102 protein-coding genes and 4 pseudogenes (1 of these 106 running past the window's edge) are annotated in these 113842 nt (G+C 56.9%); 56 read left to right on the top strand and 50 right to left on the bottom strand.

The window, feature by feature from the left end; all coding sequences use genetic code 11:
• Positions 1 to 135 precede the first annotated feature (135 nt).
• Both JQF37_RS05680 and JQF37_RS05685 read left to right on the top strand, forming a co-directional pair.
• Positions 136 to 444: a hypothetical protein gene (locus JQF37_RS05680; protein WP_130205470.1), complete on the top strand. Its 309-nt coding sequence runs from the start codon at positions 136 to 138 to the stop codon at positions 442 to 444.
• 194 nt (positions 445 to 638) lie between these two features.
• On the top strand, positions 639 to 2339 hold the full coding sequence (locus tag JQF37_RS05685; protein ID WP_204149564.1) for a phosphoethanolamine--lipid A transferase: 1701 nt from the start codon (positions 639 to 641) through the stop codon (positions 2337 to 2339).
• A 247-nt stretch (positions 2340 to 2586) separates the two neighbouring features.
• Here the strand turns inward: JQF37_RS05685 and JQF37_RS05690 are convergent, their stop codons facing one another.
• The 4 genes from JQF37_RS05690 to JQF37_RS05705 all read right to left on the bottom strand — a co-directional run bounded on the left by JQF37_RS05690 (position 2587) and on the right by JQF37_RS05705 (position 6477).
• Entirely contained in the window at positions 2587 to 2997 is a 411-nt protein-coding gene (locus tag JQF37_RS05690) for a RimK/LysX family protein (RefSeq protein WP_130205472.1), read from the bottom strand.
• 176 nt (positions 2998 to 3173) lie between these two features.
• Positions 3174 to 4088, bottom strand: coding sequence for a cation diffusion facilitator family transporter (locus JQF37_RS05695; RefSeq protein WP_017341666.1), 915 nt, complete (start codon positions 4086 to 4088; stop codon positions 3174 to 3176).
• A 181-nt stretch (positions 4089 to 4269) separates the two neighbouring features.
• A complete protein-coding gene (locus JQF37_RS31795; RefSeq protein WP_321197510.1) occupies positions 4270 to 4716 on the bottom strand; it encodes a zf-TFIIB domain-containing protein in 447 nt (148 codons plus the stop codon).
• Between the two features lie 30 nt (positions 4717 to 4746).
• Complete coding sequence (locus tag JQF37_RS05705) at positions 4747 to 6477, bottom strand: heavy metal translocating P-type ATPase (protein WP_235992747.1); 1731 nt, start codon at positions 6475 to 6477, stop codon at positions 4747 to 4749.
• Positions 6478 to 6490: 13 nt separating this feature from the next.
• On the opposite strand from JQF37_RS05705, the gene JQF37_RS05710 reads away from it, so the two are divergent.
• The 5 genes and pseudogenes from JQF37_RS05710 to JQF37_RS05730 all read left to right on the top strand — a co-directional run.
• Positions 6491 to 6688 (top strand): hypothetical protein, encoded by a 198-nt coding sequence (locus JQF37_RS05710; protein WP_223272654.1) that lies wholly within the window; start codon positions 6491 to 6493, stop codon positions 6686 to 6688.
• Positions 6689 to 6690: 2 nt separating this feature from the next.
• Complete coding sequence (locus JQF37_RS05715) at positions 6691 to 7953, top strand: hypothetical protein (protein ID WP_017341663.1); 1263 nt, start codon at positions 6691 to 6693, stop codon at positions 7951 to 7953.
• 317 nt (positions 7954 to 8270) lie between these two features.
• Positions 8271 to 8603, top strand: a complete 333-nt coding sequence (locus JQF37_RS05720) for a DUF2790 domain-containing protein (RefSeq protein ID WP_017341662.1) — start codon at positions 8271 to 8273, stop codon at positions 8601 to 8603.
• A gap of 216 nt (positions 8604 to 8819) precedes the next feature.
• A complete protein-coding gene (locus JQF37_RS05725) occupies positions 8820 to 10145 on the top strand; it encodes an OprD family porin (protein WP_017341661.1) in 1326 nt (441 codons plus the stop codon).
• 145 nt (positions 10146 to 10290) lie between these two features.
• Positions 10291 to 10714, top strand: a pseudogene (locus JQF37_RS05730) (KUP/HAK/KT family potassium transporter); the annotation flags it as partial.
• A gap of 265 nt (positions 10715 to 10979) precedes the next feature.
• Here the strand turns inward: JQF37_RS05730 and JQF37_RS05735 are convergent.
• Both JQF37_RS05735 and JQF37_RS05740 read right to left on the bottom strand, forming a co-directional pair.
• Entirely contained in the window at positions 10980 to 11621 is a 642-nt protein-coding gene (locus JQF37_RS05735) for a hypothetical protein (RefSeq protein ID WP_031319193.1), read from the bottom strand.
• Positions 11622 to 11633: 12 nt separating this feature from the next.
• Positions 11634 to 12371, bottom strand: a complete 738-nt coding sequence (locus JQF37_RS05740) for a HupE/UreJ family protein (protein WP_052909679.1) — start codon at positions 12369 to 12371, stop codon at positions 11634 to 11636.
• Positions 12372 to 12884: 513 nt separating this feature from the next.
• Between JQF37_RS05740 and JQF37_RS05745 the strand changes: the two genes are divergently transcribed.
• The 4 genes from JQF37_RS05745 to JQF37_RS05760 are packed head-to-tail and all read left to right on the top strand — an operon-like array spanning position 12885 to position 15518.
• Positions 12885 to 13184, top strand: a complete 300-nt coding sequence (locus tag JQF37_RS05745; protein WP_017341657.1) for a metal-sensing transcriptional repressor — start codon at positions 12885 to 12887, stop codon at positions 13182 to 13184.
• 7 nt (positions 13185 to 13191) lie between these two features.
• A complete protein-coding gene (locus tag JQF37_RS05750; protein ID WP_052909678.1) occupies positions 13192 to 14328 on the top strand; it encodes a nickel/cobalt efflux protein RcnA in 1137 nt (378 codons plus the stop codon).
• Between the two features lie 12 nt (positions 14329 to 14340).
• Complete coding sequence (locus JQF37_RS05755) at positions 14341 to 14778, top strand: YqaA family protein (protein ID WP_017341655.1); 438 nt, start codon at positions 14341 to 14343, stop codon at positions 14776 to 14778.
• Positions 14775 to 15518 (top strand): TraX family protein, encoded by a 744-nt coding sequence (locus tag JQF37_RS05760; protein WP_017341654.1) that lies wholly within the window; start codon positions 14775 to 14777, stop codon positions 15516 to 15518. The genes JQF37_RS05755 and JQF37_RS05760 overlap by 4 nt, the downstream gene beginning before the upstream one ends.
• A 41-nt stretch (positions 15519 to 15559) precedes the next feature.
• Here the strand turns inward: JQF37_RS05760 and JQF37_RS05765 are convergent, their stop codons facing one another.
• Positions 15560 to 16870, bottom strand: a complete 1311-nt coding sequence (locus JQF37_RS05765) for an MFS transporter (RefSeq protein WP_017341653.1) — start codon at positions 16868 to 16870, stop codon at positions 15560 to 15562.
• Positions 16871 to 17229: 359 nt separating this feature from the next.
• Here JQF37_RS05765 and JQF37_RS05770 point away from each other — a divergent pair, with 359 nt between their 5' ends.
• Genes JQF37_RS05770 through JQF37_RS05780 form a run of 3 tightly spaced genes read left to right on the top strand, consistent with a single transcriptional unit; the run spans position 17230 to position 18708 of the window.
• The gene (locus JQF37_RS05770) at positions 17230 to 17505 is read left to right on the top strand and encodes a metal/formaldehyde-sensitive transcriptional repressor (RefSeq protein WP_017341652.1); all 276 of its coding nucleotides are present in this window, start codon (positions 17230 to 17232) and stop codon (positions 17503 to 17505) included.
• 11 nt (positions 17506 to 17516) lie between these two features.
• The gene (gene dmeF / locus JQF37_RS05775) at positions 17517 to 18482 is read left to right on the top strand and encodes a CDF family Co(II)/Ni(II) efflux transporter DmeF (RefSeq protein WP_017341651.1); all 966 of its coding nucleotides are present in this window, start codon (positions 17517 to 17519) and stop codon (positions 18480 to 18482) included.
• A gap of 43 nt (positions 18483 to 18525) precedes the next feature.
• Positions 18526 to 18708: a DUF1289 domain-containing protein gene (locus JQF37_RS05780; protein ID WP_017341650.1), complete on the top strand. Its 183-nt coding sequence runs from the start codon at positions 18526 to 18528 to the stop codon at positions 18706 to 18708.
• A gap of 320 nt (positions 18709 to 19028) precedes the next feature.
• Here the strand turns inward: JQF37_RS05780 and JQF37_RS05785 are convergent, their stop codons facing one another.
• The 5 genes from JQF37_RS05785 to JQF37_RS05805 all read right to left on the bottom strand — a co-directional run bounded on the left by JQF37_RS05785 (position 19029) and on the right by JQF37_RS05805 (position 23266).
• Positions 19029 to 19496 (bottom strand): DUF411 domain-containing protein, encoded by a 468-nt coding sequence (locus JQF37_RS05785; RefSeq protein ID WP_017341649.1) that lies wholly within the window; start codon positions 19494 to 19496, stop codon positions 19029 to 19031.
• 162 nt (positions 19497 to 19658) lie between these two features.
• Positions 19659 to 20723: a copper resistance protein B gene (locus JQF37_RS05790; RefSeq protein ID WP_017341648.1), complete on the bottom strand. Its 1065-nt coding sequence runs from the start codon at positions 20721 to 20723 to the stop codon at positions 19659 to 19661.
• Positions 20695 to 20940, bottom strand: a complete 246-nt coding sequence (locus JQF37_RS05795; protein ID WP_130205476.1) for a hypothetical protein — start codon at positions 20938 to 20940, stop codon at positions 20695 to 20697. The genes JQF37_RS05790 and JQF37_RS05795 overlap by 29 nt, the downstream gene beginning before the upstream one ends.
• Positions 20941 to 20952: 12 nt before the next feature.
• Entirely contained in the window at positions 20953 to 22881 is a 1929-nt protein-coding gene (locus JQF37_RS05800; RefSeq protein ID WP_017341646.1) for a copper resistance system multicopper oxidase, read from the bottom strand.
• A gap of 178 nt (positions 22882 to 23059) precedes the next feature.
• Positions 23060 to 23266 (bottom strand): co-regulatory protein PtrA N-terminal domain-containing protein, encoded by a 207-nt coding sequence (locus JQF37_RS05805; RefSeq protein ID WP_017341645.1) that lies wholly within the window; start codon positions 23264 to 23266, stop codon positions 23060 to 23062.
• Between the two features lie 385 nt (positions 23267 to 23651).
• Here JQF37_RS05805 and flgB point away from each other — a divergent pair, with 385 nt between their 5' ends.
• Positions 23652 to 24065: a flagellar basal body rod protein FlgB gene (gene flgB / locus JQF37_RS05810; protein ID WP_017341644.1), complete on the top strand. Its 414-nt coding sequence runs from the start codon at positions 23652 to 23654 to the stop codon at positions 24063 to 24065.
• 30 nt (positions 24066 to 24095) lie between these two features.
• On the opposite strand, the gene JQF37_RS05815 is transcribed toward flgB, so the two are convergent.
• The 5 genes from JQF37_RS05815 to JQF37_RS05835 all read right to left on the bottom strand — a co-directional run bounded on the left by JQF37_RS05815 (position 24096) and on the right by JQF37_RS05835 (position 28162).
• Positions 24096 to 24296: a heavy metal-associated domain-containing protein gene (locus tag JQF37_RS05815; protein WP_017341643.1), complete on the bottom strand. Its 201-nt coding sequence runs from the start codon at positions 24294 to 24296 to the stop codon at positions 24096 to 24098.
• Between the two features lie 111 nt (positions 24297 to 24407).
• A complete protein-coding gene (locus JQF37_RS05820) occupies positions 24408 to 26678 on the bottom strand; it encodes a heavy metal translocating P-type ATPase (RefSeq protein ID WP_158488427.1) in 2271 nt (756 codons plus the stop codon).
• Positions 26679 to 26767: 89 nt separating this feature from the next.
• On the bottom strand, positions 26768 to 27013 hold the full coding sequence (locus JQF37_RS05825) for a DUF2933 domain-containing protein (RefSeq protein WP_017341641.1): 246 nt from the start codon (positions 27011 to 27013) through the stop codon (positions 26768 to 26770).
• Between the two features lie 95 nt (positions 27014 to 27108).
• Positions 27109 to 27645: a plastocyanin/azurin family copper-binding protein gene (locus tag JQF37_RS05830; protein ID WP_017341640.1), complete on the bottom strand. Its 537-nt coding sequence runs from the start codon at positions 27643 to 27645 to the stop codon at positions 27109 to 27111.
• 163 nt (positions 27646 to 27808) lie between these two features.
• Positions 27809 to 28162 carry a co-regulatory protein PtrA N-terminal domain-containing protein gene (locus tag JQF37_RS05835; RefSeq protein ID WP_017341639.1) on the bottom strand — a complete coding sequence of 118 codons (354 nt, stop codon included), beginning with the start codon at positions 28160 to 28162 and terminating at the stop codon, positions 27809 to 27811.
• Between the two features lie 206 nt (positions 28163 to 28368).
• Here JQF37_RS05835 and JQF37_RS05840 point away from each other — a divergent pair, with 206 nt between their 5' ends.
• From JQF37_RS05840 to JQF37_RS05890, 12 genes are all read left to right on the top strand, one after another.
• Positions 28369 to 29064 carry a heavy metal response regulator transcription factor gene (locus JQF37_RS05840; RefSeq protein ID WP_017341638.1) on the top strand — a complete coding sequence of 232 codons (696 nt, stop codon included), beginning with the start codon at positions 28369 to 28371 and terminating at the stop codon, positions 29062 to 29064.
• Entirely contained in the window at positions 29061 to 30449 is a 1389-nt protein-coding gene (gene copS / locus JQF37_RS05845; protein ID WP_031319189.1) for a copper resistance membrane spanning protein CopS, read from the top strand. Before JQF37_RS05840 ends, copS begins: the two co-directional genes overlap by 4 nt.
• Before the next feature lie 339 nt (positions 30450 to 30788).
• Positions 30789 to 31172 carry a copper homeostasis periplasmic binding protein CopC gene (copC, locus tag JQF37_RS05850; RefSeq protein WP_017341635.1) on the top strand — a complete coding sequence of 128 codons (384 nt, stop codon included), beginning with the start codon at positions 30789 to 30791 and terminating at the stop codon, positions 31170 to 31172.
• Between the two features lie 3 nt (positions 31173 to 31175).
• A complete protein-coding gene (gene copD, locus JQF37_RS05855; protein ID WP_130205478.1) occupies positions 31176 to 32114 on the top strand; it encodes a copper homeostasis membrane protein CopD in 939 nt (312 codons plus the stop codon).
• A gap of 74 nt (positions 32115 to 32188) precedes the next feature.
• Complete coding sequence (locus JQF37_RS31305) at positions 32189 to 32530, top strand: hypothetical protein (protein WP_080995097.1); 342 nt, start codon at positions 32189 to 32191, stop codon at positions 32528 to 32530.
• Positions 32531 to 32629: 99 nt separating this feature from the next.
• Positions 32630 to 33886: a TolC family protein gene (locus JQF37_RS05860; protein WP_017341633.1), complete on the top strand. Its 1257-nt coding sequence runs from the start codon at positions 32630 to 32632 to the stop codon at positions 33884 to 33886.
• The gene (locus JQF37_RS05865; protein ID WP_017341632.1) at positions 33883 to 35367 is read left to right on the top strand and encodes an efflux RND transporter periplasmic adaptor subunit; all 1485 of its coding nucleotides are present in this window, start codon (positions 33883 to 33885) and stop codon (positions 35365 to 35367) included. The genes JQF37_RS05860 and JQF37_RS05865 overlap by 4 nt, the downstream gene beginning before the upstream one ends.
• Positions 35364 to 38507, top strand: a complete 3144-nt coding sequence (locus JQF37_RS05870; RefSeq protein WP_031319188.1) for an efflux RND transporter permease subunit — start codon at positions 35364 to 35366, stop codon at positions 38505 to 38507. The genes JQF37_RS05865 and JQF37_RS05870 overlap by 4 nt, the downstream gene beginning before the upstream one ends.
• Before the next feature lie 291 nt (positions 38508 to 38798).
• Positions 38799 to 39965, top strand: coding sequence for an SAVED domain-containing protein (locus JQF37_RS05875; protein WP_130205480.1), 1167 nt, complete (start codon positions 38799 to 38801; stop codon positions 39963 to 39965).
• Positions 39966 to 41216, top strand: a complete 1251-nt coding sequence (locus JQF37_RS05880; protein WP_019334920.1) for a nucleotidyltransferase — start codon at positions 39966 to 39968, stop codon at positions 41214 to 41216.
• The gene (locus tag JQF37_RS05885) at positions 41200 to 42984 is read left to right on the top strand and encodes a ThiF family adenylyltransferase (protein ID WP_130205482.1); all 1785 of its coding nucleotides are present in this window, start codon (positions 41200 to 41202) and stop codon (positions 42982 to 42984) included. Before JQF37_RS05880 ends, JQF37_RS05885 begins: the two co-directional genes overlap by 17 nt.
• Positions 42981 to 43463: a Mov34/MPN/PAD-1 family protein gene (locus tag JQF37_RS05890; protein ID WP_130205484.1), complete on the top strand. Its 483-nt coding sequence runs from the start codon at positions 42981 to 42983 to the stop codon at positions 43461 to 43463. The genes JQF37_RS05885 and JQF37_RS05890 overlap by 4 nt, the downstream gene beginning before the upstream one ends.
• Positions 43464 to 43491: 28 nt before the next feature.
• Here JQF37_RS05890 and JQF37_RS05895 read toward each other — a convergent pair whose 3' ends face one another.
• A complete protein-coding gene (locus JQF37_RS05895; protein ID WP_130205486.1) occupies positions 43492 to 44040 on the bottom strand; it encodes a 3'-5' exonuclease in 549 nt (182 codons plus the stop codon).
• 228 nt (positions 44041 to 44268) lie between these two features.
• Here JQF37_RS05895 and JQF37_RS05900 point away from each other — a divergent pair, with 228 nt between their 5' ends.
• The 3 genes and pseudogenes from JQF37_RS05900 to JQF37_RS05905 all read left to right on the top strand — a co-directional run bounded on the left by JQF37_RS05900 (position 44269) and on the right by JQF37_RS05905 (position 45669).
• Complete coding sequence (locus JQF37_RS05900) at positions 44269 to 44907, top strand: antitoxin Xre/MbcA/ParS toxin-binding domain-containing protein (RefSeq protein ID WP_223272653.1); 639 nt, start codon at positions 44269 to 44271, stop codon at positions 44905 to 44907.
• Positions 44908 to 44923: 16 nt separating this feature from the next.
• Positions 44924 to 45045, top strand: a pseudogene (locus JQF37_RS31310) (N-acetyltransferase); the annotation flags it as partial.
• A gap of 183 nt (positions 45046 to 45228) precedes the next feature.
• On the top strand, positions 45229 to 45669 hold the full coding sequence (locus JQF37_RS05905) for a hypothetical protein (protein ID WP_130205488.1): 441 nt from the start codon (positions 45229 to 45231) through the stop codon (positions 45667 to 45669).
• Between the two features lie 546 nt (positions 45670 to 46215).
• On the opposite strand, the gene JQF37_RS05910 is transcribed toward JQF37_RS05905, so the two are convergent.
• Entirely contained in the window at positions 46216 to 47883 is a 1668-nt protein-coding gene (locus JQF37_RS05910) for a methyl-accepting chemotaxis protein (RefSeq protein ID WP_130205490.1), read from the bottom strand.
• Positions 47884 to 48216: 333 nt separating this feature from the next.
• On the opposite strand from JQF37_RS05910, the gene JQF37_RS05915 reads away from it, so the two are divergent.
• The 5 genes from JQF37_RS05915 (at position 48217) to JQF37_RS05935 (ending at position 55380) form a co-directional block, all read left to right on the top strand.
• Complete coding sequence (locus tag JQF37_RS05915) at positions 48217 to 49119, top strand: LysR family transcriptional regulator (RefSeq protein WP_130205492.1); 903 nt, start codon at positions 48217 to 48219, stop codon at positions 49117 to 49119.
• Between the two features lie 127 nt (positions 49120 to 49246).
• A complete protein-coding gene (locus JQF37_RS05920) occupies positions 49247 to 49873 on the top strand; it encodes a glutathione S-transferase (RefSeq protein WP_204149565.1) in 627 nt (208 codons plus the stop codon).
• Positions 49874 to 49936: 63 nt separating this feature from the next.
• Entirely contained in the window at positions 49937 to 51967 is a 2031-nt protein-coding gene (locus tag JQF37_RS05925) for a pyridoxamine 5'-phosphate oxidase family protein (protein ID WP_130205496.1), read from the top strand.
• 109 nt (positions 51968 to 52076) lie between these two features.
• A complete protein-coding gene (locus JQF37_RS05930) occupies positions 52077 to 53273 on the top strand; it encodes a DUF3142 domain-containing protein (RefSeq protein WP_130205498.1) in 1197 nt (398 codons plus the stop codon).
• Positions 53260 to 55380, top strand: a complete 2121-nt coding sequence (locus JQF37_RS05935; RefSeq protein WP_130205500.1) for a hypothetical protein — start codon at positions 53260 to 53262, stop codon at positions 55378 to 55380. The genes JQF37_RS05930 and JQF37_RS05935 overlap by 14 nt, the downstream gene beginning before the upstream one ends.
• Here JQF37_RS05935 and JQF37_RS05940 read toward each other — a convergent pair whose 3' ends face one another.
• Positions 55381 to 56010, bottom strand: a complete 630-nt coding sequence (locus JQF37_RS05940) for a LysE family translocator (RefSeq protein ID WP_047535353.1) — start codon at positions 56008 to 56010, stop codon at positions 55381 to 55383.
• 145 nt (positions 56011 to 56155) lie between these two features.
• On the opposite strand from JQF37_RS05940, the gene JQF37_RS05945 reads away from it, so the two are divergent.
• On the top strand, positions 56156 to 56629 hold the full coding sequence (locus JQF37_RS05945) for an Lrp/AsnC family transcriptional regulator (protein ID WP_090326856.1): 474 nt from the start codon (positions 56156 to 56158) through the stop codon (positions 56627 to 56629).
• A gap of 110 nt (positions 56630 to 56739) precedes the next feature.
• Here the strand turns inward: JQF37_RS05945 and lpdA are convergent, their stop codons facing one another.
• Positions 56740 to 58140: a dihydrolipoyl dehydrogenase gene (gene lpdA / locus JQF37_RS05950; RefSeq protein ID WP_130205502.1), complete on the bottom strand. Its 1401-nt coding sequence runs from the start codon at positions 58138 to 58140 to the stop codon at positions 56740 to 56742.
• A gap of 218 nt (positions 58141 to 58358) precedes the next feature.
• Between lpdA and JQF37_RS05955 the strand changes: the two genes are divergently transcribed.
• From JQF37_RS05955 to cfaB, 5 genes are all read left to right on the top strand, one after another.
• Positions 58359 to 60320 (top strand): protease modulator HflK, encoded by a 1962-nt coding sequence (locus JQF37_RS05955; RefSeq protein WP_130205504.1) that lies wholly within the window; start codon positions 58359 to 58361, stop codon positions 60318 to 60320.
• The gene (locus tag JQF37_RS05960) at positions 60317 to 61357 is read left to right on the top strand and encodes a protease modulator HflC (protein ID WP_130205506.1); all 1041 of its coding nucleotides are present in this window, start codon (positions 60317 to 60319) and stop codon (positions 61355 to 61357) included. Before JQF37_RS05955 ends, JQF37_RS05960 begins: the two co-directional genes overlap by 4 nt.
• Complete coding sequence (locus JQF37_RS05965) at positions 61354 to 62412, top strand: protease modulator HflK (protein ID WP_130205508.1); 1059 nt, start codon at positions 61354 to 61356, stop codon at positions 62410 to 62412. The genes JQF37_RS05960 and JQF37_RS05965 overlap by 4 nt, the downstream gene beginning before the upstream one ends.
• Complete coding sequence (locus JQF37_RS05970; protein ID WP_130205510.1) at positions 62409 to 64316, top strand: cation-translocating P-type ATPase; 1908 nt, start codon at positions 62409 to 62411, stop codon at positions 64314 to 64316. Before JQF37_RS05965 ends, JQF37_RS05970 begins: the two co-directional genes overlap by 4 nt.
• Positions 64317 to 64542: 226 nt before the next feature.
• Positions 64543 to 65730 carry a C17 cyclopropane fatty acid synthase CfaB gene (cfaB, locus tag JQF37_RS05975; RefSeq protein WP_130205512.1) on the top strand — a complete coding sequence of 396 codons (1188 nt, stop codon included), beginning with the start codon at positions 64543 to 64545 and terminating at the stop codon, positions 65728 to 65730.
• On the opposite strand, the gene cls is transcribed toward cfaB, so the two are convergent.
• Positions 65727 to 67166 carry a cardiolipin synthase gene (cls, locus tag JQF37_RS05980; protein WP_130205514.1) on the bottom strand — a complete coding sequence of 480 codons (1440 nt, stop codon included), beginning with the start codon at positions 67164 to 67166 and terminating at the stop codon, positions 65727 to 65729. The genes cfaB and cls overlap by 4 nt on opposite strands.
• Before the next feature lie 133 nt (positions 67167 to 67299).
• Between cls and JQF37_RS05985 the strand changes: the two genes are divergently transcribed.
• Positions 67300 to 67821, top strand: coding sequence for a DUF3617 domain-containing protein (locus tag JQF37_RS05985; protein ID WP_090326836.1), 522 nt, complete (start codon positions 67300 to 67302; stop codon positions 67819 to 67821).
• A gap of 77 nt (positions 67822 to 67898) precedes the next feature.
• On the opposite strand, the gene JQF37_RS05990 is transcribed toward JQF37_RS05985, so the two are convergent.
• From JQF37_RS05990 to folE2, 5 genes are all read right to left on the bottom strand, one after another.
• The gene (locus JQF37_RS05990) at positions 67899 to 68804 is read right to left on the bottom strand and encodes a His/Gly/Thr/Pro-type tRNA ligase C-terminal domain-containing protein (protein ID WP_130205516.1); all 906 of its coding nucleotides are present in this window, start codon (positions 68802 to 68804) and stop codon (positions 67899 to 67901) included.
• A 181-nt stretch (positions 68805 to 68985) separates the two neighbouring features.
• Positions 68986 to 69861, bottom strand: a complete 876-nt coding sequence (locus tag JQF37_RS05995) for a metal ABC transporter substrate-binding protein (RefSeq protein ID WP_130205518.1) — start codon at positions 69859 to 69861, stop codon at positions 68986 to 68988.
• Between the two features lie 11 nt (positions 69862 to 69872).
• On the bottom strand, positions 69873 to 70739 hold the full coding sequence (locus JQF37_RS06000; RefSeq protein ID WP_130205520.1) for a metal ABC transporter permease: 867 nt from the start codon (positions 70737 to 70739) through the stop codon (positions 69873 to 69875).
• Positions 70739 to 71407, bottom strand: a complete 669-nt coding sequence (locus JQF37_RS06005; RefSeq protein ID WP_130205522.1) for an ATP-binding cassette domain-containing protein — start codon at positions 71405 to 71407, stop codon at positions 70739 to 70741. Before JQF37_RS06005 ends, JQF37_RS06000 begins: the two co-directional genes overlap by 1 nt.
• Positions 71404 to 72300 carry a GTP cyclohydrolase FolE2 gene (gene folE2 / locus JQF37_RS06010; RefSeq protein WP_130205524.1) on the bottom strand — a complete coding sequence of 299 codons (897 nt, stop codon included), beginning with the start codon at positions 72298 to 72300 and terminating at the stop codon, positions 71404 to 71406. The genes JQF37_RS06005 and folE2 overlap by 4 nt, the downstream gene beginning before the upstream one ends.
• Before the next feature lie 106 nt (positions 72301 to 72406).
• Here folE2 and JQF37_RS31800 point away from each other — a divergent pair.
• Positions 72407 to 72604, top strand: a pseudogene (locus JQF37_RS31800) (N-acetylmuramoyl-L-alanine amidase); the annotation flags it as partial.
• 3 nt (positions 72605 to 72607) lie between these two features.
• On the opposite strand, the gene JQF37_RS06020 reads toward JQF37_RS31800, so the two are convergent.
• A complete protein-coding gene (locus JQF37_RS06020; protein WP_130205526.1) occupies positions 72608 to 72985 on the bottom strand; it encodes a glutamine synthetase in 378 nt (125 codons plus the stop codon).
• Positions 72986 to 73129: 144 nt separating this feature from the next.
• Here JQF37_RS06020 and zigA point away from each other — a divergent pair, with 144 nt between their 5' ends.
• On the top strand, positions 73130 to 74335 hold the full coding sequence (gene zigA, locus JQF37_RS06025; protein WP_130205528.1) for a zinc metallochaperone GTPase ZigA: 1206 nt from the start codon (positions 73130 to 73132) through the stop codon (positions 74333 to 74335).
• A complete protein-coding gene (locus tag JQF37_RS06030; protein ID WP_130205530.1) occupies positions 74335 to 75000 on the top strand; it encodes a DUF1826 domain-containing protein in 666 nt (221 codons plus the stop codon). Before zigA ends, JQF37_RS06030 begins: the two co-directional genes overlap by 1 nt.
• 4 nt (positions 75001 to 75004) lie before the next feature.
• Here JQF37_RS06030 and JQF37_RS06035 read toward each other — a convergent pair whose 3' ends face one another.
• On the bottom strand, positions 75005 to 75361 hold the full coding sequence (locus JQF37_RS06035) for an NADH:ubiquinone oxidoreductase (protein ID WP_130205532.1): 357 nt from the start codon (positions 75359 to 75361) through the stop codon (positions 75005 to 75007).
• A gap of 26 nt (positions 75362 to 75387) precedes the next feature.
• Here JQF37_RS06035 and JQF37_RS06040 point away from each other — a divergent pair, with 26 nt between their 5' ends.
• Positions 75388 to 76359 (top strand): CobW-like GTP-binding protein, encoded by a 972-nt coding sequence (locus JQF37_RS06040; protein ID WP_130205534.1) that lies wholly within the window; start codon positions 75388 to 75390, stop codon positions 76357 to 76359.
• A gap of 11 nt (positions 76360 to 76370) precedes the next feature.
• Here JQF37_RS06040 and JQF37_RS06045 read toward each other — a convergent pair whose 3' ends face one another.
• Positions 76371 to 76784 (bottom strand): DUF3301 domain-containing protein, encoded by a 414-nt coding sequence (locus tag JQF37_RS06045; protein WP_047535298.1) that lies wholly within the window; start codon positions 76782 to 76784, stop codon positions 76371 to 76373.
• Positions 76785 to 76904: 120 nt separating this feature from the next.
• On the opposite strand from JQF37_RS06045, the gene pdxY reads away from it, so the two are divergent.
• On the top strand, positions 76905 to 77777 hold the full coding sequence (gene pdxY / locus JQF37_RS06050) for a pyridoxal kinase PdxY (protein ID WP_047535295.1): 873 nt from the start codon (positions 76905 to 76907) through the stop codon (positions 77775 to 77777).
• A 52-nt stretch (positions 77778 to 77829) separates the two neighbouring features.
• On the opposite strand, the gene JQF37_RS06055 is transcribed toward pdxY, so the two are convergent.
• Complete coding sequence (locus tag JQF37_RS06055; RefSeq protein WP_003229693.1) at positions 77830 to 78312, bottom strand: acyl-CoA thioesterase; 483 nt, start codon at positions 78310 to 78312, stop codon at positions 77830 to 77832.
• 283 nt (positions 78313 to 78595) lie between these two features.
• On the opposite strand from JQF37_RS06055, the gene JQF37_RS06060 reads away from it, so the two are divergent.
• A complete protein-coding gene (locus JQF37_RS06060; RefSeq protein ID WP_204149566.1) occupies positions 78596 to 80359 on the top strand; it encodes a cation:proton antiporter in 1764 nt (587 codons plus the stop codon).
• Positions 80360 to 80381: 22 nt separating this feature from the next.
• Here JQF37_RS06060 and JQF37_RS06065 read toward each other — a convergent pair whose 3' ends face one another.
• The 4 genes from JQF37_RS06065 to uvrD form a co-directional block, all read right to left on the bottom strand.
• A complete protein-coding gene (locus tag JQF37_RS06065) occupies positions 80382 to 80789 on the bottom strand; it encodes an SMI1/KNR4 family protein (protein ID WP_130205538.1) in 408 nt (135 codons plus the stop codon).
• Between the two features lie 141 nt (positions 80790 to 80930).
• Complete coding sequence (locus JQF37_RS06070; RefSeq protein WP_130205540.1) at positions 80931 to 81809, bottom strand: Tim44 domain-containing protein; 879 nt, start codon at positions 81807 to 81809, stop codon at positions 80931 to 80933.
• A gap of 179 nt (positions 81810 to 81988) precedes the next feature.
• A complete protein-coding gene (locus tag JQF37_RS06075) occupies positions 81989 to 82429 on the bottom strand; it encodes an EamA family transporter (RefSeq protein ID WP_130205542.1) in 441 nt (146 codons plus the stop codon).
• 133 nt (positions 82430 to 82562) lie between these two features.
• Positions 82563 to 84746, bottom strand: a complete 2184-nt coding sequence (gene uvrD / locus JQF37_RS06080; RefSeq protein WP_130205544.1) for a DNA helicase II — start codon at positions 84744 to 84746, stop codon at positions 82563 to 82565.
• A 258-nt stretch (positions 84747 to 85004) separates the two neighbouring features.
• Between uvrD and JQF37_RS06085 the strand changes: the two genes are divergently transcribed.
• The gene (locus JQF37_RS06085; protein ID WP_130205546.1) at positions 85005 to 87875 is read left to right on the top strand and encodes an EAL domain-containing protein; all 2871 of its coding nucleotides are present in this window, start codon (positions 85005 to 85007) and stop codon (positions 87873 to 87875) included.
• A gap of 63 nt (positions 87876 to 87938) precedes the next feature.
• Here the strand turns inward: JQF37_RS06085 and JQF37_RS06090 are convergent, their stop codons facing one another.
• The gene (locus JQF37_RS06090) at positions 87939 to 88253 is read right to left on the bottom strand and encodes a hypothetical protein (RefSeq protein ID WP_130205548.1); all 315 of its coding nucleotides are present in this window, start codon (positions 88251 to 88253) and stop codon (positions 87939 to 87941) included.
• Positions 88254 to 88604: 351 nt separating this feature from the next.
• On the opposite strand from JQF37_RS06090, the gene hexR reads away from it, so the two are divergent.
• Positions 88605 to 89471 (top strand): transcriptional regulator HexR, encoded by an 867-nt coding sequence (hexR, locus tag JQF37_RS06095; RefSeq protein ID WP_047535270.1) that lies wholly within the window; start codon positions 88605 to 88607, stop codon positions 89469 to 89471.
• A gap of 218 nt (positions 89472 to 89689) precedes the next feature.
• Positions 89690 to 89902, top strand: coding sequence for a hypothetical protein (locus tag JQF37_RS06100; RefSeq protein WP_081997966.1), 213 nt, complete (start codon positions 89690 to 89692; stop codon positions 89900 to 89902).
• Here the strand turns inward: JQF37_RS06100 and JQF37_RS06105 are convergent.
• The gene (locus JQF37_RS06105; RefSeq protein WP_047535268.1) at positions 89844 to 90806 is read right to left on the bottom strand and encodes a LysR family transcriptional regulator; all 963 of its coding nucleotides are present in this window, start codon (positions 90804 to 90806) and stop codon (positions 89844 to 89846) included. The genes JQF37_RS06100 and JQF37_RS06105 overlap by 59 nt on opposite strands.
• 190 nt (positions 90807 to 90996) lie before the next feature.
• Between JQF37_RS06105 and JQF37_RS06110 the strand changes: the two genes are divergently transcribed.
• Both JQF37_RS06110 and oadA read left to right on the top strand, forming a co-directional pair.
• Positions 90997 to 92412: an acetyl-CoA carboxylase biotin carboxylase subunit gene (locus JQF37_RS06110; RefSeq protein ID WP_130205550.1), complete on the top strand. Its 1416-nt coding sequence runs from the start codon at positions 90997 to 90999 to the stop codon at positions 92410 to 92412.
• Positions 92413 to 92423: 11 nt separating this feature from the next.
• Complete coding sequence (gene oadA / locus JQF37_RS06115; RefSeq protein ID WP_130205552.1) at positions 92424 to 94232, top strand: sodium-extruding oxaloacetate decarboxylase subunit alpha; 1809 nt, start codon at positions 92424 to 92426, stop codon at positions 94230 to 94232.
• A 108-nt stretch (positions 94233 to 94340) separates the two neighbouring features.
• Here the strand turns inward: oadA and JQF37_RS06120 are convergent, their stop codons facing one another.
• On the bottom strand, positions 94341 to 95177 hold the full coding sequence (locus tag JQF37_RS06120; RefSeq protein WP_047535259.1) for an amino acid ABC transporter permease: 837 nt from the start codon (positions 95175 to 95177) through the stop codon (positions 94341 to 94343).
• Positions 95174 to 95995, bottom strand: a complete 822-nt coding sequence (locus tag JQF37_RS06125; RefSeq protein WP_047535257.1) for an ABC transporter substrate-binding protein — start codon at positions 95993 to 95995, stop codon at positions 95174 to 95176. Before JQF37_RS06125 ends, JQF37_RS06120 begins: the two co-directional genes overlap by 4 nt.
• A gap of 111 nt (positions 95996 to 96106) precedes the next feature.
• On the opposite strand from JQF37_RS06125, the gene JQF37_RS06130 reads away from it, so the two are divergent.
• Positions 96107 to 97006 carry a homocysteine S-methyltransferase family protein gene (locus JQF37_RS06130; protein ID WP_090466316.1) on the top strand — a complete coding sequence of 300 codons (900 nt, stop codon included), beginning with the start codon at positions 96107 to 96109 and terminating at the stop codon, positions 97004 to 97006.
• A gap of 119 nt (positions 97007 to 97125) precedes the next feature.
• Here JQF37_RS06130 and JQF37_RS06135 read toward each other — a convergent pair whose 3' ends face one another.
• The 3 genes from JQF37_RS06135 to JQF37_RS06145 are packed head-to-tail and all read right to left on the bottom strand — an operon-like array spanning position 97126 to position 98895.
• On the bottom strand, positions 97126 to 97797 hold the full coding sequence (locus tag JQF37_RS06135; RefSeq protein WP_130205554.1) for a GNAT family protein: 672 nt from the start codon (positions 97795 to 97797) through the stop codon (positions 97126 to 97128).
• A 17-nt stretch (positions 97798 to 97814) separates the two neighbouring features.
• Complete coding sequence (locus tag JQF37_RS06140; RefSeq protein ID WP_047535249.1) at positions 97815 to 98261, bottom strand: GNAT family N-acetyltransferase; 447 nt, start codon at positions 98259 to 98261, stop codon at positions 97815 to 97817.
• A gap of 10 nt (positions 98262 to 98271) precedes the next feature.
• A complete protein-coding gene (locus JQF37_RS06145) occupies positions 98272 to 98895 on the bottom strand; it encodes an FMN-binding negative transcriptional regulator (RefSeq protein WP_130205556.1) in 624 nt (207 codons plus the stop codon).
• Between the two features lie 92 nt (positions 98896 to 98987).
• Between JQF37_RS06145 and JQF37_RS06150 the strand changes: the two genes are divergently transcribed.
• Positions 98988 to 100541 (top strand): PLP-dependent aminotransferase family protein, encoded by a 1554-nt coding sequence (locus JQF37_RS06150; RefSeq protein ID WP_130205558.1) that lies wholly within the window; start codon positions 98988 to 98990, stop codon positions 100539 to 100541.
• A 9-nt stretch (positions 100542 to 100550) separates the two neighbouring features.
• Here JQF37_RS06150 and JQF37_RS06155 read toward each other — a convergent pair whose 3' ends face one another.
• From JQF37_RS06155 to aspA, 8 genes and pseudogenes are all read right to left on the bottom strand, one after another.
• Positions 100551 to 105170: a DUF6543 domain-containing protein gene (locus JQF37_RS06155; RefSeq protein ID WP_130205560.1), complete on the bottom strand. Its 4620-nt coding sequence runs from the start codon at positions 105168 to 105170 to the stop codon at positions 100551 to 100553.
• Positions 105171 to 105331: 161 nt separating this feature from the next.
• Positions 105332 to 106432 (bottom strand): polyamine ABC transporter substrate-binding protein, encoded by a 1101-nt coding sequence (locus JQF37_RS06160; protein WP_130205562.1) that lies wholly within the window; start codon positions 106430 to 106432, stop codon positions 105332 to 105334.
• Between the two features lie 12 nt (positions 106433 to 106444).
• Complete coding sequence (locus JQF37_RS06165; RefSeq protein WP_130205564.1) at positions 106445 to 107476, bottom strand: histone deacetylase family protein; 1032 nt, start codon at positions 107474 to 107476, stop codon at positions 106445 to 106447.
• 198 nt (positions 107477 to 107674) lie between these two features.
• On the bottom strand, positions 107675 to 108673 hold the full coding sequence (locus JQF37_RS06170) for an AraC family transcriptional regulator (RefSeq protein ID WP_130205566.1): 999 nt from the start codon (positions 108671 to 108673) through the stop codon (positions 107675 to 107677).
• A 106-nt stretch (positions 108674 to 108779) separates the two neighbouring features.
• Positions 108780 to 109784 (bottom strand): asparaginase, encoded by a 1005-nt coding sequence (locus JQF37_RS06175; protein ID WP_204149567.1) that lies wholly within the window; start codon positions 109782 to 109784, stop codon positions 108780 to 108782.
• Between the two features lie 166 nt (positions 109785 to 109950).
• A complete protein-coding gene (locus JQF37_RS06180) occupies positions 109951 to 111399 on the bottom strand; it encodes an alanine/glycine:cation symporter family protein (protein ID WP_130205570.1) in 1449 nt (482 codons plus the stop codon).
• Between the two features lie 245 nt (positions 111400 to 111644).
• Positions 111645 to 111725 (bottom strand): annotated as a pseudogene (locus JQF37_RS31315) (outer membrane lipoprotein carrier protein LolA); the annotation flags it as partial.
• A gap of 123 nt (positions 111726 to 111848) precedes the next feature.
• A complete protein-coding gene (aspA, locus tag JQF37_RS06185) occupies positions 111849 to 113273 on the bottom strand; it encodes an aspartate ammonia-lyase (protein WP_130205572.1) in 1425 nt (474 codons plus the stop codon).
• Positions 113274 to 113453: 180 nt separating this feature from the next.
• Between aspA and JQF37_RS06190 the strand changes: the two genes are divergently transcribed.
• Positions 113454 to 113842: the 5' portion of a LysR substrate-binding domain-containing protein gene (locus JQF37_RS06190; RefSeq protein WP_130205574.1), read on the top strand. 523 nt of this gene lie beyond the right edge of the window; only the first 389 of its 912 coding nucleotides appear in the window; its start codon is at positions 113454 to 113456; the stop codon falls past the right edge of the window.

Below are 113842 nucleotides of genomic sequence, written 5' to 3' on the forward strand. Positions count from 1 at the left end.
AATGGATGCCAAAGCCTTCCGCGAAAATTCGAACACCACCAACGTAAAGCTCCGTCGGACGCCGAAAGTGTGCGTCATGCGTGCACAGCAAGGTCTGATTTCAGTTCAGAGTTCGCAATGTCTGGCGGAACGAGGATGACCAGCATCCGGAAGCGGTTGACCCTGGTGGACGCTTCAACACCGATTTTGTCCTTCGGCCGCAAACTAAAAAGTATTTCGTCGGCGGCCAGCCGCACCTATCAGTCTCGTGATCTGCACAACGTCACCAAGCTACGCCTGCGGTACGAAATCCGCCTCGCTGTAGACAAGCGCTCGACGGCCAACAGAGCAACAAAGTCTACGCGGCCCCGCACCCAGTATTTCGCTTCAGCACAACTACTGGTGTTCAAGGACGAATCGAGCAGATCTACAGCCACGTCGCTTACTTGGGGGGGCACCTCATGAAAAAGATTTTCATCAGTTTGGGGTGTCTGGCGGTTTGGCTAGTCGCAGATCGCCAACTAGCTGACGAGAACGTTCAGGGTCACTGGTGCATCCACGAGTTGCACCGCGCCATTGGCGATTTTTTCTTACCTAAAACGTAGTGACACTCCGGTGGCAGTTCGCGCCTGGATACGTCGAGATATTCCGGAGTACCCATGAATAACAAAGTACCAATTCGCAGTTGGGAAATCACCCTCGGTAGTAATCAGTTAATTCTTGCAGTTTCAACCTGGCTTCTATTGTTTAGTAACTGGCCATTTTGGCGAGCTGTCTGGCAAGGCGTGGGAGGCCTACAGGACGGAAACACCATATTCGTGCTTAGCCTGCCTTGGTTCGTGTTGATTTGGCTATACGTATTGCTCAGCGTGATGGCCTGGGGACGCTTGATAAAACCTGTGTTAGCTATCGTGCTGCTGGTTGCGGCAGCAACGAGTTACTTTATGAATAGCTATGGCATAGTAATTGATTACAGCATGCTAACGAATGTGATGCAGACGGACAGGTCCGAGGCCACGGACCTGCTGAACTGGGAACTACTGCTGTGGATGCTGGGCTTTGGTGTTATACCGGGGTTGATTATTACCCGAGTCCGTTTGATCCAACGATCGTGGTCCCGCGCACTTGCTCATCGATTGATGGGTGTGGCGGTAGCGCTCACCTGCTTGGCGGTCATCGTATTTACGCTTTATCAATCCTATGCATCGCTGATGCGTAACCATCGCGAACTCCGATTGATGTTGGTTCCGTCGAATGTGGTTTCGGCAATCCATGGGTATACGCGTCGCCAGCTAGCAGTTCCCACCGAATTAAAAACCATTGGTGCTGATGCCCGCCGTGAAGAAGCTACTGCTGGTGTACGCAAACCACGGCTAACGGTACTTATGGTGGGTGAAACCGCTAGGTCCGCTAACTTCTCCCTCAATGGCTATACCCGGGATACCAATCCGGAATTGGCCAGGCGTGGCGTCTTAAGTTTTACCAATGTCAGCTCATGTGGAACAGCTACGGCCGTTTCCTTACCCTGCATGTTCCTGGATGTGGGTAAAGAAGGCTACAAAGACGGTATGGCGCTGCGTAGAGAAGGACTATTAGACGTTTTGCAGCGGGCCGGAGTATCGGTCCTTTGGAGAGACAATAACTCGGGTTGCAAAGGCATTTGCGACCGAGTACCAAATGAAAAATTGAACAATCAAAAAACGCTGGGATTATGTAGAGCCGACGAGTGTTACGACGAAGTCTTATTGCAAGATTTACAAGCCTACTTGGATAAACAGCAGCGGGACTCAATCGTGGTGCTACACATGAAAGGCAGTCACGGCCCATCCTACTCGAAACGCTATCCACCAGCGTTCGAACGATTCGGGCCCGTTTGCAATAATAACCAACTCGAACGTTGTACGCGCGAAAGCATTGTCAGTGCCTATGATAACAGTCTCAGTTATACGGACTACGTACTTGGGCAAACGATCGACCTGCTAAAGCGTAACGCTGAACGTTTTGATACGGCGATGCTTTATGTCTCTGATCACGGTGAGTCCCTCGGCGAGAATGGGCTTTACTTGCATGGACTTCCTTATGCCATGGCTCCCAGCGAGCAGACTAGTATCCCCATGGTACTCTGGATCTCCAAAGATATGCAGTCGCGTCAAAACCTAGATCCTCAATGCCTGAAGGAACAACGCGGAGTATCACTGTCCCATGATAACTTATTCCATTCTATATTGGGGTTGATGGGTATTCAAACTACATCATATCGCCCCGATCTTGATCTGTTCAGTACCTGTCAGTCCAAAGCGTCAACACCGTTAAAGCTCGCGCAGACATTTGAGCGTCAATCAATGAAAACACCGAAATAAGTGGAGCTGCGCGAGAAAGATCTAAAATGACCCTATAGTATGAGCATACTTTGATTAGAAGCCATGCAACTACTAATCGTTGCATGGCGCCACTTCTAACTCTTCCTAAAAATCAGCATCCGGGTGAGCTTTTTTTAAGACTATTTAGTCGGCCACATCAAGCATCAAAAAAGCTGCAAAATTCTGCCGAGCTATTTTCTCAATACATTCACCTTGCACGTATAGATAAAATGTATAACTCAGGTGTTTAATTACAGTTTGGTTCGTTAGTGAATGTGCGTGAAACATCGACCGCCCCCAAGACCCCCAAAGTTTTGCGACCAATCAATACGGGGTAGTTCATGTCGCCTCGATCCCTCAGTGAAAACTCTTCCTTATAAATTTTATCACCTATGCACATCGTCATCATGACTACTGGACGATGTTCAGCGCCACCGGCGCCTCGAACCTTTACATTTCTTTCGACGCGTCGCTCGAAGAGTGCGTTACTCACCTTCTTAGTTTTTGTGTCTTTTACTTTAACGTTGAAACGAACCCATTCCTCTCCATTTTTACGGAATCGTTCTAAGTCTTTCGCATCCATCGAGGATGTAAGAGCACCTGTATCTAACTTTACTTTCACAGCAATATTTTCTGGCAAAAGTATTCCTTCCTCAATCCACCCGTATACCCTTTCTGGATTAGCAGGTGTTGAAAAGCTGGCTGCGCAACAAAAGCCAAAAACAAAGCCAGCCCAGAATAACTTAAAATATTTCTGACCATTTTAATCGACCCTTTTGATCTGTATCGCGACGTATAAACGTTCATCCAGCTTAAATAAATACCACGACTCAGTTAGTGGACCATACCCTCATGATCGTCAGCCAGTTGATCGTGAAAATCAGATCCTTCCATTTGGACGGTAGTATGGCTGATGTGGAACTTATCACTCATAAGGCTGGTTACTTCAGCCAAGATAGCTTGCTCGCTGCGGGAAGCCGAGTCAGCGACAAGATGGACGCTCATAACACTTTTACCACTGGTCAAAGCCCAGATATGCAAATCGTGGATATTCTTGACCCCCTCAATGCCATAAAGCGTTGCCTCTACCTTTTCAATATCGATGCCCTCTGGAACCCCTTGCAGCAATATGTTCATGCTTTCCTTGAGCAATGACCAAGTCCTGGGCAGCACCCAGAACCCGATGCCAGCCGCGACAAGTGAATCAACCCAAGTCCAGCCGGTGAAACGGATCAAAAGAGCTGCGATGATGACGCCAATAGACCCCACCATATCGCTCCAGACCTCTAAATAAGCGCCCTTCACATTGAGGCTTTCCCCACTGGCAGCACTCAGTAGGCGCATTGAAACAAGGTTGACGATGAGCCCGAACACCGCAATGACCAACATGCCAGTCGACTGGATTTCCGCCGGGACTTTAAGTCGCAGATACGCTTCATAAACGATGTATATAGCGACTAAAAACAGCAAGACCGCATTGAAGGTGGCTGCAAGTATTTCAAATCGTGCGTACCCGAAGGTCCGCTTCCTATCCGCAGAGCGCTTGGCTATATGAATAGCGACCAAGGATATCGCCAAAGCCGCAACGTCCGTCAGCATGTGGGCCGCGTCGGATAATAAGGCCAGGCTGCCGGTGACAAAAGCTCCAATGACCTCCGCGACCATAAAGCTTGTCGTCAGGGTGAGTGCGATCCACAGCAACTTTTCGTGACCGGCGCGTACTTGGCCGTGACTGTGTCCTGAACTCATAACCTTTTCCTCAAACGCCGCTTGCTGAAACTCCAACCACCCAGGTAGCACCCTTGCTACGAGTCGATTGCAGGATATAAAGACCAGCTAATACCCAAAACGGTTCCATCTCATGAAACACCCTATTTCAGAATTGGTGCTGGTTCGAGGTATATCCCGATCAAAGCGCGAAATCGCAGCCTTAATCGAACATCTCCTGCAAAAATGATTTTTTGCGGTACGACTGTTGCCCCTGATGCCCACTCTGGTTTTGATGCCCACTCTGGTTTTGATGTCCACCATGACTTTGATGGCCGCTCTGATGACTGCTCTGATGGCCACCTTCTCTCCAACCGCCACCGTGACTTCCTCGCTGATCTCCATGAGCTTGGCTATCTCCATGCTGGCTGTAACCGGGTTGTACTGCTGGAGGAGCATTCTGTACGGGTGGAATTGGGTTCTGTGGAAGAAACCTAACGGCCTCCTGTTGTTGGCTGCGCTCGATGATCTTGTCGAGTTCACCTCGGTCGAGCCAAACGCCACGGCATTGAGGGCAATAATCAATTTCGATGCTTTGGCGCTCAGTCATTACGAGGGCAGTATCTTTGCAGATCGGACATTGCATGATTTGATTTCCTTGTGTGGGCATGTAATTGAAGACGAAGTCGCAGCTTTCGTATCACCGACGCAGTAGCCGCAGTCCGTTGAATACGACCAGCAGGCTCGCTCCCATATCGGCGAAAACAGCCATCCACAACGTAGCGTGGCCGGACAATGCAAGCGCCAAAAATACAACTTTGATACCCAAGGCCAGTCCGATGTTTTGCTTCAAAACAGAGGCACATCGACGACTCAGGCTAATAAAATCAGCAATCTTGCGTGGGTCGTCATCCATGATGGCGACATCAGCCGTTTCAAGGGCTGTGGCAGTCCCTGCGGCCCCCATCGCAAAACCAATGTCGGCTTGCGCCAATGCTGGAGCATCGTTCACACCATCGCCCACCATGCCAACAGTACCAAAGCGGCGTTTGAGTTCCGCGACGGCGACTTGTTTATCCTCCGGCATCAAGTTTCCGCGTGCATCCTGTATACCGAGCTGCGCGGCGATGGACTTGGCCGTTGCAGGATTGTCGCCCGTGAGCATCACCGGTACGACATTCAATGCTTTCAGAGCAGTTACGGCTGCAATGCTTTCAGGTCTTACTGTGTCCGCCACAGCAAAAATCGCCACCGGACCTCTGGCGGCGCAAAGCACGATTACTGTTTTTCCTGCGTTTTCGAGCAACGACAATCGGGCTTCAAGCGCAGGCGAACACAGACCTAACTCCTCAACCAAGCGGTGGTTGCCCAAGTGCCATAATTGACCATCAATAACGCCTTTGACACCACGACCGTTGAGTACACCGAAGTCCTCAACCGAAAAGGGAGCGACGTCTGGTTGCTGTAATTTCCAGCCGTTGACCAACGCCTTTGCCACTGGGTGCGTGCTGTGGTCGTCGAGACTCGCAGCGATCTTCAAAGCCATTTCGATGGGTAGATCACCAAACGGCTCGGTATCAGTCAGTACCGGCTTGCCTTGGGTCAAAGTTCCGGTTTTGTCGAGTGCCACAACTTTAAGAAGTCGCCCGCTTTCGAGGTATGCACCGCCCTTAATCAAAATGCCATGTTTGGCAGCCGCGGCAAGTCCACTGACAACGGTAATTGGCGTTGAAACTACCAAAGCACACGGGCAGGCGATGACTAGGAGGACCAGCGCCTGATAGAGCCAATCGCCCCAGGTACCAGCGAACAGAACGGGGCCTAACGCAGCAACCAACAGGGCAAGAACCACTACAGCCGGGGTGTAATAACGTGCAAACTGATCTACAAACCGTTGAGTAGGGGCTCGTTGAGCTTGCGCGTCTTGTATGGCCGCAGCGATACGAGCAAGAGTGCTTTCTCCTGCTACGGCCGTCACAGTCGCTTCAACCACTCCGTCGGTAACGATACTGCCTGCGTAAAGCGGGTCACCGACCTGCTTATCAACTGGAAGGCTTTCGCCAGTAATTGGGGCCTGATCAAGCGCAGCGCGACCAGACTCGACGCTGGCATCCAACGGTACTCGCGAACCTGTACGAACCCGAATACGACTACCGAGTAACACACTCGCCACGGGCTGATCTTTCCAGGCACCGTCAATCATTACTTCGGCGGTTTCCGGCGCCAACGCAGTTAGCGACTTGATCGCGTTACGCGCTCGCTCCAAAGAAAGTGCTTCGATAGCTTCAGCAATAGCGAAGAGGAAAACCACCATCGCAGCTTCAGGCCACTTACCAATGACGAGAGCACCAACGACAGCCAGCGACATCAGAAAATAAATGTTCAGAGTAAAGTTCTTAATCGCAATCCAACCCTTTTTTAGGGTAGGCAAGCCAGCGCTAAGAATGGAAAGAGCGGCAACAAAGACCCGTATCAAGGGGGACGCGGCTAACTGGTCGTTGCAATTCGAGCGTGGAGCGTTAGGTAAGGATCCGGCCGCAGACGTTTATTATGATGAGGGACGGAAAAATTTGACACTGTCCAATCTGACTGCCGAACTGGTTGGTGTGATCGAGAAAGAACTGCTGGCCAGGGTCGGCTAAGAATGTTTTCTAATGTGGTAGCTCTCTACCGCGCCATTGGAGCGCCCCCCATTGAGGACGGAGTCATCCGCTATGAGGGGATGCCAACGCCCGACATTATCGGTACGTTGCGAATGTGCGATGGCCTGCCCGCAGCCTATGGCAAGTTCGAGCATTGCTCTGAAGAAGCAGACTCTCTCGATATTGAGTTTCGCTTGCCATCGAACGAGTCTGGCCGTTTCTACGCGAACCTAGGCGAGTTTGTCGCTCGCAATGGCTCATTGGGCAAGGGCCAATTTCCGAGCAACGTGTACATTGTTGAGCTCTGTTGGGCAGATAGTGATGACACCGAACCTCCGACGATTAAGGCGCTCAGGCGCGTATGTCGGTTGATCGAGCTGCTTGCACTGCTAGCGATCGGTGTCGACAAAGACAGCAGCCAAGATGGTTTTAATCTTTTCTTTGCCTTGCCTCCTGATGGGGCTAAGCCGCCGAGAACATTTCTGTTGCCTACTCAGGTTGACGCCAAGGTACTTGACTATGAGCTCAATCACCTGAGCTTGTTGGAAGAAATACTCAATCGAAAAAACGAAAATAAGGCACACCTCTCCGAACGAAAATTAATGATTCGGATGGCGGTGGCTAGCGTCATAGAGAAGTTTGAGAGCGAGCCCAATCTGTTCTTGGTGATCGTGCGGGAGTGGCGGGAGGTCCTCGCCACATACCGCGCGAATCTGCAAACCTACGTCTATAGCTTCTCGTTTGAGCGGGCCCGGCGCGAGGTGGCCCAAGCTGAAATCGACTATGGCACCAAGCTTAGCGGGGTGCTGGGCGACATCGCCGGCAAGATGCTCGCCCTGCCGATATCGCTAGCGGGTTTGGTCGTGCTGGAGAAAACAACCTCAAGATTCGAAGGTTTTATCCTTGTCCTTGGGTTGGCAGTGGTTTCTGTGGTTCTGCTTGCAATCCTTCACAACCAAATGCTGCAAACGGAGCGCCTCCTACACAGCTTCAATGTCATTTTCGATGATTTCAAGGACAAGATAAAAACATATCCCCCTAAACTTCAGGGGCTGCTCAGGATCACCATCGATCAAGTCGACAAGCAAGGCCGAACCCTCACCAGGACCTTTCGGTTGCTGAAGGGGTTGTCCCTGCTTCCAATCGTCGGTGCTTTGCTGCTAGCCGCGATAAAATACTGGGACGATTTCTTATGGCTGTTAAAGGCTATCCTAGCGATGGTGTTTTCGGTACTCAACGTAGCCCCTAATATTCTCAGCCCATGAGGCTTTTTTAACACGTTCTTCGTCTCATCTTACTGCGCTCAAACGACTCATCCATCTGGAGCAGTCCAAGCAGCTGTCAATGATATAGAGGAGATGTATCTTTAATAAAAATCTTGGGTGCTTCATGAGGAGCTCGAGTTGGTCCCTAATGCCTTATCTGACGTATTCAGCCTACTCCGCCAATAAGTTAAATTTCTAATAGTCGAGCTCACGTGTACTGTGGAACACCTTACGCATATGTAATATTCGCGGCAGCTTTCTGAAAGGCATCACTGGTTATCCTCTAGTCAGAAGTAAGTGAACACTAGGAGAAAATCATGAAATCACTAAAAGTTTTTTTTGCCGTTTCCATCTTGACGATGTCTTCTTTGGCCATGGCTGAAGGAGGTGGTGACCGTGTTTATGGTCGAATGATGCAAGAGAACCAGAAGGCGATGGAGCAGTACGCCTTAGAAAACGGAAAGACGACACCTGAAGTCGTCCATTATGAATATGGAATGAACCTCGATGTCCAGAAGGTAATCAGTACCACTCAAGCCAATAAAAGCTGTGGCGTAGCCCCTTCGCGCATGACCTATGAAGATTCGGCGGGCAAGCTTAACACCCTGGAATACAAGGTTATGGGTACTAACTGCCCTCACGGAAGCTAGTTAGCGTTGGCCATAACTGCGCCAAGTTGTTCGGTATGTTTTGAGCCTGCTTACTGTTCGCTGACATAGAAGTAATTTTCAGGTCACGCTGGAGTTATCTATTGTATGAAATTATGTCTGCCGGCACGTAGGAGAAATCCTCACGTGCTGGTGGCTTTTTATAACTATAAAAAATTTCATAAAGAAACTCTGCCAAGCTAAAGCCTGGAGTGTTAAATGAACAATAAAAGCATTTATGGTCTTTCTCTCATTGCCCTTAGCATGAGCATGGCGCAAGTTGCAGTGGCTGTTGAGCAAAGACCTGAAGGATTCATTGAGGGGAGCACCTTTAGTATTCTCAATCGGAATCTCTATCTCAATCGTGATTATCGAAAGGGCCAGTCAAGCCCCACGGGAAATGGGTACTCAGCCGAATGGGCTCATGGCATCATTGGCCGGTTCGAATCAGGCTTTACTCAAGGTACCGTAGGCTTCGGCATTGACGCGTTTGCAATGGAAGGCCTCAAGCTCGATTCAGGTGATGGTCGCTCGGGAGCTCGTAGCTCAGTCGATGTCTTGCCGCACAATAGCAAAGGCCAACCTGAAGACTCCTACTCAAAAGTAGGCGGGGCCGCAAAAGTGCGTTTCCTGGATACAGTCGTCAAGGTAGGGGACGTATTTCCATCGACGCCTGTCGTGGCCTATGGCGATTCTCGACTCCTCCCTGAGAGTTTTCGTGGTGCAACGTTTACCAATACCAGCATCAAAGACCTGACCCTTCAGGGTGGTCGACTGCATGCGATGAGCCAACCCAATTCCAGTGGCATGCGTGACGGCTTTTCGACTTTCTACGCTGGTGCGGTAGATGCTCCGTGGATCGCTTATCTAGGGGGCGATTACACAGTCAATGAGCACGTAGGTGTGAGTCTTTACACCAGCCAATTCAAGGATGTGTGGAACCAGTATTACGCAGGCACCACATTGAGCTATCCGCTCTCAGACAGCGTATCGCTAATCGGTGGCTTTAATTACTACCGAGCGGTTGATGAGGGTAAAAAACTTCTGGGAAGCTTCGATAACAACATCTGGAGCGGCAAGACCGGGGTCAAATTCGGAGCGCACACCGTGACCGTTGGGTACCAGCGCAATAATGGTAACGACGACTTTGACTACCTTCGCCAATCCGACTCAATTTTCTTGGATAACTCTATTCAGTACAGCGATTTCAACTCACCGAAAGAGGAATCCTTGCAGCTGCGCTACGATCTAGATATGCAGGCTTTCGGCATCCCCGGTCTCAGCTTCATGACCCGCTACGCTAAGGGTTGGGATGCGGACTATTCCAACGCGAACAGCGTGTACATGCGTCGTGGAGCGGATGGCGCCCCACTGCAGGATCAAAAGCGTTGGGAACGAGACATCGAGGCTAAGTACGTCATCCAGTCAGGTTCTCTGAAGGACATGTCTCTACGTGTTCGCCAGGCAACGACACGAGCCACGGATTTCGAATCTGATTTGGACGAGGTCCGACTGATTGTCGAATACCCGCTGCAACTCCTTTAACGGGCGCTAGCCATCGGCATTAGGCCCCATTACCAGATACACCCCCGTCTCTTTGTTTCTCCTTTGGTTTTGGAGACGGCTTAGGCGCCCGAGTGGCGCCTTTTTTTGTGTATTGATATAACTGTTGGTATGTTCCGGCCATTATTCCAGATCTGATGCTGCCCCTCATGGGCTCTCGCACAATCAATTGCAGAAACAGGTTCTGCACGAGCAGGTGGTGTTGCTAACTGTGGCGTCTGAGGACGGCCGCGCGTGCCAGATGATCGGCGGTTTGAGGTCTAGGCTTAAGGTAAAGGATTTGCCGGGTTAGCCTGCACTTTGGCTTTATCGAGGAGCGTGACGTAGCCGCAGCCTTGAGTCTCTGACACATGAAAGAGCTGGATTTCTGCACGATGCATTCCACCTACTTCTTTAGCCGCGTGACGGTTATCCCGATCAAGCGTATGGGGATGGCTCGTTGGCGAGAAAGCTTGTTCACTTTTTTACTGAAGAACGTCAACAGCAACCTCAAATACTTTAATTTGCCGCTGAACCGACTGATCGAACTGGGTACGCAGGTTGCGATATAGAAACAAACAAGGCCGCAAATGCGGCCTTGTTTTATTCAGGGTGTTACTCGTGTGAGTGTCCGTGCTCAGCGCTCTCGGATGTTGTTCCTTTCTCACCGCCACCGCATGCGGTCATCAGGCCAAGAAAGCAGATCAGGAGCATCGAACGAATCAGCGTTGCTGGGGTTTTCATGGAATGACTTTTCAAAAAATGGATGAGATAAATGGTCTTTATCTAGGCTGAGCGCTGCATTTTCGGCAATAGAACAGCCATCGCGGCTTCGGATTACTGTTTGATGCTCAAGTAATCGCCGGCCGTTCTCAGTGAGATGGTCACGTCGCTGTTGCTGCGATTACGCCAAAACCAACCATGGGTGCCGTCAAAAATAGCGATGAATTCACCTTTATCACTTTTGACCTGCTTGCCCTTGTTGTAGCTGTGGAAGTAACCCTTTTCACCGTTGTAGGGCTCGCCATGGGTGTCGTAGTTCACAGGCCCACCAACCGTTGTCCATTCATAGTTGACGGTTCTGTTTTTCAGCACTTCCAGCTTGATTTCTTTCCCTTCACCAGGCTTCAGCGTGATGGTTAGTTGATCTTTTTTCAGGGCTAGATTGGACTTCGCCACAGGTTGAACCGCAGATTGCACTTCGGGTTTAACTGCTGCAATTTGCGGAGCCGGCTCCGGAGCCGATGCTTGCGGCGGATCTGCGTCCGCTAAAGCCTCTTGGGCAAGGATGATCTTCAATTCGCCCATCTGGGTAAGGCCCAGTGTTCGGCCTACACCTGTCGGATCAATGGCGTATTCCGAGGGCATTACGACTGTTACCAGAAGTCCCGCAGCAACCAATATTGCAAGAACAGTCGAACGTAGCAGTTTGCGAGTGCTGGGCAATTCATTAACAGTGGGAAGCGGAGTATTGAACATGGTCAGAATTCCTTACGCGGAGACAAACAGGCCGGTGATCTGGTAACCCATCAGCAGGAAACCGGCACTCATCATGGCAACGTTGGCGGTATAGGCGTGACGCCAGAAACTGCCGGTGCGCCGCCAATACCCCATCAAAATGAGAATCGCGCTAAGGGCCAGCAATTGGCCGATCTCGACGCCGACGTTGAAGGCGATCAAGTTCGGAATCAGGCCATCAGGCGAGATTTCGTACTCCTGGATCTTAGTGGCCAGCCCGAATCCATGGAGCAGGCCGAAGATCAGCGTGGCCACCTTGGTGTTGGGTTGGAAACCGAACCAGCGCTGGAATGCATCCAGGTTATCAAGCGCCTTGTACACCACCGAGAAGCCGATGATGGCGTCGATGATGTACGAGCTGATGCTGACCTCTGTAAGTACGCCAAGCAGCAGCGTGACCGAGTGCCCTACAGCGAACAGCGTGACGTAGAGCCCCACGTCTTTCAGGCGATAGAGGAAGAAGATCACCCCGAACAGAAACAGCAGGTGGTCGTAGCCCGTCATCATGTGCTTGGCGCCCATGTAGATGAAGGGCAGCAACATGACGCCGGAACTTTCTTGGATGAAGCCCTTGTCACCTTCCGCGACGGCGTGAGCCATCGCCTCGGGCATCCCGACGAAAAGTGTAGCGACAAGTAAAAACAACAGCAGTAGCGGGCGGTGCGATGGCGCAGTGAATGCGACAACGCCGCTCATCGAGTGCGAATGCATAGATCAATCCTACGTTGCAGGGATCAAAGGCCGCAGAGCGGCCATGGTCAGGATGCGAACGGGGGACGGGGTGGACGCTCGATCAAGAAAATCGGCGGACGAGGAACGGAATATCGGCGCGCATCAACTCGTATAGACAGCTTCGGCTGTGCAGCCAAACTTAACGCGGACGTGAGCTGAGGTGTTTCGTGCTGATGGTCAGGGGTCAACGGTGAGTGGTAGTGATCCGAGTAGCTCGCACGCGACATCTCTGCCTGCTGCTCATGGGAGTGATGGGCGTCTTGTGCAATCTCCCAGGCTGGCTGTTTCGATGTCACCGACAACGTATAGGTATGCCCTGCCCAAGCCACAAACATGGCGAGAGCAAGTGCGATTACCACCGTCATTGTCAGTGTTCTGCTGAACATAGTGTTCGGGTTTCAACTCGTTTTGTGGGGCTTTGATGCGTTTGACCGCATCCCCCTAGGGGGGATAGGATGCCAGCGTAATTCATTGAGGCCTGAGGCTCAAGTCATGAGTGAGCAAGAACACGAACACAGCCATGCGCATACCCACCAAAGTCATGAAGCAATCATCAAGCGGCTCAAGCGGGCGGACGGCCATTTACGCGGCATCATCACGATGATCGAAGAGGGTCGTGAGTGCGTGGACATTGCTCAGCAGTTACATGCTGTTGAAAAAGCGGTGTGCCAAGCCAAGCGCACGCTCATTCAGGATCACATCGATCACTGCCTGGAAGACACTGTTTCGGCGTTGGGCAATGGCGAGCGTGCACCGCTAGAAGCTTTCAAACAAATCACCAAGTACCTCTAGGTCTGACATGCCCAACTTCGCTGAACTCTTGCAACAGGGTGGCTCTCACGCCTGGCTATACTTTCCGAGTGCCATTCTGCTCGGAGCCTTGCACGGCCTGGAACCTGGCCACTCAAAAACCATGATGGCGGCCTTTATCGTGGCCATTCGTGGCTCGGTAAAACAGGCTGTATTGTTGGGCCTGGCCGCGACGCTGTCGCATACCGCTGTAGTGTGGTTGGTCGCCATTGGCGGCATGTATCTGGGCAAAGGCTTGGACGCTCAAACCACGGAGCCGTATTTCCAACTCGCGTCTGCTGCCCTGATCATTGTGATTGCGCTGTGGATGCTGTGGCGTACCTGGCGTGGCGAGCAGATGTTCAAGTTCGAGCAAGGTGATGATCACCACCACGACGAGCATGACCATGGTCATCATGATGAGACCCACCGAATTGATACTGGCCATGGCCGTGTTGAGCTGTCGATCTTCGAAGAAGGCGTGCCACCGCACTGGCGCCTGAAGACATTGACCGGACACGCCTGGGCAGCCTCAGATGTTCGCCTGATGACTACTCGTCTGGACGGCAGCACTCAATCGTTCTCTTTCGTCGAGCGCGAAGACTTCCTGGAGTCGGCACTCGATATCCCTGAACCGCATGAATTCAGTGCCCGCTTGAGCTTGGGCCATGCCGGTCATTCCCATGATTATGACCTGGAATACCTAGAGCATGATCACGGGCACGCGCATTCCGAACTGGAAGGCCTGGAGTTGTCGATTGATGGCTATCAGGATGCGCATGAGCGCGCCCATGCCAACGATATCCGCAAGCGCTTTACCAACCGTGAGGTCACCACGGGACAGATCATCATGTTCGGGTTGACGGGGGGGCTCATTCCTTGCCCTGCGGCCATCACCGTTTTGCTGCTCTGCCTTCAGGTCAAAGAAGTCGCCTTGGGTGGCGTGCTCGTCCTGTGCTTCAGCATTGGTCTGGCGCTCACATTGGTAACCGTCGGTGCAGCCGCCGCTATTGGCGCCAAGCAGGCCTCCAATCGCTGGCCTTGGATGGGCACCGTTGCGCGTCGTGCACCGTACCTGTCCAGCGTGTTGATCATCGGTGTTGGTCTGTACGTCGGCTTTCATGGCTGGATCGGCCTGAACGCATGAGGCGATGTCCGAGTGTTTGAACTCACCAGCTACGTTGGTCTGTTCCTGGCGGCATTCGGTGCCGCAACGTTACTGCCCATGCAGTCTGAAGCCGTGTTGGTCGGGATGTTGCTTTCCGACCAATACGTTGCTTCAACGCTTTTGGCGGTCGCAACTTTCGGCAACGTTCTTGGCTCTGTACTTAACTGGGTACTGGGCCGTTCTGTTGAACGATTCCGTCATAAGGGCTGGTTCCCAGTGAGCGAGAGCAAGTTAGAAAAAGCCCAGCAGTCCTATCTGCGCTACGGGCGCTGTTCACTGTTGCTGAGCTGGGTGCCCATCATTGGCGATCCGCTGACGGTAGTCGCCGGAGTCCTGCGCGAACCACTCTGGAGTTTCCTTCTGATCGTCACCCTGGCCAAGGGCGTGCGTTATCTCGTGCTGACCGCCGTCACACTGGGGTGGGCATGACGACGGCTCATACTACCCCGCTCCCCCCACTCAAGAGCCGAAGCAGTAGCCTGGATCTGATCAAGTGGCTGGCGATGCTCACAATGGTCATCGACCACTTACGATTGGTGTGGCCGGAAATGAGCAACCTGTTCATTCCGGGGAGACTTTCCTTTCCGCTGTTCTGTGTCGCCATTGCGGCCAACGTAGCGCGCTCCAAACCGGGCGAATTGCTGACGGTGGCGAATGGTCGATACCTTGCGCTGATGCTGTTGTTTGCCGCCATTTCAGAAGTGCCTTATCGCTACATCAGCACCTCGGGATCATTCAATGTGTTGGTTACCCTGGCATTGGGGCTGGTGATTGCCTGGGGGTGGCAACATCGCACTCTGTTAAGCAGCGCTATGGCGTTGATGGCCGCCGCAGTTGCCTACGGGCTGGATGATCCTCTGATGTACGGCTTCTACGGTGCACTTGTTCCAGCGGCTGGCTTAGTAGCAATAAAGAACCCCGGCGTTCTTTGGTTGCTGCCAGCGGCTCTATGCCTGTTGAGCAATACCCGCAGTAGCATCGTAACCAGGGCGTTGGACTTGGAAATCTATTCAATGCTGGCTTTGAGCACCGCATTCGCGGCCCCGTTGATCGGACTTTGGCTTCTGCGTCAGACCTTCTCCTTCAAGATCTGGCCGGTTGGGCAATGGGGCTACTGGTTCTATCCGGGGCACCTTGCCGCTCTGCAAGCCCTACGGCTCCTAGTCTGAATGTCCGACAACTAGCCTTAGCAAATCTTAGGAACTTACAATCATTTGTTGGGCCATCGGCGATGTTGATCATCGATCACGTATGGATGTTCGTGATCCGCACCTTCCTGGCCGTCGACGTGCGTGTGATCGCCCGGCAGATTCTCATGGGTGTGCTTGATAGAGTCTTGGTCATGAGCTGGACGCCAGATCACGATGCTGACCACCAGCGCACTACCTGCCACGACAGCGAGCCCAACAAACGACGCAGTGAGGCTGATGTTCGCACCCAACCATCCCGCCAATGGGTAGGTAATCAACCAGCAAGCATGGGATAGCGCAAATTGGGCGGCAAACAACGCTGGGCGATCTTCGGCATGTGCCGAGCGACGCAACAGTCGACCGCTCGGGGTTTGAGCCAAGGAGTAGCCCACCCCAAGCACCACCCACAGCGGTAGCAGGAAGTTATAGGTGGTTAGGTTGATGCCAACTGCTAAGCCTGCGAGCAATACTCCTCCACCAAACAACATGGCCGTTCGGTCTTTGATATTTTTCAACAGTCGAGGCAAGACCAGGGCCGCCACCATGGAACCGCCACCAAACGCGGCCAGCGCCAATGCCGTAGAACTCTGCGGCAGAGCGAAGCGCGACTGCACCAGCACCACCGTATTGACGATGACCATAGCACTGGCGGCCGCAACCGTAAGATTGAGAGCCAACAGCCCTCGCAAGCGAGGTGTGGCCAGAAATATGCGCATGCCACGGGTGGTTCGTTCGTAGATGCTGCGTCGTGGTATCTGCTTCGCCTTAGGCAGCAGCACTGTGGCGACTAGGGCCGCTGAGGCAAGGAACCCAATGACCGTGCCGGCGAACAGGCTATGGAAGCTGATCACCGTCAACAGTGCAGCGGCAAGCATCGGGCTCGCGACACTTTCAAGATCATAGGCCAGACGTGATAGCGACAAGGCACGGGTGTAGTCGTCTTCATCCACCAGTATGTCTGGAATGGTCGCCTGGAACGTCGGAGTGAACGCTGCCGAAGCGGACTGAAGGACGAAAATCAGCACGTAGATTTGCCAGACTTCCGTCACAAACGGAAGAGCCAGTGCGACCAGTGCTCGCACCAGATCCAGAGAGACCAGCATTGCCCGACGGGGTAAACGCTCTGCAAAAGCGGCTGCGATTGGCGCAACGCCAATGTAGGCCGTCATTTTGATCGCCAACGCCGTACCGAGCACAGCGCCCGCATTGGCACCTGCAAGGTCGAACGCTAATAGGCCTAATGCAACAGTGGCAAGACCCGTCCCAATGAGCGCAATCACTTGAGCCAAGAAGAGGTGACGGTAGGTACGGTTGGCTAGGATTTTCAGCATGAAATATCTCAAATAGCGAAGTGCGTAACCATGTGGTTACCGAACTTTCCACGAAGAGACGCAATCAGCTGGTTTCGTCTCTGTTGATTGCTGCATCCCCCCAGGGGGGATGTGGTTCGATCCTAAACCATTGACCTAGGCAGCTCAAGAGATAGGCGCTACGCCATCTATCGAATTATTGAAGTGCCGGGCCGCCCATACGGCTTGTATTGGTACTGCGCGGCGAGGCGACGTGCTGAATGTTTCGAATGCAGCATTCAAATGCTGCAACGCTGCTGGTCGGATGGATTCCCTCCCTGGGTTGTATGGCCAATTGGAACGTGTGATTATATTGTTCTAATAGGTAGGGGGGGTATGGTATGAGTCACATGAGATCAAGCAAAGACAATCTTCTTAAGCGCGTAAAGCGAATCGCTGGGCAAGTCCAGGCGATTGAGCGAGCACTCGACTCTGATGATGACTGCTCGAAAACTCTGCTTTTGGTCGCTTCTACCCGTGGCGCTATCAATGGGCTGATGGATGAAATTATCGAAGACCACGCTCGTGAACACGTCGCGAATCCGACACTCAGCAACGACGAAAGAGCGAAAGGTGTCGACGAGCTGCTCGAAGCCATTCGCCGCTATTCCAAATAGGATTTGCCCAGATGAGTAATTCGTACGCCGAGTATTCCCACGACCATATGTTCCTTGGGAAATCACATGAAGAAAACGCCAAGCGAACCTTGTGGGTGGTGGCCCTGACCGTCGTAATGATGGTTGCTGAAATCACCGCAGGTTATCTCACTGGCTCAATGGCGTTGCTTGCTGATGGTTTTCACATGGCAACGCATGCAGGAGCACTGGGCATAGCCGCAGCTGCTTACGCTTACGCGAAAAGACATGCCTCAAGTGCTCGCTACAGTTTTGGAACTGGCAAGGTGGGAGACTTGGGTGGCTTCGCTTCTGCTCTGATTTTGGGACTGGTTTCCTTGGGAATTGCTGGAGAGTCGCTGTTTCGTCTCTTTCAACCGACTCAAGTGCAATTCGGGACAGCGACTCTAATCGCAATTGTCGGACTAGCAGTGAATGTGGTGAGCGCGCTTTTGCTGTCTGGCGGTCATGATCATCACCATGGGCATGACCACGGCCACGATGAGTCTCACCATGCGCATGGTCACGACAATAATTTGCGCTCTGCATACGTTCACGTCATTGCAGATGCACTGACTTCGGTTCTGGCCATCGCAGCCCTTCTTGCTGGTCGATACCTTGGTTGGGTATGGCTCGACCCTGCAATGGGGATTGTGGGTGCCGTTGTGATTGCACGCTGGGCTTGGTCGTTGATGAGGGTGACTTCGGGTGTATTGCTCGACCAGACAGATGATCATGTCGCTGAAGAGATTCGTGAACTGGTTGAGCGACCGGGAGATGCTTCGATCATTGATCTTCATGTCTGGCAGGTGGGGCCGCAAGCCCGCGCCGCGATTGTGAGTGTTCTGGGCAGCCCAGCAGTCAATGCAGAAAACATACGAGAGCGGCTTGCGACGGTTCATGAGATCACTCATCTGACAGTTGAGTTCCGCACGAAGTTGGGTGCTGACTCACCTGATCAGATCGCTGTTCTGGCTTAGCAATGAACCCGCAGCACGCATAAGTTCGACGAGGAATTGAACAATGGCCAAGGACATCGAAAATCCCTGTATTTCTGTTTGCCAGCTGAACAGCGAACTGTGCGTTAGCTGCGGTCGCACCAAGGAAGACATCAGAAAATGGAAACGAATGAAGCGTCCAGAAAAAATGGCCGCTGTACAACGCGCGACCCTGCGTCTGAAGAGCCTTCAAAAAAAGAACTCTTAAGCCACCGTCATTTACGTTTTCTACTGTTTCAGCCGAGACAGATGTCCTGATTCAGGAAGGCAAGCTGAGGGGGGCAACGCCATCTCCGAACTTAACACTATCGCGATCAGCTGCGCAGTGCTTGTCAGCATGCTGAGGATAGGGTCATCTCAAATTGTTATTGAGGACTGCGGTTCGGGGTTGTCTGATTAGGCACAAGCATGCCTTTACGACGGCTGTTGATCGTCTTTAGCCATGGCTTGAGAATGAAATCGAAGGAGCATGTCCCGCTGCATGGTCATGAACGCTGACCATGCTGTGACGGGAGGGATGGGGTGGGATTAGTTTTGAGGGTACTCAGCAATGACCTGATCTGTGCCAGCTTTGGTCAGGCCGATTATCTGGTAGGCCTCATGCACTCCGTCGACTTCCATTCCTGGAGAACCAGGTGGCATGCCGGGAGCAGCGATCCCGAGAAGGTCGTCGCGTTTACTCATCGCAATTATTTGCTCAGCTGGCACGTGGCCTTCAACAAACTTCCCGTTGATCATCGCGGTGTGACAAGACGAGAGTCGTGGAGCGACACCCAGATCTTGTTTGAGAGCACTCATGTTGGTTTCTTCATGATCGATGACGGTGAAGCCATTGGCCTCAAGATGCTGAATCCATTTTTTGCAACATCCGCAGTTTGCATCACGATGCACATCGATGGTGAGGGCCTGCGCCGCTTGAGCCGTTGAGCCAATGAACAGCGCGGCGAATGTTGCGATACGCAGAGATCGACTTGAAAGTCGGAAGCTACCTGTCATGAATATTTCCTTTTCCCTTGGAGACGGCGAGATGTTCTACGAAGCAATAGAACCCCACTCAAGCGTTCATGCCGCTGCAAAGGTTACATTGAAGGATCTACTCTAGAGTCGGGGAGCTAACTCCCCGATCATTAGAATTCGTAGGGCTAGTGATCAAATCGCTTAGAACCACATCCGAATACCAGCTACAAATCGGGCCTCGTTTGTTTTTTCCCCATCATCGCTGGCCAGGTCAGCCGTCTTACCGTATGAGCGATTCCAGCTAACACCAATGTAGGGGGCGAATTGACGAGTAATTTCGTAGCGCAACCGCAGGCCTAGTTCGGTGTTGGCCAATCCAGATCCTATGCCGCGCTGAGGATCATTTTTTCCGTACAAGTTTACTTCGGCGGTCGGCTGCAAGATCAGGCGATTGGTCAACAGGATGTCGTAATCGCCTTCAAATCGAGCAGCGGTTTGACCGTTCTCACCAATATAAGCAGTCGCTTCAGCTTCAAAGTTATAGAGGGCCATGCCCTGAATACCGAGCGCTCCCCAGGTTTGAGGTGACCCGGGTTTGAAATCTTGTCGAATACCGGTGACGACATCCCACCATGGACCGATGGCGTGTCCCCACAGAGCCTGAAGTTCAGCGTTTTCGGTTACGCCATTTGTACGTTCGCCTTCCGAACGCAACCAGAGGCGGTCGACGTCACCGCCGATCCACCCTTTTGCATCCCAAGCCAGCGCACTGCCGTTGTCAGCGTCTTGGTACTCAAATTTATCCAGGAGGATGAACGAGTTAATTTTTTTATCGTGCACACCATGGCCTGGTACGTCTGGAAAAGCGGCGGCCCGGTCAGCGTCGGTAAGTACGGGGATCGGGGTTCGGCTTGTGGTAGTCGCCCCTCCATCCATGCTTTCCATACCGTCCATTTGCCCGTTATCCATGCTCATCTTGCTGTGATCCATCGCCCCCATCTTGCTATGGTCCATGGCTCCCATTGAGCCGTGGTCCATCTTGGAGTGATCCATCGCGGCATCTTTCGCTTTGGCTGGTTTGGATTTTTGTGCAATTGATGGCTTTGCGTCCGCACTTGATGGCATCGCCATCGACGGATCCATCTCTTCAGCGGCTTGAGCCATAAAAAAGAATGCTGGACCGGTGGAGACTGCAAGTGCCATCAGCGTTGGGCGTAAAAACTTACTGGTCATGATCTCAATCTGCCTTTTTGGTTTTTTGGTCATGATCCATCGACTCATGGCTCATCTTGCTATGGTCCATTGACCCGTGATCTAGCTTCGAATCGTTTGCCGCTGCTGGCTTGTCCGTTGCTGTAGCAGGAACAGTGGTTGAATGATCGCTGCCATTTTCCTCTGCCAGCACCGTGGACGAGAGTCCACTCAGCAGGACAGCGGCAAAGAGGCAATCCACGAGGGAATTACGATTTAGGTATGTGCTCACAGATCGTCTCCTTTACTCATCAACCCGTACTTCACGGAACATGCCCATTTCCATATGGAAAAGCAGGTGGCAGTGATATGCCCAGCGGCCTAAGGCATCAGCGGTGACTCGATAGCTGCGTTTGGTACCTGGTGGCATATCAATCGTGTGCTTGCGCACCATGAACTTGCCGTTCTCATCCTCGAGGTCACTCCACATGCCGTGAAGGTGGATGGGGTGGGTCATCATGGTGTCGTTCACCAAGGTGATGCGCAGACGCTCGCCATACTTCAGGCGCAGTGGTTCGGCGTCAGAGAATTTGATGCCGTTGAACGACCACGAAAACTTCTCCATGTGACCGGTCAGGTGAAGCTCGATGGTGCGATTTGGCTCGCGGCCGTCAGGATCTTGGAAAGTGCTTTTCAAGTCGGAGTAAGTGAGCACTCGACGACCATTGTTCCGCAAGCCTATGCCAGGATCGTTCAGCTTTGGCGTTGGACTCATGGCTTGCATGTCAACCAAGGGATTGTTGGTTTCAGAGGCTGGGTGAGTCTGCATTCCTCCACCCATACCTCCCATGCCAGCCATCCCTGACATATCACCACTGCCCATTCCTGCCATCTTGCTGTGGTCCATGCCAGCCATGTTGGACATGTCGCCTTTGTCCATGCCAGCCATCTTGCTGTGATCCATACCAGCCATGTTAGTCATGTCACCGCTGTCCATGCCGGTCATCCCGGTCATGTCACCTTGGTTCATCCCTGCCATCTTGCTGTGGTCCATGCCGGCCATGTCGCCGCCGCCCATTCCACCCGAGCTGCCATGGTCCATACCAGCCATACCGCCCATCCCCATGTCATCCATAGTTACTATAGGACGTGGGTCAATTGCAGGTATCGGTGCCTTTAGGCCGTCACGCACTGCAAGTGTTCCGCTAGCGTAACCTGTGCGATCCATAGACTGAGCGAAGATGGTGTACGCCTCATCAGTAGCAGTCTCCACAATAACGTCATATGTTTCAGCTACCGCAATACGAAACTCGTCGACGCTCACCGGCTTGACATGTTGACCGTCTGCGGCAACCACGGTCATCTTCAACCCAGGAATGCGGACGTCGAAATAGCTCATGGCCGAGCCGTTGATAAAGCGCAGACGGAGTTTCTCGCCCGGTTTGAAAATACCAGTCCAGTTACCGTTGGGTGCCTGGCCATTCATGAGATAGGTATAGGTATCCGCGCTGACATCGCCGAGGTCAGTAGGACTCATGTTCATCTCAGCCCACATCTTTCGATCTGCTACCGTCGAAGACCAACCTTTGCTGCTGACATCGTCTATGAAGTCTCCGACGGTGCGCTTGTGATGGTTGTAATAGCCCGATTGTTTCTTGAGTTTCGCCATAACGTGGCTGGGATCTTCGTCGGTCCAGTCAGTCAACATCACCACGTAGTCGCGATCGTATTGAAACGGTTCAGGTTCTTTCGAATCGATGACGATTGGACCGTAAACGCCTGCCTGCTCCTGCAAACCCGAGTGGCTGTGATACCAGTAGGTTCCGTTCTGATGAAGCTTGAATTTGTATTCGTACATGCCATCGGGTGCGATGCCATGGAAGCTCAAGCCAGGCACACCGTCCATGTTGGCGGGTAAGATGATCCCGTGCCAATGGATTGATGTGTCTTGGTCTAGACGGTTTTTTACACGCAGAGTGACGGTCTCACCCTCACGCCAACGCAGCAACGGTCCGGGCAATGATCCGTTGATGGTCATAGCTGTGCGAGGCGAGCCTGTGATGTTTACAGGGCTTTCACCAATAAACAGATCAAATTCGTTACCGGAGAGTACGCTCGGCATACCAGGACTTGTCACCGCCCATACAGGAGTGCGCCAAAGGCCAAGGCCGCCGAGAATGCCACCAGCGGCCAAGCCTTTCACGAATGTCCGCCTAGAGGTTTTGGAGTGCATGCCGTTATGTCCAATCAGTCAAAAGGGAAGCCGCGCGAAACAACAAATGAATTGTCTGGATGAGACTCACTCACCGTTACAAAAGACGAACTCAAACGGTAAGCGAGCTCAGAAATTGCCACATTTAAACCACCACAGTGATTACATTTCTGTCAGCTTGTGAGCGTAGCTCAAATATTTAGCAATTTTTGTGGTCCATCGCCCTGGCTTTGCTTTCCGCGACAGGAGGCTGGGAATTTTTCGTTTGGGCTACTTGGTACGATTCCATCGAGTTACTCCTGGCCGCTTCCATACGTTCGAAAGTGCGGTCACCTCCGCCTTCAGCCATAGCAAAAGAAGATACGGTCAGAGCAGCGATGACGAACAAGGTTTTGATAGGGTTCATTTGGGTTTCCTCTGATAGATGGTAGCCCCTGAATCCACAACAAAGTTGTTGATGCTCAGGGAAGAGCTTAAGGCTCAATAGGACTATAAGACTGATTCCCTGTCAGGCAGCTTAGGCCAATATTACAGTTGTGTCAGGTTCCGATATTTCTCTTGAGCTGCGATGTACTTAATCCGTATGGTCTATCCATTGTCGGAATTCGCTGAAATCAAGCTCCTAAAATTTAGCCGTTCGGTGTTCTGTGCTTTCGGTCACTTTCACAGGGCTTGACGTTTTTTGAATTTGCACCGGAGTTATAAGCCGACTCAGACGCGCCACATTCAACACATAAGTGTTTGATATAGGTGAAAATGGGAAATAGTAGCGTGACGGAAGGTGGCCGCTTGTGAGCATTAATTTTGAAAAAGCGCTTGGCTCCGCAGAAAGAGCGTTAGTTTATCGCAGCCAAAGAGCTGAGGTACTTAGCAATAATATCGCTAACGCTGATACTCCTAACTTTAAGGCTAGAGATTTGGAGTTTTCTGCTGTGCTCGCCAGCCAGACAAAACGAGGCTTGGATTCTCCGTTCTCTTTGAAAACAACAAACCTAAAACATATTGCCGCAAACGAATTAGCAAGTGATGGTCAAGGTGATGGTTTGCTTTACAGCACGCCTTACCAACCGTCACTTGATCAAAATACTGTGGATGCACAGCTTGAAGTGGCAAAGTTTACTGATAACGAAATTCATTTTGAAAGCGCTTTTAATAGATTAAACGGAGCATTTAAGGGGCTGCTTAAAGCTCTGCGAGGTGATTAGTAAAATTTACCCAACAATGAAATCAGCGCCTTAAGCGCTGATTTGCGATGGGAAACCGAGTGATTCGACAGCTTTACGAACTTGCTCTGGGTTTTCGCTACTTTCAACTTTTACCTTACCTGCCGCGCGATCCACGGAAACTTTAGCCTCGCTGTCCAACGACTGAATCGCTTTAGTGATTTTGCTGACGCAGCTACCGCAACCAATGCCTGATACGTTTAAGACGAACATGGTTATTCCTCTTGTGCTGAGCGGTCTCTTTTCACCGCGATTACAGCATCAACGTTGACACCGCGGTAAGGTCAAGAGTTATGTTTTGTGGGGTGCGAGCAACGGTTGCGCTCAAGCTATATGGGTATTCCTCAGTCTCAAAGCATTGAAAACTACTGACGCAGAACTGACGCTCATGGCTAACGCAGCGATCATTGGCGACAGAAGGTGCCCCGTCAGCGGATAGAGTAGGCCTGCGGCCAAGGGAATACCCATTGAGTTGTAAAGGAAGGCGAAACCCAAGTTTTGCCGCATGTTTTTTACTGTCGCAACCGAAAGTGCCCGTGCCCGTAAAATCCCCATCAGGTCGCCTTTTACCAGCGTGAGCTGAGCGCTATTCATCGCGACATCAGTCCCTGTACCCATGGCAATGCCCACATCTGCACGCGCCAAGGCCGGTGCGTCGTTGATACCGTCGCCGGCCATGGCAACCTTTCGACCGTATCGCTGGAGGTCCGCCACCAGGCGCTCTTTGTCCTGAGGTTTGACTTCTCCATGAACCTCTTCAATACCCATCTCCTTGGCGACAGCACGTGCGGTGGTGAGCCCGTCTCCGGTGGCCATGATGATTTTTACGTTATCAGCTTTAAGCTTGGTGACTGCTTCTTTGGAGGTCGGTTTTATCGGATCTGAGACCGCCAGTAATCCTGCCAGAACCCCGTCAACTGCTAGATAGATTATGCTGATGCCTTCAAGGCGCAACAACTCTGCACGGTACTGTAAGACCTTGGTGCTTACACCGGCAGCGTCCATCAGCGCTGTGTTGCCCAGCTGTACTTTCTTGCCATCAACAAGGCCACTGACTCCAATCCCAGACCCGGACTCAAACGATTCAGGCTTGGTGAGCGCGATATTTTCAGTTCGGGCGTGATCGACGATGGCGTGCGCCAAAGGATGTTCGCTGCCTTGATCAAGGCTAGCGGCCAGTTGAAGAACATCGTGTGGGTTAAAATCTGGTGTGGCCTCCACACTGTGAAATTCCGGCCGTCCCTCTGTCAGGGTCCCCGTTTTATCGACAATCAGCGTGTCGATCTTGCAAAGGTTTTCAATAGCACTGGCGTCCCTGAACAGCACTCCCATACTGGCCGCTTTACCGGTCGAAACCATGATCGACATGGGCGTTGCAAGACCAAGTGCACAGGGGCAAGCGATGATAAGTACGGCGACAGCATTGATCAGGCCGAAGACCCAGCTGGGTTCCGGGCCGAATAGTCCCCAACCTAAGAATGTCAGCAACGCAATCGCGATAACCCCCATCACAAAGTAGCCGGCGATCGAGTCGGCCATTCTTTGCATTGGCGCTTTGGAGCGTTGGGCTAGAGCGACCATTTGCACTATCTGAGACAGCATGGTGTCGGCGCCGACCTTTTGCGCCTCCATCACCAAGCTCCCGTGAGTATTAAGCGTGGCGCCGATCAAACTATCCCCTGGCCTTTTCATTACCGGCACAGGTTCACCAGTGAGCATGGACTCATCCACCGCACTTTCTCCCTCGAGCACAGAGCCATCAACTGGCACCTTTTCACCAGGTCTGACCCGCAAATGGTCGCCCAAGTGAACATGGGTAAGAGGAATGTCTTCCTCCTGACCATCGGCGTTGATCTTGCGTGCAGTTTTGGGAGATAGGCCTAGAAGGGACTTAATGGCGGCGGAGGTTTGTGACCGTGCTTTTAGCTCAAGAATCTGCCCAAGCAAGGTGAGCGAGATGATGACTGCAGCGGCTTCGAAGTAAACGCCGATGCGTCCATCTTGCATGAAGGTGGTGGGAAAACTTTGGGGAAAGAGGGTTGCTGCGACGCTGTAAAGATAAGCTGCGGAAGTACCCAAACCTATCAGAGTCCACATATTTGGACTGCGATTTCTAACAGATGCTATGCCCCTTACAAAAAAGGGCCACCCTGCCCATAAGGTGACCGGTGTCGCAAGAGCAAACTCGATCCAGTTTTGAACCGAGCCATGGAAGAGTTGTAATGAATGGCCCGCCATGGCTAGAACGGTCACTATCACGGTTAAAGGCAGAGACCACCAAAAGCGGCGCGCGAAATCACGGAGCTCGGTTTTGTCATCGTCATCTAGCGCCGGAATGACAGGTTCTAATGTCATGCCACATTTTGGGCAATTGCCGGGCCCTGGCTGTTTTATTTCCGGGTGCATCGGGCAGGTAAATTCAGTGGCTACTTGGACCGCGGGCTCTGTAGCCGCGATGCTGGGTTCAGTGCTGGGATGAATACCACTGTAGTGCTCTGGAGCTGCCCGAAATTTCTCTTGGCATTTTTGGCTGCAAAACTGATAAATCTGTCCCTGATAAGACTCGCCAAATTTACTTGGAGGCGTAATCGTCATGCCGCACACCGGGTCACGTAGATCAGCGTCAGGGGGCGAGGCAGCGTGGGTAGGACCGTGATCGTGGTGGCTCGGTTTATTGGGCATAGCTATTTCTCTTCCTTGTTGGCTTGCGCCTGATTGCCATGGTCATGTACGCCATGTCCATGCCCAAAAAAATGCATCAATGGACAGATCAACAGAATGAGATAGGGCAAATATGGATAAACGTGGCTGAAATGCTCCCGCACCACGTAGAAGGCGCCGATCACAATGAACATAATCAGTACAACGCCTGTTTTGCGCGTCCAAAATGGGGTGGTGATGCTTCCAGCCGGATGCTGATGGTTATTCATGATCTAGACCCCAGTGTGTGAGCGAGTTGCTCTGATGTCTGCCTCAGAGCGTAGCCAACTCTTGAGGAGACGCGGGTTTAGCGGTCAGTTCAGGCTCAGTTCAGGTCAAATTGACCGACCATCCCAGACTGGTAATGACCTGGCACGTTACAGGCAAATTGAAGTCCAGTTGTATTGTTGAAGGTCCAGATCAATTCCTTTGTTGCTCCTGGCTCGATCAGCATGCTGTTCGGGTCGTTGTGTTCCATTCCAACCATCTTCATCCCTCCCATGCTGTGACCCATGCTGCCCGTCATTTTCCCTGACCCGGTGGGTGTAAGCGTTCCATTCTGGAACATGCTCGCCATTTCTTTTTGGTGCGCGGCATGAGCGGCGGCTTGGCCGATATTGAATTCGTGCAGCAGTGCGCCCTTATTACGAAGGACAAAACGAATAGTCTCACCAGGCTTCACATCGATGTTTTTAGGCATGAAGAAAATATCACCCATCTCCACATCTACCGTACGGGTCACCGCAGAGGCGACGCCAGGCTGGCCGATGTCCTCTTTGCCATGACCTACGTCTGCCATGGCCGTCGCACCGAAGAATAAGGTGATCGCCGCAATAACTGGGGTAACGAGCTTAGCTTTCATGATGACCTCAAGAGCAAATGGAAAACACTAGCTATGCTAAAAGGATAGAGCTGCCAGCTAACTGACGTGAACACTACATTTCTGTCAGTTTCCAAGAGTAGTGCGGCGCGCATATGACGCCGTACCAACCGAGCGGATCAAACAGCCCATCGGAGGTACCCGGTTACTGATGGTTCTCAGAAAGCATCAGTTTGTGTTCGCGCTGCATTTGGTTCAAAACGTCATCAACCATAGCGTCGTGCTTTTCCATCCAGGAAAGATGTTCCTGAGGCGACATTGATGCTTTTGGGTGATCCTGATGGAGTTGGTTCATGATCTCGCCCAGCAGTTTCATATGCTCGGCCATGTGTACATGGCGCTCTCCCTCTGGGGCTTTTTCAGCTTGCACCAAGGTCGCTTCTGCTTTGTCGCGTAGGCTTTCCATACGCTCCGCAATCCGATCTGCGCCACCTTCAGCCAAAGCAGACGCTGAGATGAGTATCGAACCCACAAAGATAAGGATTTTTAGATGATTCATGAGGAAGCTCCTTTTTGATCTGTTTTCCGGCTCCCCCAAGGTTTCATGCGGAGGCGTCGGTCGAGTACTAGGGAGTACTCATGCTCGAACCCTAGACAGCACTCGCTGACATCTACCTGAAGCCAATATTACTTTTCTGTCAGTTGCTGGTTGGCAGAAGCATTTCCTTGCAGACTCATCATCACAATCATTCGAGAGCCACCCCCATGAGACTTCTGGTTGCGGAAGACGAACCCAAAATAGGCATTTATTTGCAGCAAGGTCTTGCTGAGGCAGGGTTCAATGTTGATCGCTTTACCAATGGTAAGGAGGCGCTTCAACACGCGTTGAGCGAGGCTTATGACCTGCTGATTCTCGATGTGATGATGCCTGGGCTGGACGGATGGGAAGTACTTCAGAAGGTGCGGGCATCCGGAAAAAATGTCCCCGTGCTTTTTCTCACGGCGCGAGACCGCGTCGAGGATCGCGTCAAAGGACTTGAGCTGGGGGCAGACGATTACCTCATAAAACCCTTCGCTTTTTCTGAATTGCTTGCCCGCGTCAGAACGCTGCTGCGAAGAGGGAGTACAGCCCCCTCCCAAACTCATATGAAATTGGCTGATCTTGAGGTTGACCTGCTCAAGCGCAGGGTTGTCCGTGGAGGCAAACGTATAGATCTCACGGCCAAAGAGTTTGCGTTACTCGAATTGCTGCTCCGTCGTCGAGGTGAGGTGCTGCCTAAGTCGCTTATCGCTTCCCAGGTGTGGGACATGAACTTCGACAGCGATACGAACGTCATCGAGGTCGCCGTAAGGCGGCTCAGAGCAAAGATTGATGATGATTTTGAGGTCAAGCTTATCCACACCTCCCGAGGCATGGGCTACATGCTAGATGCGCCGGATTCTGGGACGGGGCTGGAATGAAGCGAATGTCTCTGACTACCCGCATGAGCCTGATGTTCATGCTAGCTGTAACGGCGGTGCTCACCGTCGCTGGACTCAGTTTTAACAGCCTTAGCCGGCATCATTTCAAAATGCTAGATCAGCAGGCGCTAAACGAGAAGCTACACTCGACCCAAAGAATTTTGACGGGATTGAGTAGCATTGACCAGTTCAGTGATGTTAAGCCTGAGTTGGAGGCGCTGCTGGGTGCTCACCGAGATTTGACAGCCCTGATCTTCGATGGTCACGGCAAGACCCTTTTTGCTGATCCAGGTCCAATCGATATTCCTGAAGACTTTCGCACGACCTCAAACAACAACGTTTGGGAGTGGCGTGATGATGAGCAAACGTTCCGGGGAATAACGGCGCAGGCGATTGTGACGGGACAAGAAAAACCGCTGACCGTTATGTTGATCTTTGACGTTACGCAACATATGGCGTTCTTTGAGACGCTTGAACGCTGGTTTTTGATAGGGTTGTTTATAAGCGCGCTGGTCAGTGCGGCGCTGGGCTGGATGGTCGCGAGCAGTGGACTAAGACCTATTCGCCAGGTTACTCAAGTCGCTGCGTCAATGTCTGCTAAATCGCTCAAAGAACGGATTCCTTTAGCGGCCGTTCCTAAAGAGCTTCAGCAGATGGTGCTTTCTTTTAATGCAATGTTATCTAGACTTGACGATGCATTTGTTCGCTTATCAAACTTCTCTGCGGACATTGCTCACGAACTACGAACACCAGTCAGCAATTTGATGACACACACCGAAGTGGTGCTTTCTCGAAAAAGGAATATTGAGGATTACGAAGACAACTTGTATTCGAATCTTGATGACCTGAAGCGTATGGGGCGGATGATCGATGACATGCTTTTTCTAGCGAAATCAGATAATGGTCTGATTACTCATGAAAACAAACCGATAGACTTGGTAGCGCTAGTAGAGAAATTACTCGAGTACTACCGCTTGTTGGCTGATGAGCAAGGCATCGACCTTAAGGTGACAGGGAGAGGCAGCGTCCGAGGTGACGTTCTTATGCTCGACAGGGCTATCTCTAATCTGCTCTCGAATGCCCTCCGGTACACCCCCGCAGGGAAATGTATCAGTGTCGATATAAGACAGGAAGGGACGTCAATCTCTATCTCCGTGGAAAACCCTGGAGAACCTATCGCTCCTGAGCACCTTGAAAAACTGTTTGATCGATTTTATCGAGTGGACCCCGCTCGTAGAGAAGGAAACCCAAGTAATGCGGGGCTAGGCTTATCAATCACTCGATCAATCATAGAGTCACACGACGGCAAGATATGGTGCACGTCGTCAGCTGGAAAAACAGCTTTTCATATACAACTCCCTTGTGCGAGTGCAGAAAATGCCTAATCAACAACCCCATATACACCCGAGCAGCTATGTGGTCTTGCGAACGGTTTTCACGGTGTGAACGTCGCAAAACGGAAGCCCATTTTAACCATCTTTTCAAGAAATTCAGCGTCCCAAAGCAGGTCCAAGCTGACTGAAATGTAATCGAATAGTTTGCGTTCGTGTGGCATCGTGTACTTGCGCTGTGACGTTGGAATTCTTGTGATTATTCCTGTCCAGGTCGCCCTAGAACACGGAATCTGCTAGGTAGCTCGCCAGTGTTTTTAATAAGCGTAAAAGTAATAACTAGATACTCATCAAAAACCTAGAACCAACAGCTTTTGCTGTGAGGAGTCTTGCATGTCATTCCTTAAAACCACCACCGTAGCTGTAGCACTGACAGCGGGTTTGCTTTTGAGTGCAGTTGCTCAGGCACATCCAAAGCTGCTTTCTTCTACTCCAGCAGAAGGGTCGGATGTTGCTGCTCCTGCGAAAATTGAACTGCAATTTTCTGAGAATCTAACGACTCAGTTTTCCGGTGCTAAGCTGATCATGACCGATATGCCCGGCATGCCTAACTCCCCAATGGGCGTTAAAGCAGCTGTTGCAGGCGGGGGAGATCCTAAGACGATGGTAATTACGCCTGCATCGCCATTGACCACAGGTACTTATAAAGTTGAGTGGCGTGCCGTCTCGTCTGACACTCATCCCATCACCGGCAATTTTTCTTTCAAAGTGAAATGATTCATGAGCGACTCAATAAATATAGCTGTTCGCTTTGCTCTATATTTTGATCTGATGCTGTTATTTGGACTGGCAATATTTGGTCTTTATAGCCTGAGGGGAAAAGAGAGAGTATCGGGAGCGGTTTTAAATTTTGAGTCGCTTCTTTACAGTACATCTGTTTTAGGTGTGGCTCTGTCTCTAGCAGCCATGTTGTTGCTTGCGAAAGCTATGAGTGGTGTGTCGGGCTTCATGGAGCTACATCACCATATTTTTCAAATGGTTCTCATGGGGACGGACGTCGGTTTGACCTGGATGGTCCGGATAGTGGCGTTGCTGACGGCTGTTGTCGGCGTTGCTCTGAGTAAGCGCTTTCCGACACTCAGTCTTTGGATTGTCACTGTATGTGGCGCCATTGCGCTAGCGACGCTGGCATGGACAGGGCATGGTGCGATGGACGAAGGGAGCCGTCGTTACTGGCATTTTACTAGCGACATCTTCCATCTCTTGGCCGCAGGCGGTTGGTTGGGTGCGTTGGCAGCATTTGCACTGCTGCTGCGTTTAAAATCGCTGAAAGGTGATCAGGAAGTACGAGTTCTTGCTCGGGTACTGACAGGGTTTGAATCGGCCGGCGCGGTGATTGTAGTGATCATCAGTATAACGGGCGTGGTGAATTATCTATTTATCGTAGGACCGAGCCTCGATGAGGTGATGCTCAGCACTTATGGCCAGTTGCTATTTTTGAAAGTCCTGCTATTTGCAGGGATGATCGTATTAGCCACGCTTAACCGTTTTCATCTAAGCCCCTTATTGGAGCGATCAGTTCGCAATGGCGAATACGCTGTCGCGGTGAATGCCTTGCGCCGTAGCATGAAACTTGAGTTTTCAATGGCGGTCATCATTATCTGTCTTGTCGCATGGTTAGGTACTTTAAGCCCTGTCATGGAAATGAGCGCAGCATAGACGTTGGTAACAGCCAATACAGGAGTCTTAAGGGTGAATTGTAAGAGCCATTTGCACCGTCTACACTTTAGCCCATGAAACGCTATGTGCGGTTTTGCCTGATTTTCCTAATTAGCTTGGCGCTTCCCCTTAGCGGGATGGCGGGTGTTCAGGCATCGACTGAACCATGCCCGATGAAAACCATGGGTATAGCGATGATGGATGGTATGGGTCAAGACTGCTGCCACGACATGAAAAGTACCGCTGAGCATGGCAAACCTTGTAAGTCGGGCCAGGAATGCAAAACGGGCGGCATGCTGCAAGTCTCGATCATCAAGCCTCCTATTACCTTGTCCAGTCCAATCGTTCTGCCCTTCTCCAGCCATTTCCCACTCGTACAAACCCCTTCTGGGTTATGGCGACCTCCCCGTACTTGATTCCTGTACCACACTGAGCCTCATTCCGCGTTAGCGGGATGGCATATCTGCGCGCATGTCTTATGAAGCGCGCGGTGGATCATCACAGGAATCGTGAACATGAACTCCAACTGCTTTTGCACAGGTTGGTCCCTCGTGGCCGGCCTGGCGGCAAGCGTACTGGCATTGCCGAGCCTTGCTGGTGCATTGACACTCGATGAAGCGCTGCGGCTGGCCGAAAACAATGCACCGTCGTTGACCGCACAAGACGCCAAAATTCAAGCAGCCACCAGTGCGGCCATTCCCGCCGGCGAACTACCCGATCCCAAGCTACTGCTGGGCGTGCAGAACTACCCCATTGGTGGTGCCGACAGATGGAGCATCGACCAGGACTTCATGACCATGCAAGTGGTCGGGATCAGACAGGAGATGCCCAACAGCGATAAGCGCAAAGCACGTATCGAGGTCGCGGATGCGGCTGTTGATCGAGCGTCCGCTGAGCGTCGAGTGGCGCGTCTGAACGTCCGACAGTCCACGGCATTGGCCTGGATCAGTAGCTACTCGGTTGAGCGTAAAGATGCGATGTTCCAGGACTTCTACAAAGAAAACCGTCTTCTGACCGATACCGTCAGATCTCAGATTGCGGGTGGCCGCGCCCAACCCGCCGATGCGGTGACACCTAAACAGGAAGCTGCCCAACTGGCGGAGCAGCAGGATGATTTAGTTCGCCAACGTGCACAGGCCCGGGCGGCCCTCAAGCGCTGGATTGGCCCTGCTGCCAATGACAAACCGGCGGGCAGCTTGCCTGATTGGCCCATTGAAACCTCTGGATACTCCCATAAGCTGCAACATCACCCTGAATTGGCGGCGTATGTGCCGATGACCCGTGAAGCACAAGCCAAGATCCGTGAAGCTGAGGCGGAAAAGCAATCTGACTGGAGCTGGGAATTCGACTATCAGCATCGAGGCAAACAATTCGGTGACATGGTTAGCGTCCAGTTTTCATGGGATCTCCCGCTGTTTCCTGACTCTCGGCAAAACCCCAAAATTGCGGCAAAGCACGCCGAACTCAACCAGCTTGAGGCTGAGCGGGAAGCTCTGTCGCGCGAGCATACCCAGCAACTGGAGGATGAGTTGGCCGACTACGAGCGACTCAATCGTGCAGTCAACCGTAATCAGGAAAGCTTGTTGCCGCTGGCTAAAGAAAAGGTTGAACTCACCATGGCTAGCTACCGTTCCGGCAAAGGTGATTTGAACTCGGTTGTGGCCGCCCGACGCGAACTCATCGAAGCCCGTCTCAAGCAGATTGACGTTGAAGAGCAACGTGCTCTCACCAGCGCTCGCCTGTATTTCTCTTACGGGGAGCCCGCTCAATGAATTTCAAAGTATGGAAAGGGACTTTAGTTGTCGGCATCTCGATCGCCTTGGGTGTTGCCGGAGGTTACTGGTTAGCCCAACCGCGAATGAGCGAAGTAGCTAGTGTCGAGCCGGATCAGGAAGCCAAAGCCTCTGCCGATCGAAAGGTTCTGTATTGGTATGACCCCATGTACCCACAACAGAAATTCGATAAACCGGGTAAGTCACCCTTCATGGACATGCAGATGATCCCCCAATACGCAGATACCAAGGGGGACAGCGGCGGCATTCGAATTGATCCAAGCCTGACTCAGAACCTTGGTGTGCGACTGGCTCGTGTCAGTCGAGGGGTATTTGCCTCGACACTGAACGTGGTAGGTGTTCTGGCCTTCAACGAACGGGACGTTGCAGTCATTCAGGCCCGTACGGCGGGCTTTGTCGAGCGCGTGTACGGCCATGCATCTGGTGATGTGCTGAAAGTGAATGCCGCCTTGGCAGATATCTTGGTGCCGGATTGGGCAGCTGCTCAAGAGGAATTTCTCGCCCTCAAGCGTAGTGGCGATGCTGACTTGCTGACAGCGGCCCGCCAGCGATTGAGGCTCACCGGAATGCCAACTAAGTTAATTGCTCAAGTTGAGCGCAGTGGCAAAGTTCAACCGAACCTGACTCTGACCAGCCCTATTGGTGGTGTGCTTCAAGAGCTGAGTGTGCGTGAAGGTATGACGGTGGCCGCAGGCGAGACGCTGGCGCGTGTTAATGGTTTGAGCAGTGTCTGGCTGGCCGTGGCAGTACCAGAGTCGGAGGCTGGGTCAATCGTCGTAGGGCAAGCAGCCGAAGCGCGTTTGTCCGCGCTCCCTGGAGTTGTGCTCAAGGGCGTCGTCAGTGCGATTCTTCCGGAAACCAGTTCGGACAGTCGCACACTTCGCGTTCGAGTTGAGTTACCCAATCCGGATGGCCGACTCAGGCCAGGTTTGACCGCGCAGGTAAGTCTCAATCGTTCGACGGAGCAAAGTGTTTTGTGGGTGCCGAGCGAGGCCGTCATTCGTACAGGTCGACGTACGTTGGTCATGCTCTCTGAAGACGCTGGTCGATATCGCCCGGTGGAGGTGCAGTTAGGCCAAGATAACGATGGCAAAACGCTGATATTGAACGGCTTGGAAGAGGGGCAAAAAGTGGTGACTTCTGGCCAGTTCCTTCTCGACTCGGAGGCCAGTCTCAAGGGCGTTGTCGCAAGCTCACTGGACGTTTCGCCATCTACTGTAACCGCAGGCGCTTTGCATGAGGCCGATGGTCAGATCGTTGAGATCAACGACAAAGAAGTCACGCTCGCCCACGGTCCCTTCAGAACATTGGGTATGTCAGGCATGACGATGACTTTCCCTCTCGCCGCTCCAGCTCTGATGAAGGATCTTAAAACGGGCGACAAGGTTCGGATCGCTGTCAGCCAGACGGAAGATGGTCTGCGCGTTGAGCGTCTGGAACGCTCTGGGAGCCAGCCATGATCGCGGCCCTTATTCGCTGGTCGGTGGCTAACCGCTTTCTTGTGTTGCTAGCGACGCTGTTTGTCACGGCATGGGGGATCTGGGCGGTTCAAAGTACGCCCATTGACGCATTGCCAGACCTGTCGGATGTTCAGGTAATTATCCGTACACCTTATCCAGGCCAAGCCCCACAGATCGTAGAGAACCAGGTCACCTATCCATTGGCAACCACTATGCTCTCTGTGCCTGGTGCCAAGACTGTGCGCGGTTATTCCTTCTTTGGCGACAGTTTCGTTTACGTACTATTCGAAGACGGAACTGACTTGTACTGGGCCCGCTCGCGCGTATTGGAATATCTGAGCCAGATACAAAGCCGGCTTCCGGCCAGTGCCAAGCCCGCATTAGGACCTGATGCCACTGGGGTTGGCTGGATTTTCCAGTACGCCCTGGTAGACCGAAGCGGCGGGCATGATTTGGCGCAGTTACGTGCCTTGCAGGACTGGTTCCTCAAATTCGAGCTTAAGACCCTACCGAACGTTGCGGAAGTGGCCACGGTGGGTGGCATGGTAAAGCAGTACCAGGTGCAGCTTGATCCGGTGAAGTTGGCCAGCTTGGGTATCACGCAGTCTGAAGTGACCGAGGCGATCGGCAAGGCCAATCAGGAAACTGGTGGGGCGGTGCTGGAGATGGCGGAGACCGAGTTTATTGTGCGGGCTTCCGGCTACTTGAAGACCCTCAATGATTTTCGTGCTATCCCACTCAAACTGGGCACGGGTGGTGTGCCGGTCACTCTGGGCGATGTTGCCACGATTCAGATGGGGCCTGAGATGCGTCGAGGCATCACCGAACTCGATGGCGAAGGTGAGACCGTCGGCGGCGTGGTAATTCTGCGCAGCGGTAAGAATGCTCGAGAAACCATTGCGGCGGTCAAGACCAAACTCGACGAGCTGAAAAGCAGTCTGCCAGCGGGGGTAGAAATCGTCACTACCTACGACCGCAGCAAGTTGATTGATCGTGCCGTGGAAAACCTCAGCCACAAGCTGATCGAAGAGTTCATCGTCGTCGCGTTGGTCTGCGGAATCTTTCTCTGGCACCTGCGTTCATCTCTGGTGGCAATCATCTCCCTGCCGGTTGGGGTGCTGATCGCCTTCATCGTGATGCGCTATCAGGGTATCAACGCCAACATCATGTCCCTTGGCGGGATTGCCATCGCCATCGGCGCCATGGTCGACGCTGCCGTGGTGATGATTGAAAACGCCCACAAGAAGGTCGAGGCTTGGCACGTGGCCAATCCTGGGGAGGAACTGAAAGGTGAACGTCATTGGCACGTGATGACTGAAGCGGCTGCCGAGGTAGGACCTGCATTGTTCTTCTGTCTGCTGATCATCACCCTGTCGTTTATTCCGGTGTTCACGCTGGAGGCTCAGGAAGGACGTCTATTCGGTCCCTTGGCGTTCACCAAAACCTATGCTATGGCCGCAGCGGCTGGACTGTCGGTAACTCTAGTTCCGGTGTTGATGGGGTATTGGATTCGCGGACGAATTCCTAATGAGCAACAGAATCCGCTAAATCGCTGGTTGATCCGGATCTACGAGCCCGCTCTGGACGCCGTATTACGTCGACCTAAAGTAACGCTGCTGGTTGCGTTGCTAGTCTTTGTCAGCGCGTTGTGGCCGATCTCTCGTCTGGGTGGTGAGTTTCTTCCCCCGCTGGACGAAGGGGACCTGCTCTATATGCCATCAGCTCTGCCTGGATTATCGGCGCAGAAGGCCGCGCAACTGCTTCAGCAGACTGACCGTCTGATAAAGACAGTTCCAGAGGTCGAACACGTTTTCGGAAAAGCCGGCCGCGCTGAAACCGCGACTGACCCGGCACCGTTGGAAATGTTCGAGACCACCATTCAATTCAAACCACGCGAACAGTGGCGCCCAGGCATGACCCAGGAAAAGCTCGTTGAGGAGCTAGAACAAGTGGTGCGTGTCCCAGGATTAACCAACATCTGGATACCGCCTATTCGTAACCGTATCGACATGCTGGCCACCGGCATAAAAAGCCCGATTGGCGTGAAGGTTGCCGGTACCAACCTGACGGAGATCGATGCCGTCACCCAAGCCATCGAGCGTGTTGCCAAGGACGTCTCAGGTGTCAGTTCAGCGTTAGCCGAACGACTGACCGGTGGCCGCTATATTGATGTGGATATCGATCGCAAAGCTGCGGCACGCTATGGGTTAAATATTGCCGATGTGCAATCGATCGTGGCCGGCGCAATCGGCGGTGAAAACGTCGGGGAGACGATTGAAGGGTTGGCTCGTTTCCCAATTAACGTACGTTACCCTCGTGAGTGGCGGGATTCGCTCGGCGCTTTGGAGCAGTTGCCGATCTACACCCCGCTAGGCAGCCAGATCACCCTTGGCACCGTGGCGAAGATCAAGGTCAACGACGGGCCGCCAATGCTCAAGAGTGAGAACGCACGGCCTTCAGGCTGGGTGTACATCGATGTGCGTGGCCGGGACATTGCCTCCGTAGTCGCCGATCTACGCCGGGTCGTCAGTGAGCAGGTCAAGTTGCAGCCCGGCATGAGCCTGAGCTACTCAGGTCAGTTCGAGTTTCTCGAAAGGGCCAACGCACGACTCAAACTGGTGGTGCCTGCCACGCTGTTGATCATCTTCGTGTTGCTCTACCTGACATTTGCACGACTTGATGAGGCTTTGCTGATTATGGCCACGCTGCCATTCGCTCTCACGGGCGGGGCATGGTTTCTCTATCTGTTGGGATTCAACCTGTCGGTTGCCACCGGGGTCGGCTTTATCGCCTTGGCCGGTGTTTCTGCCGAATTTGGCGTGATCATGCTGCTCTACCTGAAAAATGCATGGACCGAGCGTCAAGACCTCGGTGACAACACAGAACGCGGGTTGATGGCCGCGATTTGTGAAGGCGCTGTCCAGCGCGTTCGACCTAAGGCTATGACCGTGGCAGTGGTTATCGCTGGTTTGTTACCTATACTTTTGGGAGGCGGTACCGGTAGCGAGGTTATGAGCCGCATTGCCGCCCCGATGATTGGCGGTATGGTTACGGCACCCTTGCTATCACTGTTTGTGATCCCGGCGACCTATCACCTCTTGCGTCGTCGACACTTGTCCGCTGAGCCTGGCAAGCACTGACGCGTAAAAACGCATACGAAAGGGGCTGCGCTTGCAGCCTCGTTTGAGCTGCACAGCTCGTTTTCATCAGTCCTACATACGCTGTTGTCAGTGCCATTACCCACCAGCACTTGCCAGAAAACGAACGCCGCCACTACTGCCTTTCGATGAGCCAAAAAAGCATCCTGCTCAAAGGCGACTCAGCATTCGTCACCCTCAGATCTCTCTTGAAATCGGGACGAATGACCCTAATATGATCTTATCTTGCCATCATCGTTTTCAATCATGGATGTTTTTCGGGGGTCGGTCGAAATGGCAGAACAAGAAGACGCTAAGCCCGCAAGCGGGCGCTTCAACACAAATGATGAGACGAAGCGGATCGTATGGACCCAGACCGCTGGTCATTGTGAACTGTGCGGCACGGATCTGACGTTCGATTATCGTGCCGGCAAGCCAATGAAATGGGGAGAAGTGGCGCATATCCTGCCCGCCAGTCCCAAAGGCCCTCGGGGACGCGCGGATCATGATGCTGAGGCGCACACAAACAATACCGCTAATCTGATGCTCCTGTGCCCAGGTTGTCATGACAAAATTGATCGTGACGCAGATGGGTATCCTGAAAATGATTTGAGTGGTTTACACCAAGCGTACTTGGAACGCATCCGACTCGCCGCAACGACCCCCGATGGTGGCAGAGCCATTCCTCTCATCGTCCAGAGTCAGCATTTTCAGACGATCAACGATATCCCCTTTCGCGATCTGTTGACTGCGATGTCCGCCGAGGGATTAACCGCCTTCGATCAAGGCATCAAAATCGCCTTCGCTGCACCCGGACCACGTGGCAGGGACACTACCTATTGGCAGAACGTCAAAGACAGCGTCCAGTATGAGCTGGAGCAGCAACTCAAGCGTCGCGGCGGCACTTATGGCGATTCGCCCGCGCTAGCAGTAGTCGGCTTGGCCGACATTCCGGCCTTGATGATGTTGGGCCAGAGTATCGGCGACCGTTCCAAACGCCTGATCTTCTCTTTTCACCGCGAGCATCTTTTGCGCTGGCCCGATCAGTCTGCTGAGCCGCCTAGTTTTCTGTTTACGCCTCCACCCAACGGCGATGGCCCACTGGCGTTGGTGCTCTCCATTTCTGCGCAAGTTCCAGTTCGCGACGTGATCGACGCTCTACCCGGTGCACGTATTGCAGAGCTGTCGATCCCAGAACCAAGCTACGCGATGGTACAGAACCGTCGGGTGATTCATGCCTTTCGCGACGCACTTCAAATACGACTGAGCCAGCTTGAGGCTCTGACTCCTGACCCTATCCACGTCTTCGCCGCCATTCCTGCGGCATTGGCCATCGAGTTTGGCGCGTTGCTCACAACACAGCATCAACATACATACCTGATCTTCGATCGGGACAAAGAAAACCAAGATCGGTTTACGCAAACACTGCAATTGGGCTTGGTGGCCCAGGAGGCTAGGTAAATGCTTTTGAGCAACGAACAGACCAAGCGCAGCAGTTGGGAATATTTTCTGCTTCGCGCCGCGCGGGAAATCTCGCTGTCGGAAGCGCAGTACGAAAAAATCAATGACCGCTACTCCCAACTGGAAAAAATCCTCTCGGCTTCCGACAACCCGCTGCTCGCTGAGGCCCATATTTTCGTTCAAGGCTCGATGCGGCTGAAAACGACCATCAAGCCAATCCCCGGCGCGCCTGCGGATCTGGACACCATTGATGCGGACGCGATTATTTGGCTCCCTCACGCTCAGGGCGCTGGTGCAAAGGAAGTACTAGAAGCGATTGAGCAGCGTTTTCGGGAAGGCTCCCGCGTTCAAGAAGAAGTTAAGCAATTACGTCGTGGCATCCGGATCGTTTATGCCGACGAAAATCCAGGTTTCCACATCGATGTCACGCCTGCCCGCGCGATCAACGGAAATGGCGAAGCAAACGGCGAGGGTAAGCTGGAGGTTCCGGATCGGGTCACAGGGTGGAAAGCAAGCAGCCCTATCCCTTACTCGAACTGGTTGCAGGTTGCTTCTGCCCAAGAAATCTCTCTGGAAAGCTTGGTAGTTGCCAAGAGCCAGCGGATGCTTGATGCCGCGACACAAGATCCTTTGCCGCATTATCAGGATTACATCGATCAAGATCCCCTGCGTGCGACCATTAAGCTACTCAAGCGTCATCGCGATGAATGGGCCATCAAGACAAGGAGCGCTGATACTCGCCCAATATCTGCGGTCATCACCACCCTGGCCACGCACGCATACCTTGATGTCGTAAAGGAGTCGCAGTCGAAGCCTCTGGCTCCGCTCGATGCAATTTTGGAAATCGTTCGCAGAATGCCGCAGCACATCGCGCATAGAGGTAGCGACTGCTATGTCTGCAACCCTGCCGATAACGGCGAAAACTTTGCAGAGAAGTGGAATCGGCCGGGTGAGGGGCAAGGCTATCGCCAAGCATTTGCCAAGTGGCATGCGGACGCTAGTGCATCTGTGTCATTGGGTTTGGAAAGTTTTGAATCCAACGATTCCTTTGCCGAGGCAGTGAAAAAGAATTTCGGTATTGCACCGGCATTCATTACGGCAGTGAACAATGAGATCCCTGCGAATTGGACGATGCCCGGCCGACCGGATGGCACCACTCGAAACTCTGCTTCGATGGGTTCGCTCTTCGGAGGGGCCAGCGGTGGCGGAACCTCTCAGTCGAGCGTAAAGCCAGTTGGACGCCTTGGCTGACCCTATTAAGACGCCATTGCAGCGCGGAATCGCCGCACTGCGAGACACCCTAGGTCAGGATGCTGCCGATGCATTGCTCCAGCCCGCACCCATGCGGGCTGACGAAGCGGCGTGCTTTCACTTCCCCTTGCCCATCGATTACACGGGGCAGGAGCGGCGACTGCGTATAGGTTTCCCCTCCAACTTTCCCCGTGGGCTCTTGCGGCTGAACGTCGAACCCTCTCCATGGCTGGTTTGGCCGCATGCCACCAAGTCGGGGCTTTGCCTTCATGGCTTTCAGGAGCGGCCCATTATGGGCTCCCCGGAGGTCGTGGTAGAGGACAGCCTTGCTCGCTTGGCCCAGATCGTTTCGTTGTCCAAGAGGGGATCAAGCCAGGCAACGCGCGATATCGAATTTCAGAATGAGATCACTACCTACTGGTCTTTTCAGCACGGTCAGTCATTCCAGAACCTCTTACTTTTGGATCGACCTCAGGCCGCCTCGCAGTTGTTTGCTCTCAGCGATCCGCGCCGGGCTGTGCCATCTGGTCAGGAAACGGTTTGGCTAGCATCGAACGTAGCTGCACTCAAAGGGCATTACCGACGGGTTGTCGGGCGCTCCGCTGTCATTCGCGCGGCCGAAACTCCCGGTTTTTACGTCAAGCTTCAGACTTATCCGGATATCCGCACCCCGGATCCAGAAGATTTATTGCTGTGGCTCACGCCACACCTTCAACCAGACGATGCCGAGCAATTGCTGGCATGGTTTGAGCTGCATGGAACGTTGGCGAGTCGATGGATTGTCCTGGAGCTTCCTGGGGGGACGGATGCTCCAACTTATTGCCTCAATGTGCGCTCGCTCGGCGTACAGCAAGAGCGGGGGGCAAAGTTTGGCTTGCGCACAGCGCGCCGCCGGCCAGCCATCGCAAATGCACATCCTCCGGCACTTGTCCGCGCAACTGCCCTAGACGTGCTTGATCGTGCGTCCATTCTGTCCCGCGACATAAGCGGCACTGCAAAGCACCTTGAAAATGCTCGGGTCGTTTGTGTTGGCGTTGGCTCGTTAGGCAGTGCGGTGGCAATACAATTGGCACGCTCCGGTGTCGGCCACCTTTCCCTCATCGATCCTGACACTCTGGTGTCAGCCAATCTGGGTAGGCACGTTCTGGGAGCGGATAGCCTAGGGAGGCTGAAGGCCTCAGCGTTGAGGGACAAGATTCTGTTAGATCTTCCGACTACAGAATGCACCGCTTATTCGACTTTCGCCGAAGTAGTTATGAGCAGCAAACCAGAAGTGTTCGATAACGCAGATCTTGTGGTGATTACGACAGCAGACTGGCAGTCGGAGGTCACTGTATGGCGAGCCAAATCCAGCGGCGTTTCTTGGGGACTTTTACAAGCCTGGAGCGAACCGTATACGCAGGTAGGCCACGCGCTATTCGCACCAGCCGGTACCTTTGATGGCCGTCATTTATTCACGGACATCGGCGATTTTCTCCATAAGTTTACAGAGTGGCCGGGAGGAGGTGTGATTCCACTGCCCGCGTGTGGGGAGAGCTTTATTCCAGGCGGGTCGTTGGGTATGACCAATATTGCCTCTATGGTATCGCACACGGCTTTACGCGCATTGACCGGCAACATCGCCACCGCATCTTGGGTCAGCAGTATCTACAGGCCTGAAGATGTGCCGAGCCTAGGAGGCCAATACAATGGGCCCAAACTGCCAGAGGGGGCGCAGCAACTCCTACTCGAGCGCGGATGGCCGGAACATAAGGATGAAACGGTATGACGGATATCGCTTGGCGCTGGAGATGGGCGGAGGTGGATTCCGAGCTATTGGTGTCGCAAGCTGTTGCGGACATCTTGGATAGTCATCGGCAGGGCCTTTTTGGCGTGGAGCGAGGGGGACAGTTATTCGTCAACCCGGTTAATCCGAAAGGGTTGCTGCTGGCCTTGGCCACGTTGCCTCATCGCGCCGATCGGTCAGGCTGGTCTTGGCTAGAGTTGGATGCGGAGCGGTGCCGTCAGGAGATCCAAGCTGCTAACGAACAAGGGTTACGTCTGGTGGGCTATTGGCATACGCATCCCCAATCTGTTCCGGTGATTTCTCCGGCAGACATAGGAAGTTTCTCCAGATTTGCTGCACGGTACATGCAGGATCTGCCGCACCCAATAGCCATTATTGTCGGCAAGTCCGAAAAACCAGAAGGTATCAAGGCGTGGTCGTTCAGGGACGGCAGATATGTTGAGGCAACCTGGGGCAGATGAACTTCTAGTCAGTGCGGTGGAAGGCTGGTCAGCGTTTATCCTTACCCGCTAGCATAAGGGCGAAGAGCTCTGCCTGAAAGCGGGCATCATCCAATGCGTTATGGTTCGGTTCGCTGAGTGGCTTCAGCGCAGCGGTCATTTTGGATGATTTTGTTTCCTGCCAGCTGCAACCTACAGCGCCCATAAAGTAGGCCTTCATGTCGATAGCGGTAAAACCAAAGGGGTTGGTTTCCAGGTATTTGTGGAAGTAGTAATTGACGAATGACCAGTCAAACGGTGCATTGAGCCCTACGAAAATGACCTTCTGCCCCGTTTGGCACGACGATTTCAGCCACTGATCAAATGTCAGCATCGCCTGTTGCGGAGCGAGGCCCTCGCGCTCCAGCTTCTCCAGACTCAGCCCCGATACTGCCAGCGCTTCGGGGTCGTGTTTCGGACTGTCAGGCCGTAGTTCAAGATAGATGGACGTTTCAGGTTGGGCTACAAGACAAGCTCCGATGGAAAGCAGGCTGTATTCGCCGGGTATAGGCCCAGAAGTCTCGACGTCGACGGAAACATAAAGCTCATCAGGGTGCATGTCATATCCTTTTCGTGTAGTTACCTGATCACGCTCAGGCTCTTAACCATGTGAAGGTGGAAAGGCAGATATAGCCATTGCCACATTTTTTGCTGTTTCACTCGCTATCCGGCGTTCGAGCAGCGGCAGTGCCTGTCTACCAGCGGATTGCGCGTTCCTTTGGTCAGCTCTGGGCCCAAGCATAATGATGTGTGTCATTCTCTGATGGCGGATGAGGGCCGGACGATCATGAGTGAAACTGAGCGCTGGATAGTCAAATGCCAGAAAACTGAGGACGATACTGGCGACATCATCATTGATCTGCCTCAAGAGTTGCTTGCCCAAATGAGGTTAGGTGTTGGGGACGACCTGGAGCTAACGGTATTGAATGGCACATTAGTCCTGACGCCCGTGCGCAACGCAACATCAGTGCGGCCCATGTTTGCAGGCGTCCTGCGTCAGGATGCCTATCATGCTTACCGCATGCGGTTGGAGACGCTTCTTCATATCGCTGTCAATGCTTCGGATCTGGACATTCACGACATGATAGTAGCTGGCTTCTCGGTCAGCCTGATCAAAATGCTTTGTGATGATGGAACCCTCAGCGACGAAGAACGCGACAGAATCATTCAACCCAAAACGCTCAAAACAAAACTGTCAGCCAATCAGCTTTTAACGTTGCATGAGAGCGATCGCCTGTTCCGGTTTGCACATATTACCGCCATGGCCGAGGTGATCTTCGGTGACAAAGGGAAGGCCAAACAATGGCTTTCCAAACCCAAAGCCCGTTTTTTGGGAGAAAGCCCATCGGCGATGGTCACTACAACCTTTGGCACACATCTAGTCGAAGAAATGCTGATTCAAGTGTCTGAGGGCATGTCATTTTGATTCAGCCGCAGCCAAACGGCTTCTACCGCTCCTTAAGTAACATGGATTTCATGCGCCTATACCGGCGTCGCCTTGCCGAATCCGGCATGCACGGGCATCCATGAAGCACTAGGTTTCACCCACATCGGCACCTACCGCTAGGTAGGGTTCACGCACGGCAATGGCATAGCTGGGTACTGGCGCAAACCACTTTATCTGGTGACAGCTCGATAGAAATCATCCCGTTCAGTGAGATGAAGGGAGAAGACGGAACAGCCATGAGATCACCCTGCTGCTATCCGTCGGCATCGGAACCTGGTGATCCGCTGGGAGCTAAGCTGAATGATGCTTCTCGTTCGAATCGGTTTTTTTGATCGGCAGGAGTTACAAATGAATTTGGCAGATTATGTTTCAGTGCTTTCTGCAGGCGATAAAATAAACGGATGCCAACTCGCCCCCTCAGATGCAGTGTCCCTCGCCAGTCTGCATTTTCCTTCCCGTGCCTATTGTCTTGTTGCTGATTGGGCAATTTTGGATCTCGACATTACAACACGTCAGCGAAAAGCCATTACGGATAGACAGCTAATTCCTGCTCTCGTTTACGCTTTGACCGTTATCCAAGACAGTAAAGGCCGCTTCCCGCCTGGTGATTGGGTCCGAACAACGCTGGGTGTTTCCTTCACTCACGACTGCTTATTTCGAACAAAAAACACAGTTTATGTGCTGATGGGGTCCGGTCGAAGGTTGCGCACGGATTTAAACATCGCACTGAGCCTGTGCTGAAAAAACGCTATTTCCGCACAGGTGAGTGACCGGTCGCGCTCACATAATATTTCGGCCTGAATGAACGCTCTCGATGTAGTGTCAATCTATGTTGTTACCAATCGAGCCCCGTATTTGAAGTGCGACCCATCTGTGTCAATCTATGTTGTTGTTGCCTTTACCCCGAATCATCCTACAGACCCCGATTTACGGGAGGGGCTGTGTCAAACTATGTTGTTGATAACCACCCTTTGCCTTAGAGAATGGAAACTCTCGCGGGAGCTGGAGGGGTTATCCTCCAGCTCCCGCTGTTGCTTCAGGCCCGGATCCACACCGATCTCCCCGACACATCTCCCTATCCAGCCGTTAGATGCTGCCGCGAAAACAAAGTAGTGAATCTCTGCGCTCCGATGTAGAGCGGAATCTCCTGAAAAAAGTGCTATTGCGTAAGACAACAAAGAACTAACAGGAGGGAAGGTCGGATTTTCGATTAAGCAGGTGTTTTTGAACTTCAGACACGAGGTCGTTAAAAACGGCTGCTGACTTCAGACCTTCCTTGGGCATTACCTAAAGTTTGAACTGACGCACAATCTGCAACAACCGCTCAGCGTCTCCACCGCTCGCCCGGCCACGGCTGAGAGTGCTTTGCGCAAGTACAACGGTGGTGTTCGCGACCACCGAAACACTACTGATCCGACGATTGATTTCATCGGTAACCATGGCCTGCTCATTGGCAGCCTCAGCAATGTGCAGGCTCATATCGGACACTGAAGACACCAGTGCACTTATTCGCTGTAATGCTTCGCCAGCGCTAAGCGCCTGCTGCACTCCACGTTCAGCAAAGTCACGACTGTCGTCCATTACTTTAACCGCGTGCTGTGAAGCATTTTGTAGCCGTTCGATCATATCGTTGATTTCTTGCGTCGATTTTTGCGTACGACTAGCCAACGTGCGGACTTCATCTGCCACTACTGCAAAACCACGACCTTGCTCACCGGCGCGAGCCGCTTCGATGGCGGCGTTAAGCGCCAGCAAGTTGGTTTGTTCGGCGATGGTGCGAATCACCTCCAGCACCCCACCGATTTCCCGTGAATGGCCTTCCAGATCGGCGATCACTTGCGCAGCTCGACCCACTTCTTCAGCCAAGGAGCGAATATCAACGATGGTTTTATCGACGACGGCAATCGCCTCTTTTGCCTGTGTAGAGGCGTCACGCGTTTGAACAGAGCTGGCTTCGGCGTTGCTGGCAACGCCCTGCACGTTGGTAGCCATTTGATTGGCCGCCGCCGCCACTTGTTCAACTTCAATTTGCAAATCGGTAGCACTTTGCTGAGAGGCGCCGGCATCACTTAGCAATTGTTCGGCCGATTGCTCAAGCCCCTTCGAAACATCCGCAACGGTCGTGATTTTGCTGCGCAAGCTGCCTAAAAATGTATTGAATAGCCCAACAACCTGACCTATTTCATCATCTCGCTTTGACTGGATGCTGCGGGTAAGGTCGCCGCTCCCGTCATTCAATGCGCTCAGTGACTTGCTCAGTTGCTGCATCGGCGGTAGCACTCGACTAGCAATCAGCCACAACACCCCTAGCATAATTAAAAGTACTGTTCCCCATGCGATGAGGCTGGTGACCTGGATTTTTGTGCGCTCGGCCTCACTGTCATCCAACTGCTGACGATACAACTTGCCCAATGGCTGACTAAAAGCAGCAAACTCGGAAATAACTTTCGCCGAACGCTGGTCAAAATCCTCCATAACTTTATCGCCGGCAGCTTTGTTACTGGCATAGGCCTGTACCATCAGCTTGCCGGTGCTGTTGAGTTGGTCCAGTGGAGTGCGCAGGGCCTGGAGTCGGCTAGAAAGGCTTGGAACGATTTGCTCTATCTCCTCCAAAAGCTGTAGCGAAGCTGCGTAATGCTGCTGTGCTTCCTCCATCGGCTCATGGTCTTGAGTAAGGCTTGCATCGGTATAGAACTGTTGAATCTGCGCGCTCTCGTAGCGTAATTTTTGAGTCGACTCAAGAGCGTTTCCCAGACGCTCAATTTCGGATCCAATGGCATCCAGGACGTTAAATTGGGTTTGCATCAATGTCGTTAAACCAATTGCTATAACCATCAAACCAGCAGCACAGAAAGCCATCAAACGAGAAATACTGAGTATCATAAAGTAGTCCGGCAAAAGGGAACGCAGATCAAGAAGTTCGTGTGTTTTTAACGATTCTCTGAAGAGAACCATCGATTTTCCAAAGTCCTGTCTTATTAGGTTGAAAAATAACTGTTTTTTTTGAGCAACAGATTTCTATTTTAATATCAACGCACCACTACTTTACGGATTTAATAGTCGTAGTGGAGGGGGGAAGCTCCTGTCAACTAACTGCAACCGCGCGGCAAGTTGAAAATATCATGGCGTTCGGCGCTATATTCTGGCGAAACATCCGGTGCGTTCCCCAAGATGTGAGTTGGCCAATGTTCTCGGGCCCCTTTGTGACAAACTATGTTGTAAGCCACCACCCTCCGAAAAATCGCAGCCCATGGCTGCGATTTTTTTATCCGAATCCAGGACATGCCCATGGACCGCTTCCAGGAAATGCAAGTTTTCGCCGCAGTCGCACAAGATCAGGGTTTTTCGGCGGCCGCGCGGCGTCTGGGCATGTCGGCAGCCAGTGTCACGCGCGCGGTGGCGGCGTTGGAGAAGCGTATTGGTACGCAGCTGCTGACGCGCACTACACGCAGCGTTCATCTGAGTGAGGCGGGCCAGCGTTATCTTGAAGATTGTCGGAGAATTCTGGCCGAGGTGCAGGAAGCCGAGGACTCGGCGGCGGGCAGTCACGCCCAACCTCGTGGGCAACTGACGATTACCGCACCCGTATTGTTTGGTGAGCTGTTTGTCACGCCATTGATGGTGAATTTTCTGACGCAATTCCCAGATGTCACGATCAATGCGTTGCTGGTGGATCGTATGGTCAGCGTGGTGGAGGAGGGCATCGACGTGGCCGTGCGCATCGGAGAGCTACCCGACAGCAATCAGCATGCAATTCGGGTGGGGGAGGTGCGACGGGTGATTTGTGCGTCGCCACGGTTTCTTGCCACTTTCGGCCGGCCAAATCACCCGCAAGACCTGGCCCAGGCACCGGTTATTGCGACGTCCTCGATCGGACAGTTAAGAAGCTGGCCATTCCTCGTGGACGGCGAACCCCTGAGTGTCCGGCCTGAACCACGGTTGGTGGTCACGGCGAATCAGGCGGCCATCGCCGCTGCCAGCCTCAGCTTGGGTTTCACACGAGTCTTGTCTTATCAGGTTGCGGGAAAAATAGCGGCTGGTGAGCTGGAAATCATCCTGGCCGACTTCGAAATGCCGCCATTGCCCATCCATGTGGTCTACCAGGGCGGACGTAACGCCCCGGCGCGGGTTCGCAGTTTCGTCGATTTTACGGTGAAGGCACTCCGGGAACATCCGGCCTTGCGCAGCTGATGCATTATTGCTGCAGATGAAATAATGGATTCCACTTGCTGGTTATTCTGTTGCTTTCGGGACTGGTAGAAGATGTCTGCCGTTGGTGCTGATCTTCCGAAGCGCCACTTACCCTGCGGAGTCGACCATGCAAGCCATCAAACTCTACAACTTTCCCCGTTCCGGCCACGCTCACCGTGTGGAGCTGATGCTTTCGCTGCTGCAATTACCGATCGAGTTGATCTTCGTCGACCTGGCCAAGGGCGAACACAAACAACCGCAATACCTGGCACTCAACGCTTTCGGTCAGGTGCCTGTACTGGATGACCAAGGTGTGGTGCTGGCGGATTCCAACGCGATCCTGGTTTATCTGGCACAGAAATACGGCAAGGGTCGTTGGCTGCCAACCGATCCGGTCGGTGCCGCCAAGGTACAGCGGTGGTTGTCGGTGGCTGCCGGTCCGATTGCTTTTGGTCCTGCCAGGGCCAGGTTGATCACAGTGTTTGGTGCACCTTACAACGCTGAAGAAACGATCGCTTATGCCCATACCGTGCTGAAGGTCATCGATCATGAACTGGCCAACACGCCTTGGCTGGCGGGTAGCGAGCCGACCATTGCTGACGTAGCGGCCTACAGTTACATCGCCCATGCCCCTGAAGGCAATGTCTCGCTGGACGACTACGCCAACATCCGCGCCTGGCTGGCACGGGTCGAAGCCTTGCCAGGATTTGTCGGCATGCCGCGCACCGTCGCCGGCCTGCAAAAAACCGCCTGATGCTTGTGGCCCGACACTGTCGGGCCGTTCACGCTGCGCCGAGGGTGCAGGGGAGTAGCCGTAATGGACCGTTCACCGTGGCATGCTGGCGAGAAACAGTTGCAGGCTCATGTCGGCGTCGCCGAGCGAATGGAGGTATTAGGTCGCAGGGTGATTCGCAGCGAGATGCCGGACCAGCACCGCTCGTTCTATCAGCAACTGCCGTTCATGCTTTACGGCGCGGTGGATGCCGAAGGCAACCCGTGGGCCAGCGTGCTTGAAGGTGAACCAGGCTTCGCCCATTCACCTGAACCAGGGCTGTTGCAATTCAGCAGCCTGCCGGCTGCCGATGATCCGGCGCAATTGACGGATGGCGCGGCGATCGGCCTGCTGGGGATCGAACTTCACACCCGGCGCCGCAACCGTATCAATGGTCGTATCGGTGCCATGTCGGCGAGCGGCTTTAGCGTGACGGTGCAGCAGTCCTACGGTAATTGCCCGCAATACATCCAACTGCGCCAGTTTCGATCGGTGCCGCTGGAAGATCCGGCAACGCGACGCGCGCAGCATGACAGCGAGCTGGATGAGGCGGCCAGGGCGATGATTGCCGAGGCAGATACCTTCTTTGTCGCCAGTTATGTGGACGTCGAGGGTGAGCGTTCAGTGGATGTCTCCCATCGCGGCGGTCAATCCGGTTTTGTACAAGTAGAAGGTAATCGCCTGACCATCCCGGATTTTGCCGGCAATCTTTTTTTCAACACGCTGGGTAATCTTCTGGCCAATCCCAAGGCCGGTTTGTTGTTCATCGATTTCAACTCCGGTGACCTGCTGCAACTCAGCGGGCGCACCGAAATCATTCTTGAGGGCCCACAGGTCGAAGCCTTTCAAGGCGCCGAACGTTTATGGACGTTCCACGTGGAACATATGGTGCGTCGGCCTGCAGCTTTGGCATTGCGGTGGCGTTTCGACGGCGTCTCTCCCACCAGTTTGCTGACCGGCACTTGGGCGCAGGCCAAGGCTCGACTGCAAGCGCAGGCCCTTGGCGATAGCTGGCGGCCGCTGCGGGTGGTGCGGATCGAAGCGGAAAGCCACAACATTCGCTCGATCTATCTGGAACCCGCCGACGGTGCCGGGTTGCCATTGTTCCACGCCGGGCAGCATCTGCCTTTGCGGTTCAACATTGATGGCGAGGTGCATATCCGCACGTACAGCCTGTCGAGCGCACCGTCGGACGATTTTTTCCGCATCAGCGTGAAGCGTGATGGACGGGTGTCTTCGCATCTGCACGAACAGATCCAGGTCGGCGATCTGCTGGAGGCGCGTGCGCCTCAAGGGCATTTCACCGTGGCCCCTCATGAGCGCCGTCCGCTGGTGTTGCTGGCCGCCGGAGTCGGCATAACGCCGCTTTTGTCGATGCTGCGAGAGGTGGTTTATCAAGGTCTGCGCACCCGTCGGATTCGGCCGACCTGGTTCTTGCAGAGTTCGCGTACGTTGGGCGATCAAGTGTTTCGTCGTGAACTGGACCGCTTGCTTGATGACGCTGGGGATGCGGTCAGGGTGGTGCGTCTGCTGAGTCAGCCAGAGGCTTCGGCGCGTGAGGGTGAAGATTTCGACCTGACCGGACGGATTGACGTCGCGCTACTCAAGGATCTACTGGAGGTCGAGGACTACGATCAGTTGGATTTCGTCCTGTGCGGTCCGGGAAGTTTTACTCAAGCGATGTACGACGGATTGCGCGAACTGGACATCCGCGACGCAAGGATTCACGCCGAAACCTTCGGGCCCTCCACATTGCGTCGACAACCAGACCCCGACGCCGTGGTGATTGAACAACCGCCAGCCGCCACCACCTCGGTACCGGTGGTGTTCCAGCGTTCCGCCAAAGAGGCTCGCTGGCAACCCGATGGCGGGAGTCTGCTGGAGCTGGCGGAAAGTCGGGGATTGCGCCCGGAATTCAGCTGCCGAGGCGGCTCCTGCGGGACCTGCAAGACTCGCCTGATCAGCGGCCAGGTGCATTATCCACAGCCGCCCGCCGAAGTACCGGAGGAAGGACAGGTGCTGATTTGTTGTGCGATTCCGGCTCAGGGCGCGCAGCCTCTGGTACTGGATATCTAGAGAATCGTCACAAGCCATCATTGCCCGGGGAGCGATGGCTCAGTAGGGTAGAGCGCAGAACGAAAGGGCCGTCACTGGCCCTTTCTGCATTTCAGGGATAGGCGCTTTCATGGTTTTTCTTACTCGCTGGATCCTCCTGCTGACGTCGCTCGCCCTGTTCAGTGGTTGCGAACGACAGGACGCTCCGCCACTCGATCAGCAGCTCTACGTCTGGCAACGACAATGGACATCCGACCACGACGTCGCACTGAGGGACAGCCGCAGAGACTTTTCCACTTTACGGGTGCTGGCGCTACAAGCCTTTCCCCAGGCTGGCTTGAGTCGTGCACGAGTTGATCCTGCATTGCTCAAGCGAGACGGGCGGCCACTGATTGCGGTGATTCGCCTCGATGGTCAGCTCAAGTCGTTGGATCAGGATGAGGTCACGACACAGATTCAACAGGTGATCAGCGATTGGCAGGCGCAGGGACTGAGCCTCTCCGGTGTGGAAATCGACCACGACGCCGGTAACGCTCGGCTACCGTCCTACCGCGAATTTCTTCAGCGGCTGCGCGCCCATCTGCCGGCCTCATTACCCCTGAGCATTACCGCGTTACCGGCGTGGCTCGACAGTCGCGAATTGCCTGCGTTGTTATCCACAGTCGATAGCAGCGTGCTGCAAGTGCATGCCGTCAGCGACCCGCGTCGTGGGTTGTTCGATCCGGTTCAGGCCCGGCAGTGGGCGAACGCCTGGAGCCGTATCACTTCGAAACCCTTCTATTTGGCGTTGCCGGCCTACGGCGTCGCGTTGTTGCCTGGTGGCGGCGGTGCGCCGATCGTGGAAAGTGAGATTCGCATCGAACGTGAGGGCAAGCGCCAGGAGTTGCTGGCCGATCCCCGGCAACTCAGTCAACTCAGCGCCGAGTTGCGCGCCGATCCACCGGCGCATCTGGCCGGACTGATCTGGTTTCGCCTGCCACTGGCCAACGACCGTCGTGCATGGAGCCTGACGACCTTGCGCGCGGTGGTGCGCGGTGAGGCGCTGAGCAGTCGGTTGGCGCTGAAACTCCCGGCTCAGGAAGGCCTCTATGACATCGGCATCAGTAACGAGGGCAACCTCGACAGCGCCTGGCCCGAGCGTGTGACGCTAGCGGTGCGAGGGTGTGAGGGGGCGGATGCGCTGGCCGGTTATGCGTTGCAACAAGGCCCGGATCTGCTTACCTTCACCCGCCTGCATGACGGTCGAATAGCGGCTGGCGGACAGCGGGCCATGGGTTGGGCACGCTGCGCACATATTGATCAAGGAGGTTCGAATGTTTACCCGTAACTGGCCCCGTCATCTGCTTTGCCTGAGTCTTAGCCTGCCGCTGGGTTCGGCGTTGGCGTGCGGGCCGGATTTCCCCATGCGCCTGCTGGACAACCGTGGCCAGTCGCTGGCGGAACTGCCTGAGGGTAACTTCAATTTCGAGGTCAATCGCCTTGGGCATGCCATTGCCGGGTTGAAACACGTCACCCAAGCCGTCAACAGCATGGAGACAACCGACTATGCCGAGCAGCGCAGTCTGGCCGAGCAGGCAGGTTTGACGGCCGAGCAGCAGGCGCTGGTGCAACAGTTGCGTGGTTTGACCGATGCCCGGCGGGTTGAGGTTGAGGGTGAAAGTCTGCCGGCCGAGCTCAAGTTCTATCTGGCCGGTGCCGTGGCATTTGCTGGCGGTGATCATGGACTGGCGGCGGAATATTTTCAGAAAGTCCTGGCGCTGCCGGCCGATCAACGGCCGCTACGCAGCACCTGGGCCGCTTACTCGTTGGGCCGGGCGTTGTTTGCCATGAGCTCGGAAGCGGGCGCCGGTCCCGATGTGCTGGCGCAGTCGCGCCAGGCGTTCGAACAAACCCGGCAACTGAGCATCGATGGCTTCAGCGATCCGCTGGAACTGGGTGTTGCCAGTCTGGGTGAACAGGCCCGCGTTGCCCGGACGGAGGGCGACTGGAACAGCGCCATCGAGCTGTATGCCACGCAAAACCTCCAGGGGTCGGCGGTCGGCTACACCTCGCTGAAGCTGTTGATGGCTGATCTGTCAGCGATGCCGGACGATCAACTGGCCGAACTGCTCAAGGGCAAACCGGTGCAGCAACTGATCACGGCGTCCTTGATCAGTCGACTGGGTTGGTCATTCGGTGATCAGCCGGCCAATGAACAGAAATTGATCAAACTTTTGCAGAGCAGCACGCGGGGCACACTCGATAACGCGGATCGTCTGGCGGCGGTCAATTATCAACAGGGTGACTACGCCAGCGCCAAGGCCTTCCTCGAACACGCCGGTGATGGTGGCCTAGCTTGGTGGCTGCGGGCCAAACTGGCGGTGCGCGAGGGTGATAAAAGCGCCGCGGCTGCCGCTTATGCGAAGGCCGCCCAGGCTTTCCCGCAAAACGAATCCTGGGGTGAGCGCAGAACGCCGGACTACGACTACGAAACGCTCCAGCCCAAGTGTCGGGTCGATGGCGAAAGCGCGATTCTGGCCTTGCAGCGCGGGGATTATCTGCAGGCGTTTGATCAGCTTTATCGAAGCAACGACATTTACTGGTTCGATGCGGCAACAGTCGCCGAGCGTGTGCTGACCGTCGATGAGCTCAAACATTACGTCGACACTCAGGTGCCGGCGCCACCACCCCTGACTCAGCAGGATCGCGATAACTATGTGCCGCTGCCGGTGGCCGCCAAGCTGCGCAATTTGCTCGGACGGCGCTTGTTGCGTGAAGAACGTTACGACGAGGCACCGGCCTACTTCGACAGCGTGGTCTTGCAAAGAAAGGCAACGTGGTATGGGCAGTTGCGCCACGATGCCGAATCAAAATGGTGGCCGAGCAAGCGTGCGTTTGCCTATTTCCACGCCGCAACGCTGGCCCGATTCGACGGAATGGAACTCCTGGGTTACGAGATGGCCCCGGACTACGCCACATTGGCTGGTAACTACAGCCTCGAAAGCAACGAACTCAAAGTCGGTCCATGGGTGGCGGAAGAGGAAGTCGTTCGCCAGCGAGCCAGCGCTGCCCAACCCGATCAGCGTTACCACTACCGTTACGTCGCGAATGCATTGGCCAGCCGTGCCGCCGATTATTTGCCTCATACCAGTCAGGCTTTTGCGGCTGTGCTGTGTGAGGCGACGGGGTGGAACACCGGTCCGGATGAAAAACGCGCTTTCTATCAGCGCTACGTCAAAGAGGGGCCTTATGTGGATTGGGCAGTGTCTTTCGGCGAACGCTGCCCTTATCCGGATTTCCAGAATGCTGATAAGCGTTACGTGACCCAAGCGGTGGCCCCCATCCGTTCAGCACTGCGGCCCTACAAAAAGTGGCTGGAGATGGGGGGTGTGGTGGGGCTTACAGCGCTCGCCCTGTTGCTGATCAATCGGCACAAGCGCCAGAAGCCGGCGTAATTACGCCTGTTGAACAAAGGTCAGCCGTACGGCGAAACCAATCAACAGGCTGCCGAACAACCACTGTTGCAGGCGTTGGGCGGATGGACTGCGTTGCAGCCATCGACCAAGCGCCGCACCGACCAGCGCATAAGCACTGTCGAACAGCAAACCGACGGCCACCAACACCACGCCCAAGGTCGCGAATTGTGCGAGAACCGGCCCGGCGTGTGGGTTGATGAACTGTGGCAACAGCACAGAGCAGAACAACAACGCCTTGGGGTTGAGCAGGTTGGTCAGCAAACCGCGCTGGATCGCCTGCGCCCAGTGCGGTTTCCCGGTGGTTTGATGGGCGCCATTGAGGTTCGGCAACAGGGTCGTGCGCAGGCACTGAACACCGATCCACAACAGGTACGCGGCGCCGGCCAGACGCACCACGTCGAAGGTCCAGGGCGCCGCCTTGAACAGTGCCGCCAAACCCAATGCTGCCAGCGCCACATGGCAGGCGCGGGCGATGGCCAGGCCCACCGCGGTGGCCAGCGCCGCGCCTTTGCCCTGGCGAGCACCGGTCTGCAACAGCAGGATCATGTCGGGGCCGGGCAGCAAATACACCACCGCCAATGCCATGAAAAACAGCCAGAGACCCGCCATGTTGCACCCCATTCGTTGTCGATTCGGTAGGGCCAGTCTAGGGTGCAAGGGCAGGGCAGGTGGTTGCGTAGTTCGCTTCAAAAACGGCCAGCCTTGGCATAATCTGCCAGTCTTTGACCTTCGTACCATCGGGATCTGCCAAACCATGAAACTGGATGCCTACGACCGCAAGATTCTCGCCGCGCTGCAACGGGACGGTCGCTTGAGCAATGTGCAACTGGCTGACGAAATCGGACTGTCTGCGTCGCCCTGCCTACGGCGGGTGCGGATGCTTGAAGAGGCCGGGGTGATTCGTGGCTATCAGGCCAATCTGGACCGTGATGAAGTCGGGCTTGGCTTGACCGTGTTTGTCGGGGTCAAGGTCGAGCGCCACAACGACGAGCAGGCAGAAGCCTTTCGCCTGGCAGTGACGGCATTGCCCGAAGTGATTTCGGCGTTTCTGGTGTCAGGGGAGTCGGATTTTCTGTTACAGGTGGTGGTGCCGGATTTACGCGCCTATGACCGTTTCCTCACGGGATGCTTGTTGAAATTGCCGGGTGTGAGCGATATCCGTAGCAACTTTGCCATTCACACGGTGAAGACACCGGGGGCGTTGCCCTTGGGGCATTTGCCGCTTTAGCCCCAGGCGATCTTTTCGCGAGCAGGCTCGCTCCCACAGATGAACGCATTTCAAGTGGGAGCGAGCCTGCTCGCGAAAGCGACGGACCCGCCACAGAAAATTCAGGCGCCTTACATCTGCGTCGCCATCCCCTCCACATTCATCGCGGCCTGGCGCAACGCCTCGGAGCGAGTCGGGTGCGGGTGACAGGTCAGGGCGATGTCTTCGGCGGATGCGCTGAACTCCATGGCCACGCAATACTCGCCAATCATTTCACTGACGCTCGGGCCCACCAGATGCACGCCGAGGATTTCGTCCGTGCGCTCATCGGCCAGCACTTTGGCGAAGCCTTCGGTTTCGTGATTGATCTTCGCCCGGCTGTTGGCGGTGAAGGGGAATTTGCCGACTTTGAATGCACGACCTTCGGCCTTCAGTTGTTCTTCGGTCTTGCCGACGCTGGCCAGTTCCGGTTTGGTGTAGATCACGTTGGGGATCAAGTCGTAATTGACCTCGCCGGCCTTGCCCACGATCTGCTCGACGCAAGCCATGGCTTCGTCCTCGGCCTTATGGGCGAGCATCGGGCCGGAGGTGACATCGCCAATCACCCAGACGCCAGCCGCTTCGGTGCGGTGGCCCTTGTTGGCGAGCATGCCGCGTTTGTCTGTGGTGAGGCCGACGTTTTCCAGCCCCAGGCCCTGTGTATAAGGTCGGCGTCCGATGGCCACCAGCACGTAATCGGCTTCAATCGACTCTGCGGTGCCGCCTGCGGCGGGCTCGACGCTGAGTTGAACGCCGGTGGCGGACGTGGTGGCGCGGGTCACTTTTGAACTCAGCTTGAAGCTGATCCCTTGTTTGCTCAGTGAGCGTTGCAGGGTTTTGCCTGCTTCGCCGTCCACGCCCGGGCAGATCCGGTCCAGGTATTCGACCACGGTCACTTGAGCCCCCAGACGCCGCCAGACCGAACCCAGCTCCAGGCCAATCACCCCGGCGCCGATTACCACCAGGTGTTTCGGGACTTCGGTCAGTGACAGTGCGCCGGTGGAATCGAGGATGCGTTGGTTATCGATGTCCACGCCGGGCAGGGGAGTGGGTTCCGAGCCGGTGGCGATGATGATGTCTTTGGCGCTCAGTTCGGTCTTGCCACCGGCACTGTCCGTTACCGTGACTTTGCCCGGCCCGTCGATATGGCCCCATCCCTTGATCCAGTCGACCTTGTTTTTGCGAAAGAGAAATTCGATGCCTTTGGTCAGACCGGCCACGCTCTCGTCTTTCTGTTTCATCATCTGAGCCAGATTGAGCGTGGGTTTGACCTCGATCCCCAGGTTGGCGAATTCCGCACCCATTGCCGCGTCGTAAAGTTCGGAGGCGTGCAGCAATGCCTTGGATGGCATGCAGCCGACGTTCAGGCAGGTGCCGCCCAGCGTGGCGCGTCCTTCTACGCATGCTGCTTTCAAACCCAGTTGGCCAGCGCGGATCGCTGCGTTGTAGCCACCGGGGCCACCGCCAAGTATCACAACGTCATAAGTGCTCATGGATTACTCCTGGAATGAAAGCGGTTGGGGAAGGGGAAAACGTAGTCTTTGATAAAAAATTACGATCATAATATGAGCGTTTTAGTGCATTTCGGTCAAGGCTTCAGGCTAGCGACAGGTCGAGCATTTTTAGATAGCGCAAATATGTACGGAAATTTCACGCGTTGCGTTATATCGTAACGAAATGTGACGTTGGCTAATGTAAACACTGGGGTGGTATGCAAGTCGATCTCGATGAGGAAGGAGCGCAGGCAGCTGGACTGCCGCGCTTTCAGCAGGCCGTTTTTCAGGGGCGACGATTGCGCCTGCTCGCCATCGGTCTGGGCGTGCTCGCGGCGATGGGCCTGGTGTCGGGTTTTTTTGTCGGGCTGTTTGCGCCGCAATCCCTTTGGCCTGCCCTGTTGTTCAATCAGAGTGCCGCGTTGCTGGTGCTGGTTGCAGGCTTGCAATCCGCCGGGTGGGTGACGCAATGGCGCGCGCGGGCAATGAGCCCGCAGGCGCCGTTGGTGGTCGCCCCGGCAGAGGCAGAAGCCCCGTCGGGCTGGTACGAACGGCTGCTGGAGCGGATCAGTCAGCGCTGGCTGAATCTGCTCGGGCAAATCGGTGCGCCAACACTGTGGTTGGGTGGTTGGGCGTTGCTGGCATTGCTCAGTGTCGAGCAAGCCTGGAACCTTGATTTACCGCCCGCAGCCTTGGGGTTGTCGGCCACTGTCGGCGCTGCCATGGCGCTGTTGCTGGGCTTCGGCTTGCTGGTTCTTGAGCGTCAGCTGACGCAGGAAGGCAGCGCCCAATGGCCCGAAGCCGGCCCGTTGGCACAGTTGATCCGGGTGGCAATCATCAGCCTGATACTCGGTGCGTCATGCCTGTTGTTTGGCAACGAAACTTCGGTCTGGCCGGTGCGTCTGGCTGTACTGATCGGCCTGCTGCCGGGGCTCGTTGCATCCGAATTGCTACTGCGTGCCGTGTTGTCATTGTTCAGCCCTCGTCGAGATCGACTCGAACCTGCTTTGCTGGCGCGCAGTTTTATCGCCGACATGCTGCGCTGGCCGCCGCAACCCTTGCTGGCCCTGCAGCACGAATTGCACAACCGCTTCGGCATCGACCTGCGACAGATCTGGGCCTTCACTTACATGCGTCGGGCGTTTTTGCCGGTGCTGGGCGTTGTCGCCATTGTCGGATGGTCGCTGACCGGTATTCATGAAATACCGTTGCAAGGGCGGGGGATCTACGAGCGCTTCGGCAAACCGGTGGCGGTATTCGGTCCTGGATTACAGGCAGGTTTACCCTGGCCGTTGGGCAGGGTGGTGAGTGTCGAAAACGGTGTGGTTCATGAATTGGCCACCAGCGTGGGTGAAAAATCAGCACCCATGCAGGCCGACCCCGCCGAAGGCCCGGCGCCGATAACGGCCAACCGGTTGTGGGACGCCAGCCATGTGAATGACAAATCCCAGGTGATTGCCAGCAGCCGTGCCGACAAACAGAGCTTCCAGATCGTCAACATGGACGTCCGGTTTGTCTATCGCATCGGTCTGGATGATCAATCCGCGCTGGCGGCGACTTATAACAGCGCGGACGTGCCGACCCTGATCCGCAGCACCGCCAGCCGCATTCTGGTCCACGACTTCGCCTCGCGAACCCTTGACGGTTTACTCGGCGAGGACCGGGTCGGGCTCGCCGAAGAGATTGGCCGGGCCGTGCAGGCCGACCTGCAGAAGCTCGACAGCGGCGTTGAAATTCTCGCCACGGTGGTCGAGGCGATTCATCCACCGGCCGGGGCGGCCAATGCTTATCACGGTGTACAAGCCGCGCAGATCGGCGCGCAAGCCCTGATCGCCCGTGAACGCGGTGCCGCCGCCGAAGCCACCAACCAGGCCCTGTTACAGGCCAGCATGGCCCGCGATCAGGCCACGGCGAATGCCCGGGAAATCAATGCGACGGCCAAGGCTGCCGACCTGAAATTCGCCGCCGAGAAAAAGGCTTATGCCAGTGCGGGCCAGGCCTTCGTGCTTGAGCAATACCTCGGTCAACTTTCCCAGGGCCTGGCCAATGCCAGGTTGCTGGTCCTCGATCATCGCCTGGGCGGCAGCAGCAATGCGCCGACCATCGATCTCCGTACGTTCACGTTGCCGGCTGACCCTGCGCCGTCGCGTCCATCCGCTCAGCCAGGAGTCGCCCATTGAGCCAGTCGCATACCCACGATCATGATGACCACAGTGGCCACGATCACGGCCATGGCGGGCATCACCACCACGGTCATCACCATCATCACGGCGATCCACAAGAGGCCGGCCCTTTCCCTTGGCGACGCATGGGGTGGGCCGCGTTGCTGGTGGCGGTTGCGGTGGCGGCCGCGAGCCTGGTGCAAGTGCGCTCGGGTGAAGCGACGGTGATTACCCGTTTCGGCAATCCGTCGCGGGTCTTGCTTGAACCCGGTCTGGGGTGGCGTTGGCCGGCGCCGTTCGAAGCGGCGATCCCGGTTGATCTGCGGTTGCGCACCACCTCCAGCGGTTTGCAGGATGTCGGCACGCGCGACGGTTTGCGCATCATTGTCCAGGCGTACGTGGCCTGGCAGGTGCAGGGTGACCCTGACAATGTGCAACGTTTTATGCGCGCTGTGCAGAACCAGCCGGACGAAGCGGCGCGACAGATCCGCACCTTTGTCGGCTCGGCACTGGAGACCACGGCCAGTAGTTTTGATCTCGCCAATCTGGTGAACACCGACGCCAGCCAAGTTCACATCGCTGATTTCGAAGCGCAGCTGCGTAAGCAAATCGATCAGCAGTTGCTGACCACCTATGGCGTTCGGGTACTGCAAGTGGGTATCGAACGCCTGACCTTGCCTTCGGTGACGCTGACCGCGACGGTTGATCGCATGCGCGCCGAGCGTGAAACCATCGCCACCGAACGCACGGCCATCGGCAAACGCGAAGCGGCACAAATCCGCTCCGCGGCGGAACGTGATGCGCGGATCGTCCAGGCCGATGCGACGGTGAAAGCGGCGGACATCGAGGCGCAATCGCGGGTCGAAGCCGCGCAGATTTATGGCCGCGCCTATGCCGGTTCACCACAGCTTTACAACCTTCTACGCTCGCTCGATACCTTGGGCACCGTGGTCACGCCGGGTACAAAACTGATTCTGCGCACCGATGCCGCACCTTTCCGGGTGCTGGTTGATGGCCCGCCAACCCTCGATAACAAGTCCGGATCGCAGCCATGAGTTGGGTTCCACGTGGAACAAATGAGTTAAGCAGCCCCTGGATACAGGCCGGGCGCCTGGCATTTCTCGCGCTTTACGCGGTAACGGTTTTGGCGGCTTTGGCGTGGGCGTTCTCCAACGTGCGGCAAATAGACCCACAAAATCGTGCGGTGGTGTTGCACTTCGGCGCGCTGGATCGCATCCAGAATGCTGGCTTGCTATTGGCCTGGCCGCGACCGTTTGAGCAGGTGATTTTGCTACCGGCGGCGGACCGGGTGATCGAGCGTCGCGTGGAAAATCTGCTGCGTACCGACACCGCATTGCAGGCCGATCGCGTGGCCAGTTTCGCAACGCCGATCAGCGATGCACTGGCAGGTTCCGGTTACCTGCTAACGGGGGATGCCGGTGTGGTGCAACTGGATGTTCGGGTGTTCTACAAGGTCACTGAGCCATATGCCTTCGTGCTTCAAGGCGAACATGTACTCCCGGCGCTGGACCGAATGGTGACCCGTAGCGCGGTGGCACTGACCGCCGCACGTGACCTGGACACCATTCTGGTCGCCCGACCGGAACTGATCGGTGCCGATAATCAGGCAGCCGAAAGACGTGAGCGCCTGCGAGGTGATCTGGTGCAAGGCATCAATCAACGCTTGGCTGAATTGGCGGCGACGGGGCAGGGACTGGGGATCGAGGTGTCGCGGGTCGATGTGCAATCGAATCTGCCAGACCCTGCGGTCACCGCTTTCAACGCCGTGCTGACGGCCAGCCAACAAGCCGACAAAGCCGTGGCTAACGCGCGCACAGAAGCGGAGAAGTTGACCCAGACTGCCAACGAACAAGCCGACCGCACACTGCAGGTCGCCCACGCTCAGGCCAGCGAACGGCTGGCGAAAGCCTCTGCGGATACGGCCACGGTGTTGAGCCTGACCCACGCGCAACAACAGGGCACCGACCCGCAAATGTTGCTGCGGATCTACCGCGAGCGGATACCGAAGATTCTTGGCCAGGCTGGTTCGGTCACCACGGTTGATCCGAAAGACGATACCCGCCTGATCATTCAGGGAGCTGCACAATGACCGCTCAAACTGCTGCGCCGAGCATGTTGTCCTCGGCAGAACAACGCAGCGCTGCCCGTCAATTGACGCTGGCCATGCTTGCACTCGGATTGCTCGCGCTGGGCCTCTTGTGGCGCTGGTGGTCGCCGGATCAGATCGGTGTCAGCCAATTGCTCCTGGGTTTTGCTTCCGTATTGGTGGCCGTTCCGGTCATGCGGTCGGCCTGGTACAGCCTGCGGTATCCGAGTTTGCACGGGATTACCGATCAACTGATCGCCTTGGCCATGCTGGGAGCCTGGGCGACAGGCGATCTGCTGACGGCGGCGTTGCTGCCGATCATCATGATCTTCGGTCACGTGTTGGAAGAGCGCAGCGTCATTGGCTCGCAAGAAGCCATTCACGCCCTCGGCAAACTGACTCGCAGCCATGCACGCAAGGTTCAGGCGGATGGCTCCATCGTCGAGGTGGACAACGGTACGCTCAAGGCGGGCGATCAGGTGGAAGTGCGCGCCGGTGACCGGGTGCCGGCGGATGGTCGGGTGTTGTCCGGTCAGGCGAGTCTGGACACTGCGTCCATCACCGGCGAATCGGTGCCGATCGAGGCCGGCGTCGGCATGCCGGTGTTCGGCGGTGCGATTAACCTCGATGGCCTGCTGCGCATCGAAGTCACCCGAACCGGCCGCGAATCGACCCTCGGCAAAGTCATCGCGCTGATGCAAAACGCCGAACGTTCCAAGCCGCCGATCACCCGGTTGCTGGAGCGTTACGCCGGAAGCTACATGGTGCTGGTATTGCTACTGGCCGCCGTGACCTGGTTCATCACCAACGATGCTCAAGCCATGCTGGCGGTGTTGGTGGCGGCTTGTCCTTGCGCGCTGGTGTTGTCCGCGCCAGCGACAGCGATTGCCGGGGTGGCGGTGGCCGCGCGGCACGGCATTCTGATTCGCAGTTCGGCGTTTCTTGAAGAGCTGGCAGACCTGACATCCCTGGTGGTCGACAAGACCGGAACCCTGACTTTCGGCACCTTGCGCCTGCAAGCCATCGACAGCCCGCTGGAGGACCGCAGCCACGTCTTGAAGCTTGCCGCCAGCCTGGGGTCCGCCAGCAGTCACCCGGTCAGTCGGGCGCTGGCCGGGCTGGTGGCGCAGGATCATTTTTTGCTGCTGTCGAACATTCATGAACGTCAGGGCTTGGGCGTCGTGGCCATGACGGAGCAAGGCGAAGCCGCGCTGGGGCGACCGGAGTTGTTTGCCCAATTGGGCATCGCCACCTCAGACGTTCCAGACCACGACGGTCCGATTGCCGGGCTGGCGCTCAACGGTGAATTCCTCGCCTGGCTGTTGTTGGCCGACAGCGTTAAACCGGAAGCGAAATTTGCCTTGAATGAATTGCGCGAACTTGGATTGGGTCGGCAGCTGTTGCTGACCGGCGACCGGCAAAGCGTCGCGCACTCACTCGCTCGGGATGTCGGCATCAGTGACGTCCAGGCACAGGCTTTGCCCGAGGATAAGTTGAACTGCGTGCTCAAGGAGATCGGCAGCGGTTTCCGGCCGATGGTGGTGGGGGATGGCATCAACGATTCGCTGGCGCTCAAGGCGGGTGTGGTTGGTGTTGCAATGGGCGCGGGCGGCGCGGATATCGCGTTAGCGTCGGCTGATGTCGTGTTGATCGGCAGCGACTTGCGTCGCCTCGGTACCTGCGTGCGCTTGAGTCGGCAATGCCGGCAGACGTTGCAGGTCAACGTGATCATCGGCCTGGGTTGGACCCTGGCGATTGTGGCCTTTGCCGCGTTCGGCTGGCTCGGTGCGGCGGGTGCGATGATTGCGGCGTTGTTGCATAACCTCAGTACATTGTTGGTACTGGGTAACGCAGGGCGGCTGCTGCGTTTTCAAGAACCGCTGCTCAAGTTAAAGGATGGGGAGTGAGTTCAATTTGGCGGCGGCTCTAGCGCGCAGGATGCCCGGTTGAAAGATTTCAGAACTGTGCGCGCTGTACGCAGTCATCTAAGGTGAGGGCACGGCATTTTGTGTATTCGCGGCAAGCGGGCGTTTTGCCGCGAATTATAGAAATTCGCTATTAGTTCGATAGCCAGCTATTTTTCCAAGATGGTCTACCCTCTGATCAGACGTCTGAAACAAGGGGGGATTATCCATGCTCGCGCAACTTCCACCGGCCTTACAGAATCTGCAATTACCGCTACGCCTGCGACTCTGGGACGGCCATGAATTCAATCTGGGGCCGACGCCCAGCGTCACGATTGTGGTCAAGGACCCACAAATGGTTACCCAGTTCACTCATCCCAGCCTGGACGCGCTCGGAGCGGCGTTTGTCGAGGGCAAACTGGAGCTGGAGGGTTCCATCAGCGACGTAATTCGCGTGTGCGATGAATGGAGTCAGGCGCTGATAGCTGAGGACGATGGCAGTCAGCCCGTACGCACCGTCCATGACAAGGAAACCGATGCCAAGGCGATTTCCTACCACTACGATCTGTCCAATGCGTTTTATCAGCTGTGGCTCGATAGCGACATGGCTTATTCCTGCGCTTATTTCGAGACCGGCAGCGAGTCCCTCGAGCAAGCCCAACAAGCGAAATTCCGCCACCTGTGCCGCAAGTTGCGCCTGCAACCGGGCGACTACCTGCTCGATGTGGGCTGCGGATGGGGCGGGTTGGCGCGGTATGCGGCCCGTGAGTTTGGGGCAAAGGTGTTCGGCATTACGCTGAGCAAGGAACAATTGGCCCTGGCCCGTGAGCGCGTTAAAGAGGAAGGGCTGGAGGACCTGGTCGAGCTGCAATTGCTCGACTACCGCGATTTGCCGCAAGACGGTCGCTTCGACAAAGTTGTCAGCGTTGGAATGTTCGAACACGTCGGTCACGCCAACCTGGCCGAGTACTGCAAAACCTTGTTCGGTGCGGTGAAGGAGGGTGGCCTGGTGATGAACCACGGGATCACGGCCAAGCACACCGACGGTCGTCCGGTGGGACGGGGCGCTGGGGATTTCATTGAAAAATACGTATTCCCCAACGGCGAGCTGCCGCACCTGTCGATGATCTCTGCCGAGATCAGCGAGGCGGGGCTCGAGATCGTCGATGTCGAGAGCTTGCGTCTGCACTACGCACGCACCCTGGACCACTGGAGCGAACGCCTGGAAGACAACCTTGAAGCCGCCGCCAAAGAGGTGCCGGATCAAGCGCTGCGGATCTGGCGGTTGTACCTGGCAGGATGCGCCTACGCGTTTGCCAGGGGCTGGATCAACCTGCACCAGATCCTTGCGGTGAAGACCCACCCCGATGGCAGCCATGAACTGCCATGGACCCGTGACGACATCTACACGCCTTAAAGAATCGGCGAAATAAGCCGGGCGACCCGCATGCCGACCTGTTGCAGGCGGTGGGTTTCCCGGCTTTCTTCTTTGGCGATTTCGTGCGCCTGGGCGAAGTCGTCGTTGAGCATGTGCTCCACCTCGGCGGCAAAGGCGCTATCGACCGTCAGCAACATCACTTCGAAGTTCAGCCGGAACGAACGGTTGTCCAGGTTGGCGCTGCCAATGGCGCTGATTTCGCTGTCGATCAAGACCACCTTCTGATGCAGGAAACCGGGCTGGTAGCGGAACACGCGCACCCCGGCACGCACCGCTTCGAAGGCATACAGGCTGGAGGCTGCATAGACGATTCGGTGATCGGGTCGTGATGGCAGCAGCAGCCGCACATCCACCCCACGCAATACCGCCAGGCGCAAGGCGGCGAACACCGCTTCGTCCGGGATGAAATACGGACTGGTGATCCACACCCGTTCGGTCGCCGCATGAATGGCTTCGACGAAGAATAACGAACAGGTTTCGTAGGAATCCGCTGGCCCGCTGGCCAGCAATTGGCAGAGTACGCCGTCATCCGGGTACACATCCGGCAGAATCAGGGGCGGCAGTGCGCGCGCGGCCCAGAACCAGTCTTCGGCAAAGGACTCCTGCATGCACGCGACCACCGGGCCGCGGACGCGCACATGGGTATCGCGCCAAGGGGCCAGGGGCGGTTTCTCGCCCATGTATTCGTCGCCGACGTTGTGCCCGCCGACGAACCCCAGTACTCCGTCAACGACGACGATCTTGCGGTGATTACGAAAGTTGACCTGAAAGCGGTTAAGCCAGCCGCTGCGGGTCGCGAAGGCCTTGACCTCGACGCCGCCCTCGCGCAACGACTGCACATAACTGTGGGGCAGGGAGTGACTGCCAATCCGGTCGTACAGCAAGTAAATCGCCACGCCTTCGGCCGCTTTGTGCAGCAGCAAATCTCGCAGACGCTGACCGAGGCGGTCGTCGTGGACGATGAAGAACTGGATCAGGACGGCTTCCTTTGCGTGGCTGATGGCGTCGAAAATCGCGTCGAACGTGGCTCGACCGTTGATCAACAGTCGCACTTCGTTGTTGGCCAGGCACGGCATACGGCCCAACTTCGGCATGGCTCTTAATGATGCGTATGCGGTGGAGGCGCGAGCTGTGAGCGCCTCTTCTACCCATGGCCGCCAATTGAGCTCGGAGATCGCCTTGCGCATTTCTTCGTTGGCCTGGCGCCGGGCCTTGATGTAACCGTTGAACGTACTGCGGCCAAACACCAGATAAGGGATGAGCGTCAGGTAAGGTATGAAAACCAGGGACAGGGCCCAAGCGATCGATCCCTGGGCGGTGCGTACGGTCAGCACCGCGTGTATCGCCGTGATCATGCCCAGAAAGTGCAGCAGAGCAATCGTGTAGCCAAAGATATGGGGGCCAAAATAATCCATGGGGGGCAGCCTTGCTCCTGAAGATTCAATGCGTAACAGACCATGTTCCGGGCAGAATGTCGCTATTTAATTGACCCATGAACCGAAGCCTGTGGCTGACGTCTAACGGCCACTACTGATCAGGAGTTACACGATGAACGTTCGTCTGCTGGGTTTGGCCATGGCACTGGGTTTGGCACTTCCTGTGGCCGCTCAGGCGCAAATGCTTCAGCCAGGCTTGTGGGAATTGACCTCAAGCAATATGAAAGTCGATGACCAGAACCTGCCGGATCTGCAACTGATCCTCGGTCAGCTTCAAAGTCAGATGACCCCTGAACAGCGCGCGCAGCTGGAAAAGCAGGGCATCACCATGGGCGGTAAGGGTATCCGCGCGTGCTTGACCCCGGAGCAGGTCAAGACTGACAACATTCCACTGACGGACCCGCAATCGGGCTGCAAGCAGGAAATCACTGATCGCAACGGCAACCAGTGGAAATTCCGCTTCAGTTGTCCGAAGGCGCAAGGTGCGGGTGTCGCTACTTTCGTCAGCGATCGTGAGTTCACGACCAAGGTCAACGGCACCTTCAATGCCACCGGTATTCAGCAGAAGGGCAGTCTCGATACCCGCGCCGTGTGGTTGGGGCAGGATTGCGGAACCGTGAAGCCAAGGGCGTAAAAGCTTCGAGGGCCAGCCCCGTTCCTGCAGACGTTGCCGACTGACAGGAGTGAGGCTGGTTCTCGAGGGGGCTGCGTTTACACGTGCTCATTTCCCGGTTGCTTCAACCATTCACACGCCGCCTCAACCTTCATCCTGCCGAAATCCTCGCCGGTGCGACTACGCACACTGACGAACCCACCCGCCTGCTCTTTCTCGCCAATCACGATCAGGTAGGGCACCGTTTGGCTGTGCTGGCGAATCTTGTAACCGACTTTTTCATGTCGCAGATCCGCCACGGCGCGCACGCCCGTGCGGCGCAAGGTTTCGGTCACCGATTGTGCGTAAGTCGCCTGACGTTCATCGATGCTCACCACCATCACTTGGGGAGGCAGGCGCCACTGTTGCAGCTCCTGGTGGCTGGACCAGCACGTACCATAGATCCGTTGCTGCAAGGTCCCGCTGATGTGATCAAGGGCGAATGCTTGCAGGACCTTGGTCGTGGGCACGTGCGGGCCAGTCGTCAAATACTCGGAGTCACCCAGGCGGTACACCGACAAGTGATCAGGGTGCATGGAGGGAGAGGGTGTCTCACGGCGACGTATCGAGTGGTTGGTCGCGGCCAGTGACTGCATGCGCGCTTCGATCAAGGGCAGATCGGTCGAGGTCAGGGGGCGCTCGACCGCAAACTCGCAAAAGAATCCGTCACCCAGCTCCGAGCCCGTCCGCATTTGCGCGTGGGAATGGAGTTGCTTGACCGCCATGGCCAGCATCAACGAGCAGGACCGTCGCAGGATTTCCAGCCCATCGGGCTCCTGCGGCGTCACAATGCTGACCCTGGCGTTCGCCTTGATCATGAATTCGCAGTCCACTAGCGCACCGTCCACCCGGCCTGCTACTGCCGCATTGGCCAGCCCTGGACCAATACTCGCAGCAACCTCATGAACGGATAGCGGTTGATCGTACTCACGCAATGAACCATCGGGGAGGGTGATCTTGATCATGGTTATTGTTCTCGAATGCTTCGATCACACGCATGAACATTAGAGGCAAACGTTATCGTTTGTCATGTAGACCTTTTTCCTATCCGGCCACTGCGCCCGACGGCCATGTTCAGAACTCGTTCTGCAGGACCTTGTAGCTGCGCGCCAGAACGCGGTAGATCACCGGACGGATTCCTGCGGATCATGGTTTGCTCAACGCGTTGTAGAGGGTATTGAGGTTGTGTTCGAACAAACCGGCAAACGTACTGGCCGGACCGCTCGACGCGAGCGCGTCGGAGTACAGGGTGCCGCCGATCTGCGCCCCGCTTTCGTCGGCGATCTGCTTGAGCAGGCGGGCGTCCTTGATGTTTTCCATGAACACCGCTTTGACCTTGGCCTGACGAATCTGGGTGATCAGCGCAGCGACTTCGCTGGCCGAAGGTTCGCGTTCGGTCGACAGGCCCTGAGGCGCCATGAAGTCGATTCCATACGCCTGGCCGAGATAACCGAACGCGTCATGGGACGTGACGATCTTGCGATTGCCCGGGGGAAGCGAGCCGAGCTTGGCCTTGGCTTCGGCCAGCAGTGTGTGGATCTGCTTCAGGTAGGTTTGGCTGTTGCGTTGGTAGTCGGCTTTGTTCGCGGGATCGGCGGCGATCAGCGCTTTGGCGATGTTGTTGATATACAGCTCGGTGTTCGCCAGGTTGTGCCAGGCATGGGGGTCTGGAATGGATTCGCCGTCCTCCTCCAGTGAGCGCGGAATGACGCCGTGGCTGGCGCTGATCAACGGTGCTTTGGTTTCACTGCTGGACACCAGGCGATCCAGCCACGGTTCGAAACCCAAGCCATTCTTGATGATGAGTTTGGCCTTCAACAGCGCTTTCGCGTCATCTGGCGTCGGTTCGTAAGTGTGGGCATCGGCGTCCGGGCCGACCATGTTGGTGATCTGGATATGCTCGCCACCGACCTGATGCGTCATGTCGGCGAGGATGCTGAAACTGGTGACCACCTGCAGTTTTTCTGCAGCGGACAGCGACATCGATAGCATCAAACTGAACAGCACGAGTAAAGCGCGCATCGGGTAATACCTCATTGGGATGTGAGCAAAGGCGGGCGGCGCAGCAATCCGTGCACCGGTCCGAACACCACGGACACCAGATAGAAACCGCCGGCCACCAGCACAATGGCGGGACCGCTGGGAAGCGAGTCATGGAACGACAGCAGCAGACCGAGCCACACTGAGACGCTGCCGAGCAGCGCGGCAATGGCGATCAGTACCGGCAGTCGACGGCTCCAGAAGCGCGCAGCGGCGGCCGGCAGCATCATCAAGCCAACCACCATCAAGGCCCCGATCGCCTGGAAACCAATGACCAGATTCAGCACCACGAGCGTCAGGAAGACGCCATGGACCAGTGGACCGAGCCGGCTGACGGTTTGCAGGAAAAGCGGGTCGAGGGTGTCCAGCACCAGCGGACGGTAGATCAACAGCAGGGCGATCAGGCTGAAGCCGCAGACCCATAACATGCCGGTCAGTGTCGGAGCATCGACCGCCAGCGCGGAGCCGAATAGCAGGTGCAGCAAGTCCAGGCGTTTACCGGCCATCCCGAGGATCAGTACGCCGCTGGCCAGCGAGATCGGGTAGACAGCGGCGAGGCTGGCGTCTTCCCGCAGGCCGGTGCGACGGGTGACCCATGCGGCGAGGCCCGCCATGCCAAGGCCTGCGGCGAGACCGCCGATGGTCAGTGCGCCGAGGCTCAAACCGGCCAGCCAGAAGCCCAGTGCCGCACCGGGCAGGATGCCATGGGCCACCGCATCACCCATCAGGCTCATGCGTCGCAAGATCAGAAATACGCCAAGCGGCGCTGTGCTGCACGCCAGCGTCAGGCCACCGAGCAACGCCCGGCGCATGAAGACGAACTCGTGAAAGGGTTGCCAAAGATCGGCGGCAGCGAGCATCAGGCCACCTGCGTTTGCGGCTGTTGATGGATCAAGTCCACGCTCTGCCCGAGGACGCACCCACTGCTTTTGATCAGCAGGGTTTGGGGCATGTGTCGGCGAACGGCGGCCAGGTCGTGGCACACGACGACCAACGTCCGGCCCTCGGCATGCCAGGCGTGAATGTGTTCCCAGAGCAGCGCCTGACCCGATTCATCGAGCGCGGCATGAGGTTCATCGAGCAACAACAAGGGCGCGTCCGCGAGGCTCAAACGGGCAAGCAGGGCGCGCTGCAGTTCGCCGCCGGACAGGGCCATTAACGGGCGTTGTTCCAAACCGGTCAGGTGCCAACTTTCAAGCACGGCTTCGAGGCGTTGCCTGCGTGTCTCTGGCGCTTGCTTGCTGCCCCAGAAACCGGCTGCCACCAAGTCCTGGAGGCTGATGGGAAATTGCCGGTCCAGGTGTTGTTGCTGTGGCAGAAATGAAAGGGCGCCCCGACGTGGACTCCCCAGCACAACCTTGCCAGCCAGGGGCTTTTGCAGGCCTGCGATGACTTTCAACAGGCTGCTTTTACCTGAGCCGTTCGCCCCGATAATGGCGGTCAGGCTGCCCTTGGCTAATTCGACATCCATCGGTGGCGTTAGCGGTTGACCGGGCGCTCCCCATTGCAAGGCTTGGCAACGGATCATGCGTCCTCCCAATTCCAGCGACTTTCCGCCACGGCATCGTGGGCGTGCAGGCTTTCCGCGTGGACGACTCGAATGTGGAAGGCATTGATGCCCGGGGCGCGTTTCAGGGCCTGGTTCAAACGTCGTGCGGCGTCCTCACAGAACATCAAGTTCTGACCGTTGGCCAAGGCGAAGGCTTGCTCGTCTGCGCGCTTGACCGCGGTTTGCACGGCGGTACCGAGGGCCGCTTCGGCGTCGTTGATGATCGCAACCAGCGGCAGTTCATCCAGATAGTCATCCAGACGAAGACGCAATTGGGCACTGCTACGTTGACTGTGCGGCGTCGCAACGATGCCTTTTGTTGACCCGAGCCACGCCAACACTTCGGCCTGTTGAAGGGAGGTGTTGGCGAAATCAGTGATGAACTGTTGCTGAACTAATTGCCGGGCCAGTGCCGCTGAACAGGGACAGGTTGAGGAATAAGGCAGGTCGATTTTTAGTTCCACGTGGAACATTGCGTTTTTCAAACGCGCTTCGATGGTCACGGGATAGCTTTTCCAGCCGGCCAGCGGGCTAATCAATGCGGGTCTTTTTAACAGTAAATCGGTGTGAATTTTTATCGATGCGCTGCTGGAAAGCCCTCGGTGGCTATCGAGAAAACGCAGTAACACTCGCTGTAGAACAGGGGGCGAGAGCGTTTCCTGTTCCAGTTGTTCCAGCGCCAGATAAAGACGCGACATGTGGATGCCGCGTGCTTCTCCATCGTCAAGGCTCACTCCGGCATCAGCGGTTGCCACCAAACGTTGGCCATCGAACAAAACAGGAAGAGCAATGCCGCACATGCCCACCCACTCCAGTGGCAGGGCTTGGCGTGGGGCCTGCGCGGCGATATCCGGCAGAGTCAGCGCATTCATGAGCAGGTCCATCGGGGGAATTGATTTGACATGTTATATTATAACAGTCAAATCGACGATGCCTTTTTCACGAGCGGGCTTTCACCCTGCACAGAGGCAAGCACAACAGTCACCGGACGTGCCGTTGGTCCTGGTGGAAACCGGCTACATTTCCAATGTCCGCGACAGCCAGCGATGGGTGACGGCACGCCATCAGCAGGCAGGGGCTGACGGCGTGTTTGAAGGTTTGCAGCGCTACTTTCAGAAGAATCCACCGGCCAACAGTTACATCGCCTGGCAGCAGGCGCAGAAAACGTCCCAAGCCTGGCTAGCAGCCAGCAACTCGGCTGCAGGTGAACCTGGCACTGCTGCCGCCGGAGCTGGAGAACCGATTGATCGTGGTCCAGCCGACGCGCCGGTTATAGCCGACCCAGGTTTCGCCGTCAGAGGCGATGCCAGTGAAAAACGTCAGTTGGCCGTAACGACTGTTGGTCTGTGCCCAGTAGCGTTTTCCAACTGCTTCGAACCCCCGCAGATAAATCGTGCTGCCGACCGTGTTGACGCTGTAGGCATTGCCATCGGCGTCCACGCAAGCCAGCAAATTGGCGCTGCGGGTGCAGGTGGCCAACGTCGGAATTTGCCCCCAGGCATCGACAGCGACCAACAATGCAGCGCTCATCAGCGCCAATTTCAGGGCATTACGCATGGCGTTTCTCTTGGTTGGAAGGGGCTTGAACATTCTGCCTTTTGTCATCGCGGGCAAAAAGGGAGTGGTTTGATTGTTTGGTTATATTATAACATTTAAATAAGCCCGACGATTTGACCGGGCATTCCTTGTGAGGAGCACCTGATGCCCGATCGTCTTCCCGTCACCGTGTTGTCCGGCTTTCTCGGTGCCGGAAAAAGTACACTTCTTAATTACATACTACGTAATCGCGAAAACCTTCGGGTCGCTGTCATCGTCAACGATATGAGCGAAATCAACATTGATGGTAGCGAGGTGCAACGGGATGTGCGCCTCAATAGAGCTGAAGAAAAACTCGTGGAAATGAGCAATGGCTGCATTTGCTGCACGTTGCGCGAAGACTTGCTCGAGGAAGTGAGCAAACTCGCGGTGGACGGACGTTTTGATTACTTGTTGATCGAGTCCACCGGCATTTCCGAACCGCTGCCCGTCGCGGAAACTTTCACCTTCCGCGACGAAAGCGGCCAAAGCCTCAACGACATCGCCCGGCTCGACACCATGGTCACCGTGGTCGACGGCGTGAACTTCCTGCTCGACTACCAGGCCGCCGACAGCCTCGACTCCCGGGGTGAAACCCTTGGCGAAGAGGATGAACGTTCGATCACCGACCTGTTGATCGAACAGATCGAATTCGCCGACGTCATCCTGATCAGCAAGATCGACCTGATCAGCAGCCGCGAACGGCAAGAGTTGATGGCGATCCTCGAACGGCTCAACGCCCGCGCGGAAATCATCGCGATGGTCATGGGCGAAGTGCCACTGAAAAAAATCCTCAACACCGGTCGATTCGACTTCGAAAAAGCCGCCGAGGCACCGGGCTGGCTACAGGCACTACGGGGTGAGCACGTGCCGGAAACCGAAGAATATGGCATCGCTTCTGCGGTTTATCGTGCGCGCCGCCCCTTCCATCCGCAGCGATTCTTCAGCTTTATCGATCGTCCGTGGGTGAACGGCAAACTGCTGCGTTCCAAAGGTTTTTTCTGGCTGGCGAGCAAGTACAAAGATGCGGGCAGTTGGTCCCAGGCCGGGGGGCTGATGCGGCACGGGTTTGCCGGACGTTGGTGGCGTTTCGTGCCTAAAGACCAGTGGCCTCAAGAGGAAGAAAACACGGCCGGCATCATGGCGCACTGGACTGCCGCCACGGGTGACTGTCGACAGGAGCTGGTGTTCATCGGCCAGAACATCGATTTCGCGCACCTCACCGACGAGCTCGATGGCTGCCTGCTGACCGAAGAAGAAATGGCGCTCGGTGTCGAGGGCTGGCAGCGGCTGCCAGATCCATTCGGTCCCTGGCATGAAGAGGTGGCCTGATGTTGACGCTGACCTCCGTAGGCGGCAGCCCGGTCGCGACGCGCACCCTGTATCAACATCAGGCTGGCACTCCAGAGTCCTTGACCCGCATCCTCGACGATGATGTGAACCTCGCTGTCTGGAATCGCCAGCTCCCGGCCCATATCGCGGATTTCTCGACCCTGCTGCTGTCCCTGAACGAGCCGCTGGCCGAGTCGTTGTCACTGGAAATGCCCGATGACGAAGCAGAGCCCAATCTCTACGGATTGGCCTCACGTTTCAGTGATCTCCAGGGCTACGAAGGCTTTATCGCCGACCTGTCGTGGCTGGTCCGTGCGTTCGCCTGTTTGCTCGGCGCGAAGCGCATCGGCCTGCGTCTGCGGGTTTTGGACAAGGCCATGTGCCCGCGTTTTCACGTCGATCACGTACCGGTGCGGCTGATTACCACCTATGCCGGGATCGGCAGCCAGTGGTTGATGGAAGGCGCGATGGACCGCCGACAATTGGGCAAGCCTGACGCGGAACCCCAGGACAACTCGCTGATCGGGCAGATCGCCAGCGGCGACGTGGCTTTGCTCAAGGGGGAGAAATGGCACGGCAACGAAGGTTTCGGGTTGATTCACCGCTCGCCGCAACTCGCTGCTGGCGAGCGGCGTTTGATCCTCACCCTCGACTGGTTGAGCTAGCGGCTCAAGGTTTGAGCCAGGTGCCGTGGCTCTGGGCCTCGCAAAACGGCTTCAAATACGCCGCGTCGGTGGCCACGCCGTAATAGTGAATATCCTGCCGGTAAGGCATATTGGCGACTTGAGCATTGCTGCAAACGCCGAACGCCCCGGCAGGGCACTGGTCGAGGTACTGCACCTCGACTGTCTGCCCGGCCAGATTCGGTTGGCAAAAGCCGTCGGCGAACAGTTTTTCCGGGATGTTGCGGTTCTGCTGACAGACTTTCACGTCGAGCCTTTCAGCCTGACTGTGGACGATGCAGGCTTGAGCCAGCGCCTCGCCGCAAGTCAGCGTCAGGAGCAACGACCATCCCCTCAACCGCATCCTTACCTCCTCAGAAAACCTCGATCATGTTGCAGAACATTCCCACCCACGTCATCGCCGGGCCATTGGGTGCCGGCAAGACCAGTCTGATCAAGCACCTGTTGGCGCAGCGCCCGGCCGGAGAGCGCTGGGCGGTGTTGATCAACGAGTTCGGCCAGATCGGTCTCGACGCCGCGCTGCTGACACAGGACGCCGATGGTATCGCACTGGGTGAAGTCGCCGGGGGCTGTTTGTGTTGCGTCAATGGCGCGCCGTTTCAGATCGGGCTCGGCCGACTGCTGCGCAAGGCGCGACCGGATCGGTTGTTCATCGAACCGTCCGGGCTGGGGCATCCGGCGCAGTTGCTCAGGCAGTTGGGCGAGGCGCCGTGGGTCGGCGTGTTGGCGGTGCAGCCCTGTGTGATGGTGCTTGATGCCCAGGCTCTTGCCAGCGGCAAGGCGTTGCCCGAGTCGCAACAGGACGCGTTGGGTAGTGCCGGTTTGTTGCTGCTGAACAAGGCGGAAGGCCTGGACGCCAGTGATCGTCAGCGAATCGCTGCGCAGTTGCCTGCTCGTTCATTGTATTGGACGCAGCAAGCGTTCTTGCCACTGAGCGAACTGCCGGGACTGGCGGCTCAGGGAGCGGCGGGTGTGGATAACTTTGTGATGCCCAGGGGGTTGGCGCAAATACCGGCAATCTGGAGCGATCCGGCGCTGCCGATTTGTTTGAGTCAGGAACAGGAGGGCGGCTGGAGCATCGGCTGGCGCTGGCATCCGAGCCAGACATTCGATGTGACGCTTGTTTCCCGGTGGCTGACCAGCCTCGACTGGCGGCGGGCGAAGCTGGTTATCCACAGTGTCGAGGGTTGGGTTTCGGCAAATGCGCTGGACAATGCAGAGCTGCAATGGCTGGCCAGTGAGTGGCGGCAGGATTCGCGGATCGAGCTGATTTTCAGTGCGCCGCAGGATGTCGACTTACTGCAGCAAAGCCTCGCCGAGTGTCGGTTGAAAGGGAATTAACTCACCCGCGCTCAAGGCCGCCATTTGCTGTGTTCTTGCCGCCAATGGCTCAGTTCGATCACTTCGGCGCTGGGCCTTGCGACATCAACCACCGGTGGCGTGTCGTCGAACGGTGCCGGGTAGGGCGCCAATTCGATCTGTGCACTGTGGGCGCCGAACTGGGTGATGGTGCCGTTGTGGCGAGTTTCGCCCGTCACGGTGAATTCGAAGTTATACACACGGGCCAGGCGTCGGCGACCACTGGCATCCTTGATGAAACCGATTTTTTTCAACGCCACATTGCCATCCAGCAACTCGATCCCGAGCTTGCCGCAATGCTGTTTGACCCGCTCCAGCGCACGTTCGCGCAGGCCGTGGTTGTGCCAAAGCCAAGCGCCCGCCGTGGCGAACAACATCAGCACGAAAATATTTCCAAGGGTCAGCATCAACAGGGTGCTCCAACAAGATAGTGTCAGCTTAACTGCGTCGCTGGTCTGTCGTACAGGCTGCGTTTAGTTGCATACTGCGCGGCTCGAATTTCAATCGTTTTACGGATAACTCACCGCATGAAACGTACACCCCATCTGCTCGCTATCCAGTCCCACGTGGTGTTCGGCCACGCTGGCAACAGTGCCGCGGTTTTCCCGATGCAGCGGGTCGGGGTGAACGTGTGGCCGCTCAATACCGTGCAGTTCTCCAATCACACCCAGTACGGCCAATGGACGGGCGAAGTGCTGGCGCCTCATCAGATCCCCGACCTGGTTGAAGGTATCGCGGCGATTGGCGAACTGGGCAATTGCGATGCGGTGTTGTCGGGCTATCTCGGCAGTGCGGCCCAGGGCCGGGCCATCCTCACGGGTGTGGCGCGGATCAAGTCGATGAATCCCAAGGCCTTGTACCTGTGTGACCCGGTGATGGGGCATCCGGAGAAAGGTTGCAGCGTGCCGGCGGAAGTCAGTGATTTCCTGCTGGAAGAGGCCGCCGCCGTGGCGGACTTCATGTGCCCGAATCAATTGGAGCTCGACAGCTTTTCGGGGCGCAAGCCGCAGTCGCTGTTCGATTGCCTGGCGATGGCGCGAGCGTTGCTGACGCGTGGTCCGAAGGCGGTGCTGGTCAAGCATCTGGACTATCCCGGCAAAACGCCGGACGTCTTCGAGATGCTCCTGGTGACCGCAGAAGGCAGCTGGCATTTGCAGCGTCCGCTGCTGGCGTTCCCGCGTCAGCCGGTGGGTGTTGGCGACCTGACCTCCGGGCTGTTCCTGGCCCGCGTTCTATTGGGCGACAGCCTGGTGGCCGCTTTCGAGTTCGCCGCGTCGGCGGTGCATGAGGTGTTGCTGGAAACCCAGGCCTGCGCCAGTTATGAACTGGAACTGGTGCGGGCGCAGGACCGGATTGCCCATCCCCGGGTGCGGTTTGAAGCGACTTCGATCAGTTTGTAAGCGGATCGCGGCAAAAAAGATCGCAGCCCGCCTCAGGCTGCGATCCTTCGGCTTAGGCGTCGCCCTTGATTTCCTGATAGCGCTTTTCCAGTTCCTGGCGAATCTGCCGGCGCTGTTGCGCCTGCATGTAGCGACGCTTGTCTTCACTGTTTTGCGGTTGCAGGGGCGGCACGGCTGCCGGTTTGCGCTGGTCATCCACCGCGACCATGGTGAAGAAGCAGCTGTTGGTGTGGCGCACCGAGCGCTCACGAATGTTTTCGGTCACGACCTTGATGCCCACCTCCATCGAGGTGTTGCCGGTGTAGTTGACCGAAGCGAGGAAGGTCACCAGTTCGCCGACATGAATCGGCTCACGGAAAATCACCTGGTCCACCGACAGGGTCACCACGTAGCGGCCGGCATAACGGCTGGCGCAAGCGTAGGCCACTTCATCGAGGTACTTGAGCAAGGTCCCGCCGTGAACATTGCCAGAGAAGTTGGCCATGTCAGGGGTCATCAATACCGTCATCGACAGCTGGGCGTTTCCGGGTTCCATAGCATTCTCACGGGTCAAGGCAAGGTCTGAGGGGACGCACCTCTGCGGGTGCCTGTACGGTTTTTTCAAACCAACGTTATCGGGACGCCGCAGCGTGCGCCGCCGTCACGCCGGATCGATCTGTTTCCTTATATTGCACTGCCTTTCTGCCGGAAGTCGCGGTGTTACCCTTCAAAAGCCCATGTCCAAGGGCAATTCCTACGCGGAAAGCGGATTTATTACCCTGCTTGATCAGACTTTTCCTGCGTCCGATTGAGCAATGTCAGTCAAGGAGCCTCACACCATGCATGCCATCAGTTTCATTCAGGATTTGGCAGTCATCATGCTGGTCGCAGGTGTGGTGACCGTGCTTTTTCATCGGTTCAAGCAACCGGTGGTTCTGGGCTACATCGTCGCCGGCTTCATCATTGGCCCATACACCCCGCCGTTCGGCTTGATCCACGATGAAGAAACCATCAAGACCCTGGCGGAGCTGGGGGTGATTTTCCTGATGTTCTGCCTGGGTCTGGAGTTCAGTCTGCGCAAGTTGTTCAAAGTGGGCGCCACAGCGTTTATCGCGGCGTTCCTGGAAATCGTGCTGATGATCTGGATCGGTTACGAGATAGGTCGGTGGTTCGACTGGAACACCATGGATTCGCTGTTCCTGGGCGCGATCCTGGCGATTTCCTCGACCACCATCATCGTCAAGGCGCTCAACGATCTGAAGATGAAGAATGAGCGCTTTGCGCAGCTGATTTTCGGGGTGTTGATCGTCGAGGACATTCTGGGCATCGGCATCATCGCTTTGCTATCGAGTATCGCGGTCAGCGGCACGGTCAGCTCCGGCGAAGTGTTCTCCACAGTCGGCAAGCTCTCGCTGTTCATGATCGTCGCGCTGGTCATCGGCATTCTGTTGGTACCGCGATTGCTGGCCTATGTGGCCAGATTCGAGAGCAATGAAATGCTGCTGATCACGGTGTTGGGCCTGTGTTTTGGTTTCTGCCTGCTGGTGGTCAAACTCGAATACAGCATGGTGCTGGGCGCGTTCCTGATCGGTGCCATCATGGCCGAGTCCCGGCAGTTGCTGAAGATCGAGCGCCTGATCGAACCGGTTCGCGATTTGTTCAGCGCGATTTTCTTCGTCGCCATCGGGCTGATGCTGGACCCGATGATCCTGCTGCAATATGCCTGGCCGATTGCGGTGATCACCGTCGCTGTGGTGCTCGGCAAGATGCTGTCCTGCGGTCTTGGCGCCTTTATCGCCGGCAATGACGGACGCACCTCACTGCGGGTGGGGATGGGGCTGTCGCAGATCGGCGAATTTTCTTTCATCATCGCTGCCTTGGGCATGACCCTGCAGGTCACCAGCAATTTCCTGTATCCGGTGGCGGTAGCGGTATCGGTGATCACCACGCTGCTGACACCCTATTTGATTCGCGCGGCCGATCCTTTGTCGATCAAGCTGGCCGCCGTGATGCCGCAGCGCCTGGGACGAGTATTGGGGATGTATGGCGAATGGCTTCGCAGCATCCAGCCGCAGGGCGAGGGTGCGTTGCTGGCATCGATGATTCGACGAATTCTGCTGCAAGTCGGGGTCAATCTGGCATTGGTGATCGCGATCTTCTTCGTCGGCGCTTATTTCGCCGAACGAATGTCCGTCTATGTGCAAGATTTGATCAGCGATCCGAGCTGGCAGAAGGCGCTGATCTGGGGCGGAGCGCTGCTATTGTCGCTGCCCTTCCTGATTGCCGCGTATCGCAAGCTCAAGGCTCTGTCGATGTTGCTGGCGGAAATGGGCGTGAAGCCGGAGATGGCCGGGCGCCACACACAGCGAGTGCGTCGGGTGATTGCAGAAGTCATCCCGATCCTCTCGCTGTTGGTGATCTTCCTGCTGTTGGCAGCCTTGTCGGCCAGTATTCTGCCGACCAACAAGTTGCTGATGCTGATCGTCGTGGTCGCGGCCGCCGTGGCGGCGCTGCTGTGGCGCTGGTTTATCCGCGTCCACACGAGGATGCAAATTGCGTTGCTGGATACTCTGGACAATCACAAGGATTCATCCGGGCATTGACCCGTTGGGGGCGTCTGCGCACTCAGCTTTCCAGCCAGACGTCCCGCGCCCAGTGCCAAACCGATTCCCAGGATTCTTCGGTGATCAGCTCTTCTTCGCCGGACCACAGCACCACGGTGCCGTCTTCTTCAACGCAGTAGTAGTTATCGCCGTCCTGGCAGAGCGGGATCAGGTCGCGCGGCACGCCGACGTCCCAAGCGTTGGCTGCAACATCCGGCAGGTAGGTGTGCGATTGCGGGTCGGTGACGGTTACCGGCTCGAGGCTGCCGTAAACCACGTCGCTGACGGTCAGCAGGAACTCCTTGAAGACGAACGGTATGTTGATGAAGAGCTCTTCTTCGATCTCTACCAGTTGGTCGTCGTCAGGCAATTCCAGTGGAACCGGTACGGGTTCATTGGCTTCACGCAGTTGTTCAATGACTTCTTCCACGTCCGGGATCCTCTTGCTTGAATGGCGCGGTTTATATGGGGCGGTTTATACAGTAGCTCGCTATAGATGCAACCGTGAAATAGAAAACCCCGGACACGAGCCCGGGGTTTTCTATTACTGCACGTAAGCCGCGGAGGTTAATCAACCGTTCTGGCGGATACCGGCCACCAGCCAAGGCTGATTCTCGCCCTGGGCACGTTCCATGTTCCAGCTTTCGCTGAACACTTCGCCCTGGTCGAAACGCGAAGTTTTCGACACACCGCTGAAGGTCAGGGTGGCGATGGTCTTGTCGGCGCGATCATCCACACCGTCCAGTTGTACAACGAGGTTATCGATGTAGGTGGACTGGAAGCCGTCGCCCAGATCGGCACGTTCGCGCTTGAGGAAATCCAGCATTTGCGGGGTCACGAACTCGGCGATCTTGTCCATTTCGTTGGCATCCCAGTGTTGTTGCAGGGACTGGAAATGGTTTCGGGCCGCTTCGACGAAGTTCTTTTCATTGAACCAGGCTGGCGCATTGATCACCGGACGTGCAGCAACCGGTGCGGCCGAACCGCCGAAGATCGAGCCGCCGGCAGGCTTCTGCTCGAACACTTCACGCTGCATGGGTGCGTAACCTGCCGGAGCCATGTGCTCCTGCTGCTTGCGACGACGAGCGGCAATAAAGCGGAAGATCAGGAAGGCGATGACCGCCATGATCAGGATGTCGAAGATCTGCATGCCCTGGAAGCCGCCGCCCATGAACATGGACGCCAGCAGGCCACCGGCGGCGATACCGGCCAGAGGGCCGAGCCAGCGCGAAGCACCGCCGGCCTTGGCTGCGGCACCCGCGGCACCTGCAGCGCCAGCGGTCGCAGCAGCGCCGCCCATGCCTGGAGAAGAAGGTGCCATCTGGCTGGTTTGGTGTGTCGGCGCCGCGCCGGCGCTTTTGCCACCACCGAAGCGCTTGGCGGCATTGACGTCGAGACTCATCGTCAGGCCAATGCACAGCGCCATGGCGATGCTAAGAAAACGTTTCATAAAGGGAATTCCCGTTTGTGGAGGGCACGCGCGCCATGTTGCACAGCTGAAGTGTCACTGGCTAGCGGCAGAGTGTTTCGGGCTTTTGCTTGACAGGTTTCATTCAGCTTTAGCCAATGCAATAAGGCCTGTTAACTTTGGTCTGTAGGATGAGTGGATAAGTTCTGTAGGGAAGATCTCTAGCGTCGCAACGCCAGCATGACGACGCCGGCCGTGATCAGACCGATTCCGCCCCATTGGCGCAGGTCGAGTTTTTCACCCAGCAGGATCACGCCGAGCACCGCGACCAGCACCACGCTGAGTTTGTCCACCGGGGCGACCAGTGAAGCAGGGCCGACCTTGAGTGCACGGAAATAGCAAATCCACGATGCGCCAGTGGCCAGCCCCGACAGCAGCAGGAACAGATAGCTCTTGGTGGAAATCGATCCCAGTGACTGATATTGGCCCGTGGCGTACAAAATCAAGGCCAGGCTGACCAGGACCACGATGGTTCGCAACAGGGTGGCAAAGTCGGAATTGACGTTTTCAATGCCGACTTTCGCGAAAATGGCAGTCATTGCCGCGAATGCCGCCGATAACAGGGCCCAGAATGTCCAGGAAGAAAAGAAGCCTGTGCCCATCTCATCGCACCTTAAATTCAAATGTCGGCCTGCATCCTGTGAGAGCGAGCTTGCTCGCGATGACGGACTGACAGCCAGAGATAATGTCGACTGATCTACCGCTATCGCGAGCAAGCTCGCTCCCACAGAAAAGCTAGATCGCTTCCAGCTTCGCATACCCCAGCATCAGCCACTTGCTGCCTTCGCTGAAGTTCACTTGCACGCGGGCCTGGGCCCCGGCGCCTTCGAAGTTGAGGATCACACCATCGCCAAACACTGAGTGGCGTACGGTCTGACCCAGGCTGAAGCCGGTCTGCGGGATCTCGCTGCCGCTGAACAGGTTGCTGCCACTCATCGACTGGTTGCCACCGAAAGGACGGCTGACGCTGTTGGAAAGGCGCACTTCCTGAATCAGGCCTTTCGGCACTTCGCGTACGAAACGCGAGACTTTGTTATAGGTCTCACTGCCGTACAGGCGTCGGGTTTCAGCATAGGTCATCACCAGGTTCTGCATGGCCCGGGTGATGCCGACATAGGCCAGACGCCGTTCCTCTTCAAGGCGGCCGGGCTCTTCCAGGCTCATCTTGTGCGGGAACAGGCCTTCTTCCATGCCCACCAGGAACACATAAGGGAATTCCAGGCCCTTGGCGCTGTGCAGGGTCATCAACTGAATGCTGTCTTCGTGCTCGTCGGCCTGGGTATCCCCGGCCTCCAGCGACGCATGACCGAGGAACGCCGCCAGTGGCGTCAGGTCCTCGTCTTCCTCGCTGTTTTCGAAGTTGCGCGCGGCGCTGACCAGTTCCTCAAGGTTTTCGACCCGGGCCTGGCCTTTCTCGCCTTTTTCCGCTTCGTGATAGGCAATCAGCCCGGACTGCTCGATGACGGTCTGGGTCATCAGGTGCAGCGGCATCTCCATGCATTTGGCCGCGAGGTTTTCGATCAGCTCGACAAATGCCCCCAGAGCGCTGGCCGCGCGACCGGTCAGGCCCTTGTTGGCCACGAGCTGACGCATGGCTTCCCACATCGACACATCGCTGTGGCGCGCGTGGTCGCGAATCGCTTCGACGGTTTTCTCGCCAATGCCACGGGCCGGGACGTTGATCACCCGTTCCAGTGCCGCATCGTTGCCTCGACCTTCAAGCAAGCGCAGGTAGGCCATGGCGTTCTTGATTTCCGCGCGTTCGAAGAAGCGCTGCCCACCGTAGATGCGGTAAGGGATGCGCTCACGCAGCAAGGCTTCTTCCAAAACGCGCGATTGGGCGTTGGAGCGATACAAAATGGCGATATCGCTACGGGACAAGCCGGTTTTCAGCGCGCTTTCGATGGTTTCGACAACGTAGCGGGCTTCGTCGTGTTCGTTGAATGCAGCGTATAGATTGATGGCTTCGCCTTCGCCGCCGTCAGTCCACAGCTCTTTGCCCAGGCGCCCGGTATTGTTGGCGATCAACGCGTTGGCGGCCTTGAGAATCCCGGCGGTGGAGCGGTAGTTCTGCTCCAGGCGAATGGTTTCGGCGTCCGGGAAGTCTTCGGAGTACTGATAGATGTTCTCGATTTTCGCGCCACGCCAGCCATAAATCGACTGATCGTCATCGCCAACCACCATCAGGCTGTCGCCACCCTTGGCCAGTAGGCGCAACCAGGCGTATTGCACGGCGTTGGTGTCCTGGAACTCATCCACCAGAATGTGCCGGAAGCGCTTCTGATAATGCGCCAGCAGCCCCGGGTGATCGCGCCACAGGTCCAGTGCGCGCAACAGCAGTTCGGAGAAGTCGATGACGCCGGCGCGCAGGCACGCGGCCTCATAGGCTTCATAGATGCTGCGCATGGTTGCCAGGAACAAATCACCGCTGGCTTGAATGTGTTGCGGACGCAGACCTTCGTCTTTCTGCCCGTTGATGAACCATTGGGCCTGACGGGCCGGCCAGCGTTGTTCGTCCAGGCCCAGCTCGCGGATGACCCGCTTGACCAGTCGCTGCTGATCGTCGCTGTCGAGAATCTGGAAGGTCTGGCTCAGCCCGGCTTCCTGCCAGTGCGCCCGCAACAAGCGGTGTGCCAGGCCGTGGAAGGTGCCGACCCACATGCCGGCCGGGTTGATACCCATCAACTGCTCGATGCGATGACGCATCTCGGCAGCGGCCTTGTTGGTAAAGGTCACCGACAGGATGGAGTGAGGCGATGCGTTTTCGACCTGGATCAACCAGGCGATACGGTGCACCAGCACTCGGGTTTTACCGGAACCAGCACCGGCCAGGACCAACTGACGACCCACGGGGGCTGCTACGGCCTGCCGTTGGGCATCGTTGAGGGAGTTCAGCAGAAGGGAGAGATCATCGCGCATCGGGGCATTCTAGGGGGCTGCGTCACACCGGGCAAACCCCGCTTTGTTTTAGCCGATGAAAGAGGCGCACGGGACGACCGGTCAGTCATTGTCTGCAGACGTTGGCCGGCCTTGTCCAGCGGCTTTTACTGCCGAGACGGGTGGTCGTACTTTTGACTGTTTTTTGACCTGTAGCTGTTTGGTCCGGGCATTTGCTTGTGTATGCTCCGTTCACGTTTCGGGCCTGTGCTCGTCATTATAAGAACAAGAATATTGCCTATGATCTTCAGCTCCCACCTGTCGGGCCCCACAGTGGAGCCTCGGGTTATCCGTAAACAATACGCCATGGAAATGGCGGTCGAACGCACGCGTCTGCTGTATCAGGGCTCTTTGCTGCCGACATTGTTCATGTTGATCAATGGTCTGGTCTGCGCCGGGTTGCTCTGGAGCCCGCAGCGGTACTTCCTGGTCAGTGTCTGGATGGTGTGGTTGCTGTCCCTGGTGGCCTTGCGCGTGATTCAGGTCGCCGCCTTCGATTCGGCGATTCCCAACCGTCAGGCGCATCCCGTCTGGCGACGCATGTTTTTGCTGGGCTCCGGTCTCACTGGCTTGACCCTCGCTGGCGCAGGCATCGCGCTGGTCCCCGCCGATAACTTCATCCAGCAGGCCTGGGTTTTCGGTCTGATCGGCGCCGCGGCACTTTCAGCCAGTGTGGCCTATGCGGTCAGCCTGCCGGGGTTCCTGTCGTTCACTTTGCCCTGTTTGTTGCCGGCCATCGCCTATCTGTTCTGGGGCGGCGATGAGCAGGCGCAAGGCTGGGGCTGGTTCGGCCTGATTTTGTTGGGCGCCCTGAGCGTGGTGGCCTGGCAGGTCAACCGCCTGATCGATCGAGAATTATTGCGACGTTTCCAGAACCAAGCGTTGATCGAGCATTTGCAGCAGGCGCAAAACTGCAGCGACCAGCTCAATCAAAAGCTGGCCAGCGAAGTTGAGCAGCGCCGTCGCGCCGAAGACGAACTGCGTGAAATTCAGGCCGGCCTGGAAAGCCGTGTTGCACAACGCAGCCTGGAGCTGGACGCCGCCAACCAGGCGCTGAGCAAGAGTGAGGCGCGACTGGCCCTGGCATTGGAGGCCAGTGAGCTGGGGCTATGGGACTGGAACCTGCAAACCGATGAGGTCCATCACACCCAGATTCAGGAGCTGTTCGGCCTGGAGCCGGAATACGTGACGGCCATGTTGCGTCATCTCAAGCCACGCCTGCATCCCGACGATCTTCCTGCGCTGAGAAAGGCGTTGGTCGAACATTTGAAGGGACGGACCGAGGATTACCAGATTGAATACCGGGTGCGTCATGCCGACGGCCACTGGGTGTGGATCGAAGATCGCGGGCGAGCGGTGGAGCGCGCTGAAAATGGCCGGGTGATCCGCATGGTCGGCACCCGTCGCGACATCAGCGCCGGCAAGGCGCTCGAAGAGCAGCAGCAACTGGCGGCGACGGTGTTCGAGGCGGCCAGCGAGGGCATTGTGATTTTTGATCCGAATTACGCCCTGATCGCCATCAATCAGGCCTTCAGCCGCGTGACTGGCTATGAGATCGAAGACATGCTGGGGCGCAACGTCGTCGAGTTGCCCTGCAGTCGCGATGCGCGCCGACACTACGGAGCGATTCACCAGGCGCTGGAGCAATACGGCAGCTGGCAGGGTGAACTGGTGGAAACCCGCAAGAACGGCGAGATGTACCCGCAATGGCTGCAATTGAACACTGTGCGCGATACTCGGGGAAAGGTAAGCCATATTGTCGGCTTCTTCTCCGATCTTTCGGCGCGGCGAGAATCCGAAGAGCGCATGCGCTATCTGACCCATTACGACGAACTGACGGGTCTGGCCAACCGGGCGATGTTCCGCGAACGGCTCAGCGAAGCGCATCAGCGAGTGCGCCAGGGCGGCTATCGCAGCCTGGCGCTGCTGCATATCAATCTGGATCGTTTCAAACAGCTCAACGATAGTCTTGGCCATGAAGTCGCCGACCAATTGCTGCAGAAAATGGCTCGACGGTTGGTCAACGCGTTGCCCGAGGCGGACACCATTGCGCGTTTGTCGGGCGACGAGTTTGCCGTGTTATTCAATTCCTACGGCAACCTCTCGAGCCTGGCGCGGGTAGCGACGCGCTTGTCGAACAAGTTGCGTTTGCCGGTGACCATCGATGGCCATGAACTGGTGGTCAGCTCATCCATGGGCATCAGCCTGTTGCCGGACAACGCCCGGGAAATTTCCGCGTTGGTCAGCCAGTCGAACATGGCCATGCAACATGCCAAACATCTGGGCGGCAATAATTTCCAGTTCTACACCGACAGCCTGCAAGCCAGCACGCTGGAGCGCTTGCAGCTGGAAAACCAGTTGCGCAAAGCCATTGATGAGAATCAGTTGATGGTGTTCTACCAGCCGAAGCTGTGTCTCGTCACGGGCAAGCTGAACGCTGCCGAGGCATTGGTGCGCTGGGACCATCCGACCATGGGCCGCGTGCCACCGGGAGACTTCATCGGCCTGGCGGAAGAAACCGGGCTGATCGGTCCAATTGGCGAGTTCGTGTTGCGTCAGGCCTGCTGGCAGGCCTGTGAGTGGCAGCGACAGGGGCTTGAGCCGATTCGGGTGTCGGTCAATCTATCGGTGCATCAACTGCGTCAGGGCAAACTGGTCAGCCTGGTTCGGCAGGTGCTGGAGGAAACCGGTCTGGCGCCGCATTACCTGGAGCTGGAGCTCACCGAAAGCCAGTTGCTGGACAGCGTCGAGCACATCATCGCGACTTTCCAGCAGTTACGTGATTTGGGCGTGAAGCTGGCGATCGATGATTTCGGTACCGGCTATTCGTCTTTGAGCTATCTCAAGCGCATCCCGGTGGATTACGTGAAGATTGATCAGGCGTTCATTCGAGGCCTGGTGGAGGGCAGCGAAGACGCGGCGATTACCCGGGCGATCATCGCCATGGCTCACGGCTTGTCGTTGAAGGTAGTGGCGGAAGGGGTCGAGCGTCAGGAGCAACTTGAATTCCTCAAAAAGGAAAGCTGCGATGAGGTGCAAGGGTATCTGATCAGCCGGCCCATCGAGGCGGAGAGCCTGGCGATCCTGTTGCGGGAGCAATTCGCCGGTTGAATGGCAAGATTTCCCGTCGGGCAGGTTTGAATGCCGACGGGAAATCGGGAATTTGATGTTTTCTTAGTGGGTCATCAGAACTTCATCGATATGGTGAATTAACTTGCCGTCGTGGAAGATACTGACGCCAGTGACATAGGATTCGCCAGATACTTTATATTCGACAAGTTTGTCGGTCTCGACCTGTAAAGAAATCTGATTGGAAGTTTCAAGTTTCAAATCCAGGCTGAGGTCATAGGATTTGTCCTGTATCGGACTGAGCTCAAGCTTGGGTGTGATGCCCGTATGGGCAACGGTTACGGTGCCGAAGGTGCGGAAAGATTTGGCGCCAGGCATGCGATCGATTTGTGCGGTCCAGTTCTTGGTTTTAATGTTCATGATATAGAGTTCCTTTAATTAATTATTGTTGCTTCCTGCGGAGTTAATATATCCAGCAAAGTTTGGTTGCGGGTAATAAAATCAAGTTGTGTTTGTAAGGCTATGTATATTGTTTTTATTGTTCTGGCGATTCGGGATGAGCCATCACTTAGCCGGCTGAAGGCCGTAGTGACCGCAAAAAGGGGGGCAAGGGGCTGCTTCAAGCATCAGGCAGGACTGCTACATGAAGCGCAGGCACGTGAAATCGAGGGATCTGGTTACGCATTGAGCAGGCAAAAAGCCGTTTCATGTAGTATAACTACAAGCTTGCTACATCCCCCGGCGCTTGCCCATAACAAAGAGTCCACCCCTTTGAATCTGCTGCAACACATCGCCCAGTCTCGCCACCTGTTACGCAAGTCGGAGCTCAAGGTCGCCGACCACGTGCTGCTTGATCCTGCGGCCGTGATGCACAGTTCCATGGCTGATCTGGCCCATAGCGTGGGCATCAGCGAGCCGACCATCGTGCGCTTTTGCCGCGCCATCGGTTGCTCCGGGTTCCAGGACCTGAAGCTGAAGCTGGCCCAGAGCCTGGCGGCAGGCGCGAGCTTCGGGCAGTTCGCGATCCACGAAGACGATTCGGTCGCTGATTACAGCCTGAAGATTTTCGACACCACGTTGCACACCTTGATGGAGGTTCGCGAGAAGCTCGATCCCCTGGAGTTGCAGCGAGCCGTGACGCTGATGTCACAGGCTCAGCGCGTGGAATTCTATGGTTTCGGCGCATCGGGTGCGGTCGCGGCGGATGCCCAGCACAAGTTCTTCCGTTTGCTGCTCACGGCTGCGGCCTATTCCGACCCTCACATGCAGGCAATGTCGGCGGTGACCCTGAAACCGACCGACGTGGCGATCTGTATTTCCCAGTCTGGACGTTCCAAGGATTTGCTGATCACCGCCAACCTGGTGCGTGAGAGCGGTGCGTCATTGATCACGCTTTGCCCGAGTCAGACGCCGTTGGCCGAACTGTCGACCGTCAACCTGGCGATCGATGTGCATGAAGACACCGAAATCTACACACCGCTTACCTCGCGTATTGCACACCTGGTGGTGATCGACGTCCTGGCGATGGGGGTGGCCATGGCCCGTGGTCCGAGTCTGGTCAATCACCTCAAGAGCGTTAAGCGCAGCCTTCGCGGTTTGCGGTTATCGCCCAAGTCGGTGAAAGCACTGGACGAATGATCCTGGCTGAGACTGCCGGAAGGTCGTTCCGACCTTATCGCGAGCAGGCTCACTCCCACACTGGATTGTGTGCTCCGCATAACCTGTGGGAGCGAGCCTGCTCGCGATGGCAATCTCCCATACGCCGCAATTTTCATCGGTCTGTAATCATCGAGCCGCCAAACCGTCATCCCCCGCGCCTATCTTGAAGCTCCCGTACTCGCCTTGGGAGACTCGAAATGGCCCTGCCTTACGAAGAACGCAACAGCGCTGTCAAAACCCGTCGCCAGCAAGAAGATCAGCGCCGCATGGAATTTCGCCGCGCCATCGAAGATCGCTGTGAACGCCGTCAGCTTCTGGCCGAGATTGGTGATTTTCCTGAAGATCCGGAACTCAACTTTTGGCAGGCTGCATCGACAGCTTCCCGTCGAAACGCTCAACCAGCGCGCTGATCTGTACGCGTTCGCTGCGAATGAACGCAAGGAATGCGTGAGCCACCGGTGACAGCCGTTTAGCCTTGGCCTGCACCAGGCACCAGCTGCGATACAGCGGCAGCTCCTCGACCGGTAACTCGATCAATCCGCCGGTCGCCAGTTCAAGGTTCAGGGCGTGGCGCGTCAACAGCGCAACGCCCAGACCCGCCAATACGCATTCACGCTGGGCTTCGGCTGACGAGACTTCCTGGGTCTGGTTGAAGTGCACGCGCTTCTCTTTGAAATACTCTTCGCAAGCCAGTCGCGTCCCGGAGCCGGACTCGCGCATCAGCAGTGTGTAGGGCTCAAGATCCTGCAATCGCAGCGGCCCCATGTGGCACAGCGGATGATCCGGTGGCGCCACGGCGACGATGGGATTGTTGAGGAACGGCAAGAATTCCAGGCCCATGTCCTGCGGCACCATCGACATGATTACCAGGTCGTCGCGGTTGTCCGACAGGCGTCGAATCACCTGTCCGCGGTTGACCACCGTCAGTTGCAGGTTCACTTCCGGGTGCTGGCGCTTGAAGGCGGCAAACAGGTGCGGAACGAAATACTTGGCGCTGGATTCCACCGCCAGCTTCAATTGGCCCTGCAGCGAGCCCTGCATGTCCGAGAGCTGCATGTCGAGGTTTTCCAGGCGCCCGAAAATGTCCCGGCTGGCCCGTTGAAGGGCCTCGGCCGCTTCCGTCATGTAGAGTTTCTTGCCGACGTAGTCGAACAAAGGCTGGCCAATCAGCTCCTCAAGTTGCCGAATCTGTAGGCTGACGGCCGGTTGTGTGAGCGACATTTCGTCGGCTGCACGGCTGTAGGACCTCAGGTCACAGACTTCATTGAAAATCTGCAATTGACGCAATGTCATACGCATCAATGACTTACGCATTTTTTGCTCGCTCTCTTCGCCGGCAGATGTTTCAACTATAAGTCTTTACTTATGCATGACCCAATAATTATTCATTTTTGTTAATTCCTTGTGAGGGCTAGTGTGGGGCCGCGACCAGATTGAAACATTTGGTCACGCGTCGACCTGGTCTAGCAGGTCGTGGGTACCACCGGCTCATGGGAACCTCCAAGTGATAAAAAAGATCCTGATCGCCAACCGTGGTGAGATTGCCGTACGAATCGTGCGTGCTTGCGCCGAAATGGGCATTCGCTCGGTCGCGATCTATTCCGACGCCGACCGCCATGCCCTGCATGTGAAGCGTGCGGACGAAGCCCACAGCATCGGTGCCGAGCCGCTGGCCGGTTACCTGAACCCGCGCAAGTTGGTGAACCTGGCTGTGGAAACCGGTTGCGATGCGCTGCACCCCGGCTACGGATTCCTTTCGGAAAACGCCGAATTGGCGGACATCTGCGCCGAACGCGGGATCAAATTCATTGGTCCATCGGCTGAAGTCATTCGTCGCATGGGCGACAAGACCGAAGCTCGCCGCAGCATGATCAAGGCTGGCGTGCCGGTGACGCCAGGCACCGAAGGCAACGTGTCGGGCATCGAAGAGGCTCTGACTGAAGGCGATCGCATCGGTTACCCGGTGATGCTCAAGGCCACTTCCGGTGGTGGCGGTCGCGGCATTCGTCGTTGCAACAGCCGCGAAGAACTCGAACAAGCCTTCCCACGCGTCATTTCCGAAGCCACCAAGGCTTTCGGTTCTGCGGAAGTGTTTCTGGAAAAGTGCATCGTCAATCCGAAGCACATCGAAGCGCAGATCCTCGGCGACAGCTTTGGCAACGTAGTGCACCTGTTCGAGCGCGATTGCTCGATCCAGCGTCGCAACCAAAAGCTGATCGAGATCGCCCCGAGCCCCCAGTTGACCCCTGAACAGCGCGCCTACATCGGCGACCTGTCGGTGCGTGCAGCCAAGGCTGTGGGCTACGAGAACGCCGGCACTGTGGAGTTCCTGCTCGCCGAGGGCGAGGTGTACTTCATGGAAATGAACACCCGGGTGCAGGTGGAACACACCATCACCGAAGAAATCACCGGCATCGACATTGTTCGCGAGCAGATCCGCATCGCCTCCGGGCTGCCGCTTTCGGTGAAGCAGGAAGACATCCAGCACCGTGGTTTCGCCCTGCAGTTCCGGATCAACGCCGAAGACCCGAAAAACAACTTCCTGCCGAGCTTCGGCAAGATCACACGTTACTACGCTCCCGGCGGCCCGGGCGTGCGGACCGACACGGCGATCTACACCGGTTACACCATTCCGCCGTACTACGATTCCATGTGCCTGAAACTGGTGGTGTGGGCGTTGACCTGGGAAGAAGCGCTGGACCGTGGCCTGCGTGCCCTCGACGACATGCGTCTGCAAGGGGTCAAGACCACCGCCGCGTACTACCAGGAAATCCTGCGTAACCCGGAATTCCGTAGCGGCCAGTTCAACACCAGCTTCGTTGAAAGCCACCCTGAACTGACCAACTACTCGATCAAGCGCAAACCCGAAGAGCTGGCCCTGGCCATCGCCGCCGCCATCGCCGCCCACGCAGGCCTGTGAGGAATAGAACAATGACTAAGAAGATTCACGTAACCGATACCATCCTGCGCGACGCCCACCAATCGCTGCTCGCCACGCGCATGCGCACCGAAGACATGCTGCCGATCTGCGACAAGCTCGACAAAGTCGGCTACTGGTCGCTGGAGTGCTGGGGCGGCGCGACTTTCGACGCCTGCGTGCGCTTCCTCAAAGAAGACCCGTGGGAACGTCTGCGCCAGCTGCGTGCTGCGCTGCCTAACACCCGTCTGCAAATGCTCCTGCGCGGCCAGAACCTGTTGGGCTACCGCCACTACAGCGACGACGTGGTCAAAGCCTTCGTGGCCAAGGCGGCGGTCAACGGCATCGACGTATTCCGCATCTTCGACGCCATGAACGACGTGCGTAACCTGCGCGTGGCCATCGAAGCGGTGAAAGCCGCCGGCAAACACGCCCAGGGCACCATCGCCTACACCACCAGCCCGGTGCACACCATCGACGCGTTCGTGGCGCAAGCCAAGCAAATGGAAGCCATGGGTTGCGACTCGGTGGCGATCAAGGACATGGCCGGCCTGCTGACGCCGTATGCCACTGGCGAATTGGTCAAGGCATTGAAATCCGAGCAGTCGCTGCCCGTATTCATTCACTCCCACGACACTGCGGGTCTGGCCGCGATGTGCCAACTCAAGGCGATCGAAAACGGCGCCGACCACATCGACACCGCGATCTCCAGCTTCGCCTCTGGCACCAGCCACCCCGGCACTGAGTCGATGGTTGCCGCCCTGAGAGGCACCGAGTTCGACACCGGCCTGAATCTGGAACTGCTGCAAGAGATCGGCCTGTACTTCTACGCCGTGCGCAAGAAATACCACCAGTTCGAAAGCGAATTCACCGCCGTCGACACCCGTGTTCAAGTCAACCAGGTTCCGGGCGGGATGATTTCCAACCTGGCCAACCAGTTGAAAGAGCAGGGCGCTTTGAACCGTATGGGCGAAGTGCTGGCTGAAATCCCGCGCGTTCGCGAAGACCTCGGCTTCCCGCCGCTGGTGACCCCGACCTCGCAGATCGTTGGCACCCAGGCGTTCTTCAACGTGCTCGCCGGTGAGCGTTACAAGACCATCACCAACGAAGTGAAGCTCTATCTGCAAGGCGGTTACGGCAAGGCGCCGGGCACCGTGAACGAGCAACTGCGTCGCCAGGCCATCGGCAGCGAAGAAGTCATCGACGTTCGCCCGGCCGACCTGCTCAAGCCGGAAATGGCCAAGCTGCGTGCCGACATCGGTGCCCTGGCCAAGTCTGAAGAGGATGTACTGACCTTCGCCATGTTCCCGGACATTGGCCGCAAGTTCCTTGAAGAGCGTGCCGCTGGCACCTTGACGCCGGAAGTGTTGTTGCCTATTCCAGAAGCCGGCGGCATGGCCTTGGCGGGCGGCGAAGGCGTACCGACCGAATTCGTCATCGACGTCCATGGCGAAACTTACCGCGTCGACATCACCGGTGTGGGCGTGAAGGCCGAAGGCAAGCGTCACTTCTACCTGTCCATCGATGGCATGCCGGAAGAAGTCGTGTTCGAGCCGCTCAACGAGTTCGTCAGCGGCGGCAGCAGCAAGCGCAAGCAAGCGACTGAGCCGGGCCACGTCAGCACCACCATGCCGGGCAACATCGTCGACGTGTTGGTCAAGGAAGGCGACACCGTCAAGGCTGGCCAGGCTGTGCTGATCACCGAAGCGATGAAGATGGAAACCGAAGTCCAGGCCGCCATCGCCGGCAAGGTCACCGCCATTCACGTGGCCAAGGGTGACCGGGTGAATCCGGGCGAAATCCTGATCGAGATCGAAGGCTGAGTTAACAGCCTCGATACACCGCTTTAAACCTCGGGGGGGCATGTGCTCCCCTTTTTTTTGCGTTGTTGGCCGAGTCGTATTTATGAAGTCACCACACTTCAAGTGAACTCATCGGTTATGCAAATACGCCTTCCCGTAGTGCCGCTCCATTCTTGCCTGAATCAATTCCAATCCAATCGACATCAGCCAGTAAATCACCGCCGCAGTCGTCAGCATCTCAATGTACCGATAGCTCGACCGCCCATAGGATTGCGCCAAAAACATCACTTCCCAAACCCCCATCACCGAGATCAGCGACGAGTCCTTGAGCATGGAGATGAACTGGTTGGTGGTCGGCGGGATGATGGTGCGCATGGCTTGGGGCAGGGTGACGCGCCAGAAAATCACCGTTTCGCGCATGCCCAGGGCCAGTGATGCTTCCCGTTGGCCATGGGGAACGCCGAGGATGCCTGCGCGAAAAATTTCGCTCAGGTAGGCGCCGTAGTTCAGCGACAGGGCGATGATCCCGGCCGCGATGGCGCCCGGTACGACGCCCAGTTGCGGCAGGCCGAGGTAGATCAACAGAATCTGTATCAGCAATGGTGTGCCGCGAAAGAACGAGGCGTAGAAACTGGCGATGCCGAACGCCACGGCGCTTTTCGACAGCCGCCCCAGGGCGGTGATGAAACCCAGCAGCGATGAGGCGACGATAGAGCACAGGCACAGAAACAACGTCAGCGCCGCACCTTGCAGGAAGCCGTTGGGCGCCAGGTGCAGGCCGACGAGGTTGGGCAGTTTGTCGAGGATGATTGAGAACTTCAGGTCGAAGCTCAGGAAGAAGCTGGTGAACAACCCGAGCATGGCCGCCCAGGTCAGGTACAGCCGCGTGCGGAAGCTGAAGATCCGTTGCAGTCGTGACTCAGCCACCGGTTGCGGTGGCTGGGGAGGTTGCTGGAAAGAAGTCATTTACTGATATCGGCGCCGATCCATTTTTGCGAGAGCTTGCTCAATGTGCCGTCCTGTTTCAACTGGGCGAAGACTTCACGTACTTTGCTGTCCCACTGGGCGTCACCCTTTTCAATGGCGACCGAGTTCGGCTCCGAGTACAGCGGGTCGCCGGCCAGTTTGAAGCGCTTGTCTTCGTTCAGGCGCGGTTGGGCGGTCACCAGGTTAGTGAGAATCGCGTCCAGTCGAACCCCGGCCCCCAGGCCCAGGTCCTGGAAGGCGACGTTGTCGGTGTCATACGGGGCGATCTGCACGTCTTCGAACGGGTACTGCAATTGCGTGTCTTCGGCGCCTTCGATCACCAGGTTTTTGTTCAGGTAGCTTTCGTAGCTGGAGGCGCTGGTGAGGCCAACTTTCTTGCCGCTCAGGTCCTTGGCATTGTGAATGCGTTCATCCTTGGCGTTCACCACGATCACCGCCGGCGAGGCGTAGTACTCGACCGGGAAGTCGAAGACCTCGGCGCGGGCTTTGCTCGGGGTCATGGAGCAGATGCAGATGTCGTAACGACCACTCCAGCGGCCAGCGGCAATCACATCCCAGGACGGGGTTTCGAGGCGCAGTTTCACACCCAGCTTCTCGGCCACGGCTTTAGCCACGTCGACGTCGAAACCGTCGAGCTGGTTCTGGTCGTTGAGGAACGAGAACGGTGGATAACTTTCCATCAACACGCCCACCAGTTCTTTCTTTTGTTCGATGCGATCCAGCGTGGCGCCGCCAAAGGCTTGGGTGGAGGCAGCCAGAATCGTCAGGCCCAGGGCCAGTAGCGGTTGGAATTTCACAGTCGATCCCTGATAAAAAATGATTGTTATTAACCGATTGGTGCGTATTAAATAGTTATAACAACGACTCTGGTAGTGAGTTATTTTCATAAGCTTATGAGTGAATAGCATATGGGCGCAGCAAGCACAGTGATTCTGGATGGTGGCATGGGCCGCGAGTTGCAGCGCCGAGGGGCTCCATTCAGGCAGCCCGAATGGTCGGCGTTGGCCTTGAGCGAAGCACCGCAAGCGGTAGAGGCGGTGCACGCGGCTTATATCGAAAGCGGCGCGAATGTGATCACCAGCAACAGCTACGCGGTGGTGCCGTTCCATATCGGTGAAGAGCGTTTCGCCGCTGAAGGTCAGGCTCTCGCGGCGTTGGCCGGTGAGCTGGCGCGGCGAGCAGTCGATGCGGCGGGCAAACCGGTGCGCGTGGCAGGTTCATTGCCTCCGCTGTTTGGTTCTTATCGTCCGGACCTGTTCGACGCCAAACGTGTCACTGAATTGCTGACGCCACTGGTGAAGGGGCTCGCGCCGCATGTTGACCTATGGCTGGCGGAAACCCAGAGCTCGATCGTTGAGGCGCGAGCGATACACGCCGGTCTGCCGAAGGACGGCAAGCCGTTCTGGCTGTCGTTTACCTTGAAGGATGAAGACGTCGACGAAGTGCCGCGTTTGCGTTCTGGCGAGCCAGTGGCCGAGGCGGCGGCAGTGGCGGTTGAGCTGGGCGTCGAGACGTTGCTGTTCAACTGCAGCCAGCCGGAAGTGATCGGCGCGGCGATTGATGCGGCGCGGGAAGCGTTTGAACGGTTGGGTGTGAACATTCAAATCGGCGCGTACGCCAATGCCTTCCCGCCGCAGCCGAAAGAGGCGACGGCTAACGATGGGCTGGACCCGTTGCGCGACGATCTCGATCCGCCAGGTTACCTGCAATGGGCGGCGGATTGGCGCAAGCGTGGGGCGAGCCATTTGGGCGGGTGCTGCGGGATCGGGCCGGAGCATATTGCTGTGCTTGCCCAGAAACTGGCGTGAAGCCATTCGCGGGCGGGCTCGTTCCCACAAGGTTTGGACTGGCCACGATAACGTGACCATCGCAAGACACTGCAGGAGCGAGGCTTGCCCGCGAAGGCGCCCGTCCAGGCGCTGAAGATCTACCCGCGGCACTCTGCCAGGGTTTTCACCTGCCCCGATTCTGTCTGGTTCTCATCGCTCAACCAGCGCTCGAACCCGGCTCCAATCGCCGGCCATTCCGAATCGAGGATCGAGTACCACGCGGTATCGCGGTTCTGTCCCTTGACCACCATGTGCTGGCGGAACACGCCTTCAAAACTGAAACCCAGGCGCTCGGCCGCGTATTTGGAGCGGGCGTTGGCGTTGTTGCATTTCCATTCCAGGCGCCGGTAACCCAGGGCGAATGATTCCTTGGCCAACAGGTAAACCGCCTCGGTGCTCTTTGGCGAGCGTTGCATCGGCGCGCCGAAGGTCACGTGGCCGATTTCGATGCGACCCTGGGCCGGCACGATCGACATCAGGCTGAGAATGCCTTGAACCTCGCCTGTGGCTTTATCGATCACGCTGAAGAAGTACGGGTCGCTATTGGCCGCATGGTTGTTCAGCCAGTCGTTGAACGCGCTGCGCTCCGGGAAGGGACCGTAAGGCAAGTAGTCCCAGAGTTTGGGGTCGGCGCCCGGGCCTTGCAGGGCTTCGAACAGACCGTCGCCGTGGCGCGCCGGATCGAGTTTTTCCAGGCGGATGAAACGCCCTTCGATGAGTTGGACCGAGGGTGCCGGGACGCCTTTCCAGTCCGCGAGTGAAATCGACATGCTGTTCTCCTTGAACCTTAAATGGCTTTGCGAAACTGGATGAAACCGGGACGTTCGGCGATGCGCTCGTAGAGCTGGATCGCGGTGGCGTTGGTTTCGTGGGTCAGCCAATGCACCTTGCAGCAACCGTCGGCCTTGGCTGTGGTGTAGACGAATTCGATCAACTGGCGGCCCACGCCCGTGCCGCGGGTTTCTGGCACTACCAGCAAATCTTGCAGGTAGCAGGAATTTTCGATGCTCCAGTTTGAACGATGGTAGATGAAATGCACCATGCCCACGGCTTTACCGTCAGCCCAGGCCAGCGCGGCGTGGGTCGGTTCGTTTGTGGCGAGGATGCGCTGCCAGGTGCTTTGGGTGACAGCATCCGGCAATTCGGTGTTGTAGAAGCGCAGGTAGGCTTGCCATAGAGGCAACCACGCGGCGTGGTCGTCGGCGGTGACTGGGCGAATGTCGATTTGACTCATGGCGAATTCCTTAGCGCATCAATTGGGCGAGGGTTTGGTCGTTGACTTCGGGGCTGGCGGCCAGGCCTTCACGTACACCGGCGATGTCGGCGGCGCTGCGGTTCTGGCTGAGCTTGCGCTTGCCTTCCAGACGGTCGATGGGAATGGCGAAACCGACGATGGCCTTGAGCATGCCGTCGATGTAATCGGCGGGGGCATCGGCCACTGACCACGGTTGAGAGCGGCCAGCTTCATGACGGTCGGTGAGGGTGCTGACGATGTCCAGCAGCCGCCCGCCATCGCTGAAGGTTTCGGCTCGGCCATAAGCGTGTACCGCGACGTAGTTCCAGGTTGGCACGACTTTGCCGTGTTCGGCCTTGCTCGGGTAGAAGCCGGGGCTGACGTAGGCGTCGGCACCGGCAAAAATCAGCAGGGCTTCGGCACCGTCGCGCAGGTCTTTCCACTGCGGGTTGGCTTTGGCCAGATGCCCGTACAACGTGCCGTTCGAGCCTTGTTCGCAATGCAGCAGCACCGGCACGTGACTGGCTTGCAGGCCGCTCTCGCCCTGGGTCACCAATATGGCGAGGCGGGTGGCGAGGATCAGTTCATGCAGTTGGGACAACTCGTCGATGGCAAAAGCGCGCGGCGTGTACATGGGGATATTTTCCTTGGCGAATGCCTGCATCCTAGGCAGGCTATTGGTCTGTTGTAAGAGCCATTAACGACCAATTTCATAGGTCCATTGCCATGACGGACGCGCCGCTTTCCTTGTCGTTCAACCCCGCCGGTATCGAACTCGACCGTCGCCAGGGGCTGAGCCGCCAGCTCTATCAGGCTTTGCGCCTTCGCGTCCTCGATGGACGATTGGCCAGCGGTACGCGACTGCCGGCCAGTCGTGATCTGGCCGCGGCGTTGGCGATTTCCCGTAACAGCGTGGTGCGTGCCTACGATCAGCTCTATGCCGAAGGATTTATCGAAGGGCGGGTCGGTGACGGGACCTATGTGGCTCAGTTGCCCCAAACCGCAATACCGGCAAAAAAACTATCCACAAAAATATCCACAGGGTTGTCAACAGGCTTACCCACAGCCTTATCCACAAATTGGCTGGATTTACCTGTGGTTTCATCCAGCAAAGTTATCCACAGCGATGCGTTGGAGCGCGTTGAAAAGAACCATCTGGCGATGCCGCCGAGTGGTCCGCCGCGAGCATTTCGGGTCGGCGTTCCGGCGTTCGATCTGTTTCCCTTTGAGGTCTGGGCCAAGCTGAATGCGGCTTTCTGGCGTAAACCCGATCTGCAGCAGTTGTGTTACGGCGACCCGGCAGGCGATGCCCGATTACGCGGGTTGATTGCAGCTTACTTGCGCAGTTCGCGAGGCATGCAGTGCACGGCTGAGCAAATTGTGATCACCAGTGGTGCGCAGCAGGGGATCAGCCTTTGTGCACAGTTGCTGGTGGAGCCGGGCGACGGGGTGGCGATTGAGAATCCGGGGTATCGCGCGGCGGGTCATGCATTCGCCGTGGCGGGTGCGCGGTTGCACGGGGTCGCCGTGGACAGCGAGGGCATCGACTGCCGTGAGCTGGCCAGGCTCAATGATTGCCGGCTGACCTACGTCACGCCCTCGCATCAGTACCCGACCGGGGTGGTCATGAGCCTGGCGCGTCGTCTGGAGTTGTTGGCCTGGGCCGAGCGCACGCAGGGCTGGATCATCGAGGATGATTACGATGGCGAGTACCGCTACAGCGGCGCACCGCTGGCCCCCCTGGCGGCATTGGACCGGCAAGGCCGGGTGCTTTACGTCGGCACGTTCGGCAAGGTGGCGTTTCCCGCGTTGCGCCTGGGTTACCTGGTGTTGCCTGCGGGTCTGGTGCAAGCCTTTGCCCAGCGTCGTGCGGTGGATGTTCGTCATTCGGAAGTCAGCACTCAGACGGTGATGGCCGAGTTCATGGCGTCCGGACACTTCCAGCGGCATATCCGCCGGATGCGCCGTGCGGCGTTGAGTCGGCGTAATGCGCTGCTGGGCGGTTGGCCGCTGGACATGCCCGGCGTCGGCCCGTTACCCACAGTCGCCGCCGGGCTGCACATGACTGTGCCGGTCGATAGCGTGGCGCGCGAGCGAGAGCTGATCGAATTGGCCAAAGGCGTCGATGTCGAGATCAACGGCTTGAGCAGCTATTGGCTACCGGACTCGACCACCCCGATCGATCAACGCGCCGGGCTGGTGCTGGGCTTTGCCGCGGTGCCCGAGAAATCGATCGAGGCGGCACTGGAGCGATTACGCACGGTGTGGCGCGCTCGCTGAGCTGGGTGTTCAGTCATCGCCAGTTTCCTTTTTGACGTTCGAGGCTTTTGAAAAGAACAGTGAAGTGGCCAGTGGCGGGCTGATTTCGCTGCGATAGATCGCGATCACCTGACGGCTGGAGGCCGAATGCAGATCGATTGCCCCGGCCATCAGCCGTTGATCTCGTAATTTCAGGTGGGCGGCCGTAAACGCCTCGGCGGGCGTGTCGGGGCCGGCGTAATGGAAGTGGGCATACCACAATGTTCGCCCGGTACGACGCTCGCGGATCTCGTACTCCTGCAGGTAATCCTTGCGCGGGCCTTTGAGCCGACGACGACCACCGCTGGACGCGATGTCGATTTCATTTTTACTTAACAGCCATTCGACACGTGCGGCCGTGGGCGGCTGCTGTTTGATCATCTCGACCCGAATCCGCTGGCCCTCGGCGTACAGTCGATCGCGTGCTGCGCTCAATTGCGTAGCCAACGTTGTCGCGTTGGTTGTTGTATTTGAACCGGTCAGGGTTTGTTCCAGTGTCTTGGCGCTTTTGTCGAGTTGCTCGGCTTTCTGCTGGAACAACTCGTCGATTTCCACCGGGATACGGCCAGGCTTTTTTGCACTCGCCTCGGTTTGCCTAATGAAGCTTTCCACGCCATCGAGCAGCGTCTGGCCTTGGGTGATTTGCGTGTCGAGGTCAGGGACTTGCACCGTCGGGCGGTGACGTCTGGGCTTTACTCGCTCGACCCAGACACCCGGCGTCTTTTCGTGAAAGGTGGCGATCACTTGGCCGGTCATGGGTGCTTTGACGTCGAGCAGTATCGGTTGACCCGGTGCCGAGGGACGTACTTCGCCCACCACCGTGCCCTTGAAGCGCGTCTTGATCACCCGTTTTCGCGAGGCAGGTTCGGGCTTTGAGGGGCCGGGCCTGGGTTCCAGTAGCCGTTGCTCTCGCAGCCATTGCGCCAGACAGGCCTCAGTCTCGCGTTGAAAATCACTGATCCGAGTGCGCACGTGCGCGAACGGTTGCTCAAGCACGGCCTCCTTATGGCTGAGGACGAAGTCTTCGAATGACTGGTCGATGGCTGAAAACTGCTCGAGCATCCCGTTGAGGCCTTCGATGCGTTCTCCCGAAAGCCAGCTGCCTCCTTCCAGCATAAGTTCCTGCGATGTCTGGATAACCAGGTTGGAGGTGTCGAGCAGGCGTGTGAATTCGCTGCGGGCCTGCTTCAACGCAACGCTGTTTCCCTCCTTCAGGCAAACGTCGCGGGCCAGCGAAACCTGAAGCGCCTTGAGATCGTTAAGGCTGAAAGTCGGCAATTTTGCCCGGTAGGTGCTGGCCACTTCGGCCGCACTTCTACCGAGTCGGCTCAACTCCTGGAGACAGGACTGGGCAAACTCGATTTTGCCAATCATGCCCTCGGTCAGGTCGATCATTTTCCGGTAGGTGGCGCGGTCGCCGGTGCCCGCTGCCGTTTCTTCTGCTTCCAGCAGCGCCAGGGTTTCCGTCAGCGTTTGAGCGAAGGTTGCATTGCGCTGGTCGAGCCAGGTCTGGTTGAAGAACAATTGGGTGCCGAGCATCTCGACCATGGCGGTGCGGTAGTTGGGCACCGTATCGAGCAGGTTCAGGGATTTCAGCTGTTCGATAGGGGCTGCGTATTCTTGGGTGCGGCGCTCGAGCTTCTCGAGGAATTGCGTTTGTGCAGTCAGCAGAGCCTCGTCGCCGACCGAATTTTTCATGGCTTTGTGGGCGTCAGTCAGCTCTGTCCGTGCCCGTTCGCGTTCTTTGTCAAACTCAGCCAATTGCTTTTTGAGTTCGGCGATGCGCTCGCGGTTTTTCTGTTTCAGTGCCTTGCGCCGGCTCGACAGACCGCCGCCCCGCAGGCGCAGGCGCGTATCGACGAACCACTCGCCCCGTTGGTTGCTGATCAGCGCAGGGCCGCTTCGCACGGGCTGCTGACGAGAGTCGATGATCGACACTTCGCCCGTGTCCTCGACGGAGACTTCGAACCAGCGTTTATCCACGGGCGCGTAACAGGTGTTTCCCTTTCGGTAGAGGTGACGAAATATGCCATTGCCACTGTCGGGCGCTGTGAGTGATTCGGGTGGCGTGATAGCGAAGCGATCCAGGGTTTTGACCAGGTCCAGGGCTGTATCGGTCATTACGGACTGGCGATGTTGCACAGGCGGGTGCTCGCCGAGGATGTCGGGCAATTGCACGACGGTCACAGGTTTCAGGACCGGTTTTTCCGGGGGCTCGATCGCTGCTGCCATCGGCTTTTCCTGGAGCCTGCGCACGGGGGGATTACGCGTACTGGCCTGATGGGCAAGCACCATGGCCAGGGTCAGCAACAGATCGGTCATGGCTGATTTCTGTTGCTGTTGGTCGCCGCCGTCGGCCGCGTCGAGGGTTTGCTGCAAGTCATCCAGTACTTGCCAGATCCACGCGGCCGTCCCGACGGTTCGACCGAGAAAGGGCAGTGCGGCATTGAGCAGCGTCCAGGCCACGCGCTTGAACGTCGCCCAGCGATATTGCGCATTGGACAGCGATTGCCGTTGAGCCAATTCAACCAGTGCATTGACGTTGGCCTTGTACAGGGTGGCCAGGTAATCGCCGCTGAGGACCTGCTGACTAAGGGACATTGGGCCGCTCATTTGCAGGGAGGTCAGCGGGTCGGCCAGCAATTGCGAAATGCTCCAAACCGAAGGTCGGTCGCCCGTGAACGCATAGTTGGCATAGTTGGCGCGGGTGTCGTCTGGCAGCCAGGCAAGGACGGATTGGCGCAACATCGGTGAGTGTTTGATGGCGTAGACCAGGTTGGCCAGCGTCGGGTACTGGCTCAACGGTTGCTCGAGCATTGGCCGGTAAAGCAGGCACGGCCCCTTGTCCATCTGCCGGGGCCCGATCACGAACATGTTGGTCACTTCATCGCTGGCACCACCGATGCGCCAGCCTGGCGTGAAGGCCAATGGGCGAATCACGATCTCCTGGCCATCCACCCAGCGATTGGCGTCGAGCACCTGGACCACGGCAGCGACATAGCGATAACCGGTTTCATCGATGCCGTTCTGCCTGCGAATCTTCAGCTGCAAGGCCAGCAGCGGCAACTCGACGCGCAAATGACTGGTGAACAGGTTCTGCCGTCGCAGGCTGTCGACGGGATCGACGAGCAGCTTGCTTTTGATCAGCGCCGGGTAGCTCTGGCCGATGTCGATGCGAGTGATCAGCGCCTCCAGGTAGCTCACCGTCATCCATTGCGGCAGCGCGGCGGCGCTGGAACTGCGCACGGATTTGTTGCCTTGCGGCAGGGCAATCAGGTTTTGCAGCGCCAGGTCGACCAGGCTCAGGGTCGTGCGCTCGGGCTCCACCATCGGCACAAAGCTGCCCCAGACCACCACGCTGTCGACCACGATCTCGATGTCCGCCAGGTTCAGTCCTGCCGCATCGGCATGATCTTTGAGCATGCCCTCGCGCAGTTGATCCAGTGCAAACTCGCGGATCGGCTTGACCCCGTCCTGGAAGGACTTCCCGGCGTTCTGATTGCGCACCGTCACCAGATCCATCAGATGCCGACTGTAAGCAGTGAGATCGCCGGATGATGCGTCGGCCATCCAGTCTGGCAGCGATTGCTCGACCCGATTGAATCGCGAGGATGACTGCTTGTCCTTCGGGTCGAACTCGCTGGTCGTATGGCTGACGTGGGGCGCCAGGTCCGGATTGCTCGCGACGGGTTCGTTGGCCAGTGCACCGATTGCGTTGGCTTGCAGGGCGATGAGGTTGCACGCCAGGCGGTCGAAATAATTGCCCTGGGGTTCGATCAGGCGCCAATGCAGGACGTTGCCCGGTACTTGCCCATCGCTATCCTCCAGCAACCACGCACCCAGTTCATGCAGGGAGTCAAACGTCTGGAAGCCACGGGTGATGGTGTGAGTGATTATCAGGGTTCGGGTCCCCAGCGTTCCGATCAGCACGGCCATGTCGAGGATGTTGAGGTGAGTCGAGTCGGCACCGCTCGTGGCGTCCAGGTCGATCAGGCAGGCGCGTGACTGATAGGGGTCATGGGAACAGCGTGCGTTTTTATCGGGGTAGGCGAACAGTTTGCCGGCCATGGCGTGTTGGTCAGTGTCCCAGTCCGGGTTGGCCTCGATGTTCCACAGATCGTGCAAGGATTTGGACAGTTCCTGCCAGCGTGGAGTCGACGGGCGAGTGAACTGATTCCAGTAATCGACCTGCTGTTCTTGAAACGCCAGGAACAGCAGCGGCGCCAACTCATTGAGCAGGCGCCCGATGGCGTCGATGCTGACCGGCAGTTGTGCCGGTGTCTGTTTCAAGGGGTGCAGCGTGAGGTAATGCTCGCCATCGAGGTAGACCACTGGCGTGCCTGCTACGCCATGGCGCACCAGTGCATCGGTCAGCGATTCGAAGTGCCGTGGCCCGGGTTCGACGCGCTGTTCGTGGAGAGCCCAGGTGGGCGTGACCACCATGGCCAGGCGAGGATCGATTTGCAGATTCGGGTACAGCGCTTTCAGGGCCGGTTGCAGCGCATGGGTGGCGACTTCCCTGATCGAGGGGCCGGTGATCAATTGGGTGAGCAGGGCATCCTGGTCGGCGGAAAGGCCGGGTAATACGGGAGAGTTGGTAGCGTCGGGCATGGTCACATCCTTTGTGGGAGCCGCAGGCATCGCGAGACGTTCGGAGCGCGATCCGGTGCAAGGTAGTGACGGGCAGGTGAATGAAGGCGGTATATAAATATCGCGGGCAAAAAAAGACCTGCGCACGCGCAGGTCCGGGTAAGCGGTTGAAGCGATACGTCTCAGGTGCCTGACTTGATTTTGGTCCAGGCCCGGGTCCGCGCACGTTCGGCATCACGCGGCAACGGTTGCAGGGTGTAGAGCGTGCCCATCGCCGTTTCGGTCGGGTACAGGTTCGGGTTATTGCGGATCGACGGGTCGACCATCTCCGTGGCGTCCTTGTTCGGGTTCGGGTAACCGACGAAGTCGCTGACCGGCGCAATCACCTGGGGCTGCAGCAGGTAGTTGATGAAGGTGTAGGCGTCATCCGGGTTCTTCGCGCCTTTCGGAATGGCGAGCATGTCGAACCAGATCGGCGCGCCTTCTTTGGGCAGGCGCATGTCGACGACGACACCGTTCTTGGCTTCCTTGGCACGGTTGGCGGCCTGGGAAAAACTGCCGGAATAACCGACGGCGACGCAGATGTCACCGTTGGCGATATCGGCCATGTACTTCGATGAGTGGAAGTAGGTGATGTACGGGCGGATCTTCATCAACAGCGCTTCGGCCTTGTCGTAGTCCGCAGGCTTTTTGCTGTTGGGGTCCAGGCCGAGGTGTTGCAGGGCCAGCGGCAGGATCTCCGAGGGCGAGTCGAGCAGGGCGACGCCGCACTGCTTGAGCTTGCTGATGTTCTCTTCCTTGAAGATCAGGTCCCAGCTGTCCACCGGTGCGTTATCGCCGAGGGCGGCCTTGACCTTGGCCGGGTTGAAACCGATCAGGATGGTGCCGTACATGTAGGGCACCGCGAATTTGTTGCCCGGGTCGTTGGCTTCGATCAGCTTCATCAGCTTGGGATCGAGATGGTTCCAGTTTGGCAGCTTGCTGCGGTCCAGCGGCTGGAACACGCCAGCCTCGATCTGCTTGGCGAGGAACACGTTGGACGGCACCACCACGTCGTAACCGGAGTTACCGGTCAGCAGCTTGGCTTCGAGGGCTTCGTTGGTGTCGAAAATATCGTAGACCAGTTTGGTCTGGGTGTTCTGCGCCTTGAAATCTTCCAGGGCTTTGGGGGTGATGTAGTCGAACCAGTTGTAGACGCGCAACGTTCGTTCTTCGGCGTGCACGGCACCGCTGAGCACCATGGCACCCAGGGCTGGCACGATAAAACGCTTGAGCCTTTTCATTGTTTTAATTCCTCACTGAGCGCTTTCAAAACCTTCAAGGACGTTCACCGCGTTGATGCCGATTTCCTCGACCGCGTAACCGCCTTCCATCACGAACAGCGTTGGTTTGCCGAGGCCCGCGATGCGTTTGCCCATGGCCAGGTAGTCCGGGCTATCGAGCTTGAATTGCGAAATCGGATCGTCCTTGAAGGTGTCGACGCCCAGGGACACGACAATGATGTCCGCGCCGTAGCTTTCGATCTCTTTGCAGGCCTGTTCCAGCGCGGCACTCCAGGTGTCCCAGCCGCTGCCGGCGGGCAACGGGTAGTTGAAGTTGAACCCTTCACCGGCGCCTTCACCCAACTCATCTTCATAGCCGAGGAAAAACGGGAACTCGGCTTCCGGATGGCCATGGATCGAGGTGAACAGCACGTCGCTGCGCTCGTAGAAAATCGATTGGGTGCCGTTGCCGTGGTGGTAGTCCACGTCGAGGATTGCGACCTTTTTGTGACCCTGGTCGAGGAAGGCCTGGGCGGCGATGGCTGCGTTGTTGAGGTAGCAATAACCGCCCATCAAGTCGCCAGCGGCGTGGTGTCCCGGTGGACGGCACAAGGCAAAGGCACTGCGTGCGCCAGCCTGGATTTGCGCCTGGGCGGTCAATGCCACTTGCGCTGCACTGTACGCTGCCTGCCAGGTTCCGGCAGTGATCGGCGCACCGCCGTCGAAGCTGTAGTAACCGAGCTGGCCGTGCAGGCTGGTCGGTTTGATTTGGCGCAGGGTGCGGGCCGGCCAGGTGTAGGGCAGCAGGTCGCCGTCGGTGTTGAATTCGGTCCAGCGCGCCCAGGCGCCTTTGAAGAAATCGAGGTAGTCGCGGCTGTGTATGCGCTCTATGGGGCCGAGGCCGAAATCCTTGGGCGCTGCTACCGGGCCGAGGCTCTGGTTTTGCACGCGGGCCAACACGTGGTCGGCGCGCGAAGGCATTTCGAAGCAGGGCTTGAGTTGCCCATCTATCAATTCACAACGGCCGTGGTGCAGATGGTGATCGTTCGAGTAAATCGTCAGCATTTCTTGTTCTCCGCAGGCTGATTCGGTTGAACACAGTCTTGCGGCATGGACGATTTTGGAAAACGGCAGGAAAGGCCAAAAGGGGATCGATATGGCCAAAAAAACTGACCGAAATTCGCCCCTTTTTAATGCGCCAGGCCCTGGCGTGGCGCATGGAATGCAGACGCTGTGGAAGCGGGCTTGCCCCCACCCACAGGGTTATCCATGTGGGCGGAACTGGCTCGGCGCTACACCACTCCAGCGCACGAAGGCATGGCGAAAGCTCGCGGTCTCGCTGAAACCCAGGGCCTCGGCAATCTGATAGATCGGCAACTGATCCTCGCACAGCATTTGCTTGGCCTGCTCGAAGCGCAATTCATCGAGCAATTCCTGATAGCTGCAGCCCAGGTCCTTGAGATGCCGACGCAGGGTTCTCGCCGAACAGTTCATCTGCTCCGCCAGGCCCTCCAGCCCAGGCGCCGCATTCAGTTGCGCGCTCAGCAACTGGCGGATTCGCCCCAGCCACGCCTGGCGTCCGGTGAACTCGGTATTCTGCTTGCGGCAGCGTTCGGCCATGGCTTGATGGGTAATCACGTCGGCCAAGGGCAAGGGTTGATCGAGCCAGTGCTTGTCGAAGGCGAAGGCGTTGTCCCGTGCCCCGAAATGCAGCGGGCAGTTGAAGTGTTCGGCATAGGTCGCTTCGTAGTCGGGTGCGGCATGTTCGAAGCGAGCGGCGAGCAGTGGCAGCGGATGACCGAGCAGGTCGTCGCAGATGACCTTCAGCGAAACCAGGCAGAACTCGGCGTTGAACACCGCCATCGCCGGGCTCTCCCGATAGTCGGCCGCGACGAACCAGACACGCTCGCCATCTTCCTCCAGGCTCAGTTCGAAAAGTGTTCCCAGCAGCGCCGGATAACGCATCGCCAGACGCAAAGCGTCACCGAAGGTGGCACTGGTGAGCAGTGCATAACCGAGAATGCCGTAGCAGGACACGTGCATCCGCCGACCCAATTCCAGGCCGATGTCATGCTTGAGTGCGACAGCGTTGGCGCAGACTTGCATCTCTTGATTGGTGGTGATGCGCGTGTCGGCGCGGTTCAGATCCGCCGCACTGATGCCGCTGCCGGCCAATAGCGCCTCACTGGACAAGCCTTCGGCCTTGAAGGTGTTGAGGATCAGCGAGACGGCATTGAGGGTCGTGAGGTGGGAGTGGAGCATGGCGACTTCCAGTCTTTGAATGCTGGAAAACGAGCAAGTTGTGTGCCGTCACCTGTAGGCGCGAGGCTTTCGCAGGCAAGCCTCGCGCCTACAGGGTTGTGGTGAGTCAGCTCAGCTCGCCGCACAGGTCGAGTTCGACCAGTCGTCGCACTTCAGCGACTTCCAGCCCCGCCCCCAACAACCCGTGCAATTTGCCGAATGCCGCTTCACGGGTCATGCCGCCGCCGGACAACACGCCAACACCGCGCAAGCGACTGCCGGCCTCGTATACATCCAGCTCGACGCCACCTTCATGGCACTGCGTGACCGCCACCACCACCACGCCTTTGTCCCGCGCCCGCCCGAGGCTGGCGAGGAACCCGGGGTTGTCGCTCGGTCCGGTGCCGCTGCCGTAGCACTCCAGCACCAGGCCTTGAATGCCGCTGGCGAGCAAGCCGTCCAGTACCTCGGCGCCGATGCCGGGGAACAGTGGCAGTACCGCGACGTTCGCCAGTTGCCTGGGTTGGTTGTAGTTCAACTGCGGCGCAATCGAAGGTGCTTTCACGCCGCCGCCCTGACGTTCCAGACGCTTGAAGGGATGCCGACCGAAACTGCGTACTTTCGCGCAGCGGGTCGGTGCCAACAGCTCACCATGGAAGTACAGGTGCACACCCGGTGCCAGGCCTTGGCCCAAGGCAACCAGCGCGCCGCTGAGGTTTTCCCAGGCATCGCTGTCAGTGACGCCGGCCGGCAGCATGGAGCCGGTGAAGCACACGCGGGCCTGCAGGCCGAGCAACTGGAAGCTCATTGCCGCAGCGCTGTAGGCCAGGGTGTCGGTGCCGTGAAGGATCAGCACGCTGTCGCAGCCTTGCACGTCAACGGCGTCGACCACGGCTTCACGCAGTTGCTGCCAGTAGGCCGGGGTCATGTTGGCGCTGTCGATCAGGGGCGACATCTCGCGAAAGCGCCATTGCGGCACCACCAGTTCCGGTTGGCTGTGCAGGTACTCGCGCATGCGCGCTTCGAAACCGGAGGCCGGGGCCAGACCATGGGCGCTGGCTTGCATGCCAATGGTGCCACCGGTGTAGAGCACCATGACGTGCTGGGCGGCAGGGTAGGAATTGGGGATCATCTGGAGGTCTCCACAAGAGATGACATGTGGGAGCGAGCCTGCTCGCGATAGCGGTTGATCATTCAACATTGATGTTGGCGGAATAACAGTTATCGCGAGCAGGCTCGCTCCCACAGGTAATGCACTTTAACTGACGGGCGCATGGGATGCGCCCGTCATTTCCCGGTCAGCGTTGCGCTGCAGGTACGCCATGCGGTTCGGCTTGGGCATTGGTGGCGGCTGGCGGATTGGCCGGCCACGCCTGGCGATCCAGATCCAGGTCCGGGAACCTGGCGGAATCGAACACCGGCGTCTTGATCCCGGCGGCGCGCTGGTCGTCGTAGTCGCGCAGGATGCGCATGCCGACCTTGAACAGCAGGAACAGCGCGATCAAGTTCACGAACGCCAGCATGGTCATGGTGATGTCGGCGAAGGCGAACACGGTGCCGAGGTTCTCGATGGCGCCCCAGAAAATCAGCACCAATACCAGCGCACGGTAGCCCATCAGCGCCTTGCGGTTTTCGCCGATCAGGAAGCGCAGGTTGCTCTCGCCCAGGTAGTAGTTGTAGAGGATCGAGGTGAACACGAACAACGCCAGCGCCACGGAAATGAACATCCGGCCCCAGTCACCAACCACGGCGGCCAGGGAGTTCTGGGTCAGGGCGATGCCGTCACCTTCGAAGCCCGGGGTGTAGAAGCCCGAGAGCAGGATCAGCAGCGCGGTGCAGGTGCAGATCACGAACGTGTCGAGGAATACGCTGAAGGCTTGCACCACGCCTTGTGCCACCGGGTGCTCGACCGACGCGACAGCGGCCACATTGGGCGCACTGCCCAGGCCCGCTTCGTTGGCGAACACGCCACGCTTCACGCCCATGACAATGGCGCTGCCGATCAGACCGCCGAAGGCCTGGTCCAGACCGAAGGCACTTTTGACGATGGTCACCAGCATGGCGGGAACGTGATCGAATTGCAGCACGATCACGTAGAGGGTCACGCCGATGTACACCAGGGTTTTCACCGGCACCAGCAGGTCGGCGACTTTGGCGATGCGCTTGATTCCGCCGATGAACACCAGGCCCAGCAGCACGGCCAGGCCGATGCCGGTGTAAGTCGTGTCCAGGCCGAAGGCATTGTTCAGCGAGTGGGTCACGGCGTGGGCTTGCAGGCCGTTGAAGGCAAAGCCGAACGTCACCAGCAGCAGGAATGCCATGATCATGCCCAACCAGCGTTTTTGCAGGCCATGCTGGATGTAGTAGGACGGGCCGCCACGGTAGGTGCCATCGGCATCGGCGCGTTTGTAGAGCTGGCCAAGGGAGCATTCAAAGAAGCTGCTGGACATGCCGACCAGCGCGGTCACCCACATCCAGAACACCGCGCCTGGCCCGCCAAGGGTCACGGCGATGCCGACACCGGCGATGTTGCCTGCACCGACGCGGCCGGCAAGGCTGAGCATCAGGGCCTGGAACGAGCTGAGTTGCCCGGCGCTGCTTTTAAGGCTGTCGCGGAACACGGCGAACATGTGGAAGAAGTGACGCAGTTGAACGAAACGCGAGCGGATCGTGAAGTAGCTACCGAGCCCGACAATGAGCACGATCAGTACTTTCCCTGAGAGGAAGTCGTTAATGACTTCGAGCATGGATTTTTCCTCGCTGTTTTTTGTTTAGGCAAATGCTGGCCGGACGGACACATCGCGTTACACCCGTTGGCGCAGGGCACAACAGGCGGGTCGATGTTCGTCCCGGTTTCATATCGCGGGTTTGTTGTTAGTTCGGGTTTCGCAGGGGTTGAGGTCTCGCTACCGACGGCCGCCCCTGCGAAGAGGGGCGGCACTATACCGATGACAGTGCCGTCCGTCTGCACGGTCGTGGTGCATTCCTCTCTTGTAGGAGCGAGCCCGCTCGCGAAAAACCTGAGAGCGCCGCGGGGTGCGAGGCTTCCATCGTTATCGTTGACGACCTTCGCGAGCTGGCTCGCTCCTGCAAAAAAGTAAAAAAAAGGGCCTGGAGACTGATCTCCAAGCCCTCAAAAGGTGAGAGGTGTCTAGTCCCTCGACCTGGTGAGCGGTGCTACAGGTAATGCGTCGGATCAGGCTTTAAGCGGAACCAGACGCGGAGCAATCATGTTTTCCGGGCGCAGGATGTCGGCGAGCATGGCGTCGTCGAGCAAGCCTTCTTCGCGCACCAGTTCCAGCACGCCGCGGCCGCTTTCAAGTGCGATGCGGGCGATGCGGGTGGCGTTTTCATAGCCGATGTACGGGTTCAGTGCGGTGACCAGGCCGATCGAGTGTTCGACCAGTTCACGGCAGCGCTCTTCGTTGGCGGTGATGCCGACGATGCAGTGTTCGCGCAGCATGTCCATGGCGCGTTGCAGCAGGCGGATCGAGTCGAAGATCTTGAACGCGATCAGCGGCTCCATCACGTTCAGTTGCAACTGGCCGCCTTCGGCCGCGATGGTCAGCGCCAGGTCGTTACCGATGATCTGGAACGCGACCTGGTTAACGGCTTCCGGGATAACCGGGTTGACCTTGCCTGGCATGATCGAGCTGCCCGGCTGACGCGCTGGCAGGTTGATTTCGTTGATGCCGGTGCGTGGACCGCTGGACAGCAGGCGCAAGTCGTTACAGATCTTCGACAGCTTGACCGCGGTACGCTTGAGCATGCCGGAGAACAGCACGAAGGCGCCCATGTCGGAAGTGGCTTCGATCAGGTCGGCTGCCGGTACCAGCGGATGACCGCTGATGGTTGCCAGGCGCTGAACGGCCAGGTGCTGGTAGCGCGGGTCGGCGTTGATGCCGGTGCCGATCGCGGTGCCGCCCAGGTTCACTTCGGTCAGCAGTTCAGGTGCCAGCGTTTTCAGGCGTGCCAGGTCTTCGCCCAGGGTAGTGGCGAAAGCGCGGAATTCCTGGCCGAGGGTCATCGGCACGGCGTCTTGCAGCTGGGTACGGCCCATCTTCAGGACGTGGTTGAATTCTTCACCTTTGGCGGCAAACGACTGAATCAGGCTGTCGAGGCTGGCCAGCAGCGCATCGTGACCCAACAGCAGACCCAGGCGGATAGCCGTCGGGTAAGCGTCGTTGGTCGATTGCGCCATGTTCACGTCGTTGTTCGGGTGCAGGTACTGATATTCGCCTTTCTGGTGACCCATGGCCTCCAGTGCGATGTTGGCGATCACTTCGTTGGCGTTCATGTTGGTCGAAGTGCCAGCGCCGCCTTGAATCATGTCCACCACGAACTCTTCGTGGAAATCGCCGCGGATCAGACGTGCACAGGCTTCGCTGATGGCTGCGTGCTTGGCTTCACTGAGGTGACCCAATTCACGGTTGGCGTCAGCGGCGGCTTGTTTGACCATGGCCAGGCCGACAACCAGCTTCGGGTAGTGCGAAATCGGAACGCCGGAGAGACGGAAGTTGTTCACCGCTCGCAGGGTCTGGATGCCGTAATACGCTTGAGCCGGTACTTCGAGTACGCCAAGCAGGTCTTTTTCTGTGCGGAAAGATGCAGCGGAGGACATGATAGAAATCATCTCGATATGGACCCGGTCTGTGCCGGAACACCGCAAATGCTAGGCTTGTGGAGAAATTTGGGCCAATGCTGTTAAACACTGGCCTATGCACATTCGGCATAATGCCTGTGTGACGCCGTGTGTGCGGCGAGCGTGTGACCTAAATTGGTGCGTGTCCGGGAGGACGTGATGAATCTGGAAAGCAAATGGCTGGAGGACTTCAGTGCTCTGGCTGCCACCCGCAGCTTCTCCCAGGCGGCGGAACGGCGTTTCGTGACCCAGCCGGCGTTCAGTCGGCGGATCCGCAGCCTGGAGGCCGCGCTGGGGCTGACGCTGGTCAACCGCTCGCGCACACCGGTGGAGCTGACGGCGGCGGGGCAGTTGTTCCTCGTCACCGCACGGACCGTGGTCGAGCAACTCGGTGAGGTGTTGCGTCATTTGCATCATCTGGAAGGCGGGCAGGGTGAAGTGATGCAGGTTGCTGCCGCTCACTCGCTGGCGCTGGGGTTCTTTCCGCGCTGGATCGCCCAACTGCGCAACGAAGGCCTGAACATCGCCACACGATTGGTGGCAACCAA

Source organism: Pseudomonas sp. MIL9, assembly GCF_016887925.1.
In the GTDB taxonomy this organism is placed as follows: Bacteria; Pseudomonadota; Gammaproteobacteria; order Pseudomonadales; family Pseudomonadaceae; genus Aquipseudomonas; species Aquipseudomonas mohnii.

Excerpts from the sequence above, each read along its gene's own strand:
- JQF37_RS06045 (WP_047535298.1), bottom strand. The coding sequence starts at position 76,784 with ATGCTGACCCTTGGAAATATTTTCGTGCTGATGTTGTTCGCCACGGCG.
- JQF37_RS06175 (WP_204149567.1), bottom strand. The coding sequence starts at position 109,784 with ATGATCCCCAATTCCTACCCTGCCGCCCAGCACGTCATGGTGCTCTAC.
- JQF37_RS31305 (WP_080995097.1), top strand. The coding sequence starts at position 32,189 with ATGAAACGCTATGTGCGGTTTTGCCTGATTTTCCTAATTAGCTTGGCG.
- JQF37_RS05965 (WP_130205508.1), top strand. The coding sequence starts at position 61,354 with ATGAGTTGGGTTCCACGTGGAACAAATGAGTTAAGCAGCCCCTGGATA.
- JQF37_RS06030 (WP_130205530.1), top strand. The coding sequence starts at position 74,335 with ATGTTGACGCTGACCTCCGTAGGCGGCAGCCCGGTCGCGACGCGCACC.
- cfaB (WP_130205512.1), top strand. The coding sequence starts at position 64,543 with ATGCTCGCGCAACTTCCACCGGCCTTACAGAATCTGCAATTACCGCTA.
- JQF37_RS05865 (WP_017341632.1), top strand. The coding sequence starts at position 33,883 with ATGAATTTCAAAGTATGGAAAGGGACTTTAGTTGTCGGCATCTCGATC.
- pdxY (WP_047535295.1), top strand. The coding sequence starts at position 76,905 with ATGAAACGTACACCCCATCTGCTCGCTATCCAGTCCCACGTGGTGTTC.
- JQF37_RS05740 (WP_052909679.1), bottom strand. The coding sequence starts at position 12,371 with ATGCATTCGCACTCGATGAGCGGCGTTGTCGCATTCACTGCGCCATCG.
- copD (WP_130205478.1), top strand. The coding sequence starts at position 31,176 with ATGAGCGACTCAATAAATATAGCTGTTCGCTTTGCTCTATATTTTGAT.
- JQF37_RS06090 (WP_130205548.1), bottom strand. The coding sequence starts at position 88,253 with ATGAACATTAAAACCAAGAACTGGACCGCACAAATCGATCGCATGCCT.
- JQF37_RS05760 (WP_017341654.1), top strand. The coding sequence starts at position 14,775 with ATGACGACGGCTCATACTACCCCGCTCCCCCCACTCAAGAGCCGAAGC.
- JQF37_RS05955 (WP_130205504.1), top strand. The coding sequence starts at position 58,359 with ATGCAAGTCGATCTCGATGAGGAAGGAGCGCAGGCAGCTGGACTGCCG.
- JQF37_RS06040 (WP_130205534.1), top strand. The coding sequence starts at position 75,388 with ATGTTGCAGAACATTCCCACCCACGTCATCGCCGGGCCATTGGGTGCC.
- JQF37_RS05790 (WP_017341648.1), bottom strand. The coding sequence starts at position 20,723 with ATGACCAAAAAACCAAAAAGGCAGATTGAGATCATGACCAGTAAGTTT.
- lpdA (WP_130205502.1), bottom strand. The coding sequence starts at position 58,140 with ATGAGCACTTATGACGTTGTGATACTTGGCGGTGGCCCCGGTGGCTAC.
- folE2 (WP_130205524.1), bottom strand. The coding sequence starts at position 72,300 with ATGAATGCGCTGACTCTGCCGGATATCGCCGCGCAGGCCCCACGCCAA.
- cls (WP_130205514.1), bottom strand. The coding sequence starts at position 67,166 with ATGGATTATTTTGGCCCCCATATCTTTGGCTACACGATTGCTCTGCTG.
- JQF37_RS05765 (WP_017341653.1), bottom strand. The coding sequence starts at position 16,870 with ATGCTGAAAATCCTAGCCAACCGTACCTACCGTCACCTCTTCTTGGCT.
- JQF37_RS06020 (WP_130205526.1), bottom strand. The coding sequence starts at position 72,985 with ATGCGTAATGCCCTGAAATTGGCGCTGATGAGCGCTGCATTGTTGGTC.
- JQF37_RS05935 (WP_130205500.1), top strand. The coding sequence starts at position 53,260 with ATGTTTACCCGTAACTGGCCCCGTCATCTGCTTTGCCTGAGTCTTAGC.
- JQF37_RS05870 (WP_031319188.1), top strand. The coding sequence starts at position 35,364 with ATGATCGCGGCCCTTATTCGCTGGTCGGTGGCTAACCGCTTTCTTGTG.
- JQF37_RS05860 (WP_017341633.1), top strand. The coding sequence starts at position 32,630 with ATGAACTCCAACTGCTTTTGCACAGGTTGGTCCCTCGTGGCCGGCCTG.
- JQF37_RS05685 (WP_204149564.1), top strand. The coding sequence starts at position 639 with ATGAATAACAAAGTACCAATTCGCAGTTGGGAAATCACCCTCGGTAGT.
- JQF37_RS05940 (WP_047535353.1), bottom strand. The coding sequence starts at position 56,010 with ATGGCGGGTCTCTGGCTGTTTTTCATGGCATTGGCGGTGGTGTATTTG.
- JQF37_RS05750 (WP_052909678.1), top strand. The coding sequence starts at position 13,192 with ATGCCCAACTTCGCTGAACTCTTGCAACAGGGTGGCTCTCACGCCTGG.
- JQF37_RS06135 (WP_130205554.1), bottom strand. The coding sequence starts at position 97,797 with ATGTCGATTTCACTCGCGGACTGGAAAGGCGTCCCGGCACCCTCGGTC.
- JQF37_RS06000 (WP_130205520.1), bottom strand. The coding sequence starts at position 70,739 with ATGCTCGCTGCCGCCGATCTTTGGCAACCCTTTCACGAGTTCGTCTTC.
- JQF37_RS05815 (WP_017341643.1), bottom strand. The coding sequence starts at position 24,296 with ATGTTCGTCTTAAACGTATCAGGCATTGGTTGCGGTAGCTGCGTCAGC.
- JQF37_RS05745 (WP_017341657.1), top strand. The coding sequence starts at position 12,885 with ATGAGTGAGCAAGAACACGAACACAGCCATGCGCATACCCACCAAAGT.
- JQF37_RS05820 (WP_158488427.1), bottom strand. The coding sequence starts at position 26,678 with ATGACGATTACGCCTCCAAGTAAATTTGGCGAGTCTTATCAGGGACAG.
- JQF37_RS05910 (WP_130205490.1), bottom strand. The coding sequence starts at position 47,883 with ATGGTTCTCTTCAGAGAATCGTTAAAAACACACGAACTTCTTGATCTG.
- JQF37_RS06075 (WP_130205542.1), bottom strand. The coding sequence starts at position 82,429 with ATGGGCACAGGCTTCTTTTCTTCCTGGACATTCTGGGCCCTGTTATCG.
- uvrD (WP_130205544.1), bottom strand. The coding sequence starts at position 84,746 with ATGCGCGATGATCTCTCCCTTCTGCTGAACTCCCTCAACGATGCCCAA.
- JQF37_RS05875 (WP_130205480.1), top strand. The coding sequence starts at position 38,799 with ATGGCAGAACAAGAAGACGCTAAGCCCGCAAGCGGGCGCTTCAACACA.
- JQF37_RS06145 (WP_130205556.1), bottom strand. The coding sequence starts at position 98,895 with ATGTACACGCCGCGCGCTTTTGCCATCGACGAGTTGTCCCAACTGCAT.
- JQF37_RS05890 (WP_130205484.1), top strand. The coding sequence starts at position 42,981 with ATGACGGATATCGCTTGGCGCTGGAGATGGGCGGAGGTGGATTCCGAG.
- copS (WP_031319189.1), top strand. The coding sequence starts at position 29,061 with ATGAAGCGAATGTCTCTGACTACCCGCATGAGCCTGATGTTCATGCTA.
- JQF37_RS05990 (WP_130205516.1), bottom strand. The coding sequence starts at position 68,804 with ATGATCAAGATCACCCTCCCCGATGGTTCATTGCGTGAGTACGATCAA.
- JQF37_RS06105 (WP_047535268.1), bottom strand. The coding sequence starts at position 90,806 with ATGCGTAAGTCATTGATGCGTATGACATTGCGTCAATTGCAGATTTTC.
- JQF37_RS06035 (WP_130205532.1), bottom strand. The coding sequence starts at position 75,361 with ATGCGGTTGAGGGGATGGTCGTTGCTCCTGACGCTGACTTGCGGCGAG.
- JQF37_RS05735 (WP_031319193.1), bottom strand. The coding sequence starts at position 11,621 with ATGTTCAATACTCCGCTTCCCACTGTTAATGAATTGCCCAGCACTCGC.
- JQF37_RS06170 (WP_130205566.1), bottom strand. The coding sequence starts at position 108,673 with ATGCTCCACTCCCACCTCACGACCCTCAATGCCGTCTCGCTGATCCTC.
- JQF37_RS06005 (WP_130205522.1), bottom strand. The coding sequence starts at position 71,407 with ATGATCCGTTGCCAAGCCTTGCAATGGGGAGCGCCCGGTCAACCGCTA.
- JQF37_RS05925 (WP_130205496.1), top strand. The coding sequence starts at position 49,937 with ATGGACCGTTCACCGTGGCATGCTGGCGAGAAACAGTTGCAGGCTCAT.
- aspA (WP_130205572.1), bottom strand. The coding sequence starts at position 113,273 with ATGTCCTCCGCTGCATCTTTCCGCACAGAAAAAGACCTGCTTGGCGTA.
- JQF37_RS06140 (WP_047535249.1), bottom strand. The coding sequence starts at position 98,261 with ATGAGTCAAATCGACATTCGCCCAGTCACCGCCGACGACCACGCCGCG.
- JQF37_RS05900 (WP_223272653.1), top strand. The coding sequence starts at position 44,269 with ATGAGTGAAACTGAGCGCTGGATAGTCAAATGCCAGAAAACTGAGGAC.
- JQF37_RS05895 (WP_130205486.1), bottom strand. The coding sequence starts at position 44,040 with ATGCACCCTGATGAGCTTTATGTTTCCGTCGACGTCGAGACTTCTGGG.
- JQF37_RS05945 (WP_090326856.1), top strand. The coding sequence starts at position 56,156 with ATGAAACTGGATGCCTACGACCGCAAGATTCTCGCCGCGCTGCAACGG.
- JQF37_RS06060 (WP_204149566.1), top strand. The coding sequence starts at position 78,596 with ATGCATGCCATCAGTTTCATTCAGGATTTGGCAGTCATCATGCTGGTC.
- JQF37_RS06070 (WP_130205540.1), bottom strand. The coding sequence starts at position 81,809 with ATGAAACGTTTTCTTAGCATCGCCATGGCGCTGTGCATTGGCCTGACG.
- JQF37_RS05930 (WP_130205498.1), top strand. The coding sequence starts at position 52,077 with ATGGTTTTTCTTACTCGCTGGATCCTCCTGCTGACGTCGCTCGCCCTG.
- JQF37_RS05970 (WP_130205510.1), top strand. The coding sequence starts at position 62,409 with ATGACCGCTCAAACTGCTGCGCCGAGCATGTTGTCCTCGGCAGAACAA.
- JQF37_RS05725 (WP_017341661.1), top strand. The coding sequence starts at position 8,820 with ATGAACAATAAAAGCATTTATGGTCTTTCTCTCATTGCCCTTAGCATG.
- JQF37_RS06085 (WP_130205546.1), top strand. The coding sequence starts at position 85,005 with ATGATCTTCAGCTCCCACCTGTCGGGCCCCACAGTGGAGCCTCGGGTT.
- JQF37_RS05835 (WP_017341639.1), bottom strand. The coding sequence starts at position 28,162 with ATGAATCATCTAAAAATCCTTATCTTTGTGGGTTCGATACTCATCTCA.
- JQF37_RS05715 (WP_017341663.1), top strand. The coding sequence starts at position 6,691 with ATGTTTTCTAATGTGGTAGCTCTCTACCGCGCCATTGGAGCGCCCCCC.
- JQF37_RS05710 (WP_223272654.1), top strand. The coding sequence starts at position 6,491 with ATGGAAAGAGCGGCAACAAAGACCCGTATCAAGGGGGACGCGGCTAAC.
- JQF37_RS05680 (WP_130205470.1), top strand. The coding sequence starts at position 136 with ATGACCAGCATCCGGAAGCGGTTGACCCTGGTGGACGCTTCAACACCG.
- JQF37_RS05825 (WP_017341641.1), bottom strand. The coding sequence starts at position 27,013 with ATGAATAACCATCAGCATCCGGCTGGAAGCATCACCACCCCATTTTGG.
- JQF37_RS05770 (WP_017341652.1), top strand. The coding sequence starts at position 17,230 with ATGAGTCACATGAGATCAAGCAAAGACAATCTTCTTAAGCGCGTAAAG.
- zigA (WP_130205528.1), top strand. The coding sequence starts at position 73,130 with ATGCCCGATCGTCTTCCCGTCACCGTGTTGTCCGGCTTTCTCGGTGCC.
- JQF37_RS06155 (WP_130205560.1), bottom strand. The coding sequence starts at position 105,170 with ATGCCCGACGCTACCAACTCTCCCGTATTACCCGGCCTTTCCGCCGAC.
- JQF37_RS06120 (WP_047535259.1), bottom strand. The coding sequence starts at position 95,177 with ATGACTTCTTTCCAGCAACCTCCCCAGCCACCGCAACCGGTGGCTGAG.
- JQF37_RS06180 (WP_130205570.1), bottom strand. The coding sequence starts at position 111,399 with ATGCTCGAAGTCATTAACGACTTCCTCTCAGGGAAAGTACTGATCGTG.
- JQF37_RS06100 (WP_081997966.1), top strand. The coding sequence starts at position 89,690 with ATGGCCCTGCCTTACGAAGAACGCAACAGCGCTGTCAAAACCCGTCGC.
- JQF37_RS05695 (WP_017341666.1), bottom strand. The coding sequence starts at position 4,088 with ATGAGTTCAGGACACAGTCACGGCCAAGTACGCGCCGGTCACGAAAAG.
- JQF37_RS05780 (WP_017341650.1), top strand. The coding sequence starts at position 18,526 with ATGGCCAAGGACATCGAAAATCCCTGTATTTCTGTTTGCCAGCTGAAC.
- JQF37_RS06150 (WP_130205558.1), top strand. The coding sequence starts at position 98,988 with ATGACGGACGCGCCGCTTTCCTTGTCGTTCAACCCCGCCGGTATCGAA.
- JQF37_RS05720 (WP_017341662.1), top strand. The coding sequence starts at position 8,271 with ATGAAATCACTAAAAGTTTTTTTTGCCGTTTCCATCTTGACGATGTCT.
- oadA (WP_130205552.1), top strand. The coding sequence starts at position 92,424 with ATGACTAAGAAGATTCACGTAACCGATACCATCCTGCGCGACGCCCAC.
- JQF37_RS05880 (WP_019334920.1), top strand. The coding sequence starts at position 39,966 with ATGCTTTTGAGCAACGAACAGACCAAGCGCAGCAGTTGGGAATATTTT.
- JQF37_RS05905 (WP_130205488.1), top strand. The coding sequence starts at position 45,229 with ATGATGCTTCTCGTTCGAATCGGTTTTTTTGATCGGCAGGAGTTACAA.
- JQF37_RS05995 (WP_130205518.1), bottom strand. The coding sequence starts at position 69,861 with ATGCGCGCTTTACTCGTGCTGTTCAGTTTGATGCTATCGATGTCGCTG.
- JQF37_RS31795 (WP_321197510.1), bottom strand. The coding sequence starts at position 4,716 with ATGCCCACACAAGGAAATCAAATCATGCAATGTCCGATCTGCAAAGAT.
- JQF37_RS05915 (WP_130205492.1), top strand. The coding sequence starts at position 48,217 with ATGGACCGCTTCCAGGAAATGCAAGTTTTCGCCGCAGTCGCACAAGAT.
- JQF37_RS05800 (WP_017341646.1), bottom strand. The coding sequence starts at position 22,881 with ATGCACTCCAAAACCTCTAGGCGGACATTCGTGAAAGGCTTGGCCGCT.
- JQF37_RS05985 (WP_090326836.1), top strand. The coding sequence starts at position 67,300 with ATGAACGTTCGTCTGCTGGGTTTGGCCATGGCACTGGGTTTGGCACTT.
- JQF37_RS05840 (WP_017341638.1), top strand. The coding sequence starts at position 28,369 with ATGAGACTTCTGGTTGCGGAAGACGAACCCAAAATAGGCATTTATTTG.
- dmeF (WP_017341651.1), top strand. The coding sequence starts at position 17,517 with ATGAGTAATTCGTACGCCGAGTATTCCCACGACCATATGTTCCTTGGG.
- copC (WP_017341635.1), top strand. The coding sequence starts at position 30,789 with ATGTCATTCCTTAAAACCACCACCGTAGCTGTAGCACTGACAGCGGGT.
- JQF37_RS06055 (WP_003229693.1), bottom strand. The coding sequence starts at position 78,312 with ATGGAACCCGGAAACGCCCAGCTGTCGATGACGGTATTGATGACCCCT.
- JQF37_RS06130 (WP_090466316.1), top strand. The coding sequence starts at position 96,107 with ATGGGCGCAGCAAGCACAGTGATTCTGGATGGTGGCATGGGCCGCGAG.
- JQF37_RS05830 (WP_017341640.1), bottom strand. The coding sequence starts at position 27,645 with ATGAAAGCTAAGCTCGTTACCCCAGTTATTGCGGCGATCACCTTATTC.
- JQF37_RS06160 (WP_130205562.1), bottom strand. The coding sequence starts at position 106,432 with ATGAAAAGGCTCAAGCGTTTTATCGTGCCAGCCCTGGGTGCCATGGTG.
- JQF37_RS05920 (WP_204149565.1), top strand. The coding sequence starts at position 49,247 with ATGCAAGCCATCAAACTCTACAACTTTCCCCGTTCCGGCCACGCTCAC.
- JQF37_RS05785 (WP_017341649.1), bottom strand. The coding sequence starts at position 19,496 with ATGACAGGTAGCTTCCGACTTTCAAGTCGATCTCTGCGTATCGCAACA.
- JQF37_RS06165 (WP_130205564.1), bottom strand. The coding sequence starts at position 107,476 with ATGCTGACGATTTACTCGAACGATCACCATCTGCACCACGGCCGTTGT.
- JQF37_RS05805 (WP_017341645.1), bottom strand. The coding sequence starts at position 23,266 with ATGAACCCTATCAAAACCTTGTTCGTCATCGCTGCTCTGACCGTATCT.